Origin of the sequence: Bradyrhizobium erythrophlei, from assembly GCF_900129505.1 — a bacterium.
Taxonomy (GTDB): Bacteria; Pseudomonadota; Alphaproteobacteria; order Rhizobiales; family Xanthobacteraceae; genus Bradyrhizobium; species Bradyrhizobium erythrophlei_D.
Window position 1 is genome coordinate 4293737 of record NZ_LT670818.1, and the last position, 114441, is coordinate 4408177.

Genomic DNA, 114441 nt, shown 5'->3' on the forward strand with positions numbered 1-114441 from the left:
CTAGGTCTTGACCAGCGCGATTGGAGTTGGTGCCGGCTCGCTGCAACGGGAGTGACGAAAGATGAGTCCACCGGTCACTGATTTCCTCGCGACGGAAGCGCGCTTTGGTGCTCAGAACTACGAGCCGCTCCGGGTCGTTATATCGCGCGGCGAGGGCGTCTGGGTGTGGGATACGCAAGGCAACCGCTATCTCGATTGCCTCTCCGCCTACTCGGCGGTGAACCAGGGCCACTGCCATCCGAAGATCCTGGCCGCGATGGGGGAGCAGGCAGCTAGACTGACGTTGACTTCCCGGGCCTTTCACAACGATCAGCTTGCTCCCTTCTACGAAGAGATCGCGGAGCTGACCGGCTCGCACAAGGTGCTGCCAATGAACACCGGCGCCGAGGCAGTGGAGAGCGCCATCAAGTCCGTCCGCAAATGGGGCTACGAGGTGAAGGGTGTGCACGACGGGCACGCCGAAATCATCGTCTGCGCCGACAACTTCCACGGGCGCACCCTCGGTATCGTCGGCTTCAGCACCGACCGGGCGGCACGTGAGCATTTCGGGCCGTTCGCGCCGGGCTTTCGGATCATCCCCTTTGGCGACGCCAAGGCGCTGGAGCAGGCGATCACGCCTAACACAGTCGCCTTTCTGGTCGAGCCGATCCAGGGGGAAGCCGGCGTCATCATTCCACCATCGGGCTATTTCACAAGGGTACGCGAGCTCTGTACTGCGCATGACGTGATGCTGATCCTCGACGAAATCCAGACCGGGCTCGGCCGCACCGGCAAGCTGCTCGCGGAGCAGCACGATGGCATTGAGGCAGATGTGACGCTGCTCGGCAAAGCGCTATCTGGCGGCTTTTACCCGCAAAGCGGCCATTCGCAACTTTGGAGAACAACTAGGTGAGGCTACGCTGGGATGAGATAATTACCCGACTTTCTTTTAGATTTAATTTTGTGGCCATACGGGACTACAGTGCGAACCTTTCAATCTCTTGATCTCGCTGGACCACAATGAACCGATAGATCGTCTTAGCGACGTGTCCGATCGGCATTCCGCGGGTGATCAACTTTACCTTGATCGAAGCACCAGTTCCTGAACGAACAGACGGGAATGTACTGATCGAGAATCATTTCTTCTCCGTTGAACCGGGCGATCTGCGGTTGGCTGGCGCATAAAAGCAACTATTCGAAACCAATAATGGTCGCGCGGTCAGCGGTCCGAATTCTTTATGGGATTCGACCGCAGCTCTATGTGTCCGACCCACCTGTACCAACAGGGTCAACGGGCGTGATGTTACGATTGAAACGCGTTTTTCCGTATTGAAATGATGGCGTAACGCGACCATGCGCAAAACAACGCCGCGTGCCGAGATGGTCACCTACCTAGCGCGAAACTGCCGCTGGGAAGAAATGACGGAAGCCGTATGAGATGAGCGGAAAGTCTCTGAGAGAACAGTTGGTTGGCGCGAGGGCTCTAACTAGCTGCGTCGAACGGGACGTCGAGACGGGCGTCGAAAATCATCCGCTGAGGATGTCGACACGGCGATCGCTCACGGCCCCGGCCTCCGTTGGGCGCTGCTCGGTCCGTTCCTCAACATGCATCTGTCCGGCGGCGCCGGCGGCATCGCCCATGTGCTGGAGCATCTGGGGCCGCCGCTCGAAGGCTGGTGGCGCGATTTGGGCAGCGTGACGCTCAACGGAAAGCTCAATGCAGCGGTCGCGCGGGGGCGTGGCCGAGGAACTGGGCGGCGTCGATCCCGGCCGCGTCGCCGGCCGGCGGGACCAGTTGCTGCTGGCCCTTTTGCAGCCCAAGGCCGGCGGCGATCGACTGCCGTAAACGCCAAGGAGAAGTTTCGATGACGATGGCTGCGGACGGCGACGTCACCTACGAGTTGCGCGACGGCGTCGCCTGGCTCGGGCTCGATCGGCCGCACAAGCGCAACGCTATCGGCGAAGCGCTGCTGGCCGCGTTCGAGGCAGCGGTGTGCCGGGCTCAGGACGAGGCCCGCGCGCTGGTCATTTTCGGCCATGGCCCGTGCTTCTCTGCTGGTCTCGATCTGGCCGAGCAGGGCGCTCGGGAGCCGGTCGAGGTGTTCTACCACTCCCGTGCATGGCACGCCGTGTTTGGCGCGCTGCGCCAAGGTCGCGTTCCCGCGATCGCCGCGCTGCACAGCGCGACGATCGGCGGCGGGCTCGAACTGGCCGCCGCCTGCCACATCCGCGTCGCCGACGAGACGGCATTCTTCGCGTTGCCGGAGGGCACGCGCGGCATCTATGTGGGCGGCGGTGCCTCGGTCCACCTCGCGCGGCTGCTCGGCGCTTCGCGGATGGCGGACATGATGCTCACCGGCCGCGTGCTCGACGCCGCGGCGGCCGAGCGCGCCGGGCTGGTGCAATACCTGGTGCCGGACGGGCAGGCGAAGTCCAAGGCCGAGGAGTTGGCGGCAAAGGTGGCGGCGATGGCTCCGCTTACCGTTCTCGGCGTGCTGCACGCGCTGCCGCGCATCCAGGACATGAGCGAGTCGGACGGGCTGTTCGTCGAGAGCCTGATGGCCACGCTCTCCATGACCGGTCCGGAGGCCGCGGCGCGACTTGCGGAGTTCGTGGCGAAGCGGGCTGCCAAGGTGACGTCGCCCGACGCGGCGGCGGCAGATGCCGCGAAACGGCGGCAAACGCGGGAGACCGGACGATGAAGCATGATTTTTCGCTGCCCGGCGCCGATCGGCAAGAGGCGCCTGTCGCGACGCTCAGCGCCCTGTTCGACCATGCGGTCGCGGCGGCGCCCGACAAGGCGGCACTGCGCCGGTTCGATGCCGTGCTGACATATCGCGAGTTGGGGCGCGCGGTGGAGGCTCTGGCCCGGCGTCTCGCCCGGCTAGTCGAGCCGGGCGACGTAGTGGCGCTGCTCCTGCCCAACTCCCTTGAATTCCCCATCGCCTACTTCGCCGCGCTGAAGGCGCTTGCGATCCCCGCCTTGCTCAACCCCCAATATCCGGCCGCGCAGCTCGCGCCGCTGCTGCGGGAGGCCACGGCGCGCGCCGTTATCTGCGCCCCGGCGACGCGGGACATGGTGACCGGCCTCGCCGGCGATCTGGGCATCCCCAGCGTTGTCTGCCTGGGGGACGATGTTATGGTCCCGGAGCTGGTCGCCGAGGCCGGGGCAGCGCTCGGCCTACGGGCCGCCACGCCGTCCGACTCCGCCGCCCTGTTGTTCAGCGGCGGCACCACCGGACTTCCCAAGATCGTCGAGCACACGCATGGTCGTCTGGCGACCGGAGTGCATTGCATCGAGCACGCCTGGCCGATGCGCGGCGAGGGCGAAGTTTTCCTCCCGATCGCGCCATTTACCCACATCTACGGCTTCGCGACGGGCGTGCTCGTTCCGCTGTCTGTCTGCGGCGAGATCGTGATCCCGGAGCGCTTCCAGCCGGAGCTCGTCGTCGAGCTGCTTGTGCGCCACCGCGTGACATTCTTCGGCGGCGGCCCGCCGGCGATTTATGCCGGGTTGCTGGCGGCCCGCAACCTGGGCAGCGCCGATCTTTCGGCCCTCCGGATGTGCCCTGCCGGCGGTGCACCGTTCCCGGTCGAGCTCATGGAACGCTGGCGGCACGCTACGGGGCTCGAGATCTATGAGGGCTACGGCATGTCGGAAATGGCTCCTATCAGCGCCGCAACCGCCCAGTCGGGCGTTCGGCCAGGCTCGGTCGGGAAGCCCATACCCGGCGGCGACGTGCAGGTCGTCGACCTGGAGACTGGGCTGCGCGTGCTGCCGCCGGGCGAGAAGGGCGAGTTGCGGGTTCGCGGCCCGCACATGATGACGGGATACCGCAATCGACCGGAGGAAACCGCGCAGACCATCCGCGACGGCTTCATCTACACGGGCGATATCGGCCATGTCGACGGGGACGGCTTCGTGTTCATCACCGACCGCAAGAAGGACGTGGTGTTCGTCAGCGGCTTCAACGTCTTCCCGCGCGAGGTGGAGGAGCTAATCCACACTCATCGCAGTGTCGCCATGGCCGGCGTCGTCGGCGTGCCGGACGCGCGTACCGGGGGCGAGCGCCTGGTCGCCTTCGTCGTCCCTCGAACGGGCGAGACGGTCGACCCGACCGAGATCTCGCGGTACTGCGCGGGGCGGCTGGTCAGCTACAAATGCCCGAGCGAGGTGCGGGTGGTCGAGCAACTGCCCATTACGGCCGCTCACAAGCTGGATCACGTCGCACTGCGTCGAGCCGCCCGCGGCGAGCAGGAGCTCTGTCAAGGCTGAAACAGGGGTTCGATTCCCTAGGGAGCGCCATAAATTCAAATAGTTAGCGGTCTGGCAGAACTGGGTGTCCAGTTAGTGTCTCGTCTGAATTTGTAATTCTCACATTCAAACGCGCGCATCCGGCAAAACTTGTCGGATGATTTTAGCCGCGCTATGCGGCTGTTATACCAGCCTTCGGAAGGTCTGACTCTTTTTTGAAAAGCTGGCGCCGGCGTGATTCATTTATGACCGACTGGATTGATTCGGGAGGTCGGCGATGGGCGGGCGGTCGGTCTACGGGAGGATTTCGAGGCGGATGAGCTGCGTCGGCTCGCGGCGAAGGTGAAGGATGCCGCGCAGGCGCGACGGCTGCTGGCGCTGGCGGCGATTTGCGACGGGATGAACCGCACCGAGGCGGCCCGGATCGGCGGCATGGACCGGCAGACGCTGCGGGACTGGGCGCACCGCTTCAACCAGTACGGGCCTGACGGTCTGATCGACATCAAGCCGACCGGGCGGCCGTCGAAGCTCTCCGACGAGCAGAAAGATGCATTGAAGCAGCTCGTCGAGACCGGCCCCGACCCGGAGAAGGATGGGGTCGTACGCTGGCGCTGCGTCGACCTGAAGCGTGTTCTCGGACAGCGTTTCGGTGTCGATCTGTCGGAGGTGAGCCTGGGGCGCGCGCTCAAGAAGCTCGGCTTCTCGCACATCAGCGCCCGGCCGCGCCATCCCGTGCAGGATCCGGAGACGATCGCGGCATTTAAAAAAACTTTCCTACGCAGGTCGCGGCGATCGTGACCAAACTCGCCCCGGAAACGCCGATTGAGGTCTGGTTCCAGGACGAGATGCGGGTCGGCCAGAAGAACAGCCTCGTCTACCAATGGGCCAAGAAGGGATCACGGCCGCGGCAGCCCAAGGATCAGCGCTACGAGAACGCCTATGTGTTCGGCGCCGTCTGTGCGAGCCGCGACACCGGCGTCGCCCTCATCATGCCGCAAGCCGACACCGAGGCCATGCAGGCGCATCTCGACGCCATCGGCAAGGCCGTCGCGCCCGGCGCGCATGCGCTGCTGATCCTCGACAAGGCCGGATGGCACACGACGCGCAAACTAAAGCCACCTGCCAATGTCACCCTCGTGCCGCTGCCACCCGCCTGTCCGGAGCTCAACGCAGCCGAGAACATCTGGCAGTATCTGCGACAGACCTATCTCGCCAACCGTGTGTTCGCGTCCTACACCGATATCCTCGACGCCTGCCAAGACGCCTGGCGAAAACTTCTCGCCGAAACCGGGCGCATCACCTCGATCGCGGCCCGCGACTGGGCCATCATCGGTCAGCCCTTCTGAAGGCTGGTATTACTGGTTGTCATTGGGTGCGTTTTTGCAATTTTTCTCTCGGTGACGCACGACGGCAAGCTCATGTGAAATCACATTCGCCCGTTACAGCTACAATCACTTCGAAAACTGAAATCAAGGGCGGCCGGGGAGGTGACTTTACGCGGGCCACAATTGAATACTGGAACGAAACGCCGCGCGGCCCTGTGAGTTGCACTGTGCCTAAAAGCCTTCCGGGATGGTCATCAAACTATGACATCGGAAAAACCCTTAGTGTTTTTCCGAGAGAGGAAGCTTGCTATGAGCCCGACTTAGCTCTCCCCAGAGAAGCCAGCCTGACGGCACTGATTTTTGTCCCCCTCTCATTGGTTTTCGTGGGTGCTTTGATGATCCGATACGCGGGTGAGGACGCGGCGCGCTAAGCAACGACTTCCGGGTTTGGCACCAACCGGACCAACCGGGCCGGCCTGATGATGTCCGTTGATCGGGGTAGAGCGGAAGTCTCATTTTAGGGCCGCGAGGACCGTTTTTGACCCGGAAGAGACCTTGTGGTGTCACCGGTTGCCCTTTATTTCTCCCCGCGATCTCGGTCGCCAGTACGTCGAATTTTCGGCGCCCAGGAGCCGTGGAACCGCTCGCGGTGACGTTGCTTCTATCAGCGCGTTATCGCACCGCGCATTCCTCAAAGGGTGCACTGGTGCTGGCCAGCCACGCTGCGTCGGTTGTTCAGTTCCAACTGACGTACCGCTTCTGGTCGGCCTTGCTGCAAGCGCCCTCTTCGCGCCCATGATCGCTGCGGCCACGGCGTGGTTCGAGAACAACCGCTATCTTGCCGTCTCCCACGGCGCCGCCTCAGCTTTTTGCTGCCAGGAGGTCCATCGGTGTCGGGATCGGCGGATGGGCCACATGGAAAAATATTTACCGGTGTCGGATCGCTGCCGACTGGTTCGTCCTCAGGTCAGAGCGGACGTCCAATAGCCCCATCTTTGGAGAGAGCCATGCGGTACTTGTGTCTTGTCTACGGCACTGAAGACAGCTTGCCCGTGATACAGAACCCCAACCCCATGTCCAGAGCCGAGGTGGACGGCCTTACGGAAGACTCCTTGGCCTACAACGACATGCTCCGGACGAGCGGTCACTTCATCGTTGCTCATGCCCTCCAATCCGCTCGGACGGCGACCACCGTGAGGGTGCGGGGCGGACAGGTCCTCGTGACCGATGGTCCCTTTGCCGAGACCAAGGAGCAACTGCTTGGTTTCGTTCTGATCGAAGCCAAGGACCACGATGACGCGGTCGAGGTGGCCTCCAGAATCCCGCTGGCGCGCCTCGGCAGCGTCGAGGTGCGCTCAATCATGGACCTGGCGAGAATAGGCCAGTCATAGCTTGGCCTCGCTGTCGGATCGCCACTGCGCGCTCGGTGTAGCCATCTCGGGCCTAGTTGACGCCTAATCTCCCCGGGCCGGCGACCGATCTGGGGCTCGGGACCCTGCCGGCGGCGCTGCGCGCGGAGCGCTGTTTGCCGAATATCTCATCGCAACGCGCGTGATCATTTCGAGGGACGCCTCCCACGGCCGCACTGCGGGGCGATAGCCAATGCGGTCAATGTCGGCTCCTGGCAGTGCGCCCCGAAGGCGCGGATCACTAGTGGAGGAAGATTCCACCCAGAGAGTTGTCGATTGATCTGGTAGCTGACGAGCGGTTCGGCCGGGTAACCGGCAGGGCTGGAGCCTCGTGACAAAGGCCGCTTTAGGCGGTTGAGCAATCCGGCGGGCCGTAACGTGAGTGAAGCCTGAGCAGGCCTCGAAAGTGACAATGCGGATGCCGACCCTCCTGCCATTTGGGGAAGGCTGTATGAGCGGGGAAGCAATCGACACGCGCACCCGCTTGATCCGCCGGGGTAGTGGGCACGGCACGTCGGAAAGGTGGTTCGGGTAATCGGGGGAGACCCGTCAAGGGCGAGGGTAGCGGCCTCAACGTCGCGAAGGCGGCGGCCATGGCGGGAGTCGGACGGGGTCGTATGACCGTTGAAGCCGGGTAATGCTGGCTGAGGAAAGGGCCCCGACTTCTGGTGCGCTTTCGAAGATGGCTAGGTCGTGGTGATTGGCGATGAGCCTGCAAACACCATCAAAGACAGGAGCCGCCGGAGATTGCTGTGTCGAGGGGCGAAGGAGAGTTACTCACCGCACCGAAGCCGCGTGCGGTTAGTTTGCTCTCTGTGTGCCTCACGGTGAAACCAGTCGGAGAGCCGGATGCCTTAATCGGGCACGTCCGGTTCGATGAGCGGGGATGGGAAACGGAGCGTTGCCGAATGGCCCAAGCTACCGCGCCCATCCTCGACTCTACCGAACCGGACATGCCGCAGCAGGCGCTGTATGTCCGTTGTCCAAAGCGGACGTCATTTGCTCGCAGCGAGTATTTCGCCTTTTGACCCAAGTCGGAAGTCGAGCACCCCATTTGCTGTGACCTACGAGGCCGCCACTCTGCCATCAGGCCGTGCTAAATTGCTCTCCTCGGGCTGAAAGGTGGCTCGATGAAGCGACGGCCCGGCATGACACTGCCAGCACGAAATTTCCAGCCGAGCTGCGAGCGCGCTACAGGAACTTATCGTTGCGGATGTGCCCTGGGAAACTTCGGGTGAAATGTGACCAAGGATCTCGATTTCTCACTTGCTGATCGCAAGGCCGAGCTTCTGCGCTGGCTAAGCGAGGACGGACGTTTTGCGCCCGATACCGCTGGGCTTCTTGAGATGCTCTGCGAGAAGCTCACCGTGCTCGGGGCGCCGATAGCCCGCGCCACAGTGCATGTCCGTACGCTGCATCCAGAATTCCGGGGAATATCGCGTATCTGGCGCCGTGGACAGAGTACCGAGTTCCGAACGTCGCGACACGGTATCGAGTCTACGTCGGATTACCAGAATAGCCCCCTTCAGTACGTTATCGAAACCGGACAGTGGCTTGATACTGTCCTTAGCGAAGCCACCGACCGGCGCTTCCCGATCCTCGCAACGCTGCGGGCGCAAGGCATTACCCATTACGTGATGGCGCCACTTATCTTTTCGAATCGGATCGTTAACGCGATATCGTGGGGAAGCGACGCTCCCAGCGGGTTTAGGGAAGCGGACGTTGAACTCTTTCGCTATCTAGTGCCGACCTTTGCGCCAGTTCTCGAAGTGACGGCGGGCCGGCGGATCTATGGTGAACTTCTTGCCACCTATGTAGGTCGAGATCCGTGCGCGCGGATTATGGCGGGCGCCGTCCAGCGCGGCAACGTCCACCACATCAAGGCGGCAATGCTGCTCGCCGACTTGCGTGGTTTCAGCCGACTGACAGATGAGCTTCCGGAGCAAAGAATCATTGAACTCCTAAATGCCTTCTTCGATCTGGTCGTCCCTGGCGTCATCGGCAGCGGAGGTGACATCCTGAAGTATATCGGTGATGCGGTCATCGCGATCTTTCCAGTCACCGGCGATGATCCGGCGCTGGCCTGTGAGTCGGCCCTGGTTGCAGCGCGGACAACGCTGGCTGCGCTCCAGGCTTCACCGCCCGAGGTCCAGCAGCATATTTCCATCGATATTGCTCTGCACTATGGTGATGCCGCATACGGCAATATTGGCTCTGGCAATCGCCTCGACTTCACCGCCGTCGGGCGCGACATCAACATCCTCAGCCGGCTGGAACTCCTCTGCAAGGATGTTGGCCGGCCACTGCTCATGACTGGTGCTTTTGCCGCAGAAGTTGCGGCACCGGTCTTTGAAATCGGCCATTTCGAATTGCGCGGCTTCCGTCAGCATCAGTCCTTGTACGGGTTGTACCAAGACGGCGAGGTGCCTGCTGCGCCCACGTGGACGGACGGCGCGTAGCAGGCTGTACGGACTGTTGGTGGTAAACTTCTGCTTTTGGCACTTTTCGGACGTGCCGGTCCGGGCTGACGATGTCTGCTGTTGAGGTAAAACGGACGTCCCGCGCGAGCCCCAACACTTCCGATTTTGACCCAGACTGTGTGAAAACCTGACCGATGCTATGATTCCCTTGCTGAATCGCGGGGGGATGATGAAGGGTTTCGTTCAAGGGGCGGATCGCCAGCAGACGACACTGTTACCGGAATGCCTTGATGATTGGGTGGACGAGAGCAATCCTGTTCGCGCGGTCGATGTGTTCGTCGATGCGCTGGAACTGCGCGAGCTGGGGTTCGATGGCGTCAACCCGGCGGCGACCGGCCGGCCCGCGTATCATCCTTCGGCGATGCTCAAGCTTTATATCTATGGCTATCTCAACCGGGTCCAATCGAGCCGGCGGCTGGAGCGTGAGGCTGGCCGCAATCTGGAAGTGATGTGGCTGACGGGACGGCTCGTTCCGGATCACAAAACCATCGCCGATTTCCGCAAAGACAACGGCCCCGCCATCAAGAAGGTCTGCGCGCAATTCGTTGCCTTGTGCCGCAAGATGGGTCTGCTGGCGAAAGCGAGCGTTGCGATCGACGGCAGCAAGTTCAAGGCGGTTAACTCGCGCGACAACAACTTCACGAAGGGAAAGATGGAGCGGCGTCTGGCGCAGATCGAGGAGAGCGTTGCGCGCTATCTGAGTCAACTTGACACAGCCGATCGCCAGACAGCTGCCGGTGAGGTGCCGTCGGAGGAGCTTGTGGCCAGGACCACGCGGCTCAAGGAGAAGCTGATCAAGCTCGAAGAGGAGGTCAAGCGCCTCAAAGCGATTGAGAAGGAGATGCTTGCCGCGCCCGATCAGCAGGTCTCCTTCACCGATCCTGATTCCCGCTCGATGGCGACCAGCGGGCGCGGCTCTGGGATGGTCGGCTATAACGTACAAGCGGCCGTCGATACGACGAACCATCTGATCGTCGCGCATGAGGTGACCAACGTCGGCACCGACAAGTCGCATCTTGCGAACATGGCCAACCAAGCGAAGGCGGCATTGGAGGCAGAAAACCTCGAAGCCTTCGCCGATCGCGGCTACTTCAAAGGCGAGGAGATCCTCGCATGCGAAGAGGCTGGCATCACGGTCACGCTGCCAAAACCGCAGACATCGGAGGCAAAGTCCGAAGGCCGCTTCGGCAAGCAGGATTTCCGCCATGTGGCCGAAGAGGACATTTACGTTTGTCCAGCCGGTGAGACGCTCATCCACCGCTTCGCGAACGAGGAAAATGGATTGGTCCTGCACCGCTATTGGAGTAACACGTGCCGGACCTGCGCGCTGAAGGCTCAGTGCACGAAGGGACCGCAACGCCGCATCACGCGTTGGGAACACGAGCACGTTGTCGATGCTGTGCAGGCCCGCCTGGACAAGAATCCGGACGCGATGCGTACTCGCCGCGAGACAGTCGAGCATCCGTTCGGCACGCTGAAGATGCGGATGGGGGCGACGCACTTTTTGATGAAGACGCTGCCCAAAGTGGCGACTGAGATGGCGCTGCACGTGCTCGCCTACAACCTCACGCGCGTGATGAACATCGTCGGTATCAAACCGTTCCTCGCAGCGATCCGGGCTTGAAGAGCGTGTCATGGTGCGCGCCGTGAGACCGCTAAGGTCGCTCAGCACCGCCCGAGGCTGCGCCCGGATTGACTCCAGACTCGATACAGCAAAAATAGGCTCAGCCGGTCGCGTCGAGGTCCGTCACGCCCGGTTGCTTGCAGTTATTGGGGTACGAAAAACGTTTCCACACGGCCTGGAGCCGAGGTTGTGCGAAAACTTAGCAAACGCTAGCCGTATCGCGGCAAGTCTGCCGTCAGGAGTACATCGGACAATCCTAGCAAGAGGCCCAATCGACGTGATTGAAGGGCAATCACGCCTGCGTGATGCCGAACAGCACCATAAGGAGCGCACAGAGAAAGGAGGGCGCAAGCCATGGCGAAGCGCAAAATTGAAGCCTATGAGGGCAGCGGCAATGTGTCCGCCTGATCGAGCTGCGCAGGCTCATCAAGGAACGTGGGCTGACGCAGGTGAAGGCGGCGAGAATTGTCGGTGTTTCGCAACCCAACCTGTCGCGGCTTCTCCACGGCGGCGGCTTTGGTGACTACTCGACCGAGCAGCTGTCGAAAATGCTCACCGCGTTCAACCAGGACATCGAAACCGTGATGCGGCGCAAAACAGGCGAACGAGGGCGCATCAGATTCACGCTGGTTGCTGCCTGATGGACGCAACGAAGCCCCCGCGCGGGCGCCGCAGGACGCGGCGCAGATAGCGGGGGTTCTTTCGCCCCGCGCGAGGTCGCGCTTTATGGCCGAACAAGGTGGGGGAGCGCGCTTCGCCCCGACTGTGGGATGCTCCGCAATTTCAAACGAATTGACATTGTTTCTTCATATAACTCGCTTTTGTGAAATTAGTACACTCGTTACGCTTTGCTCCCATCACTGAAGGGCTGGTCCTTTGGGGTGACGGAGAGAGAGCATGGTCAAACGTCAGATCGGTCTATTGGCTGCGGCGGTCATCGCCAGTTTAGCCATCAATCAAGAAGCTGTCGGACAGACGGCTTATTTGCAAAAGAGCAACTCCGACCATATGAAGGAGCTGGCCACCAAGCAATGCCCCGAAAGTGGTGAAGTCACGCTCGACTATTACGGTTTCATGGCTTTCATCATCACCAGCCCGTGCGGCCTGCGCGGCATGTTTGACCCGTGGAGAGATGCCCAGCCCGGACTTTACGACGAGAAGTCTGGTGGCACGACCGGGTGGGACAAGGTCACCTGGATGGAGCACAAGTTCCCGCGCCTTCTGATCGACCCCAAGCATTCGATGGTCGATTTCGCGGCATCAACGCACGCCCATTTCGATCATGACGGTCTTTACCAGTTCGACGCCGCAACCGTCTTGGATCGGATGATCGGCCAGTGGCAGATGGCTGATTTCAAAATCACCGGTCTTTCCGATGCGCACGCATGCGGCAGTGACGGCACTTGGCCGTGGAGTAAAACCGCGGTCGAATGGATTCACGATCCAACCTGCGCCAAGGACGGACCGATGGAAGACGACAACGTCGTCTACTACATGGAGATCGGCAAGAAAGACCCGATCCATATCGTTCACTGGGGCGACAACAAGTATGACCTAACCCCGGCGAACAAGGAGTTCTTCAAGACCCATCCGGTCGACGTTGTCATCCTTCCCCTCGACGATTCGGGCCACATCGTCACGCCGGGCCAGGTTCCCGACGTTGTCAAGCAGTTAAAGCCGAAGGTGATCATTCCCTCGCACTATTTCATCAAGGGAATCGTCAACCCATCCTACACTGTGCTTACGCCCGACAAATGGTTCGTCTCGCAAAAGCACAAGATGCTGACGGGTAAATCGCAGTTTAAGCTCACCCGCAAATGGCTTGACGACCTGAAGCTCGCAGACGGCGAGTTCCTGGCGCTATACTTCGAGGGCAACGTCGCGTTCCCGATCATCGACATCCCGGATGGTTGGGAAGACGCTCTCAAGTCGAGCCAAGACACCTTGGTTAAGTACAAGGCTTCGGCAAAATAACGCTCAAATGCGCACTTCCGTCCGAGGACGGGAGTGCGCATACTGTCTATCTCGAGGCATTGGCGCGACGTCCGCTGCCACACAATCCAGTTTGGTCCCACATCTTCGGGAGAACGATTGCTATGTCGACGACAGCTACGAGAATTCACCTGCTCGCGTTTTGCGGCTGGCTGCTGGCTGCGTCGGCCGCATCAGCTCGCGACCTCACCGTGGTCGCATGGGGCGGCAACACCCAAGATGCGCAGCGGCAAATCTACTTTCAAGCGTTTTCAAAGTCGATTGGCAAAGCTGTGCTTGAAGAGTCGTGGGATGGCGGCATTGGTGTCCTGCAAGCCAAGGTCAAGGCAGGAAGCCCCAATTGGGACGTGGTCCAGGTCGAGGCTGACGAACTCGCTTTGGGTTGCGACGATGGGCTGTTCGAAAAAATCGACTGGACATCGATAGGGCCCAAGACCGATTTCATCAAATCGGCCGTGAGTGATTGTGGTGTCGGCGCGTTCGTCTGGTCGACTGCGATCGCCTATGACGGCGCAAAATTGCCTCAAGGACCGCAATCATGGGCAGATTTCTGGGATGTCGCCAAGTTTCCGGGTAAGCGCGCTTTACGCAAAGGCCCAAAGTACACACTCGAATTCGCGCTGATGGCCGACGGTGTCGCACCGGAAAAGGTATACGAAGTTCTTTCGACGCCTGAAGGGGTTGCTCGCGCGTTTGCAAAGCTTGACAAGCTGCGGCCGAACCTCATCTGGTGGGAGTCGGGCGCTCAACCACTCCAACTTCTTGCGTCGGGCGAGGTTGTCATGACGGCTGCTTACAACGGACGCATCACAGGGATTAACAGGACCGAAGGGCGAAAGTTCAAAGTGGTATGGCCAGGAAGCATCTACGCGGTAGACAGCTGGGTCATCCTCAAAGGAGCCGAGAACCGTACCCTCGGCGAGAAGTTTATCGCATTCGCAAGCCAGCCCGATAACCTTGCAAAGCTCCCACGCTTCGTGGCTTACGGCCTCCCACGGCCCGCCGCGATGGAGCAGGTACCCGCCGAGTTGCAGGCCGATACCCCGACCGCTCCTGAAAACCTCAAAGGATCTATTCCGCTGAACGTCGAGTTCTGGATAGATAATTCGGAATCGCTGACCGCTAGGTTCAACGCCTGGCTCTCCAAATGACGCGACCATCACAAACCTATCAGTCAAGCGAGGAGGATGCGGTGCCGGCGCGTGATCTCAACCCTCCAAGGAAGCGATGACTGAAAAGATCCGCTTTGACAGCGTCAGCAAATCGTTCGGCAGCACCCGCGTAGTAAACGACCTAAGCCTCCGCATCCAAGCTGGTGAATTCGTCAGCCTGCTTGGCCCATCAGGGTCAGGCAAAACGACGTTGCTGATGATGTTGGCCGGATTCGAGCCGGTCACAACTGGCTCCATCCTTCTCGATGGTGAGAGGATCGATCATCTTCCGCCCTACAAACGCGGCCTCGGCGTCGTGTTTCAAAACTACGCCTTATTCCCGCACATGACCGTGGCATCCAACGTCGCCTTTCCACTCGACATGCGGTCGTTGAGCAAGTCTGAAATTTCTGCGCGAGTCCGCCGTGCGCTCGACATGGTCCAACTCTCGGCCATGGCGGATAGGAAGCCAAACCAACTGTCAGGAGGTCAGCAACAGCGTGTCGCGCTCGCGCGCGCATTGGTGTTTGAGCCCGGCGTCGTCTTGATGGACGAACCGCTGGGCGCTCTGGACAAACAACTCCGCGAGCAGATGCAACTGGATATCCGGGCCCTCCACCGCAGACTGGGACTCACGATCGTTTTCGTGACGCACGATCAATCTGAAGCTTTGACGATGTCGGACCGTATTGCCGTGTTCAATCGCGGCTCGATCGAGCAGATAGCGCCTCCGCGAGAGATCTACGAATTTCCGCAGACGACGTTCGTCGCCGACTTCATAGGCGAAACGAATATGCTGCGTGGCATCGTCAAAAGCCGTAGCGAAGGTAAGGCTAGCGTTCAACTAGCGGGCGGCATATCAATCGTTGTGGATTGTATCCCCGCCGTCGGGGCCGACCAGACCGTCTTGGTCTCGCTTCGGCCGGAGCGAATAAAGCTCGGCAGTCGGACGCTGCCGACGGGTGCGGCGAACCAGGTTTCTTGTCGTATTGCCGACGTGGTCTATCAGGGTGATCATCTCCGCTATGAGCTTGAAATTGGCGGCATGCGCTTGATCGCAAAGGGTGCGCCCAACGATTACGAAGCCGTGGAAAATGCATTGGCAGTCGCTTCGTTCGCGCCATCCGACTGCTGGCTGATATTGAAATGAGCTGGTTTCACAGCCGTCATTTTCGCGCCTTTGCGCTGATCGCGCCTTTGACGATTTTCCTGGGAATCTTCTTCGTCTGGCCTCTTGCCACGATTTTATACGAGTCCGTTTCCGACCAGGCGGTCTCCAGCGCACTACCGTTGACCAAGAAAGCCTCCGCTGACTGGCAGGCCGAGGAGGTCCCCGGCGCGAACCTGCGATCGAGTTTTGTCAGGGATTTGCGGGCCCTCGACGATCAACGTCTTGGAGACCTGATCAGGCGCCTCAACGCTGAGCAGCCCGGTTTCCGCACCTTGATGGGAAGGACCGCAGCAGCGATCCGCAATCAAGAAGGGGAAGTGGATCTTACGGCTGTCGATGTCCGATGGGGAAAGGTTGAATACTGGAAGACCGTCCACAACGCTCTCGCTCCTTACTCGGACAGGAATCTCCTCGGAGCGCTGGACCTGGTGCGTGGCCGGGACGGTTCGATCGTATCGGTCGCTGGCGGCGAGTCTGCCAACCGCGCCATCATGATCCGCACAATACTGATCGCGGGACTGGTGACGCTGGCCTGCATATTGATAGGGCTGCCGTACGCAATGGTGCTGGCAAGCGCAAGCGGATGGTTCAAGCAACTGCTCTTCGGCGCCGTGCTTCTGCCCTTGTGGACGTCCTTACTGGTTCGGACCGCCGCTTGGTATGTTTTGCTTCAAGACCGCGGGCTCATCAACGAATTCCTCATCCGCCTGGGCGTGATCAGCAGCCCACTTCCTCTCATGTTCAACCGGGTCGGGGTGGTGATTGCGATGACGCACGTGCTTCTGCCGTTCATGGTGCTTCCGATCTACAGCGTGCTCGTGACGATGCCGCCCAATCTGATGTTCGCCGCGGCCTCGCTTGGCGCCAGGCCCACCGTCGCGTTCCGTCGCGTACTCCTTCCGCTGAGCCTACGCGGAATAACCTCCGGCACTCTGCTCGTCTTCATGGCGGCGATCGGCTATTACATCACCCCGGCGCTCATCGGCGGGCCGAACGACCAGATGATCAGTTCGGTGATCGCCTTCTACGCGATGGGCTCGGCGAACTGGGGAATGGCCTCAGCTCTCGGTATTATCCTTCTAGCTGTGACGTTGATTTTATACGTCATTTACAGCCGTCTCTCGGACGATCCAGCAGCACCGGCGGTCTGATGATGTCTGCTAGCCGCCTAACAGCCCTTGCGATCGCCGCATTCCTCGTTGCCCCGCTGGTCGTCATTCTGCCGCTGGCTTTCACATCAAGCGTTTTCCTCAACTATCCAATCCCATCTTCGTCTCTGCGCTGGTTCAATGAGCTGGCCACCTCCGACGCCTGGCGTAGGTCGATCATAAACAGCCTCATTATTGGCGCCGGCACGTGTATCGTTGCAACGAGCCTCGGCACGCTGGCCGCACTGGGTTTGAGGACGCGGCCTGTCTATCGCGGATTCCTACGAGCTGCATTTTTGCTCCCGATGATCGTACCCGCAGTGGTTCTGGGTGTCGGAATGCAGATCGTGTTCGCGAAGGTTGGGCTCGCAAGCAGCTATCTCGGGGTCATCGTCGCGCATACCGTCGTGGCGGTACCGTTTGTCCTCGTTAGCGTCTCCGCATCATTGGAAGGTATTGACGGGCACGCAGAACGGGCCGCGGCAAGTTTGGGGGCCTCACCATCGGTCGTATTGCGAAGGATCACCCTGCCTCTTGCCTTGCCGGGCATATTGTCGGGCGCGGTGCTCGCGTTCGCGACGTCGTTGGACGAGGTCGTGCTGACTTTGTTCGTTGCCGGCCCAAATCAGCGTACTCTGGCGCGACAGATGTTCTCGACGATCCGAGAAAATATCAGTCCATCCATCGCGGCGGCTGCGTTCGTGATCATCATAGGCACGGTTGTGTTGATCCTCGGATTGAGCGCCGTGCGCAGGACTATACGCGGCTAGATCTTCGAGTTCGCGTCCCTGACGCATTCCTCGGTGCGGACTTTGCACCAGGTTTTTGCGTTAGAAGCCTCGTCAGCGGCTCGAGGTAGGGGCGCATTCTGCCTCCGGTAATTGTGGTCAGGACAAGGGCTCTCTTCACCGGCGTCGGCACAAGCGAACGCTGGGTAATCTCGTGGTCGTCGCACAGGCGGCGAATGTCCGGGGCGGGCAGGATGGCGAAGCCAATCCCTTTCTTGACGCATTCGGCGACAACCTCGACGCTGTCCAGGATCAAGGTTTTGGCAGGCCGTGGGTTCGACCCTCCCAAGTATTGTGCGATCAAGCGGCCGATGCCGGACACAGGCATGAAGTGGATGAAGGTCAGCTCGGACATGCAGCGATCGATGCTCCAACGCGCGCATGTCGCGGGTAGACAGAAAACGAGCTCTTCCTCTGCCAGGCTTATCGCCTGGAGGTTGCCCGGCAGGTCGTCGGTTTCCGTAATGACTGCGGCGTCCAACCGTCCCGAAGACACCATTTGCGCGAGCGGCTCCGATAGTCCTGTTTCGATGTGGAATCGTGCCAGGGGATGTTCTGACTTCGCTTTCGACAGAAACTCCGGCATGAGCCTTACGCTCGCTGTAGGGATGAAGCCGATGCGGAATTCCCCCGCTAGAGCATCCGTTGATTTACATGTGTTCAGAATATCGTTGTGAGCTTGCAGTGCGACCTGTGCCTTATCGGCGACGACCTTGCCGATCGGGGTCAGGAGCGGCGGCCGAAAGGATCGGTCGAAGAGGGAGACCCCCAGTTCTTGCTCCAACATCTTCATCTGCATGCTCACTGCTGATGATGTCATGTTGAGACGGTTAGCGGTCTCGATGAAAGACCCATTTTTTCGGATCGCGACCAGCGTCTGCAGGGCCCGGATATTCATAAACTCAAATCCTCTGACTTTAATGGCAACATAAACTAAGTTGCCTGCAACCTCCAATTTGTTAGCTTTTGTCGACTGAAGCGCAAGCGTGCCGTGTGGATCCCAACCAATGGCCGCGGCTCGGTCCACGCATGCCGGTATGACGGCTCTCGACAGCAAGGTGAGGCGGCCGATGGATAATCGCGAAATCGCTGCGCGGCAAGCGAAGGCAATTTCCCGAGGCATTGCCACCAACCCGCAGCTCTACGCGAAGAAGGCCGAGAACGCAGAGCTCTGGGATGTCGAAGGACGTCGATTCATCGACTTCGCGGCAGGTATCGCTGTTGTCAACACGGGACACCGACATCCCAGGGTGATTGAAGCTGTCAAAGCGCAGTTGGATTGCTTCACGCATACGTGTCAGCACGTCGTGCCCTATGAGCACTCGGTCACGCTGGCGGAACGCTTGAACCGGATTGTGCCGGGCGATTTCCTGAAAAAGACGATGTTCGTCACGACCGGCGCTGAGGCCATCGAGAACTCAATAAAAATCGCGCGTCGGGCGACAGGCAGATCGGCAGTGGTGGCCTTCACCAATGCGTTTCACGGCCGGACATTCATGGGAATGGCGCTCACGGGGAAGATATCCCGCTACAAAGCGGGCTTCGGAGCGATGCCCGGCGACGTCTTCCACGCGATGTTTCCTTGTCCACTTCACGGAATCTCAATGGAGCAAACGCTGCAAAGTCTCGATCTGCTGTTCAAATCCGACATTGACCCGAACTGGGTTGCTGCCATTCTCGTCGAGCCTGTGCAGGGGGAGGGGGGCTTCTACGAGGCACCTGCGCGCTTCATCAGGGAGCTCCGCAGAATTTGCGATGAGTATGGGATCATCCTCATTGCTGATGAAGTCCAAACCGGTTTCGCGAGAACCGGGAAGATGTTCGCCATGGAATATCACGGCGGGGTCGCCGACCTGACAGCCATGGCAAAAGGCCTCGCAGGGGGCTTTCCGCTCGCCGCGGTAACCGGTCGTGCTGACTTGATGGATGCACCCGATCCGGGAAGCATCGGCGGCACGTATGGCGGGAGTCCGATCGGCATCGCGGCTGCAAATGCAGTTCTTGATGTGATCGAAGAAGAGCAACTATGCGACCGGGCACTTCGCTTGGGAAACCGTCTTAAGCAACGTCTGGAAGCCATCAGGTCGGAGACACCGGACATCGTGGATGTCCGCGGCCCGGGCTTCATGAATGCTATCGAATTCAACGATCGCAAGACAGGACTGCCCAGCCCCGACCTTGCCGCTGCGGTCAAGAACGAGGCGTTCGTCAACGGACTGCTCGTCCTGACGTGCGGCGGCTACGGCAATGTCATCCGCTTCCTTGCGCCCCTTACGATCCAGGATGGCGTGCTGACAGAGGGTTTGGACCTGCTCGAACGCTCTATCCGCAAGGTGATCCCGGGTTGATGAGAGCAAGCGCGAAACCGTGCTAGGCCGCAACGACGCAACTCAACCGATCGCATCATGTTGGAGCGCTCTCAAGAGAGAGTTCAAGGCAGCAACTTCAATAGCGTTGAAGTTAAGCCCGAAAAATATTCGTTTGCTCCTGATCGACATCAAATGGAATTCCTGTCGGAAAATTCGTAGCCAATCGAGGAACGCGCAATGGACATGAGGCTCTCGCCCGATCAACTGAAGCTGCAGCGTGCCGCTCGGGAACTGGCGGAATCGGAGTTCGCCTCAAGGGCGGCTGAGGTCGATCGTACTGAATCATATCCGTTCAACAACGTCGCCGTGCTCACCTCGGCTGGCTTCATGGGTTATACGATCCCCAAGCAATACGGGGGACGCGGAGGAAGCTTCTTTGAGGCAGCCCTGATCATTGAAGAGATGGCCCGCGTATGCGGCGCGACCGGTCGCATCACGGTCGAGGCCAATATGGGCGCCATCTCGGCCGTCATGCAGTATGGTACCGATAAACAGAAGCGGTTAGCCGCAGACCTAGTGTTGACCGGCGATAAACCAGCGATCTGCATAACCGAGCCGGGTGCCGGCTCGGCCGCCACGGAAATGACGACACGTGCCGACAAACGCGGCTCCGTCTATGTCATTAACGGCAAGAAGCACTGGATCACGGGAGGTGGAGTATCCAAGCTTCACCTGATTTTTGCTCGCGCATTCGACGAAGGGGGAGTGGAGCAGGGTATCGGCGGTTTCATCGCTCTCGCTGGCGAGCCTGGTCTGATAGTCGGCAAGCGCGAGCCAGCGATGGGCCTTCGTGGCATTCCTGAGACCGAAATCATCTTCCAGGACCTGGAGGTCAAGGAAGAGATGCTGGTTCTTCCGCCGCGTGGCCTGCAGCGCGGTTTCGCCGATCTCATCAACGCCTACAATAGTCAGCGTGTCGGCGCGGGTACGGTTGCGCTGGGGATTGCGCAGGGAGCCTTCGAGAAAGCCTTGAGCTTCGCCAAGGAGCGTGAGCAGTTCGGCCGACCGATCGCTGAATTCCAAGGTCTGCAATGGATGTTGGCAGATATGTCGGTGAGCCTCAATGCAGCCCGCCTTTCTCTGCACCAAGCGGCGCTCAGCGCGAACCCATTCCCCGACCCGCTGCTAGCCGCGCAGGCGAAAATCATCGCCTCCGAAACGGCGAACAATGTCACGAACCAGGCGCTTCAAATCTACGGTTCGCGCGGCTACTCGCGGAATGTTCCGATGGAACGCGCCGTGCGCGATGCCCGGATGTTCACGATCGCCGGGGGTACGGCCCAAGTGCTTCGGACGCTCGTGGCATCACGTATCCTCGACATGAAGCTTCCGCAGACCCGCGACGGGTATGTCGCTGTCAAAAACGCTGCACGCAAAGCCGCAGAGTGAGATCGCTCTGAGGTTAAGGCCTTAAGCTCAGCTGTCCTCTCCAGCTGGTCCGCGGAGTCCGGTCCTCTCTCCGCAACTGCTCGGTATGCCCCACGCATACCGAGCGGCTTTTCAGTCAGTCCATCTAGGTTTGATCGGTTGCTTGGTCTGTCGACGGAGATTGCGGGTGGATCCGACTGGGACGTTAAAGAAGCCCCTCGCGGGTATGCGCGTGATTGAGCTCGGCGAACTGATCGCTGGTCCATTTGTAGGGACACTTCTCGCCGACAACGGCGCAGAAGTCATCAAGGTTGAACGGCCCGGCAGGGGCGATGTACTCCGCCAGTTCGGTCCGCTCGTCGATGGCACAAGCGCGTTTTGGCAAGTGAACAGCCGCAACAAGAAGTCGGTTGTGCTGGACATCACGAGGGACGGCGGGTCTTCTGCGCTAAAAGCGTTGATCGGGCTTAGCGACGTCTTGATCGACAGCATGCGGCCGGGTGTTCTTGATCAGCGCGGATTGGACGACGCCACGCTGCGGACGCTCAATCCAAACCTGGTCATCGTCCACGTATCGGCGTTCGGCCGTAGCGGCCCGAATGCGTCACGCGGAGGTTACGATCCTGTTGCACAGGGGTTTTGCGGCCTCAGCAACCTGACCGGCGATCGGGGTGGACCACCGATGCGGGCGGGGGGCGCAATTCCCGTTTGTGATTTCATGACCGGACTGCTGGGCGCCTTCGGTGCCGTCCTCGCGCTGCTTCAGCGGAAATCCGGGGTTGTGTCGATCCCTGCTGTTGACGTTGCGCTCTACGACGTCGCTTTCAGAATGATCGCGCCTCTGATCGCCTACTACGAAGCAACCGGGACGGAGTGGCAGCGAGACGGAAACCACAGCCTTGGCGGCGCGCCGACCGGCCACTTCATGACCGCCGACGAGAAATGGATTTGCTTGTCGGTGCAGAACGACGAGCAGTTCGCGAGATGTGCAAGGCTGGTTGGCCGTCCGCAATGGACTGCCGACCCAAGGTTTGAGACGCTCCCTGGCCGAACTGCGCATCGGGACGAAATCGAGGCGTGGGTTTCTGAATGGATTAAGACCAGACCCAGGTCGGAAGCTCTCGCGTCTATCGAGGCGGCGGGCTTGGGCGTTGGTCCCATTCAATCGATCGGCGACATGTCGAAGGATCCACATCTAGCGGTGAGGGATCTGACGGATGTCGATGATCCCATTCTGGGCAAGGTCAGGATGCCTCAGACGCTTCCTGTCGTTTCGGGTGGCGCCGAACACAACACGGCTGCGCCCATGCTGGGCGAGCATACGCATCAGGTCCTATCGGAACTGCTGGGCTACTCGGACGGGATGATCGCCGCAGTCGGCAATCCGGCAGCGCAATAAGGCGCGACCGGCGGCTGACCTGTCGTCGGCTGTGGGGCCCACAGCTGAACACGGGATCGTTTACACGAAAGACCTTGTCGCGCGGCGCGGCTGTCCCGAGCGGTAGGCCAACGAAAAAGAGCCTCCAATGAAGGGGGTTCTCGGACTTTCGCACCTTGCAAGTCATCAGGCTACGCAACGCTTTCGACGTCCCTCACATGCCGGTACCCCTCGTCGCTGCTCTGGTAAGAACGACGGATGTACCTACGTAAGGTCGGTGTAAGCATGCGGTTTTAGGCTCCCGCTAGTACGACAATCGTGATGGCATGGCCGAAGAAATTAAGGCATTGACGGGGTGCGGGCTGAAGTTGTGAGAATCCGGCGCTTGGCAGAAGAAATATCCGACTTCGAAATTTCGAGTCGGGTTAACGCATTGGCCGATGAGATTGAGCGGGGCGCGCAGGAATTCGTCTACGCATATCACTATGATTGAACATCTCTAGGAACGGGCAGTCCGATGCTGGAGCATCTAGCAGTGCACGCTTCGGTACAGTCCAGGATAATACTGACCAATTGAGAGTGAACGTTTACTGCACCTGGCCATTCTAGTCGCTCTCGGGGTCATTTACATTTGGGACGCCAATTACAACCGCGGCGCCCTTACGGACGGAGCGAGAAGCATGCTGCGAGATATCGATAGCAGTATCCGATGATGGCGCTCGCAAAGAGGTTTTGGGATGACGACCGTTCCTTGTTCGCGAGCGATGGTATGCAATTCATGAATTTGAGCATCAAAGGGTAGAGAAGCTAAACCAAGAATCCGAAATCGGTGGTTGAATTAGGCGGGCTGTTGCTGTGCCGCACCCATTCAAAATTCCATAACGCTCGCCTGCGAAACGCTCAACCACGATACACGCCATTCATCACCGAGCTTTACGGCGGCCCCAACTGGGCGCAAAGCGAACCAGCTCGGTCTTACTAGGTCCGTGGCAGCCAAATCAGGTATGGTAAGTGAGGTTGGTCTGTCTAGTTGGCCATTGACGAGTGGAAAAATGGTCAAACGACTTAATGTATCGCGCACAATGAGAGATTGGTCGTTGTTCGAAAAATTAATCGACTTAAGGAATTGAGTGTCTTCGACGGTAGTCGAGCCGTTGGTCGATTTCTCCCGAGGAACCGAGGGCAATTGCATCCTGCTCGCTTTGCTGTTGTCAACACGAGAGCGAACAAGGATGTCCAATTGATTCGGTTGAGTGCCGCCACGAATCACCGAGATCAGATCGGAAAAATCGGAATAGGTCGGCCAGATGGATCCCGGGTTGTCCAAGTCAATAGTAGGTTGAGGTTTAAGAGAATCGCTGCTCGGTTCATAACGGAGGTCCGCAAAGTGCATTTTTCCTCTGTCGAACGTGGTGATCCGTATGAAGCCACCGGCGATTTCGACGAAGGGCGTGACCTGGACATCGTTGATTTTGATAAGTTCGTCGATATTAAATACCCTCTTGCTGCCGCTCGACCACACCGTGAATTGGCCGTCCTTGTAAGCAACCGGTGCGTCCAGGCCTGCAACGAATCCAACGCTCGGCCAAGAATTGCTAAGCTCAGTTTTCGGAGGCTTTTCCGGCGTTCCCACAGTACCCACCAACACTTGCTGGTGAGCTTCTCCAACTTCAGCGAGCAGTACCGTGGCGCCTCTTAGGATAGAAAGATGCAAACCATCCTTGCTCAAGCCGAAGGCATCGGCTGACAGCATATCGCGCGGTGCTTGCACCAAGACATCTTCTAACCTCTTACGCGTTTCGTTAAATGGTAGCAATCTTCTAGCGATACCATCGGATTGCTTCCAGTTTGCCAGCAATAAGAGCAATCTTATGCGTGCGTCGAGAAGTGGCTCACGTTCCGTGTATGCATTTATGGTGTTGGCAGCCTGTCTTCGCATGTAGACCCATTGCGCGCCCCCAAGAACGACCCCAGACAGGAGCGCGAACATTATCGTCACGCAAATAATTAAGACATGTCTATAGCGCTTACGCGCTTCTAGGAGTCGTTCCCGAGATTCCTTCCAACGAAACAGCGAGGCCGCAAGCGCATCATGACCCAAGCTAAAATTCTCAGTGGCTTGGAGGCCTTGAACCTCCTCCGAATTGATGGACACCTGTAGTAGGCTCGTGGAGCTAGGAGGTGTCGGATGGAAGCACGTCAACGCCGGTCGTTTACGGACGACTACAAGCGGCAAGCGGTCGATCTGGTGGCGTCGAGCGGCCGCTCGATCGGATCGGTGGCCAAGGAGCTTGGCCTGCGCGATTCCGTACCCCGGCGCTGGGTGGAGCAGCGTGGGGCCGGGCTGGAGCCGACGGCGGCGGCGCGGCGCCCCACAACGCAGGCGACGCTGCCGTCGGCGGACCACGCGGCGGAGATCGCTCGTTTGCAGCGAGAGAACGAGCGGCTGCGCATGGAGCGCGACATTTTAAAAAAGTCGATCGCGATCTTTGCTGGGACGCGGACATGAGATTCCGCTTCATCGAAGATCGCCGCGCTGACTACCCGGTGACGATCCTGTGCGAGGTACTCGGAGTCTCGCCGGCCGGTTATTATGCCTGGCGCGCGCGCCCGGAGAGCCGGCGATCCATAGCCAATCGTGCGCTCATCGACGACATCGAACGGGTCCACCGCGAGGCGTGCGGACGCTATGGCAGCCCGCGCATCCATGCCGAGCTGAGGGCCCAGGGCCGCGGGGCGAGCCGCGGTCGCATCGAGCGACTGATGCGCCGTCACGGGATCAGGGCCATCATGGCGCGGCCACGGCGGGTGGGCACCACCGACGGCCGTCACGACTTCCCGATCGCCCCGAACCTGCTCGAGCGGAACTTCAGCGCCGCCGCGCTGAACCAGATCTGGCTCGCCGACATCACTTATGTCGAGACTGTTCAGGGCTGGCTCTATCTGGCCACCGTCATGGACCTGTACAGCCGCAAGATCGTCGGCTGGGCGATGGCGGATCATTTGCGCGCCGACCTGCCATTGGCGGCTTTGCGGATGGCAATCTCAGCGCAGCGGCCTAGTGCCGGCCTGATCCACCATTCCGATCGGGGCGTTCAATATGCCTCGGCGGAGTATCGCAAAATGGTGCAGTCCGCCGGCTTCAAGGCTTCGATGAGCCGTAAAGGCGACTGCTATGACAACGCCCCGATGGAGAGCTTCTTTCACACCCTCAAGATCGAGCTCGTCCATCACCGGCAGTATGCAACACGGGAGCAAGCCAGACGTGATATCTTCGCTTACATTGAAGGCTTCTACAATCGAACGCGGCGTCACTCGGCCATCGGATATATCAGCCCGATCGAGATGGAGCTAAAAGCAGCTTAACCTTGTCCATTTTTTCGGGGGAAGATCAAAGCGATGACCCTGCGGCGGCACGCCCTGGAAAGTGCCCGCCATGTTGCGAGCGGACGCCATGATCTTGCTCACCCGTCGTTTAGGGCTGCAGTCGACAGGCCGTCGTGGTCGAATGTGGCCCGGTCGTGCCTCAGGCATGAAAATGACGCGCCGGCCGCTATCACAAGCTTGTTTTTGCAGGGCTTAGCTGTCTCGCCGGTCCAGCTTCGGAGGGCAGCGGTCTATCGCGTCAAGGCAAAGCTCTGCTGCAATCGTCGGGAGACGTCCGAGTCTGGGGCCGAAACGGTATTTAATCCAGCCAGCGCGGCAGGGTGTTGATTTCTGCGGTCTCTCCTTTTGACGGATGGTTAGGTTCCAACACTGAGCGCCGATCGCTGCTTGCGCAGATAGGCGATCACTGAGAGTGCGGTGATCCGACCGGTCTTGGGATTGTCCGAAGGAATGTTTTCGATTGACATCGAGAAGCTGGCTGAATCGGCGTCTACCTCGACGCGATGGATATTGCGAGATAGGGTCGGGTCGGCCCAAATTTCCAGCCGGGTGCGGTCCGGCCCAATTCCGGCCAGCGAGAGCGCGACGGCAACGTTGAGATTGGCAGGAAAGCCCTTTGCCGCTTCACGCGCGGTGCCGTCGAAGATCCTCAAGGGTTCGGTGATGTTTTCGATGTCGATGCCGTGTTCGACGATATAGGGCGCGCCAGAGAGGCCCTTCACCGGTTTCCGGGTGACCATCCGCACTGACCGGATGTTGCCCTCCGAAGCGGCTGTCACGGCATCGAGCCCTATCAACGCGCCCGTCGGCACCACGATTTGGCCGCTGTTCGCTTTCGCTATCTGGATCAAATCGCAATGTTCGAGTAGCGCGCCGGAGCTGAGCACGATCGCGGTTTTGCCTTTGCTGACGAACGGCGCAACAATGGAGCGCAGCAGGGCTGCTGGAGCGCACTCGATCACGATGTCAGCGACCTCCCAGAGACCCTCGATATGCAATACAGGCGGCACGCGGGACAAGGTTGCAAGGAAGGCGCGGTGTTTCGCGGGATGGTTCGCCGACACCGCCGTCAATATTATTCCGTCGATCCCGCGATCGAGGGCCTCGACGACAGCACGCCCGATTGCGCCCAAGCCGACCACCGCCACGCGCAATTCTACCCCTCGTCTGGACATCGCCGCCCCCGTTCAGATATCGAACACATGCTCGATATAAACACGGCGGCAATCCATCTCATACTCGAGATTGACAACTGGCGGGCGATCGAAATGCCAGGTCAAACCGTTGCGGAACACGCCGCGCCTGCCCAGCTCGCTTTCCAGAAAACTGTAGATATCCTGCACGGTGTAGAGCTGCACTGCGGTGGTCTGGCTCCAATTGCCGGAGAACGCGCTCATCCTGCGTTCCATCTCAGCCAGCACCCACTTGGCCTTCTCCAGCATGCCGGCCGGACTGGTATCGCCGAACCGGACGATATGGTCGTGGTAGTTCGCTTTGCCCTCGACCGATTCGCCGCTGCCGGAGACCACAAAGGAAGCTGGCGCATTCTCGGCTACAGTGGTGAAGGTAAAGGCATGGAATCCGGGTTCCGTTGGTGGATCGAGTTTCGGACACACGTTACTGCGCGCCACGGGATTGATGCCGTCCTTCATCACGCCCCATTCGATCAGGGTCTTGATGTAGATTTCGTTAAAGGCCTTGAAACCATCTTCGGTGAATGGCGCCGGAGAGCGTAATTCACAGGCGGCGAACGAGGTCAGCGGTCGGCCCGCCTGCTTGATGATCTCGGCGATTTTCGCAAATCCCTGCTTCAGCGGCACCATCCTTAAGAACCGCACGCGCTGCAGCGCAAAGCCCGGCAGCGCGCCGACGCCGCAGGAATACTGGCTAACCCCGGGCATGAAGCGATAGCCGCCGTCGGGTGCTTCTACGGTCTCGATCATGTTGTCTCCTTGCACACAGTGAAAAGCGATTTCGGCTGATGGCGACGCTCACTCTTCGAGCACGCCGAGATAGGCGTCGCGAATGATCGGATCGGCCAGCAGTTCCGCACCTTGTCCGGTGCGCACGATGCGGCCCATATCCATGATGTAGGCGGAATGGCAGAGATCGAGCGCGGTGGTGACGTCCTGCTCGACCAGCAGGATCGACATCCCCTCGGTATTGAGTGCACGCAGTGCCGCGACCAACTGCTCGACCAGCAGCGGTGACAGGCCAAGCGACAATTCGTCGATCATCAAGAGTTGCGGCGCGCTCATCAGGCCGCGGCCGATCGCACACATCTGTTGTTCGCCGCCGGACAAGGTCGCGGCGGCCTGGTCGCGGCGCTCACGCAGTTTCGGAAAGGTAGTGTAGACCCGGTCAAGGTCGCGTGTCAGCTTGGCGCGCGCTACCTTGCGGGAGTAGGCGCCCATCAGGAGATTATCCTCGACGCTCATGGCGCCAAACAGCCGGCGGCCCTCCGGCACATGCACGATGCCGTGGCTCAGGATTTGCGCCGCGGAGGCAGTCGCGAGATCCTCGCTGTTGGAGCGATAGCTGCCGGACTGCATCGGGATAAGCCCGGACAGCGCTCGCATCAGCGTTGTTTTGCCGGCCCCGTTGGATCCGATCAGCGCGGTGATCTCACCGGAGCGCACCGCCATGTCGATGCCCCACAGCACCTGGATCTCACCGTAGCCGGCGCACAGGCCATTCAGTTCCAGAAGCAGGGGATCAGCCACGGGCGGCATTCCGTTGCGCGTATTGCTGGCCGAGATAGGCATCGACCACGGCCGGATTCTTGATCACGTCGCGTGGCTCGCCGTCGGCGATCAGCGACCCGTTGTGCAAAACGGCGATACGGGTGCAGACGTTGAGCACCACCTTCATCAGGTGCTCGATCATCACGATGGTGATCCCACTCGCCGCGAGCTGATGAATCAGCTTCGTGGCACGCTCGACCTCGGCGCTGTTGAGGCCGGCATTGACCTCGTCGAGGAACAGCAGCTTTGGCTTCATCGCCAGCGCTTTCGCAAGCTCCAGCCGCTTGCGCATCGCCAGCGTCAATGTTGCGGCGGATTGATCGGCCTGGGCATCGAGGCCGACGTAGGAAAGGTGCGCGCGGGCTTCTTCACGGGCGGATTTTAGGCTTTCCCCATGCTGCGAGAACAGGGCGGCTGCCGCGACATTGTCGAGTGCGCTTAACTCGGCGAACGGCTGCACGATCTGGAACGTGCGTGACAGCCCGAGCCGCGCGCCCTGATATGTCTTAATCCGGGTGATGTCGCGTCCGTCGAAGGTGACGACGCCGGAACTGGCCGGCGTCACGCCGCAGATGGTATTGACCAGGGTCGTCTTGCCGGCGCCGTTCGGCCCGATCAAGCCGAGCACTTCGCCTTTGCTCACCGACAGCGTGACCTCGCGCAGCGCCTGCAAGCCGCTGAAGTGGCGCGAAACGCGGCTGAGGTGAAGAATCTCAGACATGTTTGGCTCTCCGCCAGAACATGCCGGCGCGCAGCGACATCAGCCCATGCGGCAGGAACAATAGCAGCATGATGATCAGCGCGCCGAGCACGCCCGAGTGGACCTGGATATAGTTGCGCCAGACCACCTCCTCGAGCCCGAGATAGACGAAGGCGCCGCAGACTACGCCGAGCGGCGATCCCAAACCGCCCATCAGCGCCATCACGATCGGTTTCACCGAATACAGAATGTCGAACACGTCGGATGGATCGATGTAATGCACCCAGGCCGCGTAGATGCCGCCAGCAGCACCGACGAAACACGCCGAAAGACCGAACGCGGCACTTTTGTAGAGCGTGGCGTTGAGGCCGATCATGTTGGAGGCTGTCTCGTTCTGTCGGATGCAGTTCAGTCCAAAGCCGAGCTTGGAGCTTGAGACGACGATCACCGCCACCGCGGTCAGCAGTAGCAATCCCCACATTGCGAAGAAAAAAAAGGTCGCATCGGCAAGAATACCGGAGCCGGAAGCCAGCGGAATGTTCAGCCCCATACCACCGCCAGTCAGATCCGTGGCATTGTTGACCAGTTCGCGGAAGACCTCGACCAGCGACAGGCTGGCAATCGCGAAATAATGGCCGCGTAGCCGCAGCAGCACCGCGCCGAGCGCGGAGGCGAGCACGAGGCTGAGCAGCATCGACGTGATCACCGCGAGCGAGAACGGTGTGCCCATATTGATCAGGATGGCGGTGGCGTAGGAGCCCAGGCCGAAGAACGCCGCGGTCGCGAACGAGGGATAGCCGGCAAAACCGCCGACGATATTCCAGGACAGCGCGAAGATCGCATACATGCAGGCGATGGTGCCGACGCGTAGTGCATAGGCGCCGCCGAACAGCGGCAACGCTGCGACGCAGCCGATCAGAACCAGCAAGGCGATATTGGTCCGGGTCATTCGAAACCCTTTCGGCCGAGCAGCCCTTGCGGTCGCACCACCAGAAAGATGATCAGCAGCACAAACGACAGCGTGGTCGCGTGCGCCGGCCCAAACAGCGTCGAGCCCACGCCCTCCACCAGCGCCAGCAGCAATCCGCCGGCCAAAGCGCCGGAGACGCTGCCGAGGCCGCCGAGCACGCAGACCACGAAGGCCTTGCCGAGATAGGCCGAGGAGGTCAGGGGCGAGATCGGGAAGATCAGTGCCATCAGCACTCCGGCACAGCCAGCCAATGCGGCGCCGAGACCAAAGGCGATGGCATAGATCGATTTGACGTCGACGCCCATCAACACCGCCGCGTCGCGATCGAGCCGGACCGCGATGATGGCGCGGCCGACCTTCGATCGCCGCAGCAGCAGATACAGCAGGCCGGTGAGCGCCAGCGCGGATGCCGTGGCGATCAGACGGTCAACCGGGACGACCACGTCGAACAGCGAGACCGATCCCGTCGGCGGGCTTATCGTTAGCTTGCGATAATCCGCCTTGAAATAATAGATCATAGCATTGTTGAGGATCAAATCGAGCCCGAAGGTCAGAGTCAGCGTCACCAGCACCGGGGCGGTGATGACGCGATTGAGCAATAGCCGCTGCAGCAGGTAGCCGAAAGCAAAGAACAACGGTGCCGCGATGACCAATGCATACCATGGTGAGATTCCAGCCCATTGATAGGCGCCGAACGCAAGGTAGGCGCCGAGCACGATGAATGAGCCGTGGATCAGGTTGATGACGTTGAGCACGCCCCAGACCAATGAGAATCCGATCGCGATGCAGGCGTAGAGGCAACCCAGGACCATGGCGTTGATCAGGACCTGGATAGCCAGCATCCGAATGCCTCGCTGGGCGGGAGCCTCAGTTTACGCCGAGCTGGAATTCGCCCTGCTTGATCGCCTCCGGAAACAGCACGACAGGCTTCGCATTCTGGATCTGGAAGACTGGCGGCTCAAGTGAGTTGATCTGGCCGTTGGCGCCGAACTTGACCGGGCCAAAGAACGTCACGACGTCGAGCTTGGCAAGTTCGTCTCGGACCTTATCGCGATCGAGCGAACCGGCTTTCTCGATCGCCATCTGAAACAGTGCCCCGCACAGTGCTGCCGAGGCCTGGCCGTAGTCCGGCTCGCTGTTGTATTTGGCCTTGAACAGCTTTACGAAGTTCGAGGTCTTCCCGAATATATCCTTGCCGTCATATTGTTCGGCGGGATGCCACCATGCCGCACTGGTAATATTCTCAGTGCTTGCGCCAGCGGATTCGATGAATTCCTGATAGGCCGGGCCTGCGATCATTGTAACCACGTCGGCCTTCATCTGCTGGTCGACCATCTGCTTGCGGATCAACAGCAGGTCGTTGGTGTAGCCGGTCACAAATATCCATTGCGGCGCCAGCGACTTGATCTGCGACAGTGTCGCGGAATGGTCGAAGGTGCCGATGGCATATTTTTCGAAATAGGCGACCTCGATGCCATTCGCCTTGGCTGACTTTTCCATTTCCTGGGCGATCGCGAGCGGGAACAGGTCATTGCGCGCGAGAATTGCCACCTTCTTCACACCGGACGCCTTGGCTTTAATGATTTGGGTCAGTGGCGTGGTGAGGGTGTCATTTGGCGTGAAGGTGCCGAACAGATATTTGTAACCTTGGTCATAGACCTGCGCCGACGAGGCCGTGGCTGCCAGCGTCGGGATCTTATATTTCTCGGATACCGTGCTGCCCGCTTTCGCGGCACCAGAGCCGAACGGACTAAACATGAAGTTGACGTTGTCCTGGGTTATCATCTGCTCAGTCGCCTGCACCGCGCGTGGCGTATTCGACTGATAATCAACGTAGACGATCTCGACCTTGTATTTCTTGTTTCCGACAGCGACACCGCCGGCTTTGTTGGCCTCCTCGGCCCAGAGGTCGTAGCCTTGCTGTTGCTTCGTCGCCTCCGGCGCCAGAGGTCCGGTAATCGGCAAGGGTGCGCCAAAGCGAATGACGTCGTCAGCGAGAGCGAGTGACGAGGCGCTGGTCAGGCTGACCACCGCCAGCAGCAACGAGCCTGTGACGTAAGCGAAGCGGGCGAGCCAGGGATGAACCATCGAGATCTCCATCTAGGGGCTACGACTTTAGCCGGTCGAAGCATTGCAAATCAGCCGTTCGAATAAAAGCATTGAAATTAGAAGCAAGCGCTCTAAAAATTAGACCGCTGGACAGTGCCAGCCCATTTCATGGGCAGAGCGTTCAAGGGGAGTTTGATGATCGAATCCACCGCCGTTCGATATTTTCGTGTTGTCACCGAATGCGGTTCGATCAAACTGGCGGCTGCTTCGCTCCGGATCGCTCCCAGCGCAATTAGTCGCCAAGTTCAGGGACTTGAGGAGGAGCTTTCGGTCAAACTGTTCGAGCGTGGCGCGCGCGGGATGAATCTCACCGACGCGGGCCACGTCCTCTATCGATACTCAATCGAGAACCGCAACCTGCTCGACGGACTGCGCACCAAAGTCGAAGAATTCGACTCGGTGCGCCGGGGCCAGGTTAAGATTGCGACTGTTGAAGGCCTCGTCGCGAGTTTTTTGTCAGATTTCGTGGTCGATCTCCATCAAGAACATCCGGGCATCTCTGTCTCAGTCACGGTAGTTGGATCGCGCGACGTCGCGGAGATGGTGAGCTAGAATGAGGTTGATCTCGGATTCGTGTTCGGCCGGGCCCCACGGCGTGACCTGATCGAACTGGGTCGGATGCGGCAGTCGCTCTGTCTCATCGTTGCGCCATGCCATCCAATGGCTGGCAGGGAGTCGTGCACCGTCAAGGATCTTGCTGGTCTGCGCGTGGTGGTGCCGGACGCCTCCTTCGGAATCCGACAGGAGATCGACAAAGCCTTCGCACAGGCCAATGTCCGCCTGGAAATCTGCAGCGAAACCAATTCGCTGGCTTTCGCGCAGAGCATTGTCGCTCGAACTGAGCTGGCGACTTTCCTGCCCATGGTATCGGCGATGCCCTCGATCATTGCCGGGAAGCTGCAAGCGATTCCGCTGCGCGACAAGCGGTTGGAAGCGACGCAAGTGACGCTCGTTCAACTCGCCGCGCGCAGCACGTCACCTTCAACCAGACTAGTCGCCGACCGACTCATCCAGAAGATGGGAAAATCGGAGAACTAGGCACGATCAATCAGAGCCGTCGCGACGAAGGTAGGCTCGACGCAGTTTTAATCCTTTGGCTGCTGCGCAACATTGTCGTTGGGCGCACGGTATTCTGTCGGGGCCGACCACCGCACTTGCCGTCAGTCCAGCGATTCGGCAAGCTCATCTGGTTATCGCCGCCGCGTGAAGAAACGGAATGATGCCCATGATCACTGCCATTGTCCTTTACAATCTACCGGACACGATCGGCCTTGAGGAATGCCGCGCTCATTTTATCAGCATCGCGCCGGACTTCCTGAAAGCGCCGGGATTCGTCCGAAAGCAATTCATCTGCCAGAAGGACGGCAGCGTCGCCGGCGGTGTCTATATGTGGGAAAGCCAGGTCGCAGCCGAGGCGTTCTACAATGGCCCTTGGCGTGATGGGATTCTCGCGCGCTACGGAAACGATCCGACGATCCAGTATTTCGAAACCGTCGCACTCACTGACAAGGCCACCGGCATCGCAGGGGCGCTCGACTGAGCGAACGGTCTGCAGGGAACGCTGTCAAACGTGGCCCAGCTGTGCCTGAGACGCGAAATTACATGCCGTTCACTACAAAACGTTGAGTTTTAAAGGGAGTATGCGGGTAACCGGTCCAGCTTCGGAGGGCAGGTGGTCTGTTCGATGGCAAGGCGCGGCGCCCCGGCCACGGCGTCGCGCTCGACATGGTTCACCTTGTGGATAGGCCTGAAAGGCAGAAAGGCACCTACGAGCGAACTGCACCTGAAGTCTTTACCCATCCCCGCAACCCATTGACATCGCAACAAAAGTGACCGCCCTCCGAGCGCACTGTAAACCCACGTCGAGCGTTGAAATCGCTCAGCGCTAAGCGCAAAACGAGAATGTGAAAGAAGCCACGCTTTCTGTCAGGACTGATGTTCGTGCGATCACGTACGGAACGCTTGACACTTCTTGCCCGTGTTCTCATTATGTTCTATCGGCGAGTCACGGGCGAACGGTCGGGATGGCAACGACAGCCACCATCCTCCATGCGGACCTGGATGCTTTCTATGCCTCGGTAGAGCAGCTGATTGACCCTTCGTTGCGCGGCAAACCCATCGCCGTCGGGAGTGGGGTTGTGCTTGCCGCTTCTTACGAGGCCAAGGCCTTCGGGGTCCGCGGCGGCATGCCGGGACGGCAAGCGCGCGAGCTCTGTCCGCAACTCACTTTTGTCAGCGGGCATTTCAAGGAATACCAACGGCTGGGCGACGCCGCCATTAAGGTGATCGGCGACTTCACGCCGCTCGTCGAGCGGATTTCCATCGACGAGGCCTTTGCCGATGTTGCGGGCTGCACCCATCTCTTCGGTCCGCCTGACGAAATTGCGAGGGCGATCCGCCAACGCGTGCGGGCGGAGCTAGGCCTTCCGATCTCGGTCGGTGTAGCGCGCACCAAGCATCTGGCAAAAATTGCCTCGCAAGTGGCCAAGCCCGACGGGCTGGTGGTTGTCGATCCTGACACTGAGCTGCAATTTCTTCACCATCTGCCTGTCGAACTGATGTGGGGAGTGGGCTCGGTCACGAAGGCGCGGCTGGCCGAGATCGGCGTGCTGACTATCGGACAGCTGGCAAAGATACCAGGATGGTCGCTAGAGCGGTTGCTAGGTTCGGCGGCAGGAGAGAAACTCGCAGCGCTAGCGTGGAATCGCGATCCCCGAGAAATCAACACTCACCGACGAGCCCAATCCGCAGGAGCGCAGTCGGCGATTGGCAGGAAGCCTGCCGAAGAACGAGTTTTTCGACCGACCCTGTTTCACCTTGCAGACCGAATCGGCACCCGGCTCCGGGCCAAGTCCAGGCCAGGCCGAACCGTGACGGTCCGCGTTCGCTTCGCCAATCTGAACTCAGTCACTCGCTCGGTAACGCTCGACGCGCCAATCTCCGCGACCGTGATCCTCGCCGAGCTTGCCGAGGAGTTGGTACGTGCAGTCCTCGCAGAACACGCCAACGAGAAGACCATCTCGCTTCTGGCTATCTCTGTGTCGCATCTCGAGGAGCACTGGGATCTGGAGCTGGAACTTCCGCTTGGACTCCAAGACGAACCGCGCCGCCCCGGCAGCAAAATAGGCATGGCACGTTGGACGGCCGACCGTGCCATCGATAAGATCCGCGATCGCTTCGGATGGGATGCTATTGGATACGGTTCGGTGGCGCTGGGCATCCCTCGTTCGGTTCCCGACGAGTTTCGAGAACTCGCCGAAAAGGATCTGTGAACGTCCACCTGTCACGGAACATACATCGGCAAAATCTGGGCCAGCGAGCGCGACGTGCGTCCTAGATGCTTAGGCCTGCAACGAGCGCCGTTCTGCCTGAGAACGCCGCAACGAAATCGCAACGAATTGGGTGAAACGACCGTGAACAAAACGTGACGGAATGATCTGCTATGACAAGAAAAATCAACAACTTAGAAGATGTTCACTGCGTTCGGGACGCAGGGGTCGCAGGTTCGAATCCTGCCACTCCGACCATGATTTCATTAGGCTTTTTGCCTTTTTTCCCGAGCATGTTCAAGGTCAACCACCGATTCAACCACCGAAACCCGGTGTTTGGAAGTAATGGCATTTGCCGCGCCGTTGAGGAAGTCCGGTTGATGGTGGCCATAGGTTCCCAGCAGCATCTCGGCTGACATGCCCAAAAAGCCCGCGGCCTCCCACACGGGTACGCCGCGCTGCATGAGCCAGGTCGCCGCCGTATGGCGATGCGGCGTCACCTTGCCACTCCCCAGCGTCGCATGTGTTCGCAGCGTTCCGGTTCCAATTGAGGGAACCCCGCGACTCTCTAGACAGGAAAAACGGCGCAGACTTGTTCGGCCGTTCGAATAGCTTGACGGGTGTCATTATCATAATTATGATGATCATAATAAGGAACATCTAAGGTGAGCAATGGCGCGCCGCCGCGGTCCAATCACCGCAGATCGCCCGGTTCAGGTCGTCACCTGGAGCGGAGGCGCACCGATCCGGCGCGTTCCGATTGCGCTGGCCCGCCGCTTCGTACAAATCTGCCTCGCCGTGGCCGCGGAGACCCTGGAAGGCGAGAACTTGACGCCGCTGCAGTTCGCTGTCCTTGCCAATCTCAACGACGAAGCGGACGTCGATCAAAACAGCCTCGCAGCCCGCCTCGGCGTCGATCGCAACAGCGCAAGCGTTCTGGTCGAGCAACTTGAAAAGCGAGGTCTGATCGATCGCCGGATCAACGGCGCCGACCGGCGTGCCCGCTTATTGCGGCTGACCCGGATCGGAAACGAACTGCACGAGCGGCTGCGCCCTGCGATGCGAGCCGGTCAGCGCCGGATCCTCGCACCATTGGCGCCTAACGAGCGCGAGCGCTTCCTCGATCAGCTCGTCCAGATCATCAAGGCGAATGAATCCTACGCCCGACCAGGCGCGGCGCGTCGGAAGCGCGGCGCGACGATTTCAGCCGCGGAGATGCCATCCAGCAACGCGTGAGGATGCTCCAGCGGATGCAGCAGGAGGACGCGATGACAACGACACTTGAAGGCACCGAGCTGACCCGGGTTGGTCCCGCGGCCACGATGGGCGAGTTGATGCGGCAATATTGGATTCCGGCCTGCTTGTCCTCGGAACTCGCGCGCGACGGCGCGCCGCTTCGCCTGATGTTGCTCGGAGAGAAGCTGATCGCGTTCCGCGACAGCGCAGGGCGCGTTGGCGTGATGGATCACCGCTGTCCGCACCGCTGCGCCTCCCTGTTCCTCGGACGTAACGAGGAGCATGGCTTGCGCTGCGTCTATCATGGCTGGAAGTTCGACACCGAGGGCAACTGCGTCGATATGCCGAGCGTGCCACCGTCACAGGATTTCAAGCAGAAGGTGAGAGCGAAGGCCTACAGGGTGATCGAACGCGCCGGGCTGGTGTGGGCCTATATGGGCGCGCAGGCGAAGGCGCCGCCGATGCCGGCGCTGGAAACGCTACTGGTGCCCGAAGCCGAGATCGGCGTGACGTGCATCCAGCGCGACTGCAATTATTTGCAGGCGCTCGAAGGCGACATCGATACCTCGCATTTCGGCTTCCTGCATGCCGGCCACATCGACCCCGACGAGCTGCCCGAGGATCACCCGATCCGCCACGCGGTCACGAACCGCGCGCCCGAGTACCATGTCGCCGACAGCCCGTGGGGAACGCAGTACGCCGCCTATCGTCCCGCCGGGCCGGGCCGCGTCTATTGGCGTTTCGCGAACTTTCTATTCCCATTTTGGACCCAGCAGCCGCAGGGCGAATTTGGAAGGCTGGTCCATGCGCGGGCCTGGGTGCCGCTCGATGACCACCACACGATGTTCTATTATCTGTGGTGGAAGCACGGCTCGGCCTTGCCGGCGCAGCCGCGCCCGCTGTTCAAGGGCCTCAAGCCGCTCGGCGGCGCGCGGCCCGATCTCGAATTTCTGCCCGACACCACCGACTGGCTTGGCCGCTGGCGGCTCGCAGCCAACGAGAGCAACGACTGGCGCATCGACCGCGACGCCCAGCGGACCAACGCGATCTACAGCGGCATTGACAACATCCATCTGCAGGACCAGGCGGTCACCGAAAGCATGGGCGCGATCACCCAGCACGACTTCGAGCATCTTGCACCCTCGGACCAGATGGTCACGCGTACGCGCCGCCGCCTGCTGCTCGCGGCGCGCGCGCTGCGCGAAAGCGGCGCCATGCCGCCCGGCGTCGAGGACGCAGACGTGTTTCGGGGTGCGCGCAGCGGCTATTTCACCAGCGAAGACCAGAGCCCCTGGCAGGAAATCTATGCCAAAGAGCTCGCCGCCGCGGTGCGCCCGCAGGTGCCGCGTCAGGCCGCTTAAGTACTCGGGCGACAGGAGGTCGCTATGAAGCTTCCGCGCCGTCGCTTTCTGCAGTGGGCAGGAGCTGCTGCCGCACTTTCGACGCACTCGAAAAGTGCAAACGCGCAAATCTTTCCGGCGCGGCCGATCACGATTGTCGTTCCGTTCGCGGCGGGCGGGCCGATTGACGCGCTGGTGCGGGTCACGGCGGAATCGATGCGGGGAACGCTCGGCCAACCACTCATCATCGAAAATGTAAGTGGTGCGGCCGGCAACATCGGCGTCGGCCGGGTCGCCCGCGCGGCGCCCGACGGCTACACACTCGTCACCGGATTCTGGGGCACGCATGTTGTGAATGGCGCGATCTACGCGCTGCCCTATGACGTCGTGAATGATTTCGAACCCATCCTTTTGATGTCGCGAAACGCGCAAATTATCGTCGCCCGGAAAACCATGCCGGCAAATGACCTCAAGCGTCTCATCGACTGGTTGAAGGCCAATCCGGACGTGGCGGCGGCCGGGACCTCGGGCGCGGGCAGCCCGCAGCATGTCTTTGGCGTGTTTTTCCAACATGCCACCGGCACGCATTTCCGGTTCGTGCCCTACCGGGGCGCTGCTCCGACGATGCAGGACTTGGTAAGCGGACAGATCGACCTGGTGTTCGCCGACCAGACCACCTCCCTGCCGCAGGTTCGCACCGGCAATATCAAGGCCTATGCGGTAACAGGCAACAGCCCCTTGGCGGCAGCCCCGGACATTCCAACGGTGGACGAGGCCGGATTACCCGGGTTCTACTGTTCTGTCTGGAGTGCGCTGTTTGCCCCCAAGGGCACACCGAAGGATATCATCGCCAAGCTCAACGCCGCCGCCGTGGGTGCGCTCGCCGGAACTGCGGTACGCGAGCGGCTGGCCGAGCTCGGACAGCAGATCGTGCCGCGCGAAGAGCAAACACCCGAGGCGCTCGCCGCCCTGCAACGGGCCGAGATCGAAAAATGGTGGCCGATCATCAGGGCGGCCGGCATCAGGGCCGATTAAGCGCGCTCGCTGCGACGAACGGCCGCGCGCCCGACGCCGCGTCGCGTGCGGAAACGGCTGTCTTTGGCATTCCCGAGTTTCGTACGGAATGGCGCACTCGACACGATTTGAACGTCTGACCTTTGCCTTCGTAGGGCAACACCAAGCGACCGCCTGAAATAGCAATTTGAGATGGCTGAGGTCTTGCTCATCAGGATTTGGTTTCAGGTCCGAGGCCTGCGTAGCCAATCAAGAATCGAGATTGGACATATGTCGTGGCTGATCCATCTTTTGAATAGGAGCCATTGAGCCGCATTTCTACGCCAACTTCCTCAGGGTGATGGGCCTCGACGGTAAAAATCTTCCAGACCTGAGCGACCGCACGGCATGGTCCGCGATGCGCGAACGTTTTTGCGCAAATCTTCGCGATGCGGACGCGGGATGAATGGGTGGCGGTTGCCGCGGGGCGCGACGCCTGCCTTGCGCCGGTATTAACGATCGACGAGGCGCCCGAGCACCCGCAGATGCGCGCTCGTGACGTCTATGCCAATTTCGATGGCTTTCGGCATCCGAGTCCGGCGCCGCCTCGACCGACATCCCTGGAAACCCAGCGGCTTTCCACGGATCTGCGCCACGCTGTATCAGCCAGATCGCATCCGTGTGCCTTAAAGTGTGCGGCGTAACGTTGCCCGCTTCGGTTGACAGCTTGCGGTCCAAACCAGATTGAGGAGAGCCCGCTTGATGTAAATCGCCTCGGGATGAGCGTGATAGATTGTCGGTGCATCGGCGACGTCGATGTCTTCAATGCCGCGGACGCGACGGGGGCGGTACTTTCGAGGTAATATACTTCACGAGGCGTCTTCGGCGGCTTTCGCTCAGCCTCGCTCGCAAAGAATCCTGTGGCAACCTCGCTGTCTCCGTCGCGGACGGTCCAGATCCGATCGCGGTGAACTGGCTGGCATTCGTTGTGATGAAGCTCGCGAAAGCTGCCGCTCGTGAGGACCAACGAATCGGCCTAAATACGCTGCGTTATGATCTGTTGGGTCAGACTGGCCGGTTTCGACCCTTGCCGTCACATCGGCTATGATTAGGCCCAGCCGCCATCGACGATGTAGTTCTGATTGGTGCAGGCGCCGCTGTCGTCGGCCGCGAAGAAGAGGACGACGCGGGCGATTTCGTCCGGCATGAGCTTGCGCTTTAGGCATTGGCGCTGCATGAGTTCGGCCTCACCCTCGGGCGTCAACCAAAGATCGTGCTGCCGCTGGGTCATGATCCATCCGGGCAGGATGGAATTGACCCGCACGTTGTTCGGCCCAAGATCGCGGGCGAGCGCACGGGTTAGGCCCTGAACCGCGGACTTGGCGGTGGTGTAGCAGGGCATGTTGCCCTGACCGATCACCCAGCTCACCGAACCCATGTTGACGATCGAACCGCCCCCTGCCTGGATCATGTCCGGCGCAACCGCCTGGGCACTAAAGAACTGATGCTTCAGGTTGATGGCGATCCGCTCGTCCCAGTATTCCGGCGTGACGTCCTCGATCGCGTGACGGTCGTCGCGGGCCGCGTTATTGACCAGGATGGTGATCGGCCCGAACGCCTCGCGGACGCCGGCGATCGCGCGTCTCAAGGCGCCGATGTCGCGCAGATCGGCGTGCTCGAAGTGCACGCTGGCATGCGCCGGCTGGCTGGCCAGTAACTGCTTTGAGGCCTTCAGATCGATGTCGAGGAAACCGACCCGCGAGCCTTGGCCGACGAACTGGCGAACGATGGCTTCGCCGATGCCGGAACCACCGCCGGTCACCAATACAGTCCGGTCCTTGAGGCTTGGATAGATGGCGCCCTGCATTGGCATTCTCTCAGTTTGTGCCTGAACGGCGTTGGTTGCGATGCTGCGGCTCAAACAAAAGCCGCCGCTCTCGGTGTTCACTCGGTCGCTTCCATCTGGTTTCGGTCCACGACCCGCAGCGTCCGCCGCACCATGCCGTCGACAATGGCCGCCGACTCGCTTGGACGCAGATAGATCGCCGTGGACTTGAGCAGCCATGGCAACACCGCTTGCTCGAGCCGCGCCTCATAGGCGCGCCGCATCATGTCAAATGCCATCAGGCCGGGGCCCGCCAGGATTACATGGTGTGGGCGCAGCACCGAGATCGTTGCGGCAACAGCCTCTGCAAGCGCGCGGCCTGCCTGCTGGAACAGGTGCTCGAGGCGGGGATCGCCGCGCAGTGCGCGCTCGCGCAGCAGAGCCATCTGCGCCTCGGACGGCTGCTGCGAGTCGGCCGGCGGCAGGTCGAGAAAGGTGCGGGCGTCGCGGTAGAGCGCGTAGTCGGCAAGATAGGCCTCGATGCAGCCGCGCTGGCCGCAGCGGCATTGCGGACCATCCGGCGCCAACTTGACATGGCCGATCTCGCTGCCCGCGCCCCAGCGCGCTTCACCGTCGACGACGACGCCCATCCCGATGCCGTGACCGACCATGATCGTGGCTGAGAGGCCCTGCGCCAATGCCGGTTCAGCGGCTGTGAGGGCGAGTGCAACTGCGACGGCGTCGTTCGCTATCACGACCTCGACCCCGAACGCCTGACGCGTCGGCGTCGCCAGATCGACGTCGGTGATCGACAGCGCCGGACTCCACAGCGTCCAGCCGGTGTCGGCGTTCACGATGCCTTGCAGCGCAATCCCGATTCCCAACAGCTGACGGCGCGGCGTCGCCGTCGCATCGAGCATCGCATTGATCTGAGCGATCACGAGATCGCACAGCGCGCCTGCATCGAGAGCGCGCGTCGGGAGCGCAAGTCGCGACTGCGCCAAGCCGGAGCCCCTGAAATCCGCGATCAGCGTCTCAATCAGGTTCATGCGTACAGAGACTGCGATGATGCGCCCAAACTCCGGGTTCAGGGTCAGCAGCACGGCCGGTCGGCCACGGCGACGGCTATTCAACCCGTCCGCATCCTCTTCGTCGGTATCGTCGGACCACGAGGTTGCCGCGGTCTCGGTCTCGCACAGCAGCTCGTCCGCTATCAGTCTCGACGTCAGGCCCGAAATGGCGGGGAAGCTTAGCCCTGTACTGCGGGCAAGCTCCACGCGCGGCAACGGCCCCTGACGTCGTAGGACTTCGACGAGGCGGCCGCGGTTTGATCCGCGGGCCATGTTCGAGACACGTCTGGGCGGCTCAGCCTGGTCAATCATGTTGCCTCTTTAATTTTATGAGTGAAATTAATAGACGCATGTGACGGTAGTGTGATCGAAAAAGCACAGTCGAAGACCGTTTGTGGTGGGCCATATTTACTATCATTGTACCTTGTGTACTATCTAGGCTTGAAAAAGGGGTAAGTACATCCTGAATCGGATGCGACATTTCTTCGCTACATAAATAAAATAACGGCGCAAAAGCGCTGTGAAGCCCACATGCGGGCTGACCAAGGGAGGTATACATGAACGGATCAATGAAGAAATTGATGGTGCCGCTGCTCGCGACCGCCGCTGCGCTCGCGATGGCCACGGGGATGGCGCAGGCCCAGCAGAAAAAGACCATCGCGCTGGTGACCAACGTCGCGGCCGACTTCTGGACCATCGCAGGTCGCGGGCTTGAGAAGGCGCAGAAGGAGCACGCGGAATACAATATCGAATTGATCGTCACCAACGAAGGAACGGCGGCGGGCCAGCGGCGCGAGCTGGACGACCTGCTGGTGCGCGGCATCGCCGGCATCTCCATCTCCGTAGACGATGCGCCGCACGCAACCGAAGAGCTCAACAAGGTTGCGGCCAAGACTGTGTTGATCACCACCGATAGCGACGCGCCGCAGAGCAATCGTCTCGCCTATATCGGCACCGACAACGTCGCGGCCGGGCGGCAAGCAGGCGAGGAGATCAAGAAGGCGCTGCCGAACGGTGGCAAGATCGCACTGTTCGTCGGCACGATGGACGCGGACAATGCCCGCGAGCGGGTGCAGGGTATCAAGGAAGCGATCGCCGGCACCAAGGTCGAACTGGTTGACGTGTTCACCGACCAGGTGGACTTCGCCAAGGCCAAGGCGAATATGGAGAACGTGCTCGTCAAATATCCCGACATTGCGCTGTTGTCCGGCCTTTGGAGCTACGAGACCCCGCTGATCTATGACGCGGTCAAGGCGGCGGGCAAGGCCGGCAAGGTGAAGATCGTCGGCTTCGACGAGGACCAGCGCACGCTGCGGGGCGTTTCCGACGGCACGATCGAGTCTACGGTCGTGCAGCAGCCATACGAGTTCGGCTATCTCTCCGCCACCAACATCATCAAGACGCTGAACGGCGACAAGTCCTGGATCCCCGCGGGCGGCAAGCTGATCGTGCCGACCAAGGTGATCAGCAAGGCCAACGTCGCGGACTTCACCGCAAATCTGAAGGACCTGCTGAAGAAGTGACTTTCAGCGCCTTTCGACGCCCGGCTGCCACAGCCGCCGGGCGTCGTGCGGGAGGAAGCGAATGGCGGAAATCCTGTTCGAACTCGCCGGGATCAGCAAATCTTATCCCGGGGTCATGGCTCTCGACGATGTCAGCTTGCGCGTTTACCGCGGCCAGGTGTTGGGCCTGATCGGTGAGAACGGCGCCGGCAAGTCGACGCTGATGCGCGTGCTGGGCGGCGTGATCGCGCCGAGCCAGGGCGTGATCCGCATCGGCGGCAACGATCAAGCCCGGATGACGGTGAACGAGGCGACGCAGGCCGGCATCGCCTTCGTGCATCAGGAACTGAATCTGTTCGAGAATCTCGATGTCGCCGCGAACGTCTTCATCGGACGCGAGAAGCTTGTCGGCGGCCCGCTGAAGCTGGTGAACAACACTGAGATGCGCGCCCGCGTGACGCCGCTGCTGGAGCGGCTGGGCGCCGATTTCACCCCGGACACGCTGGTCGACAATTTGTCCATCGCCGAGCGTCAGATGGTGGAGATCGCCAAGGCGCTCTCGATCGACGCCCGCGTGATCATCATGGACGAGCCGACCTCCAGCCTGACAATTTCGGAGACTGAACGGCTGCTGGAGGTGATTGCCGATCTGAAGGCGCACGGCATCGCAGTGATCTATATCTCGCACCGGCTCGGCGAGATCATGACCTGCGCTGACCGCGTCGTGGTGCTGCGCGACGGGCGCACAGTTGGGGAGCTGGCGCGGGACGAGTTAAGCCATGCCGCAATGATCCGGCTGATGATCGGCCGCGACCTGAAAGCGCTGCATACACCGCCGAAACGGCCGCCGCAGCCGGGCGGCTGCGACATCATCGGCCTCGTGACCACCGCCTTTCCCGACCGGCAGGTTGATCTTTCCGTGGGGCATGGCGAGATCCTCGGCCTGGCGGGGCTCGTGGGCGCTGGCCGCACCTCTCTTGCCCGCGCGGCCTTCGGCATTGACCCGCTGCTGGGTGGCGAGATCAGGATCGACAACGCACCGGTCGATGTTGCGTCGCCGCGGGACGCGATCAGGCAAGGCATCTATCTGGTGCCGGAGGACCGCAAGAAATCCGGGCTCGTGCTGGAGCTGCCGATCCGGGAGAACGTGACGCTGGCGAGCCTGCTCAATCATGCGCGGATGTGGCTGGTCAGCGGGGCGGCCGAGCGCAAGGTCGCGAAAGAGCAGGTGAGGCGCCTCTCCATAAAGGCGCCGAGTATCGATATGGAGGCCGTGACGCTCTCCGGCGGCAACCAGCAGAAAGTCGTGCTGGGCAAGTGGCTTTCCATGCAGCCGCGCGTGATGTTCTTCGACGAGCCGACCCGCGGCATCGATGTCGGTGCCAAGGGCGAGATCTACGCGCTGATGCGCGAACTCGCCGACCAGGGCGTCGCGATCGTGATGATCTCCTCGGACATGGAGGAGGTCATCGGCGTTTCCGACCGGGTGGCGGTGATGCATGAAGGGAGCGTCAGCGGCGTGCTCGAGCGCCCGCAGTTCAGCGAATACAACGTGTTGCGGCTAGCAATGGGCCAGGCGCTGGAAACCGTGGAAGCGGCTGCGCCATGATCAAAAAAGAACTCGGCCTGGGGTTGCTGCTGGTGGTGATCTCCGCCATCACGGGCGCGATCAATCCGGCCTTCCTGTCGCTGGTGAACCTGCTGAACATGGCCAATCTGATCGGCCTCTTCGGTGTGTTTGCGCTTGGCGAGGGGCTTGTGATCATCACCGGCGGCATCGACCTTTCGCTCGGCTCGATGTTCGCGCTGCTCGGCGTCGTATTCGTCGACCTTCTGACGACCTATGAGATTCCTTGGCCCTTCGCGCTGCTGGCCGTGCTGCTGGGCGGGCTGGCGCTGGGCGGCATCCAGGGTTCCCTGATCACCCGGCTGAAAATGCAGCCGTTCATCGTGACGCTGTGCGGGTTGCTGATCTATCGCGGCGCCGCCCGTTACTATACGACCGATTCGACACGCGGCTTCGGCTACGGCGACGAGGCCGGGACACTGAGCAACATCGCCTCGGGCAATGTCGCGGGCATCCCGAACACCTTCATCCTCCTGATCATCCTTGCGCTGATCCTCGGCGTGCTGCTGCACCGTTCGGTCTACGGGCGCTGGCTTTATGCCGTCGGCAAAAACGAGGAAGCGGCGCGCTTCTCCGGCATCAGCACAAATTTCGTGATCGCGACCGCCTATATCATCAGCGGCGGGCTCGCCGGAGTTTCAACGGTCTTGTTCGTGTTCTACACGAACTCGGTCTCTCCGAGCTCCTTCGGCAATTTCTACGAGCTCTACGCGATCGCGGCTGCCGTCCTGGGCGGGTGCAGCCTGCGCGGCGGCGAGGGCTCTATTCTCGGTATCGTACTGGGGACCGCGCTGCTGCAGGTGCTCCAGAACCTCGTCAATATCCTGGGCATCCCCAATTCCCTGAACTTCGCGGTGATGGGGACGGTCATTCTGATCGGCGTGTTGGCGGATCATCAATTGCAGGCCCGTCGGCGGCGCAAAGTGGCGCTGGCCGGCCTCGCCCGCACGGCGCCGAGACCAACACTTGTGCAAGGACAGCAGGGCGCATCATCGCGCGGCGCGGACGCGTTGCCGGCGAGAACGGGCGATCAGGCATGACAGATCCAGGCTCCAGTTGACACGAGGCCGCTTCGTCGGCGGCTGCTGGGGAGGGAGCACGTTCCAGGCTCAAGGGCTTTGGGCAGGGACGTGAGGCAGAAATACACAAAGCCTGAGACGGCGGGAGGAAGAGAAAAATGTTGCGCAGATTTGTGAACACCGCACGTGCGTGCGGTGTGGGGATTGCTTTGTCATCGCTGTTGAGCGGTGCAGTACATGCGGCCGATTTTTCAACGAAAGCTCCTCCTCTTCCTTATGCGACGGCCGACGATTTCTGGACGAGACCGTATCTGTTCGGCGATCTCGGCAGGACGAAGCTGAAGGAGCAGGGCATCGATCTGGGCCTGACGCTGGGTGACGAAGCCGTCGGCAACGTAACGGGTGGAAGCAAGAACACCGCAGCCAACGCCGGTCAGTTGTGGTTTGGCGCGAAGTTCGATCTGGCGAAGCTTGCCGGCATCCAAGGCGGCACGGTCGGCCTCACGCTGGTCGACCGCTTCGGCAAAAATCTGAATACCGAAGCGGACATTCCCGCCTTGCAGCTGACCAACGAAGTGTTCGGCCGCGGCAATATTCTGCGCCTGACACAGCTCTACTACTCGCAGAAGCTTTTCGATGACCGCCTCGAACTCAAGGGCGGCCGTCTTCCCGTCGGCTCCGACTTCTTCTTCGGTCTGTGCGAGTTCATTAACCTGACCTTCTGCGGCGGCCAGCCCGGCAACATCCAGGGCGGGTACATCTATAACTGGCCGGTGAGCCAGTGGGCCGGTGTCGTCCACTACAAACTGGCCCCGGAATTCACGGTGTCGGTCGGCGTCTACGACGCCAATCCGAATTATCTGACGACTTCGGAGTCCAGCACCTACTTCTTGCCGGGCGTCCCCGCCTCAAGCCCCGCCAGTGGCGTGATGGTGCCGGTGGAGTTGGTCTGGACGCCGAAGGCTCCCTTGAACGGGACCTGGAGACTTGGCGGCTGGTACGACAGCGCGTCGACCATTGATGGTGGCCTTCCGGGTATCATCTCCACCATCCCGGGCATCGGTGGCGTCCCGGATCAAAATCTCGGGGATCAACGCGGCCGCTACGGCATTTATGAGTCGATCCTTCAGCGGTTGACCGTTGACGGTCCCGACGCGCAGGGTTGGTATACCTTCCTCAATTCGACCTTCGCCGATCACCGGACTTCGTACCAGGACTACCAGATCGCCCTCGGCTTCAGGCATACCGGAACGTTTTCCTGGCGCCCCAAGGACGAGGTTGGCTTCGCGGTGGGCACAACCCACGTGAATTCGGCCGCCCTCAGCCCCAATGCCGGCGGCAACGAAGTTCCGATCGAAGCCTGGTACGGATGGCAGGCGACCGGCTGGCTGAACCTCAAGTTCGACGCACAGTATGTGATCAATCCTGGCGGGCGCGGGTATAATGGCGCCGGCGTGAAGACCGACAATGCCGTGGTTCTTGGTCTGCGCACCGAGGTCCACTTCTGATGGTAACCTGTCCAGGTCAAAAACGTTGAGCGATTCTGGCGCGAAAGGTGTGTGCATGCCCGTATACGGGCATGCCGAGAAGTCCCATTAGAGTGCACGCAACATGCATGAACTCCGCTGGAATGTTCGGGCCCTTCAACGCGTTTGCAAGGGGGTACGAGACCTTTGCCTCGGTTGTTCCACTCATGAGAGGACCGCCACGCCAGGCACAATAGCAGGTCGTGATTTCGCCGGAGGCGAGGCGAGCGCGCGGGTTCTATCCCTACGTTTCGCGCCGGTTCTACCGGCCCGTCGGCCTTCCGCCCGAGAAGGGGACGCTGGGCACGACGACACGGATCAACGAAACCATCGATCGGTCGGTGTTCGAGCGCTGGCGAGTAGACGAAAATTATCCCCCAACATCATCAAGTGGGGCCAAGCGGAACTCGGTCGAACCCGTCAAACTGAACAGCACCGTCTCGGCTACTGATCGGAAACATAAGCGCGCCGCAGAGAAACCTTAGCCCTCGAGGCGGCGCTTCCAACTGATAACAAAATTACACAAAGCTTATCGGTCGTGCGTGTTCTGCTTGCCGTTGCCTGATCCTCCGCAGCATTCCGGGCCGTTCGAGGAGTAGTGCGGAAGACTGGCTGATCCGAAACACGATGTTACGGGTCAAGAAACAGCGAATTTGCGCTTGCGGGACACGCGAGATCACCCTGCGGTTGCGCGCGCTTAGCGCTTCTGGTAGCTTGAAGTGCGTGCTTCACTTTTTCTTCCTTGCGGATCCGAGCTGACGCTGCCGCCTTTTCCGCAAACACGGATAGCGCCTTCTCCTCGCCGACGGCAGAAATGAGGCGTTCTTCAATATGAAGAGTTGGCCACATTGATGGCCAACCACATAAAGGGGAGGGATGTAATGCAGCGTCTTTTGGTTGTGGGTGCGTCCGTTGCGTTCGCGATGACGCTGGGTCTCGGGTCTGCGGACGCGGCTGACAAGAAGGTTCTGGCCTTCGTCGTCAACGGCGCGTCCGACTTCTGGAAGATCGCCGAGGCCGGAGTGAAAAAGGCGCAAGCCGAGCTGCCTAATTACGACCTTCAGTTCAAATATCCTGAACAGGCCGCGGCCGCTGTGCAGCAACGGGTGATGGACGACCTCGTGGCGGCGGGCGCCGCGGGAATCATGGTCAGCGCCGTGGATCCAAAGAATCAGACCGAACAACTCAATAAGGTCGCCGCCCAGACGGTGCTGTTCACCACCGACAGCGACGCCCCGCAATCGAAACGCGTTGCCTACATCGGCTCGTCCAACACCGATCTCGGCAAGGAAGCCGGTAAGTTGATGCTGAAGGCATTGCCAAATGGCGGCAAGTGCGTTGGCTTCGTCGGACTGCCCGGGGCCGACAACGCGCGGGAGCGCATCGAAGGCGTCAAGGAGACGATCAAAGGCTCGAAAGTCGATCTCGTCGACGTTCGCGGCGACGAGATCGATCAGACGCGCGCCAAGCGCAACGTGGAAGACATTCTCGCCGCCATGCCCGACGTGAACTGCCTCGTCGGCTTTTATTCCTATAACACGCCGCGCATCTACGAGGTGCTGAAGGAGGCGGGCAAGCTCGAGAAAATCAAGATCATCGGCTTTGACGAGGACCCGATCACGCTCGGCGGCGTCAAGGAAGGCAGCATCGTCGGCACCGTCGTGCAACAGCCGTTCGAGTGGGGTTACCAGGGCATGAAGCTGATGGCGAACTATCTCCAAGGCGAAAAGTCGGAAATTCCAGCGAGCGGCGTCATCATCGTCCCCGGCAAGGTGATCGATAAATCGAACGTTGACGACTTCATGGGGCAGATGAAGCAGATGCTGCACAAGTAGCTCAGAGTGCCGACGCTGCTCGCGATGCAGGCGCGAATGCCGGAGCGGTTCCTCGAACTGATAGACATCAGCAAGATTTATCCGGGGGTAGTCGCCCTCGATCGCGTCGACTTGTCCGTGTCTCGTGGCGAGGTGATTGCGTTGCTCGGCGAGAACGGCGCCGGCAAGTCGACGCTGATGCGTGTTCTCGGCGGCGTGGAAGAGCCGAGCAGCGGCATCATCCGGATCGACGCCATGGAGCAGCGGTCTCTCACCGTGGCGGCCGCGATCAAGGCGGGTATCGCCTTCGTCCATCAGGAGCTAAATCTTTTCGACAATCTCGATGTTGCGGGCAACGTCTATATCGGCCGCGAGCCCGTGCATGGCGGGCCGCTAAAGCTCATCGACCGCAAACGGCTCTATGGCCAGGTGCGGCCACTGCTCGACCGACTCGGCGCCGATTTCGAGCCCGATGCGCCGCTCGCCGGTTTATCGCTCGCCCAGCGGCAGCTCGTCGAGATCATCAAGGCGCTATCGCTCGATGCGCGCCTCGTCATCATGGACGAGCCGACCTCCAGCCTGACCCTGACCGAGACCGACCGTCTGATGCGGGTCATCGCGGGGCTCAAGGCTGACGGTGTCAGTATAATCTTCATCACACACCGCCTCAACGAGGTGATGCAATGTGCCGATCGCGCGGTGGTATTGCGCGACGGGCGCGTGGTCGGCGCTCTCACCCGCGCCGAACTTGCGCCGGCTGCGATGATACTTCTGATGGTCGGGCGTGACTTAAAATCGTTATACGTACCGCCCGCAGCCCCTCCCGGCGACAGCGTGCTCGACATCGTCGAGGCCGTTACCGACACGTACCCGGCTCGCGCCGTGAGCCTGTCGATCCGCCGCGGCGAGATACTCGGTCTCGCCGGGCTCGTCGGCTCTGGACGCTCGGAGCTTGCTCGCGCTATCTTCGGTGTCGATCCGCTCCGCGGCGGCGCGATCAGGCTCGACGGCGAACCGATCCGCATTGCCACACCGCGCGCGGCGATCGAGCATGGGATTTATCTGATTCCGGAGGACCGCAAGAGCTCGGGTCTGCTGCTCGACGTCTCTATCACGGAAAACATCTCGCTGCCGGACCTCGCCTCCTATCTGCGCTTCTGGTTGGTGAACACCGCGCGCGAGACTGAGAACGCGCACCGGCTATGCGAGCGCCTCAAGATCCGTACGCCCAATGTCGGCACCGCCGTGGGTTCATTGTCCGGAGGCAATCAGCAGAAGGTCGTCCTCGCCAAATGGCTCTCGATGCGGCCAAAAGTGCTGATCTTTGACGAGCCGACGCGCGGCATCGACGTCGGGGCCAAACAGGAGATCTACGATATGCTGCGGCGCCTCGCTGACGGGGGCGTCGCGATACTGATGATCTCCAGCGACATGGAGGAGGTCATCGGGGTCAGTGATCGCATCGCGGTCATGCACGAGGGCGCAGTTTCGGGGTTTCTTGATCGCAGCCAGTTCAGCGAGCACAATGTGCTTCAGCTTGCCGTCGGCCATACAGTCTAAGCGGGGGAAGCTTGCGCAAGAAAGACTTGAGTCTGCTCGTCTTGATCCTGGTAGTAGGCGCCGTCGTCGCCTCCATCAATCCGCGTTTTCTATTGGCCGGCAATCTCTCCAACATCGCCAATCAGGTCGGGCTCTTCGGCATCTTCTCCATCGCCGAGGCCTTTGTCATCGTCATTGGTGGAATCGAGCTGTCGATCGGCTCGGTGATCGCGCTGCTCGGCGTGTTGTTTATCGACTTGATCGTCAATCACGACGTCGGCTGGGTTGCAGCCGTCGGCATCACTATCGCCGGCGGACTCGCGATCGGCGTGGCGCATGGCACGCTTGTCACCAGGATGCGCATCCAACCCTTCGTGGTCACGCTGTGCGGATTGCTGATCTACCGCGGCGCCGCGCGCTACTACACCGAGGATGCCACGGCCGGCTTTGGTTTTGGCGCGAGCTTTCCGACGCTGGAATGGCTGACCGCCGGTCGGACCAACGTGCTGGGCTTTCCACTGCCGCACAGCGTGGTGGCGCTTATCATCGTCACAGCGGTCAGCTGGGTGGTACTGCACCGCTCCGTGTTCGGGCGCTATCTCTATGCGGTCGGCAAGAACGAGGAGGCGGCACGTTATTCCGGCATCCGCGCCAATCGCGTCGTCATCTCTGCCTACATCATCTGCGGCGGACTGACGGCGTTCTCGGCGATTCTGATCGCGATGTACACGCGTTCGATCTCGCCGGCGGTGCACGGTTCCTTCTATGAGCTCTACGCCATCGCCGCCGCCGTGCTCGGCGGCTGCTCGTTGCGCGGCGGCGAGGGTTCGATCATCGGCGTCGTGCTCGGCACTGTGTTGCTCCAGGTGCTGCAAAACCTCGTCAACCTGCTGGGCATTCCGAGCTCGCTGAACTTTGCCGTGATGGGGACGGTGATTCTCATCGGTGTGCTCGCCGACCAATACTTCGTGCAGCGCAGCCGCCGCGCAAGGACGAAGGGCTAAGAGCGGACGCAGGAAGATGTCCCCGCAGCACCGCTTGAGCGGAAAAAGGGAAAGTGACCCCTTTCTACGCTGCGTGAGTAGCAGGTGTCCGCGAGCAGGCCGCGCGCCGCAGTCCTCACACCCAGCCGCCATCCACGACGTATTGCTGTGAAGTGCACGCCGACGCTTCGTCGGACGCAAGGAACACCGTGAACTTCGCGATCTCGTCCGGGACGAGCTTGCGTTTCAGGCACTGGCGGTGCATCAACTCTTCCACGCCCTCTGGCGTCAGCCATTTATCGATCTGGCGCTGGGTCATGATCCAGCCGGGGGCGATCGCGTTGACGCGAATGTTATACGGGCCATAATCGCGCGCCAGTGAGCGGGTGAGACCGAGTACGCCCGACTTGCTGGCGGTGTAGGCCGCCATGCCACCCTGTCCTACCATCCACGAGACCGATCCGAAATTGATGATGGCGCCCTCATTCGCCGCCTTCATGTCCGGCAACACTGCTTGCGCTGCAAAGAACTGATGCTTGAGATTAACCGCGATTCGGTCGTCCCAGTACTCCGGCGTCATCTCTTCCGTCGAATGTCGCTCATCATGGGCAGCGTTGTTGACGAGGACATTGACCGGACCGTGGGCCTTGCGTGCGTCAGCGACGCCAGCGCGCAACGCGGCAATATCGGTGAGGTCGACATTGAGAAAGTGCGCGCGAAGACCTTGACTCGAGAGCTCGCGCGCAAGGCGAGCTCCCTCCTCGACCTTGATGTCGAAGAACACGACAATGGATTTCTGCTGCGCGAAGCGCCGCACGATCGCTTCACCGATGCCCGATGCCCCGCCGGTGACGAGAACGACTTTGCCGGCGAGATCCGAATAGACGGCGGCCATGACTTCCTCCCGAATGACGTTCGGGCCACTCTATACATGTCCTGATGGAATGACGCGTCCGGACCTTAGCCAATCCAATCATGAAGTATATAGATCAGAATTGCGTCCACAACCTTCGGATGGCGACGGGCGCCGCTGGCGCGCAAGCGACCACCGGCGTGTAGCCGGTGGTCGACGGTTTAAAGCTCGATCTGCTTGGCCACATTCAGAGCCTCATCTACCTCAACCCCGAGATAACGGACGGTGCTCGTAGCCCGGAGCTATGGTGGCGGATTTCAAGAAATCCCTTCGGTTCGTCGCCTCTACTAGGCCGATTTTGTCAGCGAGCGGTAGTCGAGCTGGCGGTGAAACCAGTAGACGTATCCGCCGATGCTCTTTTGCGAAGCGACGCTCAGATAGGGCTGGAACAGCGGAATTCTCGGCGCCTCGTCGTATCCCAGCGTGATCATTTGCTTGATCGTTGCTTCGTAAGCCGTTCGATCTTCCTTGGCAGCGAGCGAACGGGCCTGGTCGATCAACTGGTCGAGCGCCGGGTTCTTGTAGCTCATCGTGTTGAACACAGCATTTTGGCCGTGGTAGGTGAAGAAGAAGAAATATTCGGGATAATCCAGCCAGCCGGAAAAGAAATTGATCATGAAGGGCATCGTCTTCTTCATCATCTCGCCGCGCCAGTTTGAACCTGGGATCTTGTCGATCGTCGTTCTGATGTTGAGGGCCGCCAGGCTTTCCTGCACGAGAACGGCGATCGGCTCGCTCAGGGTGGCCTGACCCGCATCCAGCGAGATGGTGGTCTCAAAACCGTCGGCCATCCCGGCTTCGGCGAGCAGCGCCTTTGCCTTCACCAGATCGGTATTGTAGGCGGTCGGGCTCGGCCAGGTTGTGTCACCAGGCGTATTCGAGGCAGCGCCGAACAACGGCCTGGCTTCGCCGAACAGGACGGCGTCCATGATCTTCTGGTAGGGGATGGCGTAGGCCACGGCCTGACGGGCCCTGATGTTGTCGAATGGTGGCTTGGTGACGTTGAGCTCGATGCACCACATTCCGTTCGAGATTGGGGTGGACTGGACCGCGACGCTGCCTTTGGCCTTGAGCTCGGCAAAATCCTTGGTCGGCAGATCGAACGAGAAGTCGACGTCGCCGCGCTCGATCAATGCCCTGCGGTTTCCGGCCGAAGGCACAGTCCTCCAGATCACCCGTTTCATTTTCGGCAGCGGCCCGGATTTCCAGTCGTCGTTTCGCAGATAGAGGACCTCGGTGCCGGGCGTCCATTTTTCGACCTTGAACGCACCTCCACCCGCCGTGTTCGTCTTGGTGAATTCGAGGCCCCACGGATCCTTGGCGGTGCTGTTCTTCTTGACCAGCTCGGAGTTGTAAACCGCCGGCACAACGACGGCGATGTCCGGAAGCGTCAATGCGTCCGGCCTGACGAAATCGACGCGAAACGTGTGGTCATCGATCGCGGAAAACTGCTCGGGCTTGAGCAGGCTCCCCGCCGCCATCTGACTGGTTGGGAATCCACCGACCGACACCGCCCGGTCGAACGACCATTTGACGTCGGCGGATCTAACCGGGGTCCCGTCATGAAATGCCGCATCGCGGCGCAGGTGGAAAGTGATGCCCTTGGAGTCCACTTCCCATCGTTCCGCCAGCTCGGGCACGATCGCATTCTGATCATACGATCGCGAGCTATCAGCCAGCGTCTTGACCCCGTAGCCGACCAGCCGATCGTAGCAGTTCCACGCCACTTCATATCCCGGCCGATTGGTGCCGACGCCCTGGACGTCGAGGTTGTTCGGACCGCTTTCCGAGATGACGACGAGTGTCTCCTGCCTAGACTGCGCAAAAACGTCCGAGACATCCAGAAGTGCGGTAAACCCCGCTATGGTGGTGGATTTCAGAAAATCCCTTCTGTGCATCGCCTATATTCCTTCTTGGTTGATTCCGGAGTGAGCCGGCCAGCGCGACTCGCCCAATGGTCAGCTAAACCATGGTCAACAATTCGTTCGCGGCCTTGACCAGCGCACCATCCGGCCTCTGGAGTTCGGAGAGGATCGAGAAGTGATCGGCACCGGCGATCGGCAGGATCGCTCCCGGCGCGCCGGCTGCCGCGCGTTTGTCGTGCAGCTTGAGCGAAATCATGGACGAGAGCCGGCAGTTCGTTGCTGCCGAACGACAATGTCAGGGGCTTTTGCACCGGCTCAAGACGCAACGGCGACAGGGTCTCGATCTCCTTGTCGTTGAGATTGAGCGCCTTGTTGAGGCCGGTCTCTCGCAAAGGAGCGAGTTCATAAACTCCGGAGACGGCAAGGCCCGCGACGATGCCGGGATGGCCGAGATGGAGCGCGGCTAGCTGCGCTCCCGCGGACCATCCCGCGATGACAAGGGGACCGGCGATTCCGTGCTCCTGGCCATGCGCGACGAGCCAGTCGATCGCCACACCGATCTCGGCGACGATCTGCGTAAGGCTCGCTTGCGGTGCCAGGGAATAACCGGGTATCGCGACCGACCATCCAGCGGCGGCGAGGCCTTCGGCCATGCAGGCGAAGACCTCGCGGGAGTTGCGCTGCCAGTACCCGCCATGCAGAAAGATCAGACAAGGCGCGGTGTTGTTCTGCGACGGATAAAGATCGAACGCGGTTCGTTCGGAGACGTCGGCATAAGCGAGATCGAGCTTCGCACTGTGGCTGCCGCGGTAGATGGCCGAGTCGCGGTTGTGCTGCTCGATCCAGCGAGCGCTGTCGGCAACCGCGGCATTGTTGTCGTAGGCGGCGTCTCGCGCCGCCTGGTCGAGCGATGCCCAGCGATGCCTGGGATCTTCGGGAAGCGAAGACTCCATGTCAGCACCGGGGAACGGGGGACCCGTCGGGGGGCCCCCAATTCGGTGTCATTCCGGGGCACATCAACCGGCTTTGCTCGCCACGACGGATGCGGACGTCACGCGACTGCCGAGGCCGAGATAGACCGCGCCGGATACCACGATCCCAAACAGCCAGCTCAGATCGGCCCCGGCCAGCAGACCCGTGGACACCGGCCCTTGCAGCGCACCGACCAGGCCGTCTTCCACCGACCATCCGGCGATCAACCCCGCCAGAAATGCGATGATTCCGCTCCAGTTGATGTCGCCATAGGCGCTGGTCTCCGGCGACCGGTAGAGTTCCGCGATATCGATCTGTCCCTTTCGCTTGAGAAAGAAATCGGCCAGCACGACTCCTGCCCATGGGCTCATCCACAGCAGCAGGCTGATCATCCAGTTGTCGAACGCCTTGGCAAAGGACGGCGCGAAGATGAAGTACAGCGTCACCGCGTAGCCGGCAGCGCCGACGATCGACGCCAGCGCGACGCGCGACAAATTCAGTCCCGCGCTGAGCGCGGCCAACGCCGCCGAATACACATTGAGAATGTTGGTGGCGATTGGTCCGTGGAGAACCATCAGCAGTACCAGGATGCTGACGGGACCGCCGAACACGGCGCTGACCATCTTCGCCGGATCAGTGTCCAGGGTCGTGCTTGCGATGGTCGCGCCCAGAATGGCAAGCCAGACCGTGGGGACGAACATGCCGACATAGCTGTACCAGAACACGGAGCTCGAGGGGACGCTGCGGGGCACGAACCTCGAATAATCCGACGCCCAGGTGACCCATGAAATTCCCCAGCCGACGCCGATCGCAGTCATCAGCAACGTTATCATCGCAAGATGAGCGCCGGGCGGCAGCGTGCTGGCGAGGCTCCAGTTGACGACGCCGGGACGCGTCCATGCCAGAAAGCTCATCAGCACCATGATCGCGATGGTTACGGGTACGGTGTATTTCTCGAAAGTCCGGATGGCATAGAAGCCATAGACGCCGATGCCCACCTGCAGCACCATCACCAGCGTGATGATGACGATCTCGATCAGCCATGTGTCGGGAACGCCGAACTGGCCGAGAATGGCAACCGCGATCTTGACTGGGAAATAGGTGTTTACCCCGATCCAGCACAGCGTCATCAGGAACATCAGGATGCTTGGCAGATAGGCCCCGCGAACTCCGAATGCCGAGCGGCTCAGAACCATCTGATTGACGCCGGTCTTGTGGCCCATCACGGTGAAGGCGGCAAAGATCGCGCAGCCGACCAGGTTTCCGATCACGATGACCGCGATGGTCTCCCAAAGACCCAGTTTGAGGATGATGCCAAGCGCGCCCAGCGCCCAGTTGACCGGCGCGATGTTCGCGCCCGCCCAGATCCACATCTGCTGCGGTCCAGTCGAATCCCGGTCGGCGTCCGGGATGGGCTCGATGCTATGAACGTCAGCACGAAGTTCGGAATCACTCATGATGTACCCCTCTCGATGCTACAGTCATTCCCTCCGAAAAATATGCATGAACCGTACCAGTGACGTTTTCTTAGTCGTTGCGGTGTCCTCGCAGTTGCAGAAGGAGACGCCGGATACGTCGGCGCACAACGTCGCCCAGAAGGGTGAGTGCGTTTAGCGAATGCGGGCGTGATGTGCGGCCACTGTCCGGCGGCAGCCCGGATAATGCGTGGTCAAGGTTGCGCGCGAAGTCGGCGGTCATTCGCTCGGCGAGGTCGCTGACCAGCCCGGGACGCGCGAACTGGGCCAGCATGCCGCGAAGACTGTAGTCGATCGAGAATATGACCTGCGTGGCGCCTTGCCCGAGCGGTACGAGGCGATAGCGGATCTCGCCCTGCGTCGACGATCGGCTGCGACGGTCGTTGCCAATCCCGACGATCCGCCCCGACCATGTTGCGGGGTCGCGCTCGATGCGCGCCGCGCCCTGGAATTTCGCCGAGATCGGTCCGAGCATGACCAGGATCGCGCCGTCGACGCGCTCGGGCGTGGCAGTGCCGGTCAGCGACGCGCCGGGCAGGCAGGCTGCGACGGCCGCCGGATCGCCGAAGAATTCAAAGACCCTTCGAGGTGGATGCTGAATCTCGAATTGCCGCTCAAAAATGGTCTCCGGCGTGAAATCCCGGATCGGCATTGACGCATCGCCTGCGCCGGACGCCTCGGTTCTCGCCGCCGGTATCGCGACCTGACCGGTCGGCCTTCCCGGGCCGTGGCCCGATCCCGCGGGGCCGAGACAGTTGCGGCCGGCGCCGACGATCGGCGCTACGCCGCGCTCGCGCCGTGCTTGGATCACGGACCGGATCGCCCGAACGATTCCTACATAGCCGGTGCAGCGGCAGAGGTTTCCACTCATGCCGACGCGGATGCCGCGCTCGTCGGCCGTCGGCAGTCGCAGCACGAGATCGCGCGCGGAAACCAGCATGCCCGGCGTGCAGTAGCCGCACTGGAGCGCATGTTCGCGCGCAAATGCGGTGCGGAGCTCGATCATGATCTCGTCATCATCGAGACCCTCGATGGTCGTGACCTGCGCCCCCTCGCAGGCGACCGCATAGGTAATGCAGGACCGCGCCGGTACATCATCGAGCAACAGGGTGCAGGCGCCGCATACGCCGTGTTCGCAGCCGAGGTGGGTGCCGGTGAGATTGAGCCCGTCGCGCAAGAAATCCGCGAGGTGCGTGCGCGGCTCGACGGCAGCACTCACTTTGCGGGTATTGACGGTCAAGCTGATCATCGACACGCCGCCGCATCATGGATGGCCCGGCGCAAGGCCGTCACGTGAATGTGGCGGGCGGCGCCGTGCGAAACGCCCGCCTTGACCAGGATCGCATCGGCGATCCAGGAGTCGAAATGGTGTTCGAAATCCGAGGTAACACGTCCGCCGAAGAGCGATGCCGCATCGGCACCGGTCAGGACGACAGGCGCCGCGTCGAGCGCACCGACCACGGCGCGCGCCGTCGCCAGTTCTGGATCGATCAAAACGGCGCCGATCGCATGGGCGAATTCACCGGTCTTGCGGCAGGCCTTGAAAAAACCAAATCGGGCCGACGGCGTCATCGCGGGTATCCGCACCGCCTCCACCATTTCGCCGGGCCGCAGGCAGGATTCGAGTGCGCCGACGATGAACTGCTCCACCGGAAGCTGGCGAGCGCTCGATCGGCTGCGCAACGAAACCGTTGCGCCGAGCGCCGACAGGGCAGACACCCAGTCGGCGGCGGGATCGGCGTGGCTCAGCGAGCCGCCGATCGTGCCGCGATTGCGGACGGCCCGGTAGGCAATGCCGGCGGCGACCCGCGCCATCGCTCCCTGCGTCACATCCGGTATTCGTCCGTCTTCGATATCGCTGTGGGTGACGCACGCGCCGAGCACGAGGTCGTCGCCGATGCGGGAGGCCTGCTTGAGTTCATCGAGGCTCGAGATATCGATCATCAGATCGGGTTCGACCAGCCGCAGGTTGAGCATCGGGCCCAACGACTGGCCGCCGGCAATGATCTTGCCGACGCGATCGGTCTGCCCAACCAGTGCGAGCGCCGCAGCCAGGTCGCCAGGACGTTCATACGCGAACACAGCCGCCTTCATGCTGCGGGCCTTTGACGCTCGCGCGCCGCGAGAATGGCTTCGACCAGCCGGCGCGGCGAGATCGGCGAATGCAGAACCTGGACGCCCAACGGTCGCAATGCATCGTTCACGGCGTTGGCGATGGCGGCCGGCGGCGCGATCGCGCCGCCTTCGCCGATGCCCTTGACGCCGAACATGGTGTAAGGCGAGGGCGTTTCCAGATGATCGAGCCGTGGTTCGGGCACCTCGGTCGGTCCCGGCAGCAGATAATCGGCAAGCGTCGTCGCGAGCGGCTGGCCCGCCGCATCGAACGGCATTTCCTCGTAGAGCGCGGTGCCGATGCCCTGGGCGAGACCGCCGAAGATCTGGCCGTCGACGATCATCGGGTTGACCAGCACGCCGCCATCCTCGACGATCACATAATCGAGGATTTCCACATCACCGAGATCGGGATCGACCGCGACGGTGACGGCATGCGTCGCATAGCTGAACGTGCCGCTGTCGCGCCGCGGCTTGTAGCCGCTGGTGACTTCGAGGCCGCCGGGATCGACATCGCCGGGCAGATCCTGCGGACGGCGATACCAGGTGTGGGCGATCTCGGCCAGGCCGATGCTGCTGTTCGGGCCGCGGACGCGGCCGTCGCGCAGCACCACCGACTCCGGATCAAGCTGCAGCAGTTTAGCGCCGATCTGCTTTGCGCGTTCGGCGAGTTCGGCGCAGGCGGTCGCGACGGCCCCGCCGGCCATCACCATCGAGCGCGAGCCCCAGGTGCCGGTCGAGTAGGGTGTGATGGCGGTATCGCCGTGCACGACGCGTATCCTTGCCGTGTCGATGCCGAGAATCTCGTGGGCGACCTGGGCGAGCGTCGTTTCGAGGCCCTGGCCGTGGGAATGCACGCCGACCCGGATCTCGAGGCCGCCATCAGGCGTCATGCGCGCGTTGGCCTGTTCATATCCGGGGACCATCGGAATGCCCCATCCGGCATAAACCGACGTGCCATGGGCAGCCTGTTCGCAATAGATCGAGACGCCGGTGCCGATCAGGCGCCCGTCGGGCTCTTCGCGCTGTTGACGTTCCCGTATCGCCGGAATATTCATCATCGACGCGGCGCGCCGCATGGCTTCCGGATAATCGCCGCTGTCGAAATGCTTGTTGGTGATGTTGTCGAACGGCATCTCGTGCGGAGCAACGAGGTTGCGCAGTCGAACCTCGACCGGCTCGAGACCGGCTTCCGCCGCCACCGCGTCCAGCATGATCTCGAGCGCAAAGCAGACGCCGGTACGCGCTACGCCGCGATAGGGCAGGATCGGGCACTTGTTAGTGGCCGCAGAAAACGTCCGGCAGCGATAGGCCGGCATCCGATAGGGGCCCGGCAGGATGCTGGCGACTTGTGCCGCCTCGAGGCAGGCGGAAAAGGGATATGAGGAGTAGGCGCCCGAATCCACCGTGGCCTCGCAGTCGATCCCCCGCAACGTGCCGTCGCGCTCGGCAAAGACCGTGATCTTGTAGTGATGCTCGCGGCAATTTGCGCTCGCCGTCAGATGCTCGCGGCGGTCCTCGATCCAGCGCACCGGATGACCCTTGCGCATGGTGAGCCAGGCGAGACAGACCTCTTCGGGCAGCAGTATGCCTTTATGGCCGAAGCCGCCGCCAATATCCGGCGATACGATCCGGATCTTGCCCTGCTCCATCTCCAGGCAGTCGGCGAGGCCGTTGCGCACGATGTGCGGCATCTGGGCGCCGGTATAGAGCGTGAGCTGATCGAGGCGGTGATCGAAAGTCGCGACCACGCCGCGTCCTTCGAGCGGCGACATGCATTGCCGGGCGGTGGATATTTCGCGTGTTACCTTGATCGGCGAATCCAGAGCGGAAGCGATGTCGACTTCGAAGCCGCTTTCGAGGAAAACATTGTCGCCCCAGTGTTCGTGGACCAGGGTCGTACCCGCTTGCCGGGCCTGCAGCATGTCGTGGACGGCCGGAAGTTCGTCGAAATCCAGCGTCACCGAAGCGGCGATATCCTCGGCCTCGGCCCGCGTCGGCGCCACGCACATGGCGACCAGTTCCCCGACATGGCGTACCTTGCCCGATGCCAGAACCGGCTGCTCCGAAATCTTGAATCCGGGTAATCCGGAGACGGCACGGATCGGTTTCACGCCAACGAGGTCGTCGGCTGTGAACACGGCGTTTCGAAACCGCTCCGGCACGGTAATCGAGTTGATCCGGGCGTGCGCGAGCGGGCTGCGCACGAAGGCTACGTCCTGCAGGCCGGCAAGCCGGATGTCGGCCACGAACTGGCCGCGTCCGCGCATCAGACGATCGTCTTCCTTGCGCTGCATCCGCGCCCCGACCCCTTGCTCGGGGGTAGGGGCCGACTCGGGACGGTCCTTCCCTTCAAGGTTGGACATCGAATCCGCTTCGAGCTTTGCGCATGGCGTCAGGCGGCCACGGCGCGTGGAAGGATCGGGGCCGTCGCGTCGTGACGCGTGCCGGCACGCAGGCAGAACGCCGGCTGCAACAGGCTGTCGGCAATGACTTCGGTCTTTTCATTGTCCCGAAGGATGTAACGGCCGGGCTGTTCGACCAGGACGCTGATATCGGCATCGACCCCGGGGCGCAGGGTGCCGATCTCGCCGGACAATCCGAGCAACTCCGCCGGATGCGAGGTGACCATCGGCACGACCTGTTCGAGCGTAAGCCCCAGCGCCATCATCGAGCTCATGGCCTGCACCAGACTGAATTTCGCCTGCCCGGCGAAAGGATGATTTTCGTCATCGGCAGCTTCGTCGGGGGTGCCCGCCGGCGCCGGCACATGGGTGTTGTAGCCGTGGATATCGGCGCCGAGCGTGGTCGGGACGATGCCGGCGGCGATCGCCTTGCGCGCGAGGCGGTACGAAAAATGGCTGCCATGGCCGACATCGACCCGCAATCCGCGGTCGAGCGCAGCCCGGATGACCGGGTGCACCTCGCCCTCGCGATTGACGAAGCCGCCGGGATGACGCGTGAACGGGTGCGCCAGCACATCACCGGACCGAAGCAGCGGGATGACGCGCGTGAGAATGGTATCGACGTCCTCGCCGTTGGTTCCGCTTTCGGGCAGGCCCCACAGCTGTCCGAAGTGAACATAGACCGGCAGGTCGGAGCGGCGTCCAATCTCGGCGGCCATCTCGATCACGCGGATGCCCCACCGTGCGAAGCCGCCGATCTCGGCGTGCGCCTTGATGCCGCGAACCAGGTCGCGGTTGGCATTCGCCGCCTTGACGGTCGCATCGATATCGACGCAATCAGGGCGATACAGATTGGGATAGTAATGACCCTCCAGCCCGCCGACGAGATAGGCCGAGAGAAATGCATAGGTGCGCGACTGGGCTTTTTCGGCGATGAAATGCCGGAAGCCGGGCAATGTCATGCAGGAGGGACCGCCCTGGTCGACGAGCGTCGTCACACCCGATTGGACGCCCACCATGTCGGCGTTTACGCCGAAGCGTCCCGTCACATATTGATAGACATGCGCATGGGTATCGATCAGGCCGGGCAGAACGATCTTGTTCGAGACGTCGACGACCTCCCTGGCGCTGGCCGGCAGGATGTCGGACTGGACCGCGGCGATCTTGCCGCCGCGAATGGCGACATCCTTCAGGCCGTCGATGCCCGAGGCCGGATCGATCACGCGACCTCCGCGCAACAGCAAGTCAAAGGTGGTGCTTACTGACATGATCGGCTCCTCACTTAAATCCATCGCCGTTGCGGGCGCGTCAACCAATTACGAAGTATGCTCCGTAATTTTCGTTTGGCAAGGCGAGCAAGCTTCATGCCCTCGGGGTGCTAAAAATTAGTGCAGACTCGCGACAACGACTGAGCGACGGAAGATGACGAAGAAGCAGACCAAACATCCCAGCAAACCCAAAGGTGTCGCCGAAACATGGCCGCTCGGCCAGCGGCCCGGGTTTCTGATCCGGCGGCTGCATCAGATCCACGTCGCCTTGTTCCAGGAGAAGTGCGCGCAATTCGAGATCACACCGCTGCAGTATAGCCTGCTGTCCGCCCTCGCCGTCCGTGGAACCGCCGACCAGACCACCCTTGCCGTCGACGTTTCGCTCGACCGGACCACCACAACAGGCGCGCTCAAGCGCTTGCAGGCGCGGCATTTTATTGAACGAGCGGTCCGCCGCGACGACCGTCGCGCACGTGTGTGCCGGCTGACGCAAACGGGTGGCGCGTTGCTTGCGAGAATGGAAACCGCGGCGCGGGAGGCCCATCGTGATACGCTGGCGAGCCTGAGCAAATCGGAGCAGAAGCGCTTCGTTTCGCTGATGCAGCAAATCGTCGCGGCAAGTTCACTCAAATCCTGATCCGCGATCAAGGCGGCCTCGCAACGACCCCTCCGGCGTTCCAGCGGTCAGAATCTGTGCAGCATGCCTCCTAAGATTGCACGCAGTATCCGTTCTCATGCGCGGGAGCGCTGCTAATTGCGAAGCACGCTTCGTATTGCCCCGCAGGGCGCGACCGCTTCGGCGGATTTTGTGACCGCTTTCAACGACCTCGGCGCGATTGAGGAGGGATCGTGCGCGGCGCGACGGCGACAAAGCCGCGCCGGTCATGTGCCGATCGTCTGGCACGTCATTTGCTCAAGAAATACCGATGAGTTGGCAGCTAGGGTTCCGCATCCGGTGGGGTGGCTGGTCCAAGAGCTGCCGCCTGCGCGGGAGAAATCCGCGCGGGACACGGCGGGATAAAATCCCGGGAGACCTCAGTAGCCAAGGAATTGGTGTCGCTTGGGTCAATGCCAATTCCATCGTTGCGGACCTTATGCGGAGTTGGCGATGCCTGTCTTGACCTCGCTGCCAAACGCGCAGTCCGCCACCAGCTCACCCTTCGACCCTCAACCCGAACTCACCACCGGCCGGCGGAGGTTGAGCTGATGTCGGCTTACGCGGATGCGATCGCGGGCCGGTTCGGCGATGGCGGGCCTTCAGGTGAGGGCGCCGACGACCATGAGTTCATTCGCCGGGTTCTCTCGCGCAGGACAGTGCGGCGTTACAGCGACAGGGTGCCGGACGAAAGCCTGCTTGACCTCTTGGTCGCGGCTGCGCTGAGCGCGTCCGCAAAGTCGGATTTCCAGCAGGCCTCGATCCTGCGGTTACGCGATACGGCGAAGCGTGCGGCGATCGGAAAATTGTTCCCGAGCATGCCCTGGATCGCGAATGCGCCGGTGTTCTTCGTCTTCCTCGGCGACGCCAGGCGGTTGCAGCGCATCGGCGAGATGCGCGGAAAGCCGGTCCGGAATGGAACGCTCGAAGGCTTCTTCAATGCGAGCATCGATGCGGCGCTTGCCATGCAGGTCATGATCCTGTGCGCGGAATCGGCCGGGCTCGGCGTTTGTCCCATCAGCGTGATCCGCAACGAGGTCGACAAGGTCGCGGCGGTTCTCGGTCTGCCGGATCTCGTCTTTCCCGTTGCAGGGCTGTGCCTCGGCTACCCGCAGGCCGAAGGGTACGTCAGCCTGCGGCTCCCGCGCGTCGCCACGACACATTGCGACCGGTACGACGACAGTGAGCTCGCTTCCGTGGTCGACGATTACGATCGAAGAAGAGATGAGCTGCACGCAATCCCGAAGGACCAGCAACGCTCGAACGCAGAATTCGGCGAGGCGGCGTTCTATGGCTGGTCGGAAGACAAGGCGCGGCAGGCGGCCAAGGCCGAAGGTGCGGCCTTCCCGCCCTATCTGCGTTCACATGGTTTCAGTTTCGATTGAAAGGGCCACGACCAACATCCTCGATTTCCTTCCCGCCGTTCTGATTTGTAACTCGTCAGCAAAGGACGCCTCATCATGCACAAGCCTTCGATTGTCCCCCACAACTCGTTCATGCGACGTCTGCTGCTCGCTCTGCTTGCCGCTTGCCTCGTCGTTCCGGCATGGGGAGGCGGCGCGCGGGCCGCGAGCATGGATGAGATCAAGAAGCGCGGGCTGATCGTGGCCACCGAGGACGATTTCCGTCCCTTCGAATTCGTCAAGGACGGCAAGCCGACCGGTTTCGACAACGAGTTGATCGAGGACCTGCGCAAATACGCGCCGTTCGAGATCAAGCAGGAGATCCTGCCATGGACCGGCATTCTGGCCGGCGTCAGCACCGGAAAATACGATGTCGCCATTACCGCGGCCATCATCACCAAGGAACGCAAGCAGTCGCTCGACTTTACCAGCCCGATCGCGGATGCCACGCACTATTATGTCAAGCGCAAGGATGACAAGAGCATCTCGTCGATCAAGGATCTGAACGGCAAGACGGTGGGCGTGCAGGCCGGCAGCGCGCTGCTGGCCCGGCTTCCCGAGCTCGGCACCATGCTTGAAAAACAGGGCGGCAAACTCGGCAAGGTGGTCGAATACACCTCTTATCCCGAGGCCTATCAGGATCTGGCACTCGGCCGGGTCGATTACGTCGTCAACACCGTGATTAATCTCAAGACACTCGCCGCCGAGAAGCCCGCCGTGTTCGAGGTCGGACAGCCGGTCTCGGGAAGATCCTTCCCGGCCTGGGCCGTCGCCAAGGACAGTCAGGACCTGAAGGAATTCCTCAATGGCTTCATCGCCAAGGAGAAGGAAAGCGGCAGGTTTGCCGAGCTGCAGAAGAAGTGGTTCGGGGAATCGTTCCCCGATCTGCCGGTGAAGTTCGAGCCCGAGTTCTGACGCCACGGCAGACGGACCGTCGGTCATGACCGCTGGCGATGTCCTGGCGATCTTTCAGGGTGCCCTGGTGACGGTGACACTGTCGCTGATCGGCATCCTGATCGGTCTGCCGATCGGATTGGGCCTGGCGCTGCTGCGCTGGGCCAACGTTCCGGTACTGGCGGGGATGGTTGCGGTATATGTCAGCATGCTGCGCGCGACGCCGCTCGTGACGCTGCTGCTTCTGCTGTTTTTTGCGCTGCCGAATATCGGTGTTCCGATCGGTCCGGTGTCGGCCGCGATTCTGGCCCTGGTCATGAATACGTCGGCATTCAACTGCGAGGTCTGGCGGGCGGCGCTGGTGAACTTCCCGAAGGACCAATATGAGGCGGCCCAGTCGGTGGGGATGCGCGCCGGGCTGCGCTTTCGCAGGATCGTGCTGCCGCAGATCGTGCGGGTCAGCCTGCCGGGGCTTGTCAACGAGATGTCGCTGCTGATCAAGGTCACGCCGGTGCTTGCCGTCGTCGGGGTCGTCGACATCACACGGGCGGCGGTGCGGATCGGCGCCCAGACCTACGAGCCGCTGCCGCCTTTCCTGGTCGCGGTCGCACTCTACGCGCCGATCGTGTTCGCGCTGGTCTCGTTGCAGCGCTGGATCGAGCGTCGTCAGCTCGCGGCCGAGGTCGCCGCATGATCCACGATTTCGGCATCGTCTGGGGTGAACGCGCGCTGCTGCTGAGCGGGCTCGCCAATACGGCGATATTGTCGACGGTGTCGGCCGTTGCGGCGCTGTTGCTGGGTTTGATTCTCACGCCGGCGCTGATGTCGAAACAGGCGGCAGTTTCCGGCGCGGCACGCCTATTCGTCGATGGCATGCGATGCGTTCCGTTTCTGCTGTTCGCCTATATCGTCTACTACGGTTTTCCGTCGCTCGGTATCAGGCTGGACAACTGGACCTCTGGGCTTGCGGCGCTGATCATCTATAATGCCGCCTATATGGCGGAGATCCTGCGCGGTGCCTGGGTGGTTCAGCCGCGCGAGCCGATCGAGGCGGGGTTCGCCTTCGGCTTTTCGGGCATCAGGCTGTTTCGCCGCATCATTCTTCCATCGCTGCTGCTGTCCGCAGGCCCGGTGATCGGCAACCAGATGATCCAGATCATCAAGGACAGCGCCTTCCTGACTATCATCGCGATCCCGGAACTCACCCATGCCGCAAGCTCCATCCAGTCGCGGCATTACGTTCCGTTCGCGGCCTTCATTACCGCGGTATTCCTGTATTGGGGGCTTTGCCTGGTGATCGAGGCCGGCGTCAGTTCGATCGGCCGCGTCGCCGACGCGCGGCGATAGGGGCGGGCGATGGTGCATCCCGACAAGGTACTCGACGTGGCCGGCGTCTCGAAGCGGTTCGGCGATGTCGAGGTGCTCTCGGACGTCAGTTTTGAGGTCGACAAGGGCGAGACGGTCTGCGTGCTCGGACCTTCCGGGTCGGGAAAATCGACATTGTTGCGCTGTATCAACTGGCTGGAGCGGCCCGACGCCGGACAAATCTACCTGAATGGGCAGCGGGTCGGCGTCAATAATGCAGGCATCGTCATGGGCGATCGCGACTTGTCGCAGATCAGAACGCGCATCGGCATGGTGTTTCAGCATTTCGCGCTGTGGCCGCATCTCACGGTGTTGCAGAACCTGATGGAAGCCCCCGTTCAGGTGCAAAGGCGGCCGAAGGACGAAGTCCGCGACGAGGCGCTGGCCTTGCTTGCAAAGGTCGGTCTGAGCGAGAAGCGCGACGCGTTTCCGGCCCGGCTGTCGGGCGGACAGAAGCAGCGTGTAGGCATCGCACGGGCACTCGCGACGCGACCGGATCTTCTGCTGTTCGACGAGCCAACCAGCGCACTCGATCCGGAACTTGTCGGCGAGGTGCTGGTGGTGATGCGGGATCTTGCCCGTGAAGGCATGACGATGGTGATCGTCACCCACGAAATGGGATTCGCGCGCGAGGCGGCCACGCGGGTGCTGTTTCTCGATCGCGGGCGAGCCGTCGAGACGGGATCGCCGGACCGGTTTTTCTCCCGTCCCGAGACCGAGCGTGCCCGCCAGTTTCTCCAGCGCTACGCCGGCGACACCGCTCCCGGCGGCAGATGAAGACAACTATCACGGAGGCCCGCCATGCAGCCGATCTTTCACCTCTTGCCCGATGCGCCGAAGCCCGTCACCCCCTACAGCCATGCGGTCGAAGCCGGACCGTTCGTTTTTGTGACCGGGCAACTCGCAACCGATCCGGACGACGACTCGCTTCCCCTTCCGCCTGGGATCGAGGCCCAGACGCGCAAGGTGATGGATAATCTCTCCCGTGTGCTCAGGGGGTGCGGCCTTGCGCTCACCAATGCCGTCAGCGTGCGAATCTTCCTGACCGACTTCAACGGCGATTACGCCAAGATGAATGACATCTTCTCGAGCTACTTCACCGACGGCCGGCGTCCGGCGCGGACCACGGTGGGCGTGACGGCGCTCGCCCGGGGCGGGATCGTCGAGATCGATATGATCGCTTTCAGACCGTGTGGCCCGGCATGATGGACCCTGTCATCGAAATTCCCGCAAGGCGCGGCAAGGCCGCCTTTGTTTCGGCGGGGCAAACCGTCACCGTCATCAATACCCATGGCGAACAGGTCGTCGACACCTGGGCGTTCAACCGCGTGGATCTCAGCGAATTCATGTCGAACGAGCATACGCGGGCGCACAGCCTGCATCTGGTTCCCAGGCCCGGCGACGTCCTGCGGACCAACAAGCGGCGGCCGATCCTGACACTCGTCGAAGATACGTCGGGCGGAATCCACGACACTTTGATCGCGGCCTGCGATCGCTATCGTTACGCGTTTCTCGGCGTCGAGGGGCATCACGACAACTGCACGGACAACCTGTTTGCCGGGATGGCCGAACTCGGCCTCGTGCCCGCGGAAGTGCCGAGCCCGCTCAATCTGTTCATGAACATTCCCTGGTCGTCCGACGGCACCCTCGGTTTCGCCGCGCCGCCCCGTCCGGTGCCCGGAGGCTACGTCCGGCTGCGGGCCGAGATGGATCTGGTGATGGCGTTCTCCGCCTGTCCGCAGGACATCCTGCCGATCAACGGCGAGAGGAAGACGCCGGTCGCGGCACATTTTACGATCGCGTGAGCGCACATGATGCGCCGTGTTGACGATGACAGGGCACAAGGGAGTCAGAGACATGCTGTCGGCCGAAACGAAGCGTGAGATATCCCACGCCAACCGGCGTCGCTATGAGGAGCTCCGGGCGGCGGGTCAGGAGGCGACCCCGAAGGGCCTTCCCGACGCGACCGCACTTGATGCAGCGCCGATTGCGCCGGAGGCCTTGATCAGCAGCGCGGCAGTTCCCGCGGACTGGTACACGACCGTGCGCCTGCGCCGCGGCGAAGCGCTGCGGATCATCGATGCTTCGGGCAGGTCCAGTGTGTCGATGATCGGCTGGCGTGAGGAAGACACGTCGGAGCGCATCAATTGCGCGGACACCGTCAAGGTGCAGTGGAGTGCTGCGCTCTCGAAGGGGCGCGTTATCCTTTCGGACATGGGACGGGTGTTCGTGTCGATTGTCGAGGACACTTGTGGCACACATGACCTCATGGTCGGCGGCTCGACTCCGGCGTCGACGCTCGCCGCCTTCGGGGCCGCTTCGCGCAACACGCATGAGAATTTTCTGGCCGCTGCTGCCAAGGTGGGACTTGGCCTGCGCGACATCCCGCCATGCGTCACCTTCTTTGCGCACGTCTCCGTCGATGCAGCGGGACGTTTCCTCTGGAACGCAGGTCGCAAGCGGCCAGGCGACTTTGTCGATCTTCGCGCGGAAATGAACGTCGTCCTCGTGCTGTCGAACTGCGCTCATCCGCTTGATCCGGCTCGTCCTTCGGCCGCCGGGTCCGTCACGCTCATCCGTCATCGTGTACCGCGCGCCGGGCCGGACGATCTCTGCAGGACCATATCGCCGGAGATCATCCGGGCCTTCGAGTTCACGGACCGCCTCTACGCCTAGGGAGAGATCAGGATGACCACCCTCGCAACCGCTTCGACCGACGATAACGCTGGCGCCGCATACATGCAGGACATACCGGCGGAGCAGCCCTGGTCCCGGATTCTAAAGCGCGGACAAACGTTGCGAATAGTCGACAGCGAGGGTCAACAGGCCGTGGATGCGCTGCTGTATTGCAGCGACGACCCGGCCGAACGTTACAGCGCCCAGGATACGCTGCGTGTTCAGGGCTCGGCCTACATCGAACTCGGGACGCGGCTGGTTTCCAACAAGGGCCGCGTGATGGCGAGGATCACCGCGGATTCCTGCGGACGGCACGACACATCGGCCGGGTGTTGCTCCTGCGAGAGCAACGCGGTCCGCTTTGGCGAGCCGACGAAATATCAGCATGCCTGCCGCGAGAATTTCATTCTGGAACTGTCGAAGCATGGACTGACGAAGCGCGATATCGTCGCGAACCTGAACTTCTTCATGAATGTGCCGATCGACCCCTCGGGGAATTTCACGGTCGTCGACGGCATTTCGGGGCCCGGAAACTACGTTGACATCACCGCGGAGATGGATGTGCTGTTCGTCATTTCCAATTGCCCGCAGGTCAATAATCCCTGCAACGGGTTTAACCCAACTCCAATCCGCGTCTTGATCCGGGATCCGGCTGCGCTGTGAGGGAGCACTAACGGATGCCCCAGGGTTCCGCGAGATTTGATCCGTTCTGCCTTCAATATATTGTATCCTATTTGTCTGGAACCGCCAGATTTGCAACCGTATTGGGACGCCTATGCAGTGGTCGGCAAAACAGTGTCAAACGGATCAACCCTTTGGTAGTTGGGCTGACGATCTCGCGAACGCCTTCGTCCAACTGGAGCCGCGCAAAATAACCGAGCATCCTTTCCAAGGGACGATATCAAGGACTGACGCTGCTCCGATCCGGATTTCCCGCGTCATCGCTACCAAGCACCGGGTTTTACGGCTGCGTTCGCACATCGCGCACAGCACGGACGACCTGTGCTTCATTAATCTTCAGATCGAAGGGGTGGGCCGCTACGCCCAGCGTGGTCACGAGCAGATCTGCGGGCCTGGAGATCTCGCCGTCGCCGACACGACCGAGCCGTTCGAAATCGCCAATGGTTGCGATTTTCAGCTATTTTGTTTTGCGGTGCCTGGACACCTGCTGCCGCGGCATTTTTCCGAGCGGCCGCGGCTGACCTTGTCTGTGACAGAAGCCGGCCGCGCCCTCTCGCGCACGCTTGCAGGTTATGCGGAGCTTTGTCTCAACTCGCAGACGCCCTTGCCGCTTGCGGCTCTCGGCGGCGGCCACATCGTCGACCTCATTTCTCATGCATCTGATGTGCTGGTGGATGGCCCGTCCGAGCGGCTAAATGCACCCGTACTGCTGTCGATGATGCTGGATCACATCGATCGTCACAGCGACGACCCCAGCTTGAGCGCCGTGACGCTCGCGCGAAAATTTCATTGCTCGGAGCGCTACGTGCACAAGCTGTTTTCCAAGACAGGCCGCTCGGTTGGCGAGCACGTCAACCACAAGCGGATCCTCGTCTGCGCCCGCGATCTGCTCGGCGATTCCCGAAACAGGACGATCGCCGAAATCGCGTTCGCTGCGGGCTTTCGGGATATTTCGCATTTCAACCGGCTGTTCAAACGCAGCAACGGCGCAAGCCCCCGCGAGTTTCGTCAAACCATGACCTGAACCACCGGACGACCCACGGCCGTCGCGCCCTAGTGCGCCATAAGCCAAGAAATCGGGCGCCAGCATCCGAGACTTTCCTGCTCCGATCCCATAGCGGTTTATGGAATAGACAGGACCTTCAGGAAAGTCTCCATGGCCATCGACTTTACGCTAACGCCACCGCAACGTGAGCTCCAGCTTGAATCCCGCCGGTTTGCGGCGGAAGTGCTTGCAGGGGCGAGGGCGGCCGAGTTGCTGCCGACGGCGGAGGAGCGGTTCCTTGCGACCAGGCCCGTGTACGAAGCCATGGTGGTCGCGGGTTTTTTGAGGAAATGCATTCCGCAACCTGCGGGCGGCGAGAACGCCGGCCTAATCGACATGGCCATCATGGCCGAGGAATTTTACAGCGTGAATGCGAGCGTCACCTTGACGATGCTCGGAACGGTGCTTGGCCTTTTGCCGATCCTGCTGGGCGGCACGCCGGAGCAGTGTGGCCGGCTGCTTGCTCCGTTCTTGAAGAAGAGCGGAACGCCGCTGGCCGGCTTCTGCTCCAGCGAACCGGGAGGCAGCGCCAACGCGGCATCTCCGCCGCCCGGCGAAGGCGTGCGTACTTTTGCCAAACTTCACGGCGATCGCTGGGTCATCAATGGTCGGAAGAAATGGGTCTCCTCGGCGACCGGGTGGGATCGTAAAGGTGCGGATATCTTATGCGTGGTGTGCCGGACCGCGCCCGACGCTCCTCCCGAGAAAGCGATTTCCATCATCGTGGTCGAACGCCCGGCGCCCGGCATCGTCTTCGAGCGCGCAATCGAGTCCGTGGGTCACCGTGCGCATCTCACGCCGCAATTCGGTTTCGAGAACGTTTCTGCGCCGCGGCACAATCTTCTCGGGGAGGAAGGCGGCGGCCTCGCCCTGACGGCCGCCAGCTTTACTGGCACCGCGGCGCTGGTCGGAATTCTTGGCGTGGCCCTGATGCGCGCGGCGTTCGACTTCGCTCTGCACTTCGCCCGGACCGAACGGCGAGGCGGCGTCCATCCGATCATCGAGCATCAGGCGGTCGGATACGCATTGGCCGACGCGAAGATGACGATCGAAGCAGCGCGATATCTGAGCTGGCGCGCGTGCCATGCCGTTGACACGCAGTCTCCCGCCGCAGACGAACTTGCGATACAGGCCAAGATCTACGGCTCGGAGACGGCGGTTCGTGTGATCACCGATCTGATGCGCGTCGTCGGCATCGACAGTTATGACCAAGAAGTCCCGCTGGGACGCCTTTTGCAGGACGCGCTCGCGCTTCCGATCTTCGACGGTGGCAATATTGGCGTCCGACGGCGTCAGCTTCATACCATGCTGAAGCGACCGGACTACGAACCCCTGCTCGCGAGCGGTGCGGCTTGAAGCGTCACAGGTGTGGTCAGGCGCCGGCCTCGCTCTTAATCGTTCGGCATACCTAGTCAGTAGATCGGTGAAGTCATGAGCACATCGCAAAGAGTGGCGGTCATAACGGGAGCATCGCAAGGGATCGGGGCGGCGCTTGTTCAGGCGTTCAGAAGTCGCAACTATAAGGTCGTTGCAACGTCCCGATCGATCAAACCTGCCGCCGATTCTGATATCGCGACAGTGCAGGGAGATGTGGCCGACCCCAAGACCGCGAATCTGGTGTTCAAGGAAGCGCTGGATCGCTTCGATCGCATCGACACGTTGGTCAACAACGCCGGTATGTTCCTGGCCAAGCCGTTTACCGCCTATTCAAACGACGACTACGCTGCCTATATCGCCACCAATGTCACGGGCTTCTTTCACATGACCCAGCGGGCGATAGAGATCATGAACAAGCAAGGAAGTGGTCATGTCGTGACGGTCACGACCAGCCTGGTCGACCAGCCGATGACCAGCGTGCCGGCTGTGCTTGCATCTCTCACCAAGGGTGCCTTGAACGCCGCGACAAAATCGCTCGCGATAGAGTACGCCAAAAATGGTGTGCGCGTGAATGCAGTCTCGCCTGGAATCATCAAGACCCCGATGCATCCGCTCGAGGCCCACCAGTTCCTGGCCTCGCTACATCCGATGGGCCGAATGGGAGAAGTGTCGGACGTGGTGGAAGCGGTGATGTACCTGGACTCGGCGGGATTCGTGACTGGGGAAATTCTCCACGTCGACGGAGGACAAGTGGCCGGTCATCATACGATCTAGCAGGGACGTTTGGAGTCAAGGCGGGTTTTTGCTTAATGCGGTGTATAATCTCGCAGCAAAGCCCGCCAGGCAGCTGTCCAGCGCGACCAGGAAAGAGGGCGCTGCCGATTCGGCGGCTGGCAGCCGACCGGCGCATCCGGCGCCTCAATGATTCCAGCGGAATCCCGGTTGCACTGACCAAGGGCGAATACGGCTTCTGATAGGGTTGCTCGATGCTCCGCAGCGACCGCTTTCCCGCGAGCGCCTTCTGCAAGCGACCCGCATCCGCGAAGATGTCTTCGATCGCACCATCGACGTTCAGGTACTGCGCCTGCGGCACAAGCTGAAGACCGATCCAAACGCGCCGCGCGTCATCTTGACTGAACGCGGCGTTGGCCACGTATTTGCAGCTGCCCGTCGAAGCATGTTGATGACGGCCTGTCGAACACCCCGGCAAGTGAATGCCGGCCGGATTCGGCGATGCGCACCATTGTCCATTTCCAGAACCACAGAGGAGCGCGCCGCATTACAACCGTAGCCTTAATCTTCAATGCTGGAATTTTGCAGCAACATACGCAAGGCAGAGTCTCCCGAGCCAACAAGTTTCGGGAGAGGTCAATGCAATTCGAGAAGCAATTTCATGGTGGCCGATCGCCGTTCGTCCTTACCGGGAACGGAGATGAGGCGAGCAGATATTCGAAGGAGATCAGCGCGCTCCCGGCGTCGTCTGAGGAGTGTGCGCCACGGCGCTCAACCGTCGCGTCAGCGGCGCGGTTCATGGTGAAGGCTGCCGCGGGATTTGCCGCGTGCGCTAAAGACTTCCTGCTCACGGTCGCGTCCTGGACATTTGCGCAGGCTCTCGCGGGCTGCGCTGCCTATGGCAAAGCGATGTATCCGGGCTTTGTGGGCGTGGGTGAACCCGTAGATCAGCGCGATCCGGCGCGCGGCACGCAATCCGAGCACGGAAATTCGAATCAGCTTCAGAGACGGACATCCCAGTCTGAGTGAAATATCCTCGATGGCAAACGACGGGATCAGAGGACGCAGGCCATTTTCGGTATCGCGTCAGACGAAGTCCAGCGCAGCTGCTTTTGTGAAGACCGAACACATCGAGTGATCGGAGAGGACCGCGCCGTTGCTGCGGGATCGAGCACATCTATCGGGTCGTTTCTTGTGAGACTTAGATCGAGAATCCGCCGCGGGCGAGACCGCCACCGGACGATTGCCGAGCCACCCTCACAATGCCTTGACTTGACGCTAAACATGATACGCATGATGTTATCAATTAAAATGACGAAAATCATTTAAAAAGACGGGGCGCCGTCGACCAGATGATGGCTAGCAAGGGTGAACTCGTGGCAAGAACAAGCGCGGTGAATGTCGACGACGCTCGCGTCGCATATCGATTACACGGGCAGGGCCCCGCGGTCGTGCTGGTTAACGGCACAGCCGCGCTGGACACGCATTGGGGGCCGGTGGTCGCCGAGCTCGGCAAACAGCGGACTGTGATCAGTCTCGACTACTCGGGCTCCGGAGACACGACGAACGATGGCAATTCACTTTGCCTGCAGAAGCTTGCACGCCAGGTGAAGGAAGTGGCCGCCGCGGCCGATGTGGACCGATTTGATCTAGTCGGGCATTCGCTCGGAGCGGCGATAGCAATCGAGCTTGCAGCCACTTCGCCGGATCTAGTGCGGTCGCTGATCGTGGTCGCCGGCTTTTCGTGGGGCGCCGAGGCGCGGCTCAAGCTTCAATTCGAGTTGTGGCTTGACCTGCTCCGGACCAATCGCGAGGCCTTTCTCAAGCTACTCTTGCTCTCGGGACTCACGCCGACGTTCGTTTCGATGTTGGGAACTTCGGCGATCCAAGACATGATCAAAGCCTACGTGCCGCTTGCCAATTGGGAGGGAATTGCACGCCACGAGCCCCACGCTCGTAATTGACTGTGCTCACGATCAGATTGTCACGCAGACATCCGAATTGGCAGCGAGAATTCCCCGTTCGACGTGTCGACAGATCGGTGCCGGGCATCTGGCATACTTCGAGGGAGCTGACGAATTTCTGTCTGTGGCCGCCGAATTTCTAAGCCGACATCGCGAGTAAGTACGGACGAGAGTATGTCCTTGGGCTTGAGCGCGCGCCCACGAGCCGCCGTGCCGGCTCCGCGAGGTGCGATTTAACGAGTCATGCCGGACGGCGAGGAGGCAGATCAGGTTCTCGGTTCGGCGTTGCCGGCCAAACCTCGTTGCGGGAATGGGCCTGCGCCCAGGCCCATCTCACGTCGGATCACCGTGCCCAGCACCTGCCGGCCCGGCTGCACCGATATAACTGGCATCGGCCACACAGCAGTTTAAAATCCAAACCAGCCATCAGCCGCCTCGGCCTCACCGGGGACAACCTGTTGAGGCTCCACAGCTAGCTGTCGGCTTTTTGCGCAATGATCATCGAGTATAGACCGAATTCGATCGCTTGCGAGCAGTCCGGATGTTCGTCCGTAACCCTCCCTTGCCAATCCGTCTTGTATGTCTCTCCAGCTCTCAAATTTACCGGTGTTCGCCAGCTCAACGGCCCGTCGATAGGTTTCCAGCCTTCGCCTACGCATAATGCACCCCACAAAATCTGTGGCATTAATTGGACCAGCTCTGCGCGAAGCTGCAACTACGAGCAGCGCAAAAAATGCCGATGAATATCTGCAAATTCTCAAAAGTCTCCATGGCAATTTGGCGGCAAGCGTTTCTCCAATCGTCTATTGCACCGTTTTAGGGCTGCCAACGGGCGGCTGGTGCTTGCGCTCAAATCATGCCAACTACCGGCCCAGCGTATCGTCGCTGCGGGTTCGCTTGCGCCAATGGTCATCAAATAGGCGTAAAAGTTATCGTAGAGGCGTTGAAGAAGAAACGATCGTCAAGATTGGTCCAAAATTGGTCGATGTCGGGCCTAAGAGAGGGACAACGATGGTGGAAGGTGAAAACGGTGATGATTACCGGCTCACACTGGCGCGGCAACTCTTCGGCAATGTGGCGGCTATTTCCGGGCGCAATCCGCCAGGGCGAAATGAGGACTCCGAGATTAAAGTAACCGCTGGTGTCGTACGACATTCTCCGGCGAGTGAAATGTCACCATCGGACGAAACGAACTTGAAGTTCGTCGAAGAAACTCAACAAAGGCAACTCAAGACGGCGGCGGAGCTTTCAGAAATGATTGAACAGGATCTTGCGCATCATCCCGACTGTCCCAAAGCCGGATTTCAAGTAACGGTGTATGGCTGGCCGTATTGGCGAGCGATGTTGACGATCAAGCCCGCTGCTGGGGCAGTCCGCAATCCCCAGGAATGGCGGGCGCTTACCAATGAGCTCGCTGAGCGGCTACGCAAGCGCTACGATTTGGCCTGGGAGTAGTTTTTGATGATGCGGTGGTCAGCGACGTTAATGATGTCTGGCGGCGACAGCCGCCCGTAGTGGGCGTGCACTAACGGCCATGTCGGCGCTGTTCAGGCTGTTGCGACGTTGTTTAGGAGCGAACTCACGGCAGCTTCTAATTCATGAATCTCGTCCTGAACGAAACTATCGGCAGGGCTTCGGGAGTCCCGCAACCGCCTCGGCCTCGCGCACATCCGCTGCCAAGCCTTACGCACCCAAAGCCAATGGCAAGGGAGAGGGCGTCATCCAGACAAGCCCGCGCGAATAGCCTGTGCCAGCGCTTGCGGCACTTCGCGCCGCCGAACTCCCACGACGGCATCACCGCCACAATTGGGGCTCATGGCCGTATCGGCTCAGAGCCACTTGTCAGCAGACTCCGCCTAGCCGGGACTAAGCTGCTGTGGCTCCACAACTAGAGCCCGATTGACCACATCGCAATCCGAGCAATGAACCAAAGCCAGCCCGTAGTGGCGATGGCAACAACGCCGAGATATATGAAGTGCACTGCGCCGTAATTAGGCCGGGAAATCTTATTTTTCGGCGCCTTGCGTGGCGACAGGTTAGCGCCGAAAAACTTATCAGACATGACAATGTCCCAAGATTCGCACGCTAACGCGATTTTTGCAACGACGCGTTCCCCTGTCTCTGTACAGAGACGGGCGCGGCCTCAAGTCGCTGTACTTCCTCGCGTAACCGCAGCAGCTCGGCATAACGAACGCTGAGCGCACTGCTCGCCTTACTGGTGGGGTCTTTCACACGCGGCTCCCGTCAATAGTATGTGCACTAGCGATTTAATGGAGTTTCACTCCCTAATCTGTGTGCTGTTTCACAAGCAAAAATAAAAGCGATAACGTCGCATTCTGCGTCCGGCTTGCTCTAAAGGCATCGGTTTCACCGATGTTTCGTGTCCTGATCGCTCTGCGTGTTTTGTTCTTCGAAGGCTACCCCGAGGGAGTCGCCATCGCGCCAGATCAGCCGACACCGGCGAATAGTGCGAAAATTATTGAAGGAAAGTTCAAAGTTGGGTGGTGGGGTGGCCAATCCAGCTATGCGAATACCAGCGCCAGCGTTCGTAACGTCAGTGACGCCGCACGAGCGCACGCCAGCTGGGCCGCTGAAGAATAGCAACGCGGCTTTGGCAATCCTTGTTCTGCCGATGGATCGACGATCATTCATCTTGATCGACCTTGAACTCAACGAATTTCTTGTAGACCCAGCGGCGCCCATTGTGGCGCCGCCAGACTTGACCGAAAACGAGCTTGCCGGTAATCGAACGCCTCGGAATGACGACGTTCCAGAAATGCCAGACTTCCGCCCAGGCGGGCTTGGCGCTGTCGCGCAAGTCCTGCGAAGGGGAGCGGTTGTTCGCTGTCATTTCTTTCGCCCAAGTCGCAGCTCGAGCGCGGCGATGGTGTCCGTCAGATTGTCCCGGCGCGCCAAAAGTTCCCTGGCATGCATCGGGTAGGCTGCCTCGAGAGGGTCAAATATCCCAGCCCGCTGCTCCTCGTTGGCGATGGCGCTGTTAAGGATTTGGACGATACGATTGAGGTCGTCGATCAATGTCCTTGTTTGCACCGCCTCGCGGGTGGCTGTCTCAAAATGGCGCTGGTGTTTCATCGGCATCTTCCAACTGATCTAATTTGGGACGCAAAAAAGCTGCTCGCGCGTTCGCGCGGAGGTCTTCGCAAGAAACCTGCCACGAGCTTTGCTTCAAATGGACGGGCAGATCAGCAGCGTTGAGGCATGGATTCGTCAATCCATCTGACAGCCGTGCCGATCCCGAGAAGCCAGGTGGGAACTCGCCAGCGTTTGCCAGCCTGCTCAGAGCACCAGGGCCGGTACGTGGCATGGGGAATAGGACCCGGATGGAAGGGCAACGGACGTTCCGCCGGGGGGCAGTTGCCGCAGCGCAATGGCTTAACCTCTATAGCGTCGGGAACAATTTGTTCGCGGTGACATCACGGCTCGTCACCCGATGGAACTGTCGCAGGTGGGGCGCCCATGTTTCGCTTAACGAGACAGGCTCCGCCCGTGCGGCGGATTCGGCCGCAAAGATGGTCGGCCTTGCGGCGCGTGTCGGTGCCGATCCGGATCTGGCAGAACGAACTTGCACCACGGACGCGGAACAGGAGGGTAATCAGGCTCGAATCATGTCGCGCCCTATTTGCCTTTGGTTTCGCAAGCCCACAACCCTCGGCACCGGCATCAGCTGGGTGCCCAATCTAAACTGCGGCTTGTTCAGGCACGCTTAAGGCGTCTGTCAGCGCGAGCTTAAGCTTATTAACCTCTCTCGCTCGTTGTGCATTCCCCTTTCTCGCGCGCGTTCACGTTGTTGGCGTTGGCGAGAAAACGGGAAAGCGGCGTCAGTCACGCCAAGAGCCCTTTCGATTTGATTACGAAGGCCGACGCGATCGGTGTCAGGCCGTGGATAGGCCTCAGAGAGGTTAATCAACTCGCGGCCCGCTGCGATAATATTCAAACCCAGTAGACCTAACGCGTTACGCGTGGCGGGCTCGTTCTCTCCGAATGCCAGCAGTTGAAAACCGAGATCGCGGAAGATGCGCTGCGCTTCTCCCACGTTTCTCATAGCCTGGTCATACTCGCGGATCTCCCGAGAGCTGACCGCCATTTCGCGCGGTTTCGGCAACGAGATGCTTCCGAGAACGAGCATGCGCTCAAGTATTCTGCGCCGAAGCTCAAAGAACGATCGGATCGGCCGGCCTAGTAATTCAAATGCAAAAAAACCGAGGACCGCCGTTGCCGAGACCGTAATCAGGTACACGTACCACTGCATGCTACTGTTGAATCCAACCTAGGTGCCGCGGCGGCTCACTGCGGACTTGTCAGGTTTGCGTCACGAAGCAGAGGTGTTCCCGGGGCGGTCGGGGCGCCGGCTATTGCTTGGCGCTCCGAAATCCGAGTGGAGACGACCTTCATCGCAAATAAGCCGCCGACGAGGGCAAGACCAACGCTTGCAAACCAGATTGTTCTGATCACGTCCCGCACCCCGCTTCGAGCGCCGCCTTGGGCCGCCGTGATTCCCATCGTTGCGACCGCGGCCCGCGGTTTCAATCAACCTTAATGGGGCGTTATTCACAAGGTTGAATTGATACGCATTCCCCAACGTCTGGGATTGTAGTTAACGATGAAGGGCCAGCGGCCGTCGCACCGGCGCTTGGACAACGACCACGCTGTTGCCGGTATCGGGAGCGGTGCGGTCAAATCCTCTAAATCGGAGTAAACTATTATCGCCGCAAGCGGGTCTGACTGTGTCGTGCCGCCGGAATCCTAGTCCGGCGGGGTGGAAAGGCCCAGCCTCCAAAGCGCAGAGCGGCGGTCCCAGTCATCAGCCGTCCGGCATGCCGGCGGCGATCCATGAACTGATATCGTCGAGAGTGGCGGCGAAACGCCTCAGCATCTCGTCGACCTCGGCCGTCGTGATGATCATCGGCGGACAGAAAGCGATGCTGTCGCCGATCGCGCGAACGATCAGGCCGTGGTTGTGCGCGCGCTCGAACAATCTCAGCCCGACTTTACCAACGGGATCGAAACGGGCCTTCGTCGACTTGTCCGCGACCAGTTCGACCGCGGCGATGAGGCCTCGGCCGCGCACTTCACCGACGAGCGGATGGTCGGCGAAGCGCGCCAGCCCGGCGCGCATATGGGCGCCGACCTCTGCGGCGTTCTGGACCAGACCGCGTTCCTCGATGATGGCAAGGTTTTCGAGCGCCACCGCCGTCGCGACCGGATGGGCGCCCGTCGTATAGCCGTGTCCGAAGGTACCGAGGCGATCCGACTGGTCGGCCATCGCCTGATAGATGGTGTCGCTGATGAGAACAGCGGCAAGCGGCTGGTAGGACGATGTGATCTGCTTGGAGCAGACCAGGATGTCCGGCTTGATGCCGAAGCTTTCGCAACCGAACATCGTGCCGAGCCGCCCGAAGCCGTTGATCACCTCATCGGCCACCACCAGCACGTCGTATTTGCGGCAGACCTCCTGGATACGTTGCCAATAGGTGCGTGGGGGCACGATCACGCCGCCGGCTCCCATCAGAGGCTCGCCGATGAAGGCTGCGATCGTTTCCGGGCCTTCGTTGAGGATCATTGTCTCCAGTTCGGCTGCCAGCCTCTCGGCGAAGGCTTCTTCGCCCTCGCCGGGCAGCGCGTTGCGGTAGTGGTGCGGAGACGACACATGTCGCGCGAACGGAAGCGGCAGGTCGAAGCCCTTCTGGTTGACCTGGAGCCCGGTCAGGCTGCCGGCTGCGACCGTGATGCCGTGATAGGCGCCCTGGCGGGAGATGAACTTCTTCTTCTCGGGACGGCCGAGCGCGTTGTTGTAGTACCAGACGAATTTGACGACGGTGTCGTTGGCTTCGCCGCCCGAATTGGTGAAGAAAACATGCTTGAGCCCCTCGGGCGCGAGCGACACCAGTTTCTCGGCCAGAAGCGTCGAAGGCGCATGGGTCTTGTGCGAGAAGATATGATAGTAGGGCAGCTTCGACATCTGCCGCGCGGCTGCTTCAACCAGACGCTTCTCGCCGAAGCCGACCGCGACGCTCCACAGGCCCGCGAGCCCCTCGATATATTCGCGCCCCTCGTCGTCGTAAACATAGATACCGGAGCCGCGGTCGATGACGATCGGCCCCACCCGTTCGTGCCGCCGCAGATTGGTCGCGGGGTGGATCTGATGGGCGATGTCTTTGCTCTGCAGGGAATTCGTTAGCATGGACGCTGTGGCTTTCTGACGAAGGAGGGATGGAGAACCGTTTCAGGGGCGCGGACCACGCGTGGTTGCGCATTCATGATGCCTTCTCCCTTAGAGATCTGGTGCAGATACCGCAGCGACATGCCGCGACCGTCTGCCACCATCTACGGCGTGAGCCGCGTGTTGTCGAGCCGTGCCTGGACGAAGTGTTCGCGGCGAGGGAGGTGAGCGTTGCGCACCGAGGACGAGTGGGCCACCACCCAAAATTGCGTCCGGAAAATTCAGGGCGATCACGTCGAGGACAAGCGGACCGTTGCCGGCAGCTCATCACGCGTCGAGCGCGGCACGGCTGGCGTGACTCCGGATCGAGCTTTCGACCCCTCGAACTGGACGCTGGCTGCGCGGGCGACCAAGTCCAGGTGACCGGAAGTCATCGAGACGCCTTTTCAAACGGGCCGGAACGAACCTCCTGATTTTCTGCGCCGCAGCAGGTAATTGTAAAACTCGAAAAAACGTTCGCTGATATCGGAATTTTTTATGGCTATGACTTTCGGTCGCCGTCGGCTCGATCGTGGCCGGCAATGTCCTGCCGCCACAGCACGCCGAGTTGTCGCCGCCGTTATATCCGGTCAATCGTTCGTAGAGCACGTGCACCCGGGTGTCGAACAGTCGCAGAAGAAAGCCGGGGTCCCTTGTCGAGCTTGGGCGGACGAGCGATCTCATTCGCGCGCGAGCATGAAAGCGAACGCACGGGTTCGCCTAAGCGGGATGCCAGTCGCGAAATAGACGGCTGACGAAATGTTCGCATCATCAAGCTGCGTTTCCGAGGTCCATTCGACGCAGCCTCCGCGGAAGCTGGCGCAACGGTGCTGCGCAGCCGCACGGATGATCGTACAACTTCGATACCGCGCGATATCACGGCGACGTCCCCGGCGCCTCCAGCAACCAGGATAATTTCTCGCGGCGCCCTGCATAGTTTTGCTGCAGCAAGACATCAATTGAAGCAACTCTCGCCGCAACAACGCGCTTGACATCATGGTCGATCTAAGGGAGCCTAAAAATGCGAGCGTTGGGCAAAGCTGCCCAATAACGCTACAAGTTCAAACCATTTCCAACGCCGCGCTTTCAAATTCAAGCGTGTCCAGTTGGTGGCGAGGGCGCCCTCGGCTTCACAGCCGGCGGGCGCTTTTTTTGTTTTGGAATCGGGTGAATGGCGCGGAAGCACTATCGTATCGGCGTGATGTTCTCGACCACCGGGTCCTACAGCGTCGTCGCGCGCTCGATGCTGAATGGCGCCTTGCTCGCCTTCCAGGAAAATGCCGAGGCGGGCGGCGCGGTGGCGCTGGAGCCGGTCGTGGTCAACCCGTCGGGCGATCTCGCGTGCTACCGCGCGCTCAGTCTGGAGCTGCTTGGCGCCGGCATTCGCCAGGTCGTCGGCTGCTATACGTCCTCGAGCCGCAAGGAAGTCATTCCCTGCTTCGAGAAGTTCGACGGGTTGCTCTGGTATCCGTCGCACTATGAGGGTTTCGAGAGCTCGGACAATGTGATCTACACGGGCGCATCGCCCAATCAGCACGTGCTCCCCCTGGTCGATTATCTCGCCTCGCGGGTCGGTACCCGGGCGTTCTGCGTCGGCTCCAACTACATCTGGGCCTGGGAGAACAACCGCATCTTCCGCGAGGCGCTGACCGCGCGTGGAGGCGCCGTGGTCGCGGAGCGGTATTTGTCCGTGGGCGACACCGAATTCGACCAGGTGATATCGGCGATCCTCGACCAGCGTCCCGATTTCGTCTTCAACAACCTGATCGGTACCAGCGCCTATGCTTTCTTCCGCGCGTTTCGCGCCGCGTGTCGCGCACGCGGCATCGATCAGGTCAATGAAATTCCGGTGGCCAGCTGCACGTTGTCGGAGCCGGAGCTTGCCGAAATCGGCGCGGATGCCGTCGACGGGCATTTGAGCTCCAGCGTCTATTTCTCCTCGCTGGAATCGCCGGCGAACGCGGCATTCATCGAGGCCTACGCCAAGGCATTTCCGGACGGGCCGGTGTCGTCGGCCGACGCGGAAGCCTCATATATCGCGGTCAAGCTGTTGGCCGCGACGCTGGAGCAGGTCGGTGTCGACGATGCGCGCACCGTACGCGCCGCGGTCGCGAACCAGCGCCTGGCTGCGCCTCAGGGAGAAGTGCGCATCGATCCGCAGACCCATCACGCCTGGCTGACGCCGCGGATCGCCCGCTCCGCCGTCAACGGGCAGTTCGAAGTGCTGCTGGAGGCGCGCAGCCCGATCGCGCCCGATCCCTATCTCGTCCAATCTTCGCCGCGCTTTGCGACTGCAATGCGCTCTCCCGTGCTCAGAGTGGTGCAATCATGACATGTCGATTGCTGCAGAATTTCAAAGGCGGCCGCGCCCTTGTCGTCATCGGACGCAGCGGAAGGGAAGGTGCGCTCGAGTCGACACTCGCCAAACTCGGTGTGACGACTGAATATCCCGACATCGTCGGCGGCCGGGCGCAGATCGACGTCGGCGGCCTGCAGCCCGAGCGCGACATCCTGTTCGTCGACGGCGATCTCGAGGGCGCGGTGGCGATCGAGGTCAATCCCGCCTCGCGCCTGCCGCCGGTGCCGGTGATTGGCCTGGTCGGCGTCGAGGCGCCGAGCCGCCTCAAGGCGCTGGTCAATCTCGGCGCGACCTCCTTCCTGCGCAAGCCGGTGCATGGCGGCGCCGTCTACACGTCGCTGTTCATGGGCATCAACCAGTTCCTGCTGCGCAGCGATATGTATGCCCGTGTGCAGGATCTCGAAGGGCGTCGCCGCGGTCGCCGCGCGGTGATCCGCGCGGTCATCCAGCTGATGCAGGAGAACGGGCTCGATGAGGAGGGTGCCTATTCCCAGCTCCGGCGCGCAAGCATGCGCGCGCGGCAGAATCTGGAACTCTACTGCGAAGAAGTCCTGAGCAGGCGGGCGAAACCGCCCGACATTTCCGTCCGCACGACCAGCACCACGCTGCAAGGCGGCACCAAGCAAGCGATGTAGGAGACACCGACATGACCAGAAGTGTATTGCGGGGGTTGCGCGCCGTAGCCCTCACGGGGACGCTTGTCCTCGCGTCAGGCGCGGCATTCGCGGCGGACCCGATCAAGCTCGGCGTGCTGGAGGACCAGTCCGGCGACTTCGCGGCCGCCACGATCGGCAAGGTACACGCGATCCAGCTCGCCGCCGAGGAGATCAACAAGGCCGGCGGCATCGCCGGCCGGCCACTCGAACTCGTCACCTACGACACCCAGTCCGACAATACGCGTTACCAGGAATTCATGCGGCGGGTGCTGCAGCGCGACAAGGTCGACGTGGTATTCGCCGGCTTTTCGTCCGCCTCGCGCGAGGCCTATCGCCCGATCGTCGATCAGTTCAACGGCTTCGCCTTCTACAACAACCAGTACGAAGGCGGCGTCTGCGACGGTCACATGATCGTCACCGGCGCGGTGCCGGAGCAGCAGTTCTCGACCCTTATTCCCTACATGATGGAGAAGTACGGCAAGAACGTCTACACGCTCGCCGCCGATTACAATTTCGGCCAGATCTCGGCGGAATGGGTGCGCAAGATCGTCAAGGAGGCCGGCGGCAAAATGGCGGGCGAGGAATTCATCCCGCTCGGCGTGTCCCAGTTCTCGCAGAGCATCCAGAACATCCAGAAGGCCAAGCCGGATTTCGTGGTGACGCTGCTGGTCGGCACCGCGCAGGCCTCCTATTACGAGCAGGCGGCGTCCGCGAACGTCAATCTGCCGATGGCCTCGTCGGTCAATGTCGGACAGGGTTATGAGCACAAGCGCTTCAAGCCACCGAGCCTGAAGGACATGTACGTCACCACCAACTACATCGAGGAGATCGACACCGCTCCCAGCAAGGCGTTCTTCGCCAAGTTCAAGGCGAAATTTCCCAGCGAACCCTATGTGAACCAGGAGGCCGAGAACTCCTATCTCGCGGTCTATCTCTACAAGCAGATGGTCGAACGCGCGAAGTCGACCAAGCGGGACGACATCCGCAAGGTGATCGCTCTTGGCGACGTCTGCATGGACGCGCCGGAGGGCAAGGTCTGCATCGACCCGAAGAGCCAGCACATGTCGCATACCATCTATTTGGCCAAGGTCGGGGCCGATCACTCGATCTCGTTCCCGAAGGTGTGGGAAGACATCAAGCCGTACTGGCTGGGTGAAGCGGGCTGCGACCTCACCAAGAAGGATCCGATGGCGCAGTACACGCCGTCGAACCCGCCGCCGAAACCCTGACCTCGGCGTCGGCGCCGCCCCGGCAGGTACTTCTGCATGCCGGGGCGGCGTTCTCTCATCGTTGAAACTCGGATCCTATTTCGAATTTGCACCAACCCGGCTGGTTCATGGACATCGCAACGCTTGCATTCTCGGCGCTCTATCAATTCGGCGATGCCTTCGCCTTCCTCGTACTGTCGGCTTGCGGGCTCGCGGTGATCTTCGGGATGATGGGCGTCATCAATCTCGCCCACGGCGAGTTCATCATGTGCGGCGCCTATGTGACGGCATCAACGGCCCATGCCGGCCTGCCGCTTCCGCTTGCGATCATATCGGGCGCGATCGTCGCGGCGCTGGTCGGCGCACTGGTCGAGCTCGTGGTGATCCGTCATTTGTACGACCGGCCGCTCGACACCATCGTGGCGACCTGGGGCCTCAGCCTGATTGCGACCCAGGGCACGCTGATCATGGTGGGATCCACCATGGCCGGCGTCGGTACACCGTTCGGCAGCTTCCAGGTCGGCGACTATTCCTATTCCATCTATCGCCTCGTGCTGTTCGCCTCCGCGCTCGGTGTGCTGGGCGGTCTCTACATGCTGTTCAACTGGACGCGCTTCGGCGTGCTCGCGCGCGCCACGATCCAGGTGCCGCACATGGCGGCGGCCCTCGGCGTCGATACCCGCCTCGTCTACAGTCTCACCTTCGCCTGCGGCGCCGGCCTTGCGGGCCTCGCCGGCGGCTTGTACGCCCCTACCATGACGCTGGTGCCGACCATGGGCGCAACCTTCATCATGGAAGCCTTCGTCACGGTGGTGATCGGGGGCGCCGACGTGTTCCTCGGCACGGCGCCGGCCGGCGGCGTGCTCGCGGTGGTGAAGTCGGCGATGACATCCTGGCAGGGGCAGTTGTTTGGCCAGATCGGCCTCCTGGTCGCCGTGATCATCGTCGTGCGGGTCCTGCCGAAGGGTATTTCCGGCTTCCTGCTGCGCGAACGCACCTGAAGGATCCGACGCAGTGAACGGCTTTCTTGCTTTATTCCGCCGTCTCGAAGGTCCGCAGACCGTAGGCCGTGGCCCGGCCTTCTGGATCGCATTCGCCATCGTGCTCGCGATCGCTTGCGCCTATCCGCAGTTCAGCGACGGCTATACGGTCGGCAACACCGTCTATTTCTTCGTCTGGGTATTCATCGCGCTCAGCCTGTGCCTGATCTGGGGCTATGGCGGCTCGATGTCTTTCGGCCAGACTGCGTTCTTCGGCATTGCCGGCTACGGCTACGGCATTCTCACCCTCAATTTCGGCTCGGCCTACGGGTTTACCTGGATCGCGCTGTTGCTCGCGGTCGCGCTCGCCGCGCTGTTCGCCCTGCTGCTCGGCTATTTCATGTTCTTCGGTCGCATCGCCGGCGTCTTCCTGGGCATCGTCACGCTGGCGGTGACGCTGATGCTGGAACGCTTCATGGCCCAGACCGCGGGCCCCGAGTGGCATATCGGTGTGGCGCGCCTGAACGGCTTCAACGGCATGAGCGCGATGCCGCCACTGACGATCCCGTGGCCCGGCGGCGACATCGTGCTGTTCGCCGACATCGGGCTCTATTACGCCGTGCTCGGGCTGCTGGTGGCGGTCTATCTCGGCCTGCGCATCCTGATGAACTCAGCGTTCGGCAATGTCATCGTCGCGATCCGGGAAAATCCGGAGCGCGCGGAGATGCTGGGCTACGACGTGCGCAAATATCAGCTCATCACCTTCGTGATCGGCGCCGCGCTGGCCGGTCTTTCCGGCGTGCTCTACACGGTATGGGGGCAATACATCACGCCGTCGAGCATGGGCATGACCGCGGCCGCGCTGCCGCTGATTTGGGTCGCGGTCGGCGGACGAAGCGATCTTACCTCGACGCTGATCGGAACGCTGGTGGTGCTCGCGGCCTTTCAGGCCCTGACCATCTACGGCAGCCAGTACGCGCTGGTGTTCATGGGGGTGCTCCTGGTCCTGACCGTGCTGATCGCCCCGAATGGGCTCGTGCTCGGCGTCATGAATCTGATTTCCCGGCTCGCGGCGCGCCGCGGCAATGGAGACGCCTGATGTCGCTCCTTGAACTTCGCAGGCTCAACAAGCATTTCGGCGGCTTGCACGTCACCAACGCGGTCGACCTCGCGCTCGAAACCGGTGAAATTCATTGCCTGATCGGTCCGAACGGTGCCGGCAAGAGCACGCTGTTCCGTTTGATCCTCGGCGAGCACCATCCCGGCAGCGGCGATATCTTCTTCGCCGGGGAGAACATCACGGCGCTGAAATCGTTCGCGCGCATTCATCGCGGTCTGTCGGTCAAGTTCCAGGTGCCGGGTGTGTTCAAGGGCCTGTCGGTCCGTCAGAACCTCGAGATCGCCTTGCAGCGGCAGCACCGCGGCGTGGCGCTCGCCGGCGAGATCGACCGGCTGCTGGCGTTCCTCAACCTCGAAGCCGACCAGATGCAGACGGCCGGCAATTTGAGCCACGGCCAGAAGCAGTGGCTGGAGATCGGCATGGCGATCAGCCTGAAGCCGCGGCTGCTGCTGCTGGACGAGCCGACCGCGGGCATGTCGCCGGAAGAGACGCATCTGACCGGCGAGATGGTGCAACGGCTGAACGCAGAGGGCATGACCGTGCTCGCGATCGAGCACGACATGGCCTTCGTGCGCCAGGTCGCGCAACGTGTCACCGTGCTGCATCTTGGTCAGGTCTTTGCGCAAGGCTCGATTGAGGAGATCGTCGCCGACGAGCGTGTCGCCGCCATCTATCTGGGGCAAGCCCATGCGTAAGGAAGTGATCCTCACGACGCTGGGCTTGCGCGCCGGCTATGGCGGCAAGCCGGTACTGCAGGGCCTCGAAATCGAGGTGCGGGAAGGCGAGATCGTCGCCGTGATCGGGCGCAACGGCGTTGGCAAGTCGACGCTGATGAAAAGCCTGATCGGGCTGGTGCCGGCGATGAGCGGATCGATCGTTTATCGCGGCGAGGCCGTCGAGCTGTTGCCGGCGCACAAGCGGGCGCGGCTTGGCATGGGTTACGTGCCGCAGGGGCGCGACGTGTTTCCGCGCTTGACGGTGGCGGAAAACATCGCCGTCGGCGCCGCGATCAGGGGCGGCATCCCGGAGGCAGGACGGCGGCGGATCGTCGAAGCCTTTCCGATCCTGGCCGAGCGCTGGGGCCAGCGCGCCGGAACCATGTCCGGCGGCCAGCAGCAGCAGCTCGCGATCGGGCGCGTGCTGATCGCCGATCCCAACCTCATTCTGCTCGATGAGCCGTCTGAAGGCATCCAGCCCAATATCGTCCAGGACATCGCGCGCAACATGGTTGAGCTCAACCGCAGTACCGGCGTCACCATCATCCTGGTCGAGCAGAATCTCGACATGATCCGCGCCATGGCGCAGCGCTGCTACGTGATGGACAAGGGCCGCATCGTCGCGACGCTCGATCGCGCGGCGCTTGACGACCAAGCGGAAATGCGCCGCCACCTCGCGGTTTAAAAGCCATTCCACGGCGTTAACAACAGAGAAGGAGAGCAGCGATGGCCTGGCAGGAAAATTCGATCATGGCGAGCAAGGGCCTCGCCAAGGGGAAACGCGGCATCCATCACATGATCACCGAGGCGGATCAGGGCAAGTACCATTACGTCTACGGCCCCTACGTCAAGCCGGTCCTCGCCGTCGATCCCGGGGCCGTGGTCTCCGCCGAGACCCACGATGCGTTCGAGGGAGCGATCAAGTCCGAGACCGACATTCCGTCCAAAATTCTCAACTTTCCATTTCTCAATCCGCAGAACGGGCCGATCTGGGTGAACGGGGCCGAGAAGGGCGACACCCTTGCGGTCTATATCGAGAGCATCGTGCCGCGGGGGCCGCAGCCGCGCGGCACCACCGTCGTCATGCCGGAATTCGGCGGCCTTGTCGGCACCGGCCAGACCGCGCTTTTGAACCCGCCATTGCCAGAGCGGGTCAAGAAGCTCGAGATCACCCTCGAGGCCGGCACCAAATGGAACGACAAGATCACGCTGCCGTATGAACCTTTCATTGGAACCATCGGCACGTCGCCCGAGATCGAAGCGATTTCGTCGCTGGTGCCGGACTACTACGGCGGCAACATGGACCTGCCCGACGTCGGCGTCGGCGCTGTGGTCTATCTGCCTGTCAACACCAAAGGCGCGCTGCTCTATCTCGGTGACTGCCATGCCGCCCAGGGCGACGGCGAACTCTGCGGTGTCGCGATCGAGCATCCGACCGTGAGCACGGTCCAGGTCGACCTGATCAAGGGCTGGAGCATCGCCTGGCCGCGGCTGGAGACCAAAGACTTCATCATGACAATCGGCTCGGCGCGGCCGATGGAAGACGCCGCGCGGATCGCCTACCGCGAACTATGCCGCTGGATGGCGGCCGATTACGGCTTTGAGGAGATCGACGCCTACATGCTGCTGACGCAGGCTGGCCGCGTCCGGCTCGGCAACATGGTGGATCCGAAATACACCCTTGGCGCCTCGATCAAGAAATCGTTCCTGGTCTAAAGGGGACGGACCGGTCATGCCGCAGGTGCACAAGGTCGCCACCGTCCAGTTCGAACCGACGATGTTCGAAAAGGACCGCAACATCGCGCGGCTGCTCGAACTTTGCGAGGCGGCGGCGACAGCCGGCGCCCGCCTCATCGTGACGCCGGAGATGGGAACGACGGGCTATTGCTGGTTCGACCGGGCGGAGGTCGCTCCCTTTGTCGAGACGGTTCCGGGGCCGACGACCGAGTGCTTTGCCGCGCTCGCGCGGAAACATGATTGCTACATCGTTGTCGGCATGCCGGAGGCCGACAGCGACGGCATCTATTTCAACTCTGCCGTGCTGATCGGACCCGATGGTGTGGTCGGCCGGCACCGCAAGTCGCATCCCTATATTTCCGAGCCGAAATGGGCGGCGGCGGGCGATCTCGGGCATCAGGTCTTCGACACGCCGATCGGGCGCATCGCGCTCCTGATCTGCATGGACATCCACTTCGTGGAAACCGCGCGCCTTGTCGCCCTGCAGGGCGCCGATGTGATCTGCCATATCTCGAACTGGCTGGCGGAGCGTACACCGGCTCCTTACTGGATCAGCCGGGCGTTCGAGAATGGCTGCTATCTGATCGAAAGCAATCGCTGGGGGTTAGAGCGCACGGTCCAGTTCAGTGGCGGCAGTTGCGTGATCGCGCCGGACGGAACTGTCACGGCGGTGATCGACGGCGGCGACGGGTTCGCGCTTGCCGACATGGATCTGGACGTAGCCCGCGCGCGGCGCGTCGGCGGTGAAGCCGTGTTCACCCAGCGCCGCCCCGAACTCTATGCGGGGCTGCTCTCCGATACGTTCAGCTGGAATCCCCGCGACTTTTTCAAGTTGTACGGTCACAAGCCCTGGCCGCCGGGGCAGACGTCGCGGGTCACGGTCGCACAGATGAGCCCCTGTGACGACATCGAAGCAAATCTCGCTTGCATGACGTCGCTTGTACGACAGGCGAAGCTCGAGGACAGCGCCGACCTCGTCGTGTTTCCGGAGCTTGCGCTGAGCGGCCTGACCGATCCCGGCGCGCAGGCGCAGCCTGTCCCGGGGGCGGTCACCGACCGGCTCTGCCGTTTGGCCGCGCAGCTCAAGATCTATGTTGTCGCAGGCGTCGCCGAGCGCGACTTCGATACAATCTACAACAGCGCCTGTCTGATCGGGCCTCAAGGCCTCGTCGCGGTTTATCGCAAGGTTCATCTGACGGAATCCGAGCGCGCCTGGGCGAGCCCTGGCGATGCCTGGGTCGTGGCCGACACGCCGGTCGGGCGCATCGGTCTTCTGATCGGTCATGATGCGTCGTTTCCCGAAGCGGGCCGCATCCTTGCGCTGATGGGGTGTGACGTCATCGTCTGCCCGGCAGCGATGAAGGGACGCTTCAGCACCCCGCATCCGGGATCGCTTGTGCCGCAGAACTATCCGATCCCGACCGGCGCCGATCCCTATCACTGGCACCACTTCCGGGTTCGCGCCGGCGAGAACAATTTGTTCCTTGCGTTCTCGAATGTGTTCGATCCCGAAAGCGGATATCCGGGCCTCAGTGGCGTGTTCGGCCCCGACAGTTTCGAGTTTCCGCGCCGCGAAGCCATCGCGGCGGATTCCGAGGGCACTGCGACGGCCGTCGTCGACACCACGAATCTCGACACTGTCTATCCGACCAACGTCGTGCGTCGGAAGGATCTGCTGGCGATGCGGATGCCGCACGGCTATCGCGCGCTGATCAAGGCCGCTGCGGATTAACACGCGCATTCAGAGCATCGCCATAACAACTTGGCGAGCAGCGTATTGCGGTATCTCAACCGCGCAGTGAGCTTTCAGATCAGGAGCGAGGGGGCGGTCGTCAAGATCGCCCCCCAGGCATCAGGTCTCCAGTTGCTTGCCGATCGGCAGGGCGCGGATGCGTTTGCCGGTTGCGGCGAAGATCGCATTCATCAGCGCGGGCGCGAAGGGAGGTACGCCGGGTTCCCCGACGCCGCTTGGCGGCGTGTCGGCGTCGACGGGCACGATATGCACGTTGGTCACGAGCGGTGCCTCGTCGATCCGGATCACGGGGAAGTCGTCAAAATTGCCCTGTTGCACCTTGCCGTCCTTGAAGCTGATCTCGCCATACTTGGCGAGACTGAGCCCCATGATGGCGGCGCCCTCGATCTGCGACTGGATGCGTTCGGGGTTGACGAAGGTGCCGCAGTCGATGGCGGTGTCGACCCGAGGCACGCTGAGCTTGCCCTTGTCGTCGACCGAGACTTCGACGATGGTCGCGATATAGCTGACGAAGCTGCGATGGACGGCAATTCCAAGCCCGTGTCCCTTCGGCACCGATCGGCCCCAGCCGCCCTTGTCAGCGACCAGTTCGACCACGCGGCGCAGGCGTGCCGTGTCGATCGGATAGCTGTCGAACGGCTCGCCGTAATTCCAGGGATCTTTCACAGAATCGAGATTGACGATCCGCGGAGAGCCGATCAGTTCCAACAGCATGTCCTTCTGGTCGCGGCCGGTGGCGTGAGCGAGTTCACCTACCATCGACTGAACCGCGAAGGCGCGCGGGATGTTCGACACCGAGCGGAACCAGCCGATCCGGGCATGCGCCGTGGCTTCCGGATTTTCGCATTGGATATTGGCGATCTCGAACGGCATGTCGATAAGCCCCATGCCGAGTTCGAATGGCGCCGCATGCACCGTGTTGGCTGCAAATGTCGAGGCGATCGAGGGCGCGACGCTGCGGTGCCGCCAGGCAATCACCTTGCCGCTCTTGTCGAGGCCCGCTTCGATGCGTTCAACCGAGACCGTGTGCAGGAAGTCGTGGCGAACGTCGTCTTCCCGTGTCCATTGCACCTTCACCGGTGAACCGATCGCCTTTGAAAGCAATGCGGCCTCGAGCGCAAAGTCGCACTTCGATTTGCGTCCAAAGCCGCCGCCCAACAGCGTGACATTGACGGTCACATTCGCCTCGGGAATGCCGAGGGTCTTTGCGACGTCTTCGCGCGTGCCGCCCGGACTTTGCACGGGCGCCCAAATCTCGGCCTTGCCGTCCCTGACGTCGGCGACTGCGACGGGCGTCTCCATGCTGACATGGGCCAGATGAGGCAGATAGTATTCACCGACAATCACCTTGTCGGCGCCTTTCAGCGCGGCGTCGACGTCACCCTCCTTGCGCACCACCAGGCCCGGCTTGCGCGCGGCTTCCTCGAGTTCGGTGCGATAGGCCGCCGAGTCGTATTTGCCGTTGGCGCCGTCGTCCCAGACGATCTTCAGGGCGTCGCGCCCCTTGATGGCCGCACCGGTGTTGCGCGCGATCACCGCGACGCCGCCGAGCGGCTGGAATTTGGACGGCCACGGCCAACCCTGCACCTCCATGACCTTCTCGACGCCGGATACTTTCATCGCTTCGCTTGAATCGAACGACTTAAGCTTGCCGCCGGTCACCGGCGGCCGCGCGATCACGGCATATTTCATGCCGGGAAGGCGGGTATCGCTGCCGTAATATGCAGCGCCGACGGTAATGTCGTGAAGATCGACAATGCCGATCTCGCCCTTGCCGAGATAGCGGAAGTCTTTCGGGTCCTTCAGCTTCAGGCCCGCGACATCAGGCACAGGCTCCCTTGCCGCATCGGCTGCCAGTTCGCCGAAGCCGAGACGGCGGCCGCTCGCGGCGTGGACCACCTCGTGGTTCACCGCCTTGACCTCGGTGGCCGGCACGCCCCATTTTTTGGCGGCGGCGGCTTCCAGCATGGCGCGCGCCGAGGCGCCGATCTGGCGCATCGGCATCAGATAATGCCGCGTGCTGCGCGACCCGTCGGTATCCTGATTGCCGTATTTGACTTCGTCGCCGTGCGCCTGCTGCACTTTCACGCGCGACCAGTCGGCTTCCATCTCCTCGGCGACAACCAGCGGCAGGCTGGTCCGGACGCCCGTTCCCATCTCCGAACGGTGCGCCACGATCGTGACGGTCCCATCGGATGCGATGGCGACGAACACGCGCGGGTCGACCACGGTGCCGTGCGGCATCGCGCCGGCGCCGGTCTGATAGGCGGCGAACGCCTGACGCGACGTTACCGGAGCGGCGAGCACCAGCCCGCCCGCGATGCCGAGAGTCTTGAGGACACTGCGACGGGAGATTTTCTCGACCTTGATGCGGGCCTCGATGCCGCGAAGCCTATCGGGATTTGTGATGATGTTCATGATCAGGCCCCCGTCGAAGCGAGTTGGACCGCGTTTTCAATACGCTGGTAAGCTCCGCAGCGGCAGATGTTGCCCGCCATCGCTTCGCGTATCTGATCGCGTGTGGGTTTTGGATTTTCCATGAGGAGTGCTGCGGCCTGCATGATCTGGCCGGCCTGGCAATAGCCGCATTGCGGGACATTTCCCTGACGCCAGGCCTTCTGCACGGCATGGTCGCCGGTGGGATGAAGGCCTTCGATCGTCGTGACCTCGCGACCGACCACGTCGGAAACCGACGTGATGCAGGAGCGCACCGCCTGCTTATCCACGATGACCGTGCATGAACCGCAGAGCGCCTGGCCGCAGCCGAATTTCGTGCCCGTCAAACCGATTTCATCGCGGAGAAACCAGAGTAGTGAAAGATCCGGGTCGCCGTCCCAGTCTCGTGCCTCACCATTGATCTTGAGCTTGATCATGATCGTTCCTCGCTCTTCATAAGCATTGATGTCATTCGGCGTGAGCGAGAACATGTTTCCTAACCGCTCGACGCCGTCGCTTTCCCCGCATCGTTTCGTGCAAAACCGGGATTTCCGAGCACCGCGGGACGGGCCGCGCGATCTGGTTGAATCCAGACCCGAAGCCATCCTTCCGTTCCGGCGCGAGCCGTGTTCGTCTAGGCGCGATGGCTTCGCGCGGGACATTATCAGAGAGCATTCAAAGTCGAATTCACAACGAGTTGTTGCCAATCGTATTTGGCGAAAATGAACCTGCTTCGGGATGCTCCTTCCTTTGGTCAGGGACCCTTACGCAGTGCAGCGAACAGGCCGGAGTTTCGCGGGATTGGGAGGGGTGCCGTCGAAATCGACGGAGGAGCATTTAGGGTTTCGGTCCGCAGGTTCGTTTGCCGGCGCGAGGTCCGCGGGCCAATTCGACGGTGCATGCTGCAGTTGCTCAGTGAGGCATTCGCGTTGCTTCACACGCCAATCCAGCGCGGCCTAGTCTGACAGAGAAGGGCTTTGTCCGGCAGAGAAGGACCCTCGTCCGCCACTCGCGGCGGGTTCCGTTTTCTCCTTGTCAAACCAACCCGATCGGATCAGATTTAAAGCGCACCGGCCTTCTTTAAATGCGTCGGTTGAAGTCAACAATAAAATCCGGGGCGGGAACATGAATAGATTTTCTATCGTATGCGCCGCATTGGTCGGCGCGGCAGGATTATTCACGGGACCTGGTTTCGCGCAGCAGGAAGTCAAACAGGACGCCAAGTCGGCGTCGGGCCAGGCCAAGGTTTCTCCAGTTACCCAGCAGCAGCTCAACTCAGCAGACAAGAACTCGACCAATTTTCTGCTGACCAACGGCAATTATGCCCAGACGCGTTTTTATCCCGCGAAGCAGATCGATCGCGACAACGTCAAGAACCTGCACGTCGCGTGGATCTTCCAGACCGATGTCAAGGAGTCGCTGGAGACCTCGCCGATCGTCGTCGACGGCGTGATGTTCGTGACGACATCGTTCAGCCACGTCTATGCGCTCGACGCCAAGACCGGCGAACAGCTCTGGCACTATAATCACAAGATGGGGCCGATCACGGTCTATTGCTGCGGTCCCAACAATCGTGGCGTCCAGGTGCTCGGCGACCTCGTCTATCTCGCCACGCTGGACTCCAAATTGATCGCCCTCAACGCCAAGACCGGCGAGGTCGTCTGGAAGACCGACATCGCCGATCCGGAACTGGGCTACAGCGAAACGATGGCGCCGACCGTCATCAAGGACAAGGTTCTGATCGGAACGAACGGCGGCGAATACGGCATCCGCGGCTTCGTGAGGGCCTATGATGCGAAGACCGGGAAGCTGCTGTGGAACTTCAACACCATTCCGGAGAATTCGGTCGGCGTCTGGGCGACCAAGGACGCGACCGGCCGGGACATGCATCGCGATATCCAGGCCGAAAAGGACCAACTGGCCAAAACCGGCGACCCCTACCAGAAGCTTGGCGGCGGCGTTTGGCAAAATCCCGCCGTCGATCTCGCCACCAACCGCATCTATTTCTTGGTCGGCAATCCCTCGCCCGATCTCGATGGTTCGATCCGCCCCGGCGACAATCTGTACACGAACTCGCTGGTTTCGCTCGATCTCGACACCGGCAAATATGTCTGTCACTTCCAGTACATCGCACACGACGTGTGGGACCTCGATGCGGTGAGCCCGGCGGTGCTGGTGGACGTGAAGGGCAAGGACGGCAAGACCATCCCGGGCGTGATCCATGCCGGCAAGACCGGCCATATCTACGTTCATGACCGGAAGGACTGCAGCCTGATCCGCTTCTCGGATGCCATGGTGCCGCAGGAGAACATGTGGGTTCTGCCCACCAAGGAAGGTGCCCGCATGCTTCCCGGAGCGAACGGCGGCGTCGAGTGGTCGCCGATCGCGACCGATCCCGGACAGGAGCTGGCCTACGCCATCAACCTGCATCAGCCCATGAACTACTTTGTCGAGAACTCGCCGTATCCGAACGGCAAGTTGTGGCTGGGCGGCGCCTTCAAGGCGATCCCGGGCGAGACGCAGTCCGGCAACATCACCGCGGTCAACTATAACACCGGCAAGATCAAGTGGCAGGTGAAGACGCCGGAGCCGATGATCGGCGGTATTCTCGCCACCGCGGGCGGTCTTGTTTTCACCGGTGAAGGCAATGGCAAGTTCGCGGCCTACAATTCGTCCAGCGGCAAGGAGCTCTGGAGCTTCCGCGCCGGTGCCGGCGTCAACGCGCCGCCCTCCAGCTACATGGTCGGCGGCAAGCAATATATCGTGGTCGGTGCGGGCGGCAACACCCAGGTCGACTTCCGCCGCGGCAACAATATTATCGCATTCTCGCTGAACTGAGCGCGGCAACGATTATCGACGGGAAGCGGGACCGGTTGCGGCCCCGCTTCTTTTTGTCAGCTTCTGATTTTCACAGGATCGGGTCGGATTGGTGGGCGGTAAGTTGAAATTTTGCATGCCCGGCGTCATCGCGCTGGCGCTCTTGAGCGGCTGGAAGACGGCGTTGGGGGCGCAAAGTATCGAGCAAAAGACCCAGATTTGCGCCCGCTGCCATGGCGCGGACGGCAAGCCGGTCGACAAGACGATTCCCATCATTTGGGGACAACAGGCCGGCTATATCTATATCGAATTGCGCGATTTCAAGCGCGGCGACCGCAAGAGCGACATCATGCAACCGATCGCTTCGTCACTGGAGCGGCAGGACATGCTCGATATCGCGGATTATTTCTCGAAAAAACCATGGCCCGATCTTGGCCAGCCGCGCGCGTCCAAGGAGATCTCCATCCGCGCCGTGAACGCCAATCAATCGATCGGGTGTACCGGCTGCCATCTCGATCATTTCCAGGGCTATGGCACGGTGCCGCGGTTGGCGGGCATGGGCAGGGATTACCTGGCAAAACAAATGACCGACTTCCGCAGCCGTGCGCGCGGCAACAATCCCGGCATGTCCGACCTCATGCTTGCCACGCCTCCCGACGACCTTGCGGCGCTGGCGGAATATCTGGCGGGGTTGTGAGCGTGTAATCCAGTCGGGAGTCGCCGCCCTGGAAATCACATTACGGCACCGTCAACCGCTCCCGCAGCGACGACAGCACGGTAAGATCCGCGGCGCGCTTTCCGGCCTTGTCCTTGAGCGCGGGATCGGCGCCTCGTGCGAGCAGCAAGCCGGCGAGCTCGGCGTGGCCGCCTTCGGCCGCGATCATGAGCGCGGTGCGGCCGCGGTTATCCCGATCGTCGATGCGCGCGCCGGCGTCCAGGAGATACGAGACAATCGTCATGGCCTGCGCCTCCGGAACTCCCTCGTCCGGGCCGGACGCCCACATCAGCAAGGTGAGATCATTGGGATAGCGGGCGTTGACATCGATATTTCGCGCCATCAACCGCTTCACGATGTCGAACCGTGCAGCTGCCACGGCATAGACGATCGGCGGCTTGCCGGTGTCGTCGGGCGCGCGCTCGTCAGCGCCGTGGGCGAGCAACGCGTCGAAAATGATGTCGTTGCCGGCATAGGCGGCGGCGGCGATCGGGGTTATTCCGCTGCGTCCGGTGATTTTGACGTCGGCGCCGCGTTCGATGAGCCGTTGCGCGATTAGGATATGGCTGCCTTCTGCGGCCATGTAGAGCGCGGTGGACCCGGCGAGATTGCGGGCATCGATCGGCGCGCCCCGCGCCAGCAGCAGGTCGACCAAACTGAGATGGCCGGCCTTCGCGGCATGACTGAGAGGCCGGGCGCCAAGCCGGTCGCGCGCATCGACTGACGCGCCCTGGTCGAGCAGTTGCGTCGCCAAATCGAGGCAGTTGGCGTCGACCGCCGAGAACAGCGTCAGCGACACTTCCACAGCCGTAATCTGCGGTTTGGCGATTTCGTAGCGGCGCGCCAGTCCCTGGCAACGCTCGGAGTCCGCGGCACCGGCTGTCGTTCCTGCGCTCGCGAGCGCAATCGCGATCGAGCACAGAAGAAAGAGGTGGCGATGCACGGCGATCTCTCCCAAGGCCGGTTTGCCCGTTGGATTGCTCCTTGGGCGCGAGCGTGGCACGGCGGCAAGCCCATGCCAAGGAGGGGCCGCATTTCGAAAGCCAAGGGGATTTCGCACCGCATCATAGATGATCGGGCTGGCGCGTTTTCCGCCGTTCAACCTGGTTATCGGCAGGCATCATTGCCCGCCTCAGGGATGGCCAGAAAGGTGATGGTGGCTGGCGCGAACGTGAGGGTATCGGAGGCGGCCGGAACGCCGGCGATGGTCGGAAGCTCATCGGCCGCGGAAAGCGCCAGCGGATGGCCATTTAGCCGGACATGCGCATCCAGCAGGTTCGCGGCGTCCAGCGTGTAGCGGACCGACGCCGTCGGGAGCCTGAGCGCCCGCGGCGCATTGCGGTCGGTATTGATGACCAGAAGCGCCACGCCGCCTGGCGCGCCCCTTTGGCAATGGGCGTAGACGTGAAGTCCGGATTGTATCGGTACACCGGTGTCGAGCACCGTGGTTCCCATCATTTGCCGCCACAACAGCGCGCCCCAGTAATTCGGCCTTGGCTGCAGCGCTCTTTCATCGAGCAGGCCGTAATCGCTTGCCGCCAGTGTATTGTGCATGACGACCTGAACGCCGGCTCTTGCCAGCCGCCCGAGCTGATCGAGATAGCGGAACGTATCCAGGAAGGTCGCGGCCCACGGGTTTCCGCCGCACGCGGCGTCCGCGGTTTCCGTGAGCCAGATCGGCTTGCCCGGTTCGAATTTGTCTCGAAGCGCCCGATAGAAAGTCAGCGTCCGGTCCGTACCGGAGAGCCAGTTTTCGGAAAGGGCTGCCTCCGGCGTGCTCTTGCCGATGCACCGCTCCGACAGGGTTCCGTAGTAATGATAGGAAATTGCGTCCAGCCCGGGCTCGGAGGCGGCGACCAGCTCAGCCGCCGCTCGGGAATCGCTGACCGTGCCGGCACCGAGGATCAACGTTTCGGGCGCCGCTTGTTTCATGAACGAGCGGAATGATGCAAAATCCCTCTTATAGGCGGTCGCGTCGTAGCCTGCCGGTGCGCCGCCCATCTCGGCGAGATCAGGCTCGTTCATGAATTCAGCGGCTGCAATGTTGCCGCCGATCGAACGCGTATAGGCGAGGAGGCCACTGGCCTGATCCGGCTTCCAGGCGCCGGCGGCGTCGCGGACGCCTGGGCTTACCGCGAAGGATGTCACGATCCGCGCGTCCACCGCTTGCGAGAACTCGACGACGCCGCGCCATTGGGGGCGGGTCAAAATGCCGTTGAAGCCCGCCGGAGGCGTCTGCGGTGCGATGTCCTGGTCTGCAAAATCGGTGCTGTTGGCCCAGGTGCCGCTAACGCGCATATAAGCCGGCGCCAGCGCCGCGGCGAGTTTTCGCAAGCGGGGATTGGCGAGATCGATCGGCGGCCGGTATTGGTATAATTTCGGGTCCATGCCCGGCGGCGTGTCCGATCCGGATCGCGGCGGCGGCGTCGACTGATTGCCCGGTTTCGACCGATAGGGCTTCCAGAATCTTCCGCCGGTCACCTCGATCATTTCGATGTTGTAGGACTGGAAGCGCGGGTCGACCGTGCCGATGCGGGGCATGCTCGAGGGCGCGATGTCAGGCGTTTCGGCGAGAGCACCGCAACAGCAGGGGATCGTCAGCCACGCGAGCGCCAGCAAGCCACGGAGTTTCGCGGTATGATTGCGCACGTGCAGTTCCTCCCATCCTTCGCGCCTCGCTTGGGCAGGATGACATCAGCGCAATCCCGGTCAATGTCCTGCCTTGCGATTGCGCCGGTCGATCCGGGCCGGATTTGATTTGCCATGTCCACGGGGATGTCGAATGATCGCAGCGAAGGCCGCGACCGTGCGGCACCGCAAAACAAGAATGCGGTTCGAACCTGCAGGGAGGCCCAGCTTGACTCGCTCGGCGCGTGAGTTTGCCTGCTGCGTTGCGATGATTCTGGCGGTGTCCTCGACACGGCCCGCCTTCGCGCTCGACCCCCGCTATCCGGATTGGCCTTGCCAGCAATTGAAGGTCCCGGAGATCTCGATCGCCAGTGTCTGGACGGGCCCTCCGATCGAGGCCACCGACAAGGAGAAGCCCCTCGATCCCAAGGAAGCGGAACTCGTGGCGCGTCTAGCGGCGCGCCGCACCGCCATCGAGGATGCGCGGAAACTGATCGCGGAGTTCGTGGTCGGGACCAACGAGGAGAAACAGGAAAAGGCAAAGCGGTTGTTCGCGGCGTTGTATGCGACGCTCAACGCGCAGCGCGAGGAGGTAATGAACGGGATCGAGCGCTTTTCACGCAAGCAGAAGGCCATGGCCGACGAAATCCGCGAGCAAGCCCGGAAGATTCGGGAAATGCAGGACGCGTCCAGCGCCGATCCGGCGAAGAGCAGCGAACTCGCCAGTCAACTCTCCTGGCAGACCCGCATTTTCGATGACCGGCGGAAATCGACTGCCTATGTCTGCGACGTGCCCGTGCTGATCGAGAAGCGGCTATTTGACCTGGCGAGTGCGATTCAGGGCGACTTGGGCGCCGACCAGCCGGCCAAATGAAGACTCGTCCTTCGTCTCCCGGCCAGCACGAGCCCAGCTATTGGTCCGGACGGGGTTCCGGCGTGGAATCCTGCAGCGGAAGCAAGGCGGCCTGCCAGCCGTCGGTCCCTTCGGGATACCAGGCGACATTGGAATAGCCGAGCGCGAGCGCGCGCTTGGCCGCGTTCCACGACATCCAGCAATCCGCCAGACAATACAGAACGAGCATTCTAGTGCGATCGCCATGGCTCGCCTTGTCCAGGCCTTTCGCGAAATAGCCGGCCATGCTGGACGCGAGTTCGCCATAGCCGGTATCGGGCAGCCAGATGCTGCCGGGAATATTGGCGCGCGGCTTGTCGCGCCAAAGCGTTCCCGCCGGCAGGTCACGCGGTCGCGGCGGCCGCGGCAGCACATCGACAAAGCTGGCCGAATGGCCGCGCCAGATCGCTTCCGCTTCGTCCGTTCCGATCACCTTGGCGCCGTGCAGCGCCGCAGGAACCGGCGCGCGATAATTTTCGAGACGATAACCTTCCGGTTCAGGCACCTCGGCAGTCGCGGCTCCCGGGGCTGCGACGAGGATCGTCACGAGCGCCAGGCGGAAGACGGGCGCCGTCATGGCCGCTTGGAAAGCGTATCGGCCGTGATCGGCATATTGGTCTCATCCAGTATCGGAATGTTGTAGCTGATCAGCAGCTTGTTGATCTCTGCCTGATTTTCCATGATGAGCTTGTTGAGCGTGCGTTTCCACTCCTGGTCCGTCGGGCGCACCGCCATGCCGATACGGAAGCTCATCGGCGGACCGGTCGTTTCCTTGGTGAGCGGTGTGACGACGAAGGGTGGGCTCGCCTTGCTGGCATAATAGCCGGCCATCGGCCCCCACAGGATGCCGCAGTCGATATCGCCTTTGGCGAGGTCGTCCATCATGGCTTCGGCGGAAGAATCCGCACGGGTATCGATGAACAGCGGATAGGACTTCGCGTTGGTCAACAGGCCATTCGCCGCCATGTTCGTGCTCGGTGGTGTTCTCGCGACAACGCCGATTCGTTTATCCCTGAGTTTTGGATCGCCGATTTTCGTGACATCCTCCAGGCCGCTCCCACGTTTGGTGACCAGCGCGTATGTCGTCCGGTAGTAGGGGACCGTCGCCTGCGCCTGGTCATCGCCTTGGGGAAATCCCATGATGATGTCGCACCGGTACGATCCCAGCGTCATCCGCACGAAGCCGGTTGCCTGCGGGAAATAGGTGTAACTGAGCTTCTTGCCGAGCTTGGCGGCGAAGAGTTCGGCGAGCTTGTTTTCGAATCCCTCGCCTTTGTCATTGGAGAACGGCAGATTGCGCGGATCGCCGCAGGCGCGAAACACGTCGGGATCGACAAGTTCGAGCGCGCCTTTATCGCTGGCCTGGGCGTAGGCCTCGACTGGCCGCATGGCGATAAGGCCGCACGCGACGATGCCGAGCAGGGTCGGCAGGACGATCGCCCTCCTCGATATGCGAGGCATCGGCGTCGGCCGTGTTCCGGCACGTTTCGACATCATTTAACTCCCGTACAACTGGTTTCGGCCTGCTTGGCCGCCTCAGGCTTGTCTTCGTGCTTGGGTGGACGGCCGCCGGGAATGGCGCCGTTGGCCCGCGCGCGCAGGTACACGTAGATGTCGTCGAGGAAGCACATCACGTTCGAGTTTTCGGCGAATGACGGCATGACCTTGTCGTTGGCGGCATCGACGTTCTTGCGGCCGTTGGTCACGACATTGTTGAAGTCGACATAGCTGAGCGTCTTCAGCGACTCCGCCAGCGCCGGCGCGTAGCTCGATCCCTCGCCGTTCGGACCGTGGCAGACGTGGCAGTCCGAATGATAGCGGCGAAAGCCGGAATAGGTGTACCAGTCGACGGTTCCGTCCTCGCTGACCTTGTAGGTTGGATTGCCGTCCTTGTCGGCGTATTTGCCGCTGTCGGATGAAGCCACCGCCGGATCGCCCGATCCGTCGGCACAAGCGGCCGTGCCGGCAAAGGCGATCGCCAGGATGACGAACGCGAATTTCCAGGGATTGATCCTCACGCAGCTGTCCTTGTGCATTTCCAAATTGGGGCCGGATAAAAAATCGGCGCGCAGCACAACCGCGGCGCGCCGATCCATGGTTATCTTGCCGTGACGTCGCACCACCTATTGGTTGGGCAATGCAAATACCGTCAATGTCCCGCCCAGCGAGGTATAGGACGCCAGACCCGCATAGCCGCCGACGGCGCCAAGGCCCGCCGTATCGACGGTCTTGTCCTTGGTCGGCAACTTGCCCTGATCGACCGCGCCATGCCAGGCGGCGGCGTTTTCAGGCTGCAGCAGACCGGCCGCAAGACCGATACCGGCCCAGCCGCCGACCCCGGACAGCACCGCGACGTATTGCTTGCCGCCGTGTTCGTAGGTCATGACGTTGCCGATGATCCCGGACGGGGTCTTGAACTTGTAGAGTTCCTTGCCCGTCTTGGCGTCGACCGCCTTCAGATAGCCTTCGAGCGTGCCGTAGAACACCACGCCGCCGGCCGTCGCCAACGCGCCGCCCCACGCGGAGAACTGCTCCTTGTTGGACCACACGATCTTGCCGGTCTTGCCGTCCCAGGCGATGAAGTTGCCCATGTTGGTCTCGCCCTTGGGCGGGTACATCGCCACGGCGGCGCCGACATAAGCCTGGCCGGCCGTGTAGGAGACCTTGTAGGGCTCATAGTCCATGCAGACATGGTTGGTGGGGACGTAGAACAACTGCGTGTCCGGGCTATAGGCCGCGGGCTGTTCGTCCTTGGTGCCGAGCGCCGCCGGGCAGATGCCCTTGGAGTTGGTGTCCTCACCATTGTGCTGGGTCGAATAGGCGTCGACGACCAGCGGACGGCCGTAGGTCTTGGACGACTTGTCCATGTCGACCTTGGTGGCCCAGTTCACCACCGGATCGAACTTTTCCGCGACCAGCAATTCGCCGGTGGCCCGGTCCAGCGTGTAGCCGAAGCCGTTACGGTCGAAATGGGTGAGCAGTTTCCTCGGCGCGCCATTGATGGTCTGATCGGTGAGGATCATTTCGTTGACGCCGTCGAAGTCCCATTCGTCGTGCGGGGTCATCTGGTAGACCCATTTGACCGCGCCGGTATCGAGATCACGCGCCCAGATCGACATCGACCAGCGGTTATCGCCGGGGCGCTGCACCGGGTTCCAGGTCGAGGGATTGCCGGAACCGTAATAGACGAGGTTCAGCTGCGGATCATAGGAATACCAGCCCCAGGTGGCGCCGCCGCCGATCTTCCACTGGTCGCCCTGCCAGGTGGATGTCGAGGAATCCGGTCCGACGGGCTTGCCGAGCGACGTCGTCTTGACGGGGTCGATCAGCGTGTCGGAGTCCGGCCCTTCCGAAAAACCGCGCCAGACAAGCTTGCCGTCCGCGATGTTGTAAGCGCTGACCCAGCCGCGAACGCCGAATTCGCCGCCGGAAACGCCCACCAGGACCTTGTCCTTGTAGACGAACGGAGCGTCCGTGCCGGACTGACCCTTGCCGGCCTCGCCATCCATGACGGACCAGACTTTTGCGCCGGTCTTGGCGTCGAGTGCGATGAGCGTGGTGTCGGCCTGATGCAGGAAGATCTTGCCGTCGGCGTAGGCGACGCCGCGATTGACGGTGTCGCAGCACATGATCGGGATGACGTTGGGATCCTGCCTGGGTTCATACTTCCAGAGGATCTTGCCTTCGTTGTTCAGGTCGAGCGCATAGACCGTGTTCGGGAACGGCGTGTGCACATACATCGTGTCGCCGACCACCAGCGGTCCGCCCTCGTGGCCGCGAAGCACGCCGGTCGAAAACGTCCAGGCGACCTGCAGCTTGCCGGCGTTGGATGCGTTGATCTGGTTGAGCTTGGAATAGCGGGTGTTGGCGTCATCGCCTTGCTGCATCACCCACTGCTTGGGATCTTTGGCCAACAGGTCCAGTGCCGCATCGGCGCGCGCAGCAAGATTCTGCGCGGCCAACAGGCCGAACACCGAGGTTGTCAGGATTAGATATTTCTTCATCGCTTCCTCCCTGGGTTTTTGCCTAGAGGGTCGCTGACGCTCCTTGGAACATGGATCCACGGGACGTCTTCCGCCCTCTCTTGGATTAATTCTCCCGGCACCGTGTCACGGTATGTGTAACGTTATCACGGGCTCTGAGTCTAAAGTGCGGCGAAGAGTGCCGCCTCAGTCTTCGCAACACCTGAGTCTTCGCAACACCTGAGTCTTCGCAACACCTAAGTCTTCGCAACGACGGGTCCCCGTTCGCCGTTGCTCATGAAGTTCGAAGCAAAAAAAGCTTATGTAAGTCTTTGGATAGAAGCAAGTTTGATTTGCGATCTCTTGCAGCGCAACGTAACCGAGAACAGATGAATGGGCCCCGCATGCACGAGAGGGAAACCGTACTTGCACGAGGGGGAAACGCGCTTGCACCAGAGGGAAAAATTTCTATCGCTCGAGCGAAAAAGTGAAAGGCGGGAAAGTGCCGATTTGTAGGAGCCCGCGGTCTCTCTCCGAGATTTGGCGCGCCCATTTTTCTGCGCTCGCGGAGTGGGCAATGCGTTTCGTGGGCATCGTGCTCGCGACGCCTCTGGTTTTGATTCTGCATGGCGGCGAAGCCAGCGCGCAGCAACTGCCGACCCCGTTACCTGTTTCGGAACTGGCGCCTGGTGTCTACGTCCACATCGGCAACATCGATATGATGAACGAGGCCAACCAGGGCGACGCCGCCAATGTCGGCTTCGTTATCGGCGACGAGGCGGTTGCGGTAATCGATACCGGCGGCAGTGCACGCGAAGGGGCGCGCCTGCTGGCCGCGATCCGCGCGGTGACGGCGAAACCGGTGCGCTATGTCGTCAACACGCATGTTCATCCCGATCACATCTTTGGCAATGCGGCCTTCGCAGCCGAGGGAACCGTCTTTGTCGGGCACCGGAATCTGCCGCGCGCGCTGGCGGCGCGGGGCGAGTTTTATCTGAAGTCATTTCGCCCGGTACTCGGCGATGCACTCATCGAGGGCGTGAGGATCGTGCCGCCCACGCTGCTCGTCGACGACGAAATGCAGCTTGATCTCGGCCGGCGAATATTGACGCTGAAGGCGTGGCCACCCGGGCATACCGACAACGACCTGACGGTCCTCGACGTCTTGAGTTCCACGCTGTTCGCCGGCGATCTCCTGTTCGTTGAGCACATTCCGGTGCTCGACGGCAGCATTCGCGGCTTCCTCGCCGATCTCGATGCGCTGCAGCACACTTCCGTTCAGCGTGTCGTTCCCGGCCATGGCCCTGCGGTCAGTGACTGGCGAGCCGCCGTTAGCGAGGAACGGCGCTATTTCGAGGGCCTTGTCGGGGAAGTACGCGGCCTCGTTGCCCAGGGGGTGCCCCTCACCAGCGCGGCAAGAGAAGCCGGCCGAAGTGAACAGTCGCATTGGTTGCTGTTCGAGGAATACCGTTCGCGCAACGTCATTGCCGCGTTCGGGGAGCTTGAATGGGAATAACGCTACTGTTTTCCCTTGTCATGCGAGCGCGGCTTGCCGCTTGCTGGGGGAGTGTTATAGGTTCGTGCTGCTTCATTATGGAAATGGAACTCGACGATGTCGATTTTCTCCAGAGTGATCGTCCCGGCCTTGGTCGCCGTGCTGTATGTTGCGGCGCCGCCGGCCGCGCATGCCCAGGCTGCGAGTGCCGCCGGCCAGGATCAGCCTTCGGAAGAAACCTGGAACAGCATCAAGGGCGATATCTTCAAGAATCGTCCCATTCTCGATGGCGCCGGCCTGGTCATTCTCGACGCGCCCCGGCGAGCGGAGGATTCCGCGATCGTGCCGATCGGCATGCGCGTCGATTTTGCCGCCGACGACAAGCGCATGCTCAAGTCCCTGACGCTTGTGATCGACGAGAACCCCGCGCCTGTCGCCGGAGCGTTTACGTTCGGTCCACGCTCCGGCGTGACGTCAATCTCGACGCGCGTTCGGGTCAATAGCTATTCCTATGTACGGCTGGTCGCCGAACTCAGCGACGGCCAGCTCTACGGCGTCAAGGCTTTCGTGAAGGCGTCCGGCGGATGCTCCGCGCCGGCGTCCTCGAACGCCGATGCCACCCGATCAATGTTAGGGCAGATGAAATTCCGCACTTTCCGGAACGAGTCCGCCGCGCTGCCGGAGGGCCAGCTCATGCTGCGCCATCCGCAGAATTCGGGCCTCCAGATGGACCAGCTGACGCGGCTCTATATACCGCCCTTCTTCATCGAGAACCTGAAGATCTGGCAGGGCGACGATCTAGTGCTGGCGATGGATGGCGGGATCGCGATCTCGGAAGATCCGAATATTCGTTTCAACTATCGGCCCAACGGCGCCGCCAAGTTTCGGGTCGAAGCCGTCGATACCGGCCAGGAAATGTTCCGGGACGAATGGTCGATCGAAAAAACGATGCTGTAGCGGCTTAGGCGCGGCGAATTCCGTTCAGAAGCAGCGAATCTCCGCTTCCGCCTGGGCCCGGCGGAAATCCTGCAACGCCAGCTTGGCCTGCTCGGTCGTTCGAAATTCGGACCCGACCGGCCCCGTGACCTGCGACATCGAGAGAATTGTCTCGGTGGTCACGTAATGGTCGTAAGGGATGATCGACGCAATCACGTCGATCGAGCAGGAACACTTCTGCAGGAGTTCCTGCGTTTCGCCGTTGGCTTTCATGCAGGCGAAGACATACTCCGCGCGCGCCGATGTCGGATAGTCATTGAGGTCCTCGGCCATCGCGTTCGACATCGCGGCCACAATTGCGGCGGCAAGCAGGCCGCTTGATCGGAGCAGGCTGGACAACCGAACCATCGTCAACGCCCTTCGTCACTCGCCGTCCGCCGTTGATGTATCCGGTGGAATGCCGGAAGTTCGGTGCGCTGCAACACAAACATCAAACGGATCTGCCCGCCCAAATAATTTGTCAGGATCGCCAAAGCGGGTCAAGCTTGGGTCGGCGAACTTGCCGCAGGCAATGCGGTAGGTTACATCGCCGGCTTCGAACCCCAGAGGTCTGCGTGTCCAGCGTGACATATTTCATCGGCGGTCGACGGCACGGCGCTCGAGGTTCCGAAATTTCTGCTTGCCGGTCTTTCGGATCGGCGCGGACCTTTCGGGAATGCTGATGCCGGCTTCCGCGTTCGCTCAAACCCCCGCGCTTGAGATCGACCACGTCAGCCATCGTTACGGCACGCGGGTAGCGCTGAACGATGTCAGCCTGACCGTCGGGCAGTCGTCCTTTACCGTGCTGTTGGGATTGAACGGCGCCGGGAAGTCGACGCTGTTTTCGCTGATCACACGTCTCTATGCGATACGGTCGGGTCAAATCCGCATCTTCGGGCACGATGTGGCGCGCGAGCCGGGCGCGGCCTTGAGCAAGCTCGGCGTCGTGTTCCAGTCCCGCGCGCTCGACATCGACATTTCGGTGCGGCAGAACCTGATGTATCATGCTGCGCTGCACGGCATCGCCTCGAGCCGGGCCAAGGAATTGATTGCGCAGGTCCTGGACCGCGTGGCAATGGCCGATCGCAGCCTGGAACGGGTCGGAAATCTCTCGATCGGGCAGATGCGCCGCATCGAGATTGCCCGCGCGCTGCTGCACCAGCCCCGCCTGCTGTTGCTGGACGAGCCGACGGTCGGCCTCGATATCAAGGCGCGCGCGGACATTCTCGATCATGTTCGCGGGCTGTCGAAGGAGGAGGGCATCGGCGTGTTGTGGGCGACGCATCTGATCGACGAGGCCGGTGCCGGCGATGATGTCGTGGTCCTGCATAAGGGCAAGGTTCTCGCCCATGGCGCGCTCGGCGACGTCGTCGCGGGATGCGGTGGTGTTGACCTGCGCGATACGTTCAACCGGCTGACAGGGACTGCGGACCGGAACGAACTGGAGACCGCCAGATGACCGCCATCGCAGACACCATCGACAGGCACAGTTTTTCGCCGGCGCAATATTTCATCTGCCTCAAGGGCATCGTCTGGCGTGAGGCGCTGCGCTTCATCCACCAGCGCGAACGCTTCGTTTCCGCGCTGGTGCGCCCCCTGGTGTGGCTCTTCATTTTTGCCGCCGGATTTCGCCAGGTGCTCGGCGTCTCGATCATCCCGCCCTACGAGACCTATGTACTCTACGAGGTGTACATCACGCCCGGGCTGATCGCGATGATCCAGCTATTCAACGGCATGCAATCGTCGCTGACCATGGTCTATGACCGCGAGACCGGTGGAATGCGCACGCTGCTGGTCAGCCCGTTCCCGCGCTGGTGGCTGCTCGCCTCGAAGCTGCTGGCGGGTACGCTGGTCTCGGTGCTGCAAGCCTATGCCTTCCTGCTGATCGCCTGGTTCTGGGAGATCGAGGCGCCGCCGCTCGGCTATCTGGCGCTGCTGCCGGCGTTGCTGCTCAGTGGGTTCATGCTTGGCGCGCTGGGAATGCTGATTTCGTCGCTGATCAAGCAGCTTGAGAATTTCGCCGGCGTCATGAATTTTGTTATTTTCCCGATGTTCTTTGCATCCTCGGCGCTCTACCCGCTCTGGCGCGTCAAGGAATCGAGTCCGCTGCTGTACTATATCTGTGAAGCCAATCCCTTCACGCATGCGACGGAACTGATCCGCTTTGCGCTTTACGAGCAGGTCGCATGGGTCTCCCTGGCCGTCGTTCTCGGTTGCGCTGTCGTGTTTCTGTTCGGTGCGATCCTCGCCTACGATCCCTCGCGCGGCTTTCTGGCCCGCCGCAATAATCCGGGCGGTTGAACCGAGACGTTTTCAAAGCTTCAGAAGGTAGCCCTCAGGCCGGCATAAAAGGCGCGGGGGCGTGCCGGGCTGACCGAACGTGCGTCCGTGAACGGCGCGCCGCCATTGGCGAAATTCGGAACGGCGTCGGTATTGAAGAACGTTCCGTAGGTCGCGTATCGGTTATCGAAAATGTTGTCCGCCCGCGCATAGATCTGGAACGTTTTGTCGATCTGATACGAGGCATGCAGGTTGAAGACCGCATAAGAAGGTAGTCGCTGCGCCTGGTTGGATTCGTCGCCGACGAAGTACTGGCTGTCGACGAACAGCGCATCGCCCCCGAGCTTGAATGCGTCGGTGACGGAATAATCGAAGCCGGCCTTGATCCGGTTGCGCGGAATGGCCGGAATGCGGTTGCCCGGGAGAATCTGGACGTTGCCATTGGCGTCGGCGAAGGGGCTGTTGGAGCCAACCTGCAGCGTGTCGAGGAATCGCGCGTCCACCAGCGCATAGCTGGCGTAGACCTGCAGCGTGCTCGACTTCAGATTAACTTCGGCTTCGATGCCCTGGCGGCGGGTCCGGCCGACGTTCTGGAAATAGCCGAAGCCCTGCAGGACCGGGCTGGGAATGGCGAGGATGTCGTCGGAATTATCCGAGCGGAACGCGCCGAGCTTCCAGCCCAGCGTGCCGATGTTGAGATCCCTGGTGCCGCGGAGGCCGGCTTCCACGGTGCGGGACACCACTTGTTTCAACGGCGGGTCGGAAACCAGGAAGGCCGCGACAATGCAGGGATGCGCGGGATCGGCGCATCCCAGTTCAAGCGGGGTGGGCGCGCGGTTGGCTTCGGAATAACCGGCATAGGCCGTTAGTCCCTGGGTGATCTTGTAGGTGCCGCCGATGATCGGATTAAAGCGGGTGTAGGTATCGCTGCCGTTGAGCGAGGTGCCGATCTGGTCTTGCAGGCTGATGTTAGCGACGTTGAAGCGGCCGCCGCCGGTGAGTGCGAACGCATTCGTGACGTCGAACGTATCGAGCGCATAAAGCCCGGTATACTGATTGGTGGTACGAAGATCGACCGGGCCGATCGAGACGGGATCGCCGGATTGGCCGAGAAAAATGCCGGAACCGCTGACGACAAAATTCGAGCCGATGGTGCCGAGCTCGGCGCTGGCCGTGAAGCGGGTGACACTGGAGTCGAAGCTGGCTCCGACCACAAAATGATTGTTGTGGCCGAACAACTGATCGATATTGGTTGCCTGCAACGACACGCCGGTGGTGGTCGAGTGGGTCGTGGTGCGGTCGCTTTCGCCCAGCACCGCTGTGGGATCGAAGGGATTGGCGAGCTGGGCACCGTTGAGGCCGTTGGCCGGCGTGCTGCCGTTACCGAAACAAAGCAGCGTATTGTCGGCAGCGCAGGGCTGGGTGCCGGTCGGGTTGGCGTCCAGCATGTTTTGATCGAAAATCCGCACATGCGCTGAGCCGTCGATCGTCCAGGTCGGCGTGACCTCGACCTTTCCCGTCAGATTGACGTAGCCGACGCGGTTTTCGGTCGTTTGCGGCGTGGTGTAGGTTGCCCCCCAATATTGCTGGAGCAATTCGACAGGTACGGTCGCGCTCGCGCCGAAATGGTTGTCGGCCGCGCCCATGTTGAGATGGAACTCGCTGGTATCGTTCCTATAACCGACGTCGCCGTAGAAGCGGCGAACGTCCGATGCTGAAAAATTGCGAAATCCGTCGTCGTGCAATCCCTCGAGTGCACCGTAGACGGCAAAATTATCGACCTGCTTGCCCCACTGCGCCGAGCTCTGGACCCGCCCGAACGAGCCGCCCATCGTATCGATTTCGGCGCCGTGATAGCTGAATCCGTCCTTCATCTGCACGTTGACGGCGCCGCCCAGCGCATTGAGGCCGAAGGCGGGATTGTTGGTCACCACGGTGACCGATTTTATCGCGGTGGTCGGAATCAGGTCCCAGTTGACGGTATCGCCGAACGCTTCGTTGACGCGCACGCCGTTCTGGTAGACCGCAAGCCCCTGGGGCGTGCCGGCCACGGGGGAGGCGACGAAACCGCGAAATTGCACATTGGGCTGGAATGGGTTGCCGGTGACATCATTGACCAAGATACCCGGCACGTATTTTTGCAGCGCATCGCTGATGTTCAGCGACCCGGTTCGCTTGATCTGAGCGGCGTCGACGACATTGACGCTCGCCGGGATTTTATCGGGGTTTATGCCCGCGCCGGAAATGGGCGTGGTCGGATAGACCACGAGCCGGGGCAGGCTCCGTGCGGTGCGCGTCGCATTCTGGGTTCGGCCGGGTTTGCTGCCGGGCTTCGTGCCGGTCACGACGATGGCCGGCAACCTCTCGGCGGTGGCGGGCTCTTCCTGGGCCCGAGCACAATCATTCCCGCAAAACAGGCACAGCAAAACCCACGCCAAAAGCAGGAAGCGAGCGCCCATCCGTCCCATCCCATTCGCCCCGGCTGTTCTGGTCGGCCGGTAAGGGGATGCTATGAGATCGATCGACGGTCGACATCGGGAAAGTTAGGTCGCGGAATCGGGAAAAAGTCCCGACAGCGTGAACTAGGTAGGTTCAAGTGCGTGGGATTGCTGCATTCCGCAGGGAATCAGAGCCTCCACAGTGACACCATGGCTTGTCGATGCCACGGTCATCGAGCCGCCCAGCGCCAGCACCCGCTCGCGCATGCCGAGCATGCCGAACCCCTGCTTGTGATCGGCCGGCAGCCCGGCGCCGTTGTCGCGCACGCTCACCGTGATCGCCTCGGTCTCGCCGGCTCCCGTCCGCCGGGGTAGCGCGGGCTCGACACGGATGTCGACGCGGGTCGCGCGGGCGTGCCGGAATACGTTGGTAAGAGCCTCTTGAATGACGCGATAGATCGTCAGTTCCGCCGTCTCGCCGCGCGCCCCGAGCGACGGCGAAATCGAGGTTTCGATCACGACATCGGGGTTGGCTTCTCGCCAAAGCCGCATCAACGCGGCAAGCGCATCGGCGAGCCCGAGTTCCGCCAGGCCGACGGGCTGCAGTCGCTCGAGGACGCGCCGATTGGATTGCTGCAGTGCGTTCACCTGGTCAGCCATGGCGCCGATGTGCTTGCCCAACGCGCCGAGATCGGGCTCGGTCGTGCCGGCCAGCCGCGTCAGCGAGGCGGCGTGCGCGCGCAGTGCAAACAGATAGGGGCCAAACTCATCGTGCAGGTCGCGCGCAATCTCCTTGCGCTCTGCATCCTGCAACGAGACCACGCGCTCTGCGAGCTGACGCTTGTCCTCGACCGTCGTCTCAAGAACGGAGGCGAGGTGGTTGAGTTTACGGCAGATCGCGGCCAGCTCGGGCGAGCCGCTGGGGCTGACCGGTGTATCATAGACGCCCGCCTCGATAGAGCTCATCGCATCCGCAAGCGAGGTGATCGGCTCCAGCGCCCGGTTGACGACCGTCATCGTAATCAACAGCAGCGCCGCTGCGATCGCCGATCCGACTTCGATCTGGGTGACGATGCCGTCCCATATCTCGGCTATTTCGTCGGTCGGGTGCGAGGTAATGACAAGCGATCCCAGGGATCGCCCATTCACGGCGATCGGTACC

103 protein-coding genes, 4 pseudogenes and 1 riboswitch (1 of these 108 running past the window's edge) are annotated in these 114441 nt (G+C 61.4%); of the genes and pseudogenes, 71 read left to right on the forward strand and 36 right to left on the reverse strand.

Annotated elements, in window-relative coordinates; translation table 11 throughout:
• Positions 1–61: 61 nt before the first annotated feature.
• The 16 genes and pseudogenes from B5525_RS19935 to B5525_RS19995 all read left to right on the forward strand — a co-directional run.
• Positions 62–859: pseudogene (locus tag B5525_RS19935) on the forward strand (aminotransferase class III-fold pyridoxal phosphate-dependent enzyme); the annotation flags it as partial.
• Between the two features lie 188 nt (positions 860–1047).
• Positions 1048–1164: a hypothetical protein gene (locus tag B5525_RS47865; protein ID WP_425305275.1), complete on the forward strand. Its 117-nt coding sequence runs from the start codon at positions 1048–1050 to the stop codon at positions 1162–1164.
• 532 nt (positions 1165–1696) lie between these two features.
• Positions 1697–1825, forward strand: a complete 129-nt coding sequence (locus B5525_RS47215) for a hypothetical protein (RefSeq protein ID WP_276328856.1) — start codon at positions 1697–1699, stop codon at positions 1823–1825.
• 25 nt (positions 1826–1850) lie between these two features.
• Positions 1851–2681 carry a crotonase/enoyl-CoA hydratase family protein gene (locus B5525_RS19940; RefSeq protein WP_079573578.1) on the forward strand — a complete coding sequence of 277 codons (831 nt, stop codon included), beginning with the start codon at positions 1851–1853 and terminating at the stop codon, positions 2679–2681.
• On the forward strand, positions 2678–4255 hold the full coding sequence (locus B5525_RS19945; RefSeq protein ID WP_079567529.1) for a class I adenylate-forming enzyme family protein: 1578 nt from the start codon (positions 2678–2680) through the stop codon (positions 4253–4255). Before B5525_RS19940 ends, B5525_RS19945 begins: the two co-directional genes overlap by 4 nt.
• A gap of 240 nt (positions 4256–4495) precedes the next feature.
• Positions 4496–5580 (forward strand): IS630 family transposase gene (locus B5525_RS19950; protein WP_154073853.1). Its coding sequence is split into 2 segments (ribosomal slippage): positions 4496–4997 and positions 4997–5580, totalling 1086 coding nucleotides; the frame shifts between segments, so codons are not numbered across the junction.
• A gap of 679 nt (positions 5581–6259) precedes the next feature.
• Positions 6260–6408 (forward strand): annotated as a pseudogene (locus tag B5525_RS46410) (MFS transporter); the annotation flags it as partial.
• Between the two features lie 158 nt (positions 6409–6566).
• On the forward strand, positions 6567–6950 hold the full coding sequence (locus B5525_RS19955; protein WP_079565351.1) for a YciI family protein: 384 nt from the start codon (positions 6567–6569) through the stop codon (positions 6948–6950).
• A 1259-nt stretch (positions 6951–8209) separates the two neighbouring features.
• On the forward strand, positions 8210–9427 hold the full coding sequence (locus tag B5525_RS19960) for an adenylate/guanylate cyclase domain-containing protein (protein WP_079567530.1): 1218 nt from the start codon (positions 8210–8212) through the stop codon (positions 9425–9427).
• A gap of 190 nt (positions 9428–9617) precedes the next feature.
• A complete protein-coding gene (locus tag B5525_RS19965) occupies positions 9618–11072 on the forward strand; it encodes an IS1182 family transposase (protein ID WP_079573580.1) in 1455 nt (484 codons plus the stop codon).
• Positions 11073–11521: 449 nt separating this feature from the next.
• On the forward strand, positions 11522–11713 hold the full coding sequence (locus tag B5525_RS19970; RefSeq protein WP_244567965.1) for a helix-turn-helix domain-containing protein: 192 nt from the start codon (positions 11522–11524) through the stop codon (positions 11711–11713).
• A gap of 256 nt (positions 11714–11969) precedes the next feature.
• Positions 11970–13046: an MBL fold metallo-hydrolase gene (locus tag B5525_RS19975; protein WP_079567532.1), complete on the forward strand. Its 1077-nt coding sequence runs from the start codon at positions 11970–11972 to the stop codon at positions 13044–13046.
• Positions 13047–13168: 122 nt separating this feature from the next.
• On the forward strand, positions 13169–14215 hold the full coding sequence (locus B5525_RS19980; protein WP_079567533.1) for an ABC transporter substrate-binding protein: 1047 nt from the start codon (positions 13169–13171) through the stop codon (positions 14213–14215).
• Positions 14216–14291: 76 nt separating this feature from the next.
• Positions 14292–15365: an ABC transporter ATP-binding protein gene (locus B5525_RS19985; RefSeq protein WP_079567534.1), complete on the forward strand. Its 1074-nt coding sequence runs from the start codon at positions 14292–14294 to the stop codon at positions 15363–15365.
• Positions 15362–16537, forward strand: coding sequence for an ABC transporter permease (locus B5525_RS19990; RefSeq protein WP_079567535.1), 1176 nt, complete (start codon positions 15362–15364; stop codon positions 16535–16537). Before B5525_RS19985 ends, B5525_RS19990 begins: the two co-directional genes overlap by 4 nt.
• Positions 16537–17304 (forward strand): ABC transporter permease, encoded by a 768-nt coding sequence (locus B5525_RS19995; RefSeq protein WP_154073328.1) that lies wholly within the window; start codon positions 16537–16539, stop codon positions 17302–17304. The genes B5525_RS19990 and B5525_RS19995 overlap by 1 nt, the downstream gene beginning before the upstream one ends.
• Here the strand turns inward: B5525_RS19995 and B5525_RS44110 are convergent.
• A complete protein-coding gene (locus tag B5525_RS44110; protein ID WP_172899933.1) occupies positions 17291–18220 on the reverse strand; it encodes a LysR family transcriptional regulator in 930 nt (309 codons plus the stop codon). The genes B5525_RS19995 and B5525_RS44110 overlap by 14 nt on opposite strands.
• A gap of 172 nt (positions 18221–18392) precedes the next feature.
• On the opposite strand from B5525_RS44110, the gene B5525_RS20010 reads away from it, so the two are divergent.
• The 3 genes from B5525_RS20010 to B5525_RS20020 all read left to right on the forward strand — a co-directional run bounded on the left by B5525_RS20010 (position 18393) and on the right by B5525_RS20020 (position 22458).
• On the forward strand, positions 18393–19670 hold the full coding sequence (locus B5525_RS20010; protein ID WP_079573584.1) for a 4-aminobutyrate--2-oxoglutarate transaminase: 1278 nt from the start codon (positions 18393–18395) through the stop codon (positions 19668–19670).
• Between the two features lie 198 nt (positions 19671–19868).
• Positions 19869–21080: a 3-sulfinopropanoyl-CoA desulfinase gene (gene acdA / locus B5525_RS20015; RefSeq protein WP_079567537.1), complete on the forward strand. Its 1212-nt coding sequence runs from the start codon at positions 19869–19871 to the stop codon at positions 21078–21080.
• Positions 21081–21246: 166 nt separating this feature from the next.
• A complete protein-coding gene (locus tag B5525_RS20020) occupies positions 21247–22458 on the forward strand; it encodes a CaiB/BaiF CoA transferase family protein (RefSeq protein ID WP_172899934.1) in 1212 nt (403 codons plus the stop codon).
• An 847-nt stretch (positions 22459–23305) separates the two neighbouring features.
• On the opposite strand, the gene B5525_RS20025 is transcribed toward B5525_RS20020, so the two are convergent.
• A complete protein-coding gene (locus B5525_RS20025) occupies positions 23306–24592 on the reverse strand; it encodes a hypothetical protein (RefSeq protein ID WP_079567539.1) in 1287 nt (428 codons plus the stop codon).
• 33 nt (positions 24593–24625) lie between these two features.
• Here B5525_RS20025 and B5525_RS20030 point away from each other — a divergent pair.
• Positions 24626–25803, forward strand: a protein-coding gene (locus tag B5525_RS20030; RefSeq protein ID WP_425305276.1) for an IS3 family transposase whose coding sequence is annotated in 2 segments (ribosomal slippage) — positions 24626–24917 and positions 24917–25803 — 1179 coding nt in all. Because the reading frame shifts where the segments join, the coding sequence is not laid out codon by codon here.
• A gap of 377 nt (positions 25804–26180) precedes the next feature.
• Here B5525_RS20030 and B5525_RS20035 read toward each other — a convergent pair.
• Genes B5525_RS20035 through B5525_RS20065 form a run of 7 tightly spaced genes read right to left on the reverse strand, consistent with a single transcriptional unit; the run spans position 26181 to position 32326 of the window.
• Entirely contained in the window at positions 26181–26999 is an 819-nt protein-coding gene (locus B5525_RS20035; protein WP_079567540.1) for an aspartate dehydrogenase, read from the reverse strand.
• A 12-nt stretch (positions 27000–27011) separates the two neighbouring features.
• A complete protein-coding gene (cnbZ, locus tag B5525_RS20040) occupies positions 27012–27767 on the reverse strand; it encodes a 2-amino-5-chloromuconate deaminase CnbZ (protein WP_079567541.1) in 756 nt (251 codons plus the stop codon).
• A gap of 48 nt (positions 27768–27815) precedes the next feature.
• Positions 27816–28547, reverse strand: coding sequence for an ABC transporter ATP-binding protein (locus tag B5525_RS20045; RefSeq protein ID WP_079573586.1), 732 nt, complete (start codon positions 28545–28547; stop codon positions 27816–27818).
• Complete coding sequence (locus tag B5525_RS20050; RefSeq protein WP_079567542.1) at positions 28540–29289, reverse strand: ABC transporter ATP-binding protein; 750 nt, start codon at positions 29287–29289, stop codon at positions 28540–28542. The genes B5525_RS20045 and B5525_RS20050 overlap by 8 nt, the downstream gene beginning before the upstream one ends.
• Positions 29282–30217: a branched-chain amino acid ABC transporter permease gene (locus B5525_RS20055; RefSeq protein WP_079567543.1), complete on the reverse strand. Its 936-nt coding sequence runs from the start codon at positions 30215–30217 to the stop codon at positions 29282–29284. The genes B5525_RS20050 and B5525_RS20055 overlap by 8 nt, the downstream gene beginning before the upstream one ends.
• Complete coding sequence (locus B5525_RS20060; protein WP_079567544.1) at positions 30214–31080, reverse strand: branched-chain amino acid ABC transporter permease; 867 nt, start codon at positions 31078–31080, stop codon at positions 30214–30216. The genes B5525_RS20055 and B5525_RS20060 overlap by 4 nt, the downstream gene beginning before the upstream one ends.
• Positions 31081–31105: 25 nt before the next feature.
• Positions 31106–32326, reverse strand: a complete 1221-nt coding sequence (locus B5525_RS20065; RefSeq protein WP_079573588.1) for an amino acid ABC transporter substrate-binding protein — start codon at positions 32324–32326, stop codon at positions 31106–31108.
• Between the two features lie 156 nt (positions 32327–32482).
• Between B5525_RS20065 and B5525_RS46415 the strand changes: the two genes are divergently transcribed.
• The 4 genes from B5525_RS46415 (at position 32483) to dinB (ending at position 35619) form a co-directional block, all read left to right on the forward strand.
• Positions 32483–32899, forward strand: coding sequence for a LysR family transcriptional regulator (locus B5525_RS46415; RefSeq protein WP_244567967.1), 417 nt, complete (start codon positions 32483–32485; stop codon positions 32897–32899).
• Between the two features lie 21 nt (positions 32900–32920).
• Positions 32921–33385 (forward strand): LysR substrate-binding domain-containing protein, encoded by a 465-nt coding sequence (locus B5525_RS46420; RefSeq protein WP_244567968.1) that lies wholly within the window; start codon positions 32921–32923, stop codon positions 33383–33385.
• Between the two features lie 187 nt (positions 33386–33572).
• Complete coding sequence (locus B5525_RS20075; RefSeq protein WP_079567545.1) at positions 33573–33887, forward strand: YdhR family protein; 315 nt, start codon at positions 33573–33575, stop codon at positions 33885–33887.
• A 484-nt stretch (positions 33888–34371) separates the two neighbouring features.
• Positions 34372–35619: a DNA polymerase IV gene (gene dinB / locus B5525_RS20080; protein WP_079567546.1), complete on the forward strand. Its 1248-nt coding sequence runs from the start codon at positions 34372–34374 to the stop codon at positions 35617–35619.
• A 263-nt stretch (positions 35620–35882) separates the two neighbouring features.
• On the opposite strand, the gene B5525_RS20085 is transcribed toward dinB, so the two are convergent.
• Entirely contained in the window at positions 35883–36116 is a 234-nt protein-coding gene (locus B5525_RS20085) for a hypothetical protein (protein ID WP_338075295.1), read from the reverse strand.
• A 172-nt stretch (positions 36117–36288) separates the two neighbouring features.
• Between B5525_RS20085 and B5525_RS20090 the strand changes: the two genes are divergently transcribed.
• From B5525_RS20090 to B5525_RS47870, 4 genes are all read left to right on the forward strand, one after another.
• Complete coding sequence (locus B5525_RS20090) at positions 36289–36852, forward strand: MarR family winged helix-turn-helix transcriptional regulator (protein ID WP_079567547.1); 564 nt, start codon at positions 36289–36291, stop codon at positions 36850–36852.
• Between the two features lie 32 nt (positions 36853–36884).
• Entirely contained in the window at positions 36885–38213 is a 1329-nt protein-coding gene (locus B5525_RS20095) for a Rieske 2Fe-2S domain-containing protein (protein ID WP_197687939.1), read from the forward strand.
• 195 nt (positions 38214–38408) lie between these two features.
• The gene (locus B5525_RS20100; protein ID WP_244567969.1) at positions 38409–39227 is read left to right on the forward strand and encodes a tripartite tricarboxylate transporter substrate-binding protein; all 819 of its coding nucleotides are present in this window, start codon (positions 38409–38411) and stop codon (positions 39225–39227) included.
• 407 nt (positions 39228–39634) lie between these two features.
• Positions 39635–39889, forward strand: a complete 255-nt coding sequence (locus B5525_RS47870; protein ID WP_154073330.1) for a hypothetical protein — start codon at positions 39635–39637, stop codon at positions 39887–39889.
• Between the two features lie 404 nt (positions 39890–40293).
• Here the strand turns inward: B5525_RS47870 and B5525_RS20110 are convergent, their stop codons facing one another.
• Positions 40294–41052, reverse strand: coding sequence for an SDR family NAD(P)-dependent oxidoreductase (locus B5525_RS20110; protein WP_079567550.1), 759 nt, complete (start codon positions 41050–41052; stop codon positions 40294–40296).
• Between the two features lie 77 nt (positions 41053–41129).
• Positions 41130–42392 (reverse strand): ROK family protein, encoded by a 1263-nt coding sequence (locus tag B5525_RS20115; protein ID WP_079567551.1) that lies wholly within the window; start codon positions 42390–42392, stop codon positions 41130–41132.
• Between the two features lie 245 nt (positions 42393–42637).
• Between B5525_RS20115 and B5525_RS20120 the strand changes: the two genes are divergently transcribed.
• The 7 genes from B5525_RS20120 (at position 42638) to B5525_RS20150 (ending at position 52111) form a co-directional block, all read left to right on the forward strand.
• Positions 42638–43603, forward strand: a complete 966-nt coding sequence (locus B5525_RS20120) for a sugar-binding protein (protein ID WP_079567552.1) — start codon at positions 42638–42640, stop codon at positions 43601–43603.
• A 61-nt stretch (positions 43604–43664) separates the two neighbouring features.
• Positions 43665–45191, forward strand: a complete 1527-nt coding sequence (locus tag B5525_RS20125) for a sugar ABC transporter ATP-binding protein (RefSeq protein ID WP_079567553.1) — start codon at positions 43665–43667, stop codon at positions 45189–45191.
• The gene (locus B5525_RS20130; protein ID WP_079567554.1) at positions 45188–46249 is read left to right on the forward strand and encodes an ABC transporter permease; all 1062 of its coding nucleotides are present in this window, start codon (positions 45188–45190) and stop codon (positions 46247–46249) included. Before B5525_RS20125 ends, B5525_RS20130 begins: the two co-directional genes overlap by 4 nt.
• A gap of 137 nt (positions 46250–46386) precedes the next feature.
• Positions 46387–47736 (forward strand): carbohydrate porin, encoded by a 1350-nt coding sequence (locus B5525_RS20135; protein WP_079567555.1) that lies wholly within the window; start codon positions 46387–46389, stop codon positions 47734–47736.
• An 899-nt stretch (positions 47737–48635) separates the two neighbouring features.
• Positions 48636–49589: a sugar-binding protein gene (locus tag B5525_RS20140; RefSeq protein WP_079567556.1), complete on the forward strand. Its 954-nt coding sequence runs from the start codon at positions 48636–48638 to the stop codon at positions 49587–49589.
• Between the two features lie 36 nt (positions 49590–49625).
• Positions 49626–51128, forward strand: a complete 1503-nt coding sequence (locus B5525_RS20145) for a sugar ABC transporter ATP-binding protein (RefSeq protein ID WP_079573592.1) — start codon at positions 49626–49628, stop codon at positions 51126–51128.
• Between the two features lie 11 nt (positions 51129–51139).
• On the forward strand, positions 51140–52111 hold the full coding sequence (locus tag B5525_RS20150; RefSeq protein WP_079567557.1) for an ABC transporter permease: 972 nt from the start codon (positions 51140–51142) through the stop codon (positions 52109–52111).
• A 115-nt stretch (positions 52112–52226) separates the two neighbouring features.
• Here the strand turns inward: B5525_RS20150 and B5525_RS20155 are convergent, their stop codons facing one another.
• From B5525_RS20155 to B5525_RS20190, 8 genes are all read right to left on the reverse strand, one after another.
• Positions 52227–52985 carry an SDR family NAD(P)-dependent oxidoreductase gene (locus B5525_RS20155; protein ID WP_079567558.1) on the reverse strand — a complete coding sequence of 253 codons (759 nt, stop codon included), beginning with the start codon at positions 52983–52985 and terminating at the stop codon, positions 52227–52229.
• Between the two features lie 305 nt (positions 52986–53290).
• On the reverse strand, positions 53291–54901 hold the full coding sequence (locus B5525_RS20160; protein WP_079567559.1) for an ABC transporter substrate-binding protein: 1611 nt from the start codon (positions 54899–54901) through the stop codon (positions 53291–53293).
• Positions 54880–55821: an alpha/beta hydrolase gene (locus B5525_RS20165; protein WP_244567970.1), complete on the reverse strand. Its 942-nt coding sequence runs from the start codon at positions 55819–55821 to the stop codon at positions 54880–54882. Before B5525_RS20165 ends, B5525_RS20160 begins: the two co-directional genes overlap by 22 nt.
• Positions 55822–55884: 63 nt before the next feature.
• Positions 55885–57297 (reverse strand): cytosine permease, encoded by a 1413-nt coding sequence (locus tag B5525_RS20170; RefSeq protein ID WP_079567560.1) that lies wholly within the window; start codon positions 57295–57297, stop codon positions 55885–55887.
• A 70-nt stretch (positions 57298–57367) separates the two neighbouring features.
• Positions 57368–58570: a xanthine dehydrogenase family Fe-S subunit gene (locus B5525_RS20175; RefSeq protein WP_154073331.1), complete on the reverse strand. Its 1203-nt coding sequence runs from the start codon at positions 58568–58570 to the stop codon at positions 57368–57370.
• A complete protein-coding gene (locus B5525_RS20180; protein WP_079567562.1) occupies positions 58561–59409 on the reverse strand; it encodes an FAD binding domain-containing protein in 849 nt (282 codons plus the stop codon). The genes B5525_RS20175 and B5525_RS20180 overlap by 10 nt, the downstream gene beginning before the upstream one ends.
• Positions 59406–61793 (reverse strand): xanthine dehydrogenase family protein molybdopterin-binding subunit, encoded by a 2388-nt coding sequence (locus tag B5525_RS20185; RefSeq protein ID WP_079567563.1) that lies wholly within the window; start codon positions 61791–61793, stop codon positions 59406–59408. The genes B5525_RS20180 and B5525_RS20185 overlap by 4 nt, the downstream gene beginning before the upstream one ends.
• 29 nt (positions 61794–61822) lie before the next feature.
• Complete coding sequence (locus B5525_RS20190; protein ID WP_079567564.1) at positions 61823–63100, reverse strand: amidohydrolase/deacetylase family metallohydrolase; 1278 nt, start codon at positions 63098–63100, stop codon at positions 61823–61825.
• A 154-nt stretch (positions 63101–63254) separates the two neighbouring features.
• Between B5525_RS20190 and B5525_RS20195 the strand changes: the two genes are divergently transcribed.
• The 18 genes and pseudogenes from B5525_RS20195 to B5525_RS44125 all read left to right on the forward strand — a co-directional run bounded on the left by B5525_RS20195 (position 63255) and on the right by B5525_RS44125 (position 77347).
• A complete protein-coding gene (locus tag B5525_RS20195) occupies positions 63255–63737 on the forward strand; it encodes a MarR family winged helix-turn-helix transcriptional regulator (protein WP_079567565.1) in 483 nt (160 codons plus the stop codon).
• 290 nt (positions 63738–64027) lie between these two features.
• A riboswitch (guanidine-I (ykkC/yxkD leader) is annotated at positions 64028–64134 on the forward strand.
• A gap of 172 nt (positions 64135–64306) precedes the next feature.
• Positions 64307–65140 (forward strand): nitroreductase family protein, encoded by an 834-nt coding sequence (locus tag B5525_RS20200; RefSeq protein WP_079567566.1) that lies wholly within the window; start codon positions 64307–64309, stop codon positions 65138–65140.
• 75 nt (positions 65141–65215) lie between these two features.
• Positions 65216–66073, forward strand: a complete 858-nt coding sequence (locus B5525_RS20205; protein ID WP_079567567.1) for a transporter substrate-binding domain-containing protein — start codon at positions 65216–65218, stop codon at positions 66071–66073.
• Positions 66074–66098: 25 nt separating this feature from the next.
• On the forward strand, positions 66099–66746 hold the full coding sequence (locus B5525_RS20210; RefSeq protein WP_079567568.1) for an amino acid ABC transporter permease: 648 nt from the start codon (positions 66099–66101) through the stop codon (positions 66744–66746).
• Positions 66743–67399, forward strand: coding sequence for an amino acid ABC transporter permease (locus tag B5525_RS20215; RefSeq protein WP_079567569.1), 657 nt, complete (start codon positions 66743–66745; stop codon positions 67397–67399). The genes B5525_RS20210 and B5525_RS20215 overlap by 4 nt, the downstream gene beginning before the upstream one ends.
• Before the next feature lie 9 nt (positions 67400–67408).
• Entirely contained in the window at positions 67409–68194 is a 786-nt protein-coding gene (locus tag B5525_RS20220) for an amino acid ABC transporter ATP-binding protein (RefSeq protein ID WP_079567570.1), read from the forward strand.
• Positions 68195–68218: 24 nt separating this feature from the next.
• Entirely contained in the window at positions 68219–68623 is a 405-nt protein-coding gene (locus B5525_RS20225; protein ID WP_079567571.1) for a RidA family protein, read from the forward strand.
• Positions 68623–69222, forward strand: a complete 600-nt coding sequence (locus B5525_RS20230) for a DUF1989 domain-containing protein (RefSeq protein ID WP_079573593.1) — start codon at positions 68623–68625, stop codon at positions 69220–69222. The genes B5525_RS20225 and B5525_RS20230 overlap by 1 nt, the downstream gene beginning before the upstream one ends.
• A gap of 52 nt (positions 69223–69274) precedes the next feature.
• Positions 69275–70093 (forward strand): urea amidolyase associated protein UAAP1, encoded by an 819-nt coding sequence (locus tag B5525_RS20235; RefSeq protein ID WP_079567572.1) that lies wholly within the window; start codon positions 69275–69277, stop codon positions 70091–70093.
• Positions 70094–70105: 12 nt separating this feature from the next.
• Positions 70106–70756 (forward strand): urea amidolyase associated protein UAAP2, encoded by a 651-nt coding sequence (locus B5525_RS20240; protein WP_079567573.1) that lies wholly within the window; start codon positions 70106–70108, stop codon positions 70754–70756.
• 112 nt (positions 70757–70868) lie between these two features.
• Positions 70869–71798 (forward strand): helix-turn-helix domain-containing protein, encoded by a 930-nt coding sequence (locus B5525_RS20245; RefSeq protein WP_079567574.1) that lies wholly within the window; start codon positions 70869–70871, stop codon positions 71796–71798.
• Between the two features lie 132 nt (positions 71799–71930).
• A complete protein-coding gene (locus tag B5525_RS20250) occupies positions 71931–73175 on the forward strand; it encodes an acyl-CoA dehydrogenase family protein (protein ID WP_079567575.1) in 1245 nt (414 codons plus the stop codon).
• A 75-nt stretch (positions 73176–73250) separates the two neighbouring features.
• Complete coding sequence (locus B5525_RS20255; protein WP_079567576.1) at positions 73251–73970, forward strand: SDR family NAD(P)-dependent oxidoreductase; 720 nt, start codon at positions 73251–73253, stop codon at positions 73968–73970.
• A gap of 69 nt (positions 73971–74039) precedes the next feature.
• Positions 74040–74358: pseudogene (locus B5525_RS20260) on the forward strand (winged helix-turn-helix domain-containing protein); the annotation flags it as partial.
• A gap of 71 nt (positions 74359–74429) precedes the next feature.
• Positions 74430–74957, forward strand: a complete 528-nt coding sequence (locus B5525_RS20265; protein WP_172899778.1) for a hypothetical protein — start codon at positions 74430–74432, stop codon at positions 74955–74957.
• 365 nt (positions 74958–75322) lie between these two features.
• Positions 75323–75892, forward strand: a complete 570-nt coding sequence (locus tag B5525_RS20270; protein ID WP_172899935.1) for an alpha/beta fold hydrolase — start codon at positions 75323–75325, stop codon at positions 75890–75892.
• Between the two features lie 293 nt (positions 75893–76185).
• Positions 76186–76368, forward strand: a pseudogene (locus B5525_RS44120) (IS481 family transposase); the annotation flags it as partial.
• Positions 76369–76552: 184 nt separating this feature from the next.
• Complete coding sequence (locus tag B5525_RS44125; protein WP_154073332.1) at positions 76553–77347, forward strand: hypothetical protein; 795 nt, start codon at positions 76553–76555, stop codon at positions 77345–77347.
• Between the two features lie 433 nt (positions 77348–77780).
• On the opposite strand, the gene B5525_RS44130 is transcribed toward B5525_RS44125, so the two are convergent.
• Positions 77781–77954: a hypothetical protein gene (locus B5525_RS44130; RefSeq protein ID WP_154073333.1), complete on the reverse strand. Its 174-nt coding sequence runs from the start codon at positions 77952–77954 to the stop codon at positions 77781–77783.
• Between the two features lie 311 nt (positions 77955–78265).
• Here B5525_RS44130 and B5525_RS44135 point away from each other — a divergent pair, with 311 nt between their 5' ends.
• Positions 78266–78493, forward strand: coding sequence for a hypothetical protein (locus B5525_RS44135; RefSeq protein WP_154073334.1), 228 nt, complete (start codon positions 78266–78268; stop codon positions 78491–78493).
• A gap of 43 nt (positions 78494–78536) precedes the next feature.
• On the opposite strand, the gene B5525_RS20285 is transcribed toward B5525_RS44135, so the two are convergent.
• From B5525_RS20285 to B5525_RS20300, 4 genes are all read right to left on the reverse strand, one after another.
• The gene (locus B5525_RS20285) at positions 78537–78743 is read right to left on the reverse strand and encodes a hypothetical protein (RefSeq protein ID WP_079567581.1); all 207 of its coding nucleotides are present in this window, start codon (positions 78741–78743) and stop codon (positions 78537–78539) included.
• Complete coding sequence (locus tag B5525_RS20290; protein WP_079573595.1) at positions 78740–78985, reverse strand: hypothetical protein; 246 nt, start codon at positions 78983–78985, stop codon at positions 78740–78742. The genes B5525_RS20285 and B5525_RS20290 overlap by 4 nt, the downstream gene beginning before the upstream one ends.
• A gap of 643 nt (positions 78986–79628) precedes the next feature.
• Positions 79629–80162 (reverse strand): hypothetical protein, encoded by a 534-nt coding sequence (locus B5525_RS20295; protein WP_079567582.1) that lies wholly within the window; start codon positions 80160–80162, stop codon positions 79629–79631.
• A 552-nt stretch (positions 80163–80714) separates the two neighbouring features.
• Complete coding sequence (locus tag B5525_RS20300; protein ID WP_079567583.1) at positions 80715–82094, reverse strand: aspartate aminotransferase family protein; 1380 nt, start codon at positions 82092–82094, stop codon at positions 80715–80717.
• A 210-nt stretch (positions 82095–82304) separates the two neighbouring features.
• Between B5525_RS20300 and B5525_RS44140 the strand changes: the two genes are divergently transcribed.
• The 10 genes from B5525_RS44140 to B5525_RS20345 all read left to right on the forward strand — a co-directional run bounded on the left by B5525_RS44140 (position 82305) and on the right by B5525_RS20345 (position 92620).
• Entirely contained in the window at positions 82305–82496 is a 192-nt protein-coding gene (locus B5525_RS44140) for a hypothetical protein (protein WP_154073335.1), read from the forward strand.
• 787 nt (positions 82497–83283) lie between these two features.
• Positions 83284–84444: a transporter substrate-binding domain-containing protein gene (locus tag B5525_RS20305; protein ID WP_079567584.1), complete on the forward strand. Its 1161-nt coding sequence runs from the start codon at positions 83284–83286 to the stop codon at positions 84442–84444.
• A complete protein-coding gene (locus tag B5525_RS20310; protein WP_079567585.1) occupies positions 84441–85106 on the forward strand; it encodes an ANTAR domain-containing response regulator in 666 nt (221 codons plus the stop codon). The genes B5525_RS20305 and B5525_RS20310 overlap by 4 nt, the downstream gene beginning before the upstream one ends.
• An 11-nt stretch (positions 85107–85117) precedes the next feature.
• Entirely contained in the window at positions 85118–86356 is a 1239-nt protein-coding gene (locus tag B5525_RS20315; RefSeq protein ID WP_079567586.1) for an urea ABC transporter substrate-binding protein, read from the forward strand.
• A 107-nt stretch (positions 86357–86463) separates the two neighbouring features.
• The gene (locus tag B5525_RS20320) at positions 86464–87336 is read left to right on the forward strand and encodes an ABC transporter permease subunit (RefSeq protein WP_079567587.1); all 873 of its coding nucleotides are present in this window, start codon (positions 86464–86466) and stop codon (positions 87334–87336) included.
• Between the two features lie 13 nt (positions 87337–87349).
• Positions 87350–88414: a branched-chain amino acid ABC transporter permease gene (locus B5525_RS20325; protein WP_079567588.1), complete on the forward strand. Its 1065-nt coding sequence runs from the start codon at positions 87350–87352 to the stop codon at positions 88412–88414.
• Positions 88414–89130 carry an ABC transporter ATP-binding protein gene (locus B5525_RS20330; protein WP_079567589.1) on the forward strand — a complete coding sequence of 239 codons (717 nt, stop codon included), beginning with the start codon at positions 88414–88416 and terminating at the stop codon, positions 89128–89130. The genes B5525_RS20325 and B5525_RS20330 overlap by 1 nt, the downstream gene beginning before the upstream one ends.
• Positions 89123–89836 (forward strand): ABC transporter ATP-binding protein, encoded by a 714-nt coding sequence (locus B5525_RS20335; RefSeq protein WP_079567590.1) that lies wholly within the window; start codon positions 89123–89125, stop codon positions 89834–89836. Before B5525_RS20330 ends, B5525_RS20335 begins: the two co-directional genes overlap by 8 nt.
• A gap of 41 nt (positions 89837–89877) precedes the next feature.
• Positions 89878–90867, forward strand: a complete 990-nt coding sequence (locus tag B5525_RS20340; RefSeq protein ID WP_079567591.1) for an acetamidase/formamidase family protein — start codon at positions 89878–89880, stop codon at positions 90865–90867.
• A gap of 16 nt (positions 90868–90883) precedes the next feature.
• Positions 90884–92620 (forward strand): nitrilase-related carbon-nitrogen hydrolase, encoded by a 1737-nt coding sequence (locus B5525_RS20345; RefSeq protein WP_079567592.1) that lies wholly within the window; start codon positions 90884–90886, stop codon positions 92618–92620.
• A gap of 120 nt (positions 92621–92740) precedes the next feature.
• Here the strand turns inward: B5525_RS20345 and B5525_RS20350 are convergent, their stop codons facing one another.
• Both B5525_RS20350 and B5525_RS20355 read right to left on the reverse strand, forming a co-directional pair.
• The gene (locus tag B5525_RS20350; protein ID WP_079567593.1) at positions 92741–95059 is read right to left on the reverse strand and encodes a xanthine dehydrogenase family protein molybdopterin-binding subunit; all 2319 of its coding nucleotides are present in this window, start codon (positions 95057–95059) and stop codon (positions 92741–92743) included.
• 2 nt (positions 95060–95061) lie between these two features.
• Positions 95062–95514 (reverse strand): (2Fe-2S)-binding protein, encoded by a 453-nt coding sequence (locus tag B5525_RS20355; RefSeq protein ID WP_079573596.1) that lies wholly within the window; start codon positions 95512–95514, stop codon positions 95062–95064.
• Positions 95515–96202: 688 nt separating this feature from the next.
• Here B5525_RS20355 and B5525_RS20360 point away from each other — a divergent pair.
• Together B5525_RS20360 and B5525_RS20365 are read left to right on the forward strand one after the other, a co-directional pair.
• On the forward strand, positions 96203–97915 hold the full coding sequence (locus tag B5525_RS20360) for a pyrroloquinoline quinone-dependent dehydrogenase (protein ID WP_079567594.1): 1713 nt from the start codon (positions 96203–96205) through the stop codon (positions 97913–97915).
• Positions 97916–98030: 115 nt separating this feature from the next.
• Entirely contained in the window at positions 98031–98591 is a 561-nt protein-coding gene (locus B5525_RS20365) for a c-type cytochrome (protein ID WP_079567595.1), read from the forward strand.
• 40 nt (positions 98592–98631) lie between these two features.
• On the opposite strand, the gene B5525_RS20370 is transcribed toward B5525_RS20365, so the two are convergent.
• Both B5525_RS20370 and B5525_RS20375 read right to left on the reverse strand, forming a co-directional pair.
• The gene (locus B5525_RS20370; protein WP_154073336.1) at positions 98632–99552 is read right to left on the reverse strand and encodes an ankyrin repeat domain-containing protein; all 921 of its coding nucleotides are present in this window, start codon (positions 99550–99552) and stop codon (positions 98632–98634) included.
• Between the two features lie 164 nt (positions 99553–99716).
• Positions 99717–101258 (reverse strand): hypothetical protein, encoded by a 1542-nt coding sequence (locus tag B5525_RS20375; protein WP_244567971.1) that lies wholly within the window; start codon positions 101256–101258, stop codon positions 99717–99719.
• A gap of 208 nt (positions 101259–101466) precedes the next feature.
• Here B5525_RS20375 and B5525_RS20380 point away from each other — a divergent pair, with 208 nt between their 5' ends.
• Positions 101467–102111 (forward strand): hypothetical protein, encoded by a 645-nt coding sequence (locus B5525_RS20380; protein ID WP_244567972.1) that lies wholly within the window; start codon positions 101467–101469, stop codon positions 102109–102111.
• A 37-nt stretch (positions 102112–102148) separates the two neighbouring features.
• On the opposite strand, the gene B5525_RS20385 is transcribed toward B5525_RS20380, so the two are convergent.
• From B5525_RS20385 to B5525_RS20400, 4 genes are all read right to left on the reverse strand, one after another.
• Positions 102149–102706: a PQQ-dependent catabolism-associated CXXCW motif protein gene (locus B5525_RS20385; protein WP_079567598.1), complete on the reverse strand. Its 558-nt coding sequence runs from the start codon at positions 102704–102706 to the stop codon at positions 102149–102151.
• Complete coding sequence (locus tag B5525_RS20390; protein ID WP_425305317.1) at positions 102703–103518, reverse strand: substrate-binding domain-containing protein; 816 nt, start codon at positions 103516–103518, stop codon at positions 102703–102705. The genes B5525_RS20385 and B5525_RS20390 overlap by 4 nt, the downstream gene beginning before the upstream one ends.
• Before the next feature lie 104 nt (positions 103519–103622).
• On the reverse strand, positions 103623–104165 hold the full coding sequence (locus B5525_RS20395) for a c-type cytochrome, methanol metabolism-related (protein WP_079573602.1): 543 nt from the start codon (positions 104163–104165) through the stop codon (positions 103623–103625).
• An 87-nt stretch (positions 104166–104252) separates the two neighbouring features.
• Positions 104253–106133, reverse strand: a complete 1881-nt coding sequence (locus tag B5525_RS20400; RefSeq protein WP_079565254.1) for a methanol/ethanol family PQQ-dependent dehydrogenase — start codon at positions 106131–106133, stop codon at positions 104253–104255.
• A 535-nt stretch (positions 106134–106668) separates the two neighbouring features.
• Here B5525_RS20400 and B5525_RS20405 point away from each other — a divergent pair.
• A complete protein-coding gene (locus B5525_RS20405; RefSeq protein ID WP_079567599.1) occupies positions 106669–107607 on the forward strand; it encodes a quinoprotein relay system zinc metallohydrolase 2 in 939 nt (312 codons plus the stop codon).
• 96 nt (positions 107608–107703) lie between these two features.
• Positions 107704–108543 (forward strand): quinoprotein dehydrogenase-associated SoxYZ-like carrier, encoded by an 840-nt coding sequence (locus B5525_RS20410; protein WP_079567600.1) that lies wholly within the window; start codon positions 107704–107706, stop codon positions 108541–108543.
• Between the two features lie 24 nt (positions 108544–108567).
• On the opposite strand, the gene B5525_RS20415 is transcribed toward B5525_RS20410, so the two are convergent.
• Entirely contained in the window at positions 108568–108867 is a 300-nt protein-coding gene (locus B5525_RS20415; protein WP_154073854.1) for a hypothetical protein, read from the reverse strand.
• A gap of 370 nt (positions 108868–109237) precedes the next feature.
• Between B5525_RS20415 and B5525_RS20420 the strand changes: the two genes are divergently transcribed.
• Positions 109238–110020, forward strand: coding sequence for an ATP-binding cassette domain-containing protein (locus B5525_RS20420; protein WP_079573604.1), 783 nt, complete (start codon positions 109238–109240; stop codon positions 110018–110020).
• Positions 110017–110862 (forward strand): ABC transporter permease, encoded by an 846-nt coding sequence (locus B5525_RS20425; RefSeq protein ID WP_079567602.1) that lies wholly within the window; start codon positions 110017–110019, stop codon positions 110860–110862. The genes B5525_RS20420 and B5525_RS20425 overlap by 4 nt, the downstream gene beginning before the upstream one ends.
• Before the next feature lie 20 nt (positions 110863–110882).
• Here B5525_RS20425 and B5525_RS20430 read toward each other — a convergent pair whose 3' ends face one another.
• Together B5525_RS20430 and B5525_RS20435 are read right to left on the reverse strand one after the other, a co-directional pair.
• On the reverse strand, positions 110883–113300 hold the full coding sequence (locus B5525_RS20430; RefSeq protein WP_425305277.1) for a TonB-dependent receptor: 2418 nt from the start codon (positions 113298–113300) through the stop codon (positions 110883–110885).
• A gap of 123 nt (positions 113301–113423) precedes the next feature.
• Positions 113424–114441 carry the 3' portion of a histidine kinase gene (locus B5525_RS20435; RefSeq protein WP_079567604.1) on the reverse strand. The gene runs 383 nt beyond the window's last position, so 1018 of the gene's 1401 nt are visible here — the last part of the coding sequence; its start codon lies off the right edge, out of view; its stop codon occupies positions 113424–113426.

What these genes read in the sequence shown, in the direction of transcription:
- B5525_RS47215 (WP_276328856.1), top strand. Translation starts at nt 1,697, where the DNA reads ATGCAGCGGTCGCGCGGGGGCGTGGCCGAGGAACTGGGCGGCGTCGAT.
- B5525_RS19940 (WP_079573578.1), top strand. Translation starts at nt 1,851, where the DNA reads ATGGCTGCGGACGGCGACGTCACCTACGAGTTGCGCGACGGCGTCGCC.
- B5525_RS19945 (WP_079567529.1), top strand. Translation starts at nt 2,678, where the DNA reads ATGAAGCATGATTTTTCGCTGCCCGGCGCCGATCGGCAAGAGGCGCCT.
- B5525_RS19955 (WP_079565351.1), top strand. Translation starts at nt 6,567, where the DNA reads ATGCGGTACTTGTGTCTTGTCTACGGCACTGAAGACAGCTTGCCCGTG.
- B5525_RS19965 (WP_079573580.1), top strand. Translation starts at nt 9,618, where the DNA reads ATGAAGGGTTTCGTTCAAGGGGCGGATCGCCAGCAGACGACACTGTTA.
- B5525_RS19975 (WP_079567532.1), top strand. Translation starts at nt 11,970, where the DNA reads ATGGTCAAACGTCAGATCGGTCTATTGGCTGCGGCGGTCATCGCCAGT.
- B5525_RS19980 (WP_079567533.1), top strand. Translation starts at nt 13,169, where the DNA reads ATGTCGACGACAGCTACGAGAATTCACCTGCTCGCGTTTTGCGGCTGG.
- B5525_RS19985 (WP_079567534.1), top strand. Translation starts at nt 14,292, where the DNA reads ATGACTGAAAAGATCCGCTTTGACAGCGTCAGCAAATCGTTCGGCAGC.
- B5525_RS19990 (WP_079567535.1), top strand. Translation starts at nt 15,362, where the DNA reads ATGAGCTGGTTTCACAGCCGTCATTTTCGCGCCTTTGCGCTGATCGCG.
- B5525_RS19995 (WP_154073328.1), top strand. Translation starts at nt 16,537, where the DNA reads ATGATGTCTGCTAGCCGCCTAACAGCCCTTGCGATCGCCGCATTCCTC.
- B5525_RS44110 (WP_172899933.1), bottom strand. Translation starts at nt 18,220, where the DNA reads ATGAATATCCGGGCCCTGCAGACGCTGGTCGCGATCCGAAAAAATGGG.
- B5525_RS20010 (WP_079573584.1), top strand. Translation starts at nt 18,393, where the DNA reads ATGGATAATCGCGAAATCGCTGCGCGGCAAGCGAAGGCAATTTCCCGA.
- acdA (WP_079567537.1), top strand. Translation starts at nt 19,869, where the DNA reads ATGGACATGAGGCTCTCGCCCGATCAACTGAAGCTGCAGCGTGCCGCT.
- B5525_RS20035 (WP_079567540.1), bottom strand. Translation starts at nt 26,999, where the DNA reads ATGTCCAGACGAGGGGTAGAATTGCGCGTGGCGGTGGTCGGCTTGGGC.
- cnbZ (WP_079567541.1), bottom strand. Translation starts at nt 27,767, where the DNA reads ATGATCGAGACCGTAGAAGCACCCGACGGCGGCTATCGCTTCATGCCC.
- B5525_RS20050 (WP_079567542.1), bottom strand. Translation starts at nt 29,289, where the DNA reads ATGTCTGAGATTCTTCACCTCAGCCGCGTTTCGCGCCACTTCAGCGGC.
- B5525_RS20055 (WP_079567543.1), bottom strand. Translation starts at nt 30,217, where the DNA reads ATGACCCGGACCAATATCGCCTTGCTGGTTCTGATCGGCTGCGTCGCA.
- B5525_RS20060 (WP_079567544.1), bottom strand. Translation starts at nt 31,080, where the DNA reads ATGCTGGCTATCCAGGTCCTGATCAACGCCATGGTCCTGGGTTGCCTC.
- B5525_RS20065 (WP_079573588.1), bottom strand. Translation starts at nt 32,326, where the DNA reads ATGGTTCATCCCTGGCTCGCCCGCTTCGCTTACGTCACAGGCTCGTTG.
- B5525_RS46415 (WP_244567967.1), top strand. Translation starts at nt 32,483, where the DNA reads ATGATCGAATCCACCGCCGTTCGATATTTTCGTGTTGTCACCGAATGC.
- B5525_RS20075 (WP_079567545.1), top strand. Translation starts at nt 33,573, where the DNA reads ATGATCACTGCCATTGTCCTTTACAATCTACCGGACACGATCGGCCTT.
- dinB (WP_079567546.1), top strand. Translation starts at nt 34,372, where the DNA reads ATGGCAACGACAGCCACCATCCTCCATGCGGACCTGGATGCTTTCTAT.
- B5525_RS20090 (WP_079567547.1), top strand. Translation starts at nt 36,289, where the DNA reads ATGGCGCGCCGCCGCGGTCCAATCACCGCAGATCGCCCGGTTCAGGTC.
- B5525_RS20095 (WP_197687939.1), top strand. Translation starts at nt 36,885, where the DNA reads ATGACAACGACACTTGAAGGCACCGAGCTGACCCGGGTTGGTCCCGCG.
- B5525_RS20100 (WP_244567969.1), top strand. Translation starts at nt 38,409, where the DNA reads ATGCGGGGAACGCTCGGCCAACCACTCATCATCGAAAATGTAAGTGGT.
- B5525_RS47870 (WP_154073330.1), top strand. Translation starts at nt 39,635, where the DNA reads ATGCGGACGCGGGATGAATGGGTGGCGGTTGCCGCGGGGCGCGACGCC.
- B5525_RS20110 (WP_079567550.1), bottom strand. Translation starts at nt 41,052, where the DNA reads ATGCAGGGCGCCATCTATCCAAGCCTCAAGGACCGGACTGTATTGGTG.
- B5525_RS20115 (WP_079567551.1), bottom strand. Translation starts at nt 42,392, where the DNA reads ATGATTGACCAGGCTGAGCCGCCCAGACGTGTCTCGAACATGGCCCGC.
- B5525_RS20120 (WP_079567552.1), top strand. Translation starts at nt 42,638, where the DNA reads ATGAACGGATCAATGAAGAAATTGATGGTGCCGCTGCTCGCGACCGCC.
- B5525_RS20125 (WP_079567553.1), top strand. Translation starts at nt 43,665, where the DNA reads ATGGCGGAAATCCTGTTCGAACTCGCCGGGATCAGCAAATCTTATCCC.
- B5525_RS20130 (WP_079567554.1), top strand. Translation starts at nt 45,188, where the DNA reads ATGATCAAAAAAGAACTCGGCCTGGGGTTGCTGCTGGTGGTGATCTCC.
- B5525_RS20135 (WP_079567555.1), top strand. Translation starts at nt 46,387, where the DNA reads ATGTTGCGCAGATTTGTGAACACCGCACGTGCGTGCGGTGTGGGGATT.
- B5525_RS20140 (WP_079567556.1), top strand. Translation starts at nt 48,636, where the DNA reads ATGCAGCGTCTTTTGGTTGTGGGTGCGTCCGTTGCGTTCGCGATGACG.
- B5525_RS20145 (WP_079573592.1), top strand. Translation starts at nt 49,626, where the DNA reads ATGCCGGAGCGGTTCCTCGAACTGATAGACATCAGCAAGATTTATCCG.
- B5525_RS20155 (WP_079567558.1), bottom strand. Translation starts at nt 52,985, where the DNA reads ATGGCCGCCGTCTATTCGGATCTCGCCGGCAAAGTCGTTCTCGTCACC.
- B5525_RS20160 (WP_079567559.1), bottom strand. Translation starts at nt 54,901, where the DNA reads ATGCACAGAAGGGATTTTCTGAAATCCACCACCATAGCGGGGTTTACC.
- B5525_RS20165 (WP_244567970.1), bottom strand. Translation starts at nt 55,821, where the DNA reads ATGGAGTCTTCGCTTCCCGAAGATCCCAGGCATCGCTGGGCATCGCTC.
- B5525_RS20170 (WP_079567560.1), bottom strand. Translation starts at nt 57,297, where the DNA reads ATGAGTGATTCCGAACTTCGTGCTGACGTTCATAGCATCGAGCCCATC.
- B5525_RS20180 (WP_079567562.1), bottom strand. Translation starts at nt 59,409, where the DNA reads ATGAAGGCGGCTGTGTTCGCGTATGAACGTCCTGGCGACCTGGCTGCG.
- B5525_RS20185 (WP_079567563.1), bottom strand. Translation starts at nt 61,793, where the DNA reads ATGTCCAACCTTGAAGGGAAGGACCGTCCCGAGTCGGCCCCTACCCCC.
- B5525_RS20190 (WP_079567564.1), bottom strand. Translation starts at nt 63,100, where the DNA reads ATGTCAGTAAGCACCACCTTTGACTTGCTGTTGCGCGGAGGTCGCGTG.
- B5525_RS20195 (WP_079567565.1), top strand. Translation starts at nt 63,255, where the DNA reads ATGACGAAGAAGCAGACCAAACATCCCAGCAAACCCAAAGGTGTCGCC.
- B5525_RS20200 (WP_079567566.1), top strand. Translation starts at nt 64,307, where the DNA reads ATGTCGGCTTACGCGGATGCGATCGCGGGCCGGTTCGGCGATGGCGGG.
- B5525_RS20205 (WP_079567567.1), top strand. Translation starts at nt 65,216, where the DNA reads ATGCACAAGCCTTCGATTGTCCCCCACAACTCGTTCATGCGACGTCTG.
- B5525_RS20210 (WP_079567568.1), top strand. Translation starts at nt 66,099, where the DNA reads ATGACCGCTGGCGATGTCCTGGCGATCTTTCAGGGTGCCCTGGTGACG.
- B5525_RS20215 (WP_079567569.1), top strand. Translation starts at nt 66,743, where the DNA reads ATGATCCACGATTTCGGCATCGTCTGGGGTGAACGCGCGCTGCTGCTG.
- B5525_RS20220 (WP_079567570.1), top strand. Translation starts at nt 67,409, where the DNA reads ATGGTGCATCCCGACAAGGTACTCGACGTGGCCGGCGTCTCGAAGCGG.
- B5525_RS20225 (WP_079567571.1), top strand. Translation starts at nt 68,219, where the DNA reads ATGCAGCCGATCTTTCACCTCTTGCCCGATGCGCCGAAGCCCGTCACC.
- B5525_RS20230 (WP_079573593.1), top strand. Translation starts at nt 68,623, where the DNA reads ATGGACCCTGTCATCGAAATTCCCGCAAGGCGCGGCAAGGCCGCCTTT.
- B5525_RS20235 (WP_079567572.1), top strand. Translation starts at nt 69,275, where the DNA reads ATGCTGTCGGCCGAAACGAAGCGTGAGATATCCCACGCCAACCGGCGT.
- B5525_RS20240 (WP_079567573.1), top strand. Translation starts at nt 70,106, where the DNA reads ATGACCACCCTCGCAACCGCTTCGACCGACGATAACGCTGGCGCCGCA.
- B5525_RS20245 (WP_079567574.1), top strand. Translation starts at nt 70,869, where the DNA reads ATGCAGTGGTCGGCAAAACAGTGTCAAACGGATCAACCCTTTGGTAGT.
- B5525_RS20250 (WP_079567575.1), top strand. Translation starts at nt 71,931, where the DNA reads ATGGCCATCGACTTTACGCTAACGCCACCGCAACGTGAGCTCCAGCTT.
- B5525_RS20255 (WP_079567576.1), top strand. Translation starts at nt 73,251, where the DNA reads ATGAGCACATCGCAAAGAGTGGCGGTCATAACGGGAGCATCGCAAGGG.
- B5525_RS20265 (WP_172899778.1), top strand. Translation starts at nt 74,430, where the DNA reads ATGCGCACCATTGTCCATTTCCAGAACCACAGAGGAGCGCGCCGCATT.
- B5525_RS44125 (WP_154073332.1), top strand. Translation starts at nt 76,553, where the DNA reads ATGCACCCCACAAAATCTGTGGCATTAATTGGACCAGCTCTGCGCGAA.
- B5525_RS44130 (WP_154073333.1), bottom strand. Translation starts at nt 77,954, where the DNA reads ATGTCTGATAAGTTTTTCGGCGCTAACCTGTCGCCACGCAAGGCGCCG.
- B5525_RS44135 (WP_154073334.1), top strand. Translation starts at nt 78,266, where the DNA reads ATGTTTCGTGTCCTGATCGCTCTGCGTGTTTTGTTCTTCGAAGGCTAC.
- B5525_RS20285 (WP_079567581.1), bottom strand. Translation starts at nt 78,743, where the DNA reads ATGACAGCGAACAACCGCTCCCCTTCGCAGGACTTGCGCGACAGCGCC.
- B5525_RS20290 (WP_079573595.1), bottom strand. Translation starts at nt 78,985, where the DNA reads ATGAAACACCAGCGCCATTTTGAGACAGCCACCCGCGAGGCGGTGCAA.
- B5525_RS20295 (WP_079567582.1), bottom strand. Translation starts at nt 80,162, where the DNA reads ATGCAGTGGTACGTGTACCTGATTACGGTCTCGGCAACGGCGGTCCTC.
- B5525_RS20300 (WP_079567583.1), bottom strand. Translation starts at nt 82,094, where the DNA reads ATGCTAACGAATTCCCTGCAGAGCAAAGACATCGCCCATCAGATCCAC.
- B5525_RS20305 (WP_079567584.1), top strand. Translation starts at nt 83,284, where the DNA reads ATGGCGCGGAAGCACTATCGTATCGGCGTGATGTTCTCGACCACCGGG.
- B5525_RS20310 (WP_079567585.1), top strand. Translation starts at nt 84,441, where the DNA reads ATGACATGTCGATTGCTGCAGAATTTCAAAGGCGGCCGCGCCCTTGTC.
- B5525_RS20315 (WP_079567586.1), top strand. Translation starts at nt 85,118, where the DNA reads ATGACCAGAAGTGTATTGCGGGGGTTGCGCGCCGTAGCCCTCACGGGG.
- B5525_RS20320 (WP_079567587.1), top strand. Translation starts at nt 86,464, where the DNA reads ATGGACATCGCAACGCTTGCATTCTCGGCGCTCTATCAATTCGGCGAT.
- B5525_RS20330 (WP_079567589.1), top strand. Translation starts at nt 88,414, where the DNA reads ATGTCGCTCCTTGAACTTCGCAGGCTCAACAAGCATTTCGGCGGCTTG.
- B5525_RS20335 (WP_079567590.1), top strand. Translation starts at nt 89,123, where the DNA reads ATGCGTAAGGAAGTGATCCTCACGACGCTGGGCTTGCGCGCCGGCTAT.
- B5525_RS20340 (WP_079567591.1), top strand. Translation starts at nt 89,878, where the DNA reads ATGGCCTGGCAGGAAAATTCGATCATGGCGAGCAAGGGCCTCGCCAAG.
- B5525_RS20345 (WP_079567592.1), top strand. Translation starts at nt 90,884, where the DNA reads ATGCCGCAGGTGCACAAGGTCGCCACCGTCCAGTTCGAACCGACGATG.
- B5525_RS20350 (WP_079567593.1), bottom strand. Translation starts at nt 95,059, where the DNA reads ATGAACATCATCACAAATCCCGATAGGCTTCGCGGCATCGAGGCCCGC.
- B5525_RS20355 (WP_079573596.1), bottom strand. Translation starts at nt 95,514, where the DNA reads ATGATCAAGCTCAAGATCAATGGTGAGGCACGAGACTGGGACGGCGAC.
- B5525_RS20360 (WP_079567594.1), top strand. Translation starts at nt 96,203, where the DNA reads ATGAATAGATTTTCTATCGTATGCGCCGCATTGGTCGGCGCGGCAGGA.
- B5525_RS20365 (WP_079567595.1), top strand. Translation starts at nt 98,031, where the DNA reads ATGCCCGGCGTCATCGCGCTGGCGCTCTTGAGCGGCTGGAAGACGGCG.
- B5525_RS20385 (WP_079567598.1), bottom strand. Translation starts at nt 102,706, where the DNA reads ATGACGGCGCCCGTCTTCCGCCTGGCGCTCGTGACGATCCTCGTCGCA.
- B5525_RS20390 (WP_425305317.1), bottom strand. Translation starts at nt 103,518, where the DNA reads ATGCGGCCAGTCGAGGCCTACGCCCAGGCCAGCGATAAAGGCGCGCTC.
- B5525_RS20395 (WP_079573602.1), bottom strand. Translation starts at nt 104,165, where the DNA reads ATGCACAAGGACAGCTGCGTGAGGATCAATCCCTGGAAATTCGCGTTC.
- B5525_RS20400 (WP_079565254.1), bottom strand. Translation starts at nt 106,133, where the DNA reads ATGAAGAAATATCTAATCCTGACAACCTCGGTGTTCGGCCTGTTGGCC.
- B5525_RS20405 (WP_079567599.1), top strand. Translation starts at nt 106,669, where the DNA reads ATGCGTTTCGTGGGCATCGTGCTCGCGACGCCTCTGGTTTTGATTCTG.
- B5525_RS20410 (WP_079567600.1), top strand. Translation starts at nt 107,704, where the DNA reads ATGTCGATTTTCTCCAGAGTGATCGTCCCGGCCTTGGTCGCCGTGCTG.
- B5525_RS20415 (WP_154073854.1), bottom strand. Translation starts at nt 108,867, where the DNA reads ATGTCGAACGCGATGGCCGAGGACCTCAATGACTATCCGACATCGGCG.
- B5525_RS20420 (WP_079573604.1), top strand. Translation starts at nt 109,238, where the DNA reads ATGCTGATGCCGGCTTCCGCGTTCGCTCAAACCCCCGCGCTTGAGATC.
- B5525_RS20425 (WP_079567602.1), top strand. Translation starts at nt 110,017, where the DNA reads ATGACCGCCATCGCAGACACCATCGACAGGCACAGTTTTTCGCCGGCG.
- B5525_RS20430 (WP_425305277.1), bottom strand. Translation starts at nt 113,300, where the DNA reads ATGGGCGCTCGCTTCCTGCTTTTGGCGTGGGTTTTGCTGTGCCTGTTT.